The following is a 115,343-nucleotide window of genomic DNA, read 5'->3' on the forward strand; positions in this document are numbered from 1 at the left end:
TTCCAAACAAAATGTCCGTCTCCAGCCGATCGCCGATCATGAGGCAGCTGCTGCGATCCACGTCCAGAAGCTGAAGCGACTTTTCTGCATAATAATTTGAAGGCTTGCCGATCATTACCGCTGCTTTCTGCTGGCTCGCCGCCTCGATCGAGCTCAGAATAGCTCCGGTGTCCGGAATAATGTCCCCTTGGACGGGACAGCAATTGTCCGGATTCGTTGCGAGCAGAACCGCTCCATGACGAACGGCTTTTGCCGCCAGATGGAGCTTATCGTAATGGAATTGCCGATCCATTCCGACCAACACATGCGTTGAACGGTACGGATCCTCGGAAAGGTTTATCCCCACTGCCCGAAGTTCTTCCTTTAGCGCCTCCTCCCCTACAACCAGCACCTTGGCATCCGGTGCATGCTCTACAAAATAAAGTCCGGATACGTAGCCTGCAGTCAAAATTTCATCAAGCTGGCACGAAACGCCCAAACCCAGCAGCCGCTTGTAGCAATCCTTCCTGGTATGAACGGAAGTATTTGTAAGGAACAGCAGACGTTTGCCGCGTGACCGCAAGCTGCTTAAAAAGCTCTTTACGCCAGGCAGCCTCATTTGGTCAATATAAATCGTTCCGTCTAAATCGAAGCAGTACGCATCGTACGCATATACATTCTCCATAATCATGCTCTTGCCCGCTCATACTGAGCCGGACATCTCCAATACGTCCATGAAGCCTTCCAGCTCGTCGGTACAGATCCAGACGGACGGATACTCCTGAAATTGTTTCATGACGGAAGACTCGTTGATGGTCCAAGCCATCAGTTGAATCCCCAGATCTTGACATCGCTGAATGTAGTGTTCGGTCACAAAGGCGTAGTGCATGGACAAAAACGTTGCCCCCATCTCCAAGGACCAGTCAAGAATAGCCTTTGAACCGCCAAAAGTGATGAGACCGATGCGTACATCGCGAGATAACTGCCTGATTCTCTCCAGGGCATCAAAATCAAACGACGTAATGACGACCTGATCCAGCATGTCGAATGCTTCGATAACTTCGAGCACCCTTTTCTCAAGCTCAGGGTAGTAGTCTCCCATCTGCTTCAGCTCAATGTTAAGTTGAATTTTACCCTTTAAGGCACGCAGCACTTCTTCCAGGGTTGGAATATGCTCATCCTGTTTCACTCTGAAAGATTGCAATTCCGAAGCCGTATAATCGACTACCCTGCCCGTTCCATTGGTCATGCGGTCCAGAGTATGGTCATGGATGACGACTGGAATTCCATCCTTGCTGAGATGAACGTCCAGTTCGAGATGCGAGAAGCCAAGCTCTACCGCCTTTAAAAAGGAAGACAACGTATTTTCAGCATATTTCTTTGGATAGCCGCGATGAGCAACTGCTTGAATGATCATGCTTCATTCCCTCCTGTTGTATTTTTTGGACAACACAAAAAACCCAGCAGCAAATCACCCTCCTTCAACATCAAGGTTGTAATTGATTTACTTACCACCGGGTTTTCTCGTCGTCTCCACCCAAGGATAAATGTATGAAATTAAGTCCAGAATTTCTCATGCCCGATCGAAACAAAATCTGCGCCGCTCTTCAAGGCCTGCTGTATTTCTTCCTCATGCCGGATGAGGCCGCCCACGATCAAAGGCTGCGTGATACGTTCTTTGAGCTCTTGGATGACTCGGGGCATCAGTCCCGGCATCAGTTCAACCTCATTCGGTTTGTAGCTCATAATCATCCGCACGGCCGTCTCAATGGCTGCGGAATCGATCGCAAATATGCGTTGAATGCTTAATATGCCTGCCTGCTTTGCCGCAGAGACCGCATTGCTCTTCGTCGTCACGATCCCGTCCACTTTAAACACATCCGCAAGATATTGTATGGCAGAGGCATCTCGCCCAATCCCCGATACCATCTCGGTATGCACATAGACCTGTTTCCCGCTTTGATGCAGACTGTCTACGATTGTGCCCAGATTGGTAATGTTCCCTGTCATGAGAATCACTCGTTTTACATCGCTTGCTAAAGCTCGGGCAATTTGTTCGTCTACCGTGATGGAGGCGATGATCGGATAATTCTTCATGATTCAGTCCTCATTCCCTCGTTTGTCATAATAAATATTAAAGAGGAAGTATTCGTAATAAATCATCCCCGTGTAAACGGCGTATTAATTTTAGATCTATATGAACCGGCAAAAAACATGCACACGTTAACGGAGAGGCAGAACCAATCTGGGGATAACAGCGATCGGAAGATGGTACTGCACTCGCAGTGGCCTTGTGTGATGGATTAGTGCGCTTTAGGGTCAGACTCATGCGTTTCACCCGATTTTGCCCTGAAACCTATGATAAAATAGTATATTTGAATGTGAAATTCAGAGTCGATGTCAATGAAAGGCGGATGTTCAACCATGTTCAATGTTGCAATCTGTGACGACGATGAAAAACAAAGAGAGCTTGTAAAAACGATGCTGATCTCCCTATCTCTAAAAAGCAATATCGATTTCCAGATTACGTTGTTTGCATCCGGCGAACAGCTGGTCTCCCATTATCAAGACGTTGGGGACACGTTTCATATTCTCATCATGGATGTGGAAATGAGCGGAATGAACGGAATCCAGACGGCCAAAGAAATCCGAAATATGAAGCATTTGGATGTGCAGATCATGTTTTTGACCAGTTATCCGGAGTATATGGTGGAGAGTTTTGACGTGGTCACCTTTCAATATTTGATCAAACCGATCCAGCCTCATATCTTTGAAGAGAAAATGATTAAACTGTGCCAGTATTTTAAAGCGATGGACAAAAAGTTCGTGCTGATCAAATCTGACTATGAGGAATTGCTGTTGAAATACGATGATATTCTGTGGATTGAGGTCGTGAAGAGTTTAACGATCAAAAACAAATTGAATGTTGTAACCAAAGAAAATACCCATGTGAGCAAAGGCATTCTTTCCCATTATGCGGACGCTTTGAAAGACCATGGTTTCTTGCAAATACACCGCTCGATCATCATCAACCTGATGCATGTTCAGAAGTTTGCCGGCGCACAGGTCGTCATGCTAAATGGCACTGTGCTGCCTATTGGACGATCCAAAGTCAAAGAAGTCAAGGATGCCTACACCAAATTTATGATCATGAGGATTCAATGATATGGATGCTTATGTGTTTTTGTCCGTCATCGTCGTTCCCTTACTTATGGCATTTCAGGTGAATTTTTATTTCGATTCCGTGCTGGGCAAGCCCAAACGAAAGCCCCAAAGAGTCATTTATTTTATCGTATTCGTTGTACTGGGTAGTTTCTATCTGGGAACTTCATTTTCACCAGTCGTTTCGTCTGCTCTGGCTTTGCTGTTCATCTTCAGCCTGGCGCAATCCTATAAGGTCGAATTCATCATTAAACTTGCTTTTACCGTCCTGTATGCAGTGCTGCTCACAACGGTGAATTACATTGCGGTGTATATTATGAGTGCGCTGGACGCTACGGATTACACCATATGGGATCATTACAACCCGGAGAATCATTGGGTGTCCTCCAAAGTCATGCTGCTTGGCTGCAGCATGATGTTCGTTGTCATCCAGATCGTTCGTTTGATCGCCAAACGCAGAAGTTTCGCCATGCATTATCGGTATTATTTCTTGTTTCTGATCGTACCCACCATAACGATATATCAGATCAATGTGGCCTCGAATTATAGTGAAAAAAACATATTTTATATCGTTTCCGTGCTAGGGTCCCTTTTTCTTAATGTGTTCATTGTATACGTATTCGATAATATGGTCGAAAAGGTTCAGCTCGCGCATGTAAATGCCCAGCTGCAGCGACAGATGGATTATCAGGATGCCAACTATGAGAAGACGGTGCACAGTTTCAAAAACGTGAAAAGCATCATCCATGATATCCATCAGCAGTTTCTGTACATTGAAGAATGTATCCAGCAAAACAAGCTTGATGCGGCAGGTGATCATATTAGACTTACGTTAAACAAGATTGAAGGAGCATACCAACGGGTAAACTCGGGCAATCTCGTGATCGATGCCCTTGTTACGAATACCATTGCCGTGGGGCAAGCAAACGGGATCCGAATCGATACCCGAATCGGGCTTCATTCACAGCATGTGCACATCGATCGATATGATCTGTGCGTGGTGCTTGGCAATATGCTGGATAATGCCGTCGAGGCTTCCAAGAAAGTGAGGCAAGCTGAAGACCGATATATTCTGATCGCAATCCACTCCACGGCCTCTGCACTCGCCATCCAGATTATGAATCATGTGGAGCAACCATTAACTCACTTGAAGAGTGAGAAGCCCAATCCGGAGTATCATGGGATCGGCCTCACCAATATATCGAGGATGTGTGAGAAATATGGAGGACATATGAGTATCGAGAATCACCATCGGACATTCAATAACATGGTTGTGCTTCCTTTCCACACAAATCATCCCTGAACATGCCGTTCAAGGATGGTTTTTTTCCATTCAGGGTTCGTTAGCGCACGGTGTACCTCCTTCCGGATATGATGAATCTATCATACAAAAAGCACTTGAGGGAGGATGTTATGATGAAGAAACTGATCAGTATATTATGCACGGCGGTGCTTGTGATCACACCAATGACGGGCGTCATGGCCAAGACGAACCCAAACGCGACCGTTGAGGTGGCTGCCAACAGAATCGCTACGGATTTGCTGCAAAATTACGGTGTCACAAGTCTGCAATATGCCATTATGGATGAAGGAAAGATCATTTTGTCAGATGGCGCGGGGCTTCACGACAAGGCATCACAGATCCCCGTGGACAAAGAGAGCATGTTCGGAATCGGCTCGGTGAGCAAAATGTACGTCACGGCCGCTGCCATGATGCTGGTCGATTCCGGCAAAGTCGATCTGGACCAGCCTCTTACGACGTATATTAAAGACTTCGAGATGGCCGATTCTCGCTATACCCAAATCACGCCGCGCATGCTGATGAATCATTCTTCCGGTCTGTACGGCACGCACTATGGAAACAGCATGTTGTTTGATGATAATGACACCATGAATCATGATGAATTACTGCTCAAACTCAAGACGGAACAACTAAAGTCAGACCCGGGAGCGTATTCCGTTTATTGCAATGACGGTTTCCAGCTGCTTGAAATATTGGTTGAACGGGTGAGCGGGTTAAGCTACAGCGAATATATCGCCAAATTCATCAGCAATCCGCTGCAGTTGGAATCGACCAAGACACCGCTGGATTCATTCGACAGAGACCGGTTATCCGAGACGTATTGGCCAACGATTGAAACTAAACTGCCTGCCGAAAATGCCAATATCCTCGGCACAGGCGGAATCTACTCGACTGCAGAAGAATTAACCCGGTTTGCAGAAGTATTGATGGGGAACAGACCGGACATTCTGTCCGAATCCGCGGCAGAGTCCATGCAAAATCATGAATATCGTCAAGGAATCTGGGTGTCTGAAGAGAGAAATACGTTCAACTACGGTCTTGGCTGGGATGCCGTGGATCTGGCACCGTTCAGCGATTACGGCATTACTGCACTCACTAAAGGTGGAGACACCATGATGTATCATGCATCGTTAATCACGATCCCTGAACATGATATTTCGATGGCTGTTCTGTCCTCAGGCGGATCTTCCATCTACAACCAGATGTTTGCCAGCAAAGTTCTGCTCGAGGTACTGGAGGATCAAGACATCATTGATGAGATTCAGCCGGATCAAACATTCCCACCACCCGTGAAAGTGAACATGCCGGCGGAGTTGACTGCATATTCCGGTCTATATGGTACGGTAGGTACTACGCTGGATATAAACATCCAAAATGGCGAGATCAAACTGCCTGCCTTACAGGGAGGACTCATCCCGGAGCAAATTTATGTGTACACAGGTGAAGGACAATTTACGAGTCCCGATGGAAGTGTAAAGATTAGTTTCGAGAAAGAAAGCAACGACAAAGTGTACGTTAAAGTGCTGGCAAATATAACGTTACCCGGTCTGGGACAAACAGTGATGAATACTTATGATTATCAGAAACTGGAGCATCAAGCGCTGGATACAGCAACGAAAGAAAAGTGGGCTGCGCGCAACGGTTCGAAATATTACGCACTGGATGAAAAAATAACGTCGATCTTCTATCTGCTTCCTTCGATGCTGATCAAGAACCTGACCGTTGATGCTGAGAACGGCTACGCCAACGGCACACGAGTGGTTGATCCGAACTATGCAGAGAATGTCGCCCAGATTCCTGTGATGAACGGAAGAGATGCCTTCGATCTGCAGCTCTACACGAAGGGTGATGCCGAGATTTTGATTCAGGATGGGCAGGAATATATTGCAGAGGATGCCATCGCTCCGATCTTCGCCGGGAAAACAGGAATCACTACCATTCCGGCAAACGGTCAAGCCCGGTGGTATGCGATTGACGCCCGCTCGGCGAACAAATCGTTAACGGTGGATTCTCCGGATCGCGGAGGTTATGCCGTATATAACGCCAAAGGGGAAGTAGTTCACTTTTCCGTGGCAACCCATCAACAAACAACACAGCTTCCGGAAGGTGGTTTTATCGTTTTTGGCGGTGAAGCCGGGGATGTCTTCAACATCCATCTGAAATAAATGGAATGGATTAAACAATAAAGAGGAATTTTCATGAAGCGGCGACTTTCTTCCGAAATTCAATCGGCTGGAGGTCGCCGAGTTTGTTTGGTCATCTGATCTAAAGATCTTAATCAATATCTGCAATAACCCATCGAGCTGAATCTCCCTCTTCTTTCTTTTTCCAAAAAACCATGATGTTGCTGTATTCTTCGTCGTTCTCCTTCAGTTCAGTAACCATTACGACTGCCTGATAAAGCTTCTTTTGTTCTTGAATGGTAATGTCACTCATGGAGGTAACCTTGCGAACTTTGAGTTTTCCCATACCCGATATTGGCGCTTGAGGATCAATAAGGCTCATATACCCCTTTTCATCCTCTTCCCATATATAACGCAGGCGGGCATTCATTAATTTGACGATCTCCAGCTCGTCCCCTGTATAATTCGTTTCATCAAGGTAAACCGGCGGGATGTCTTCAGCTTCCTTGGCTTTTGTTAGTTCTTCTTCCTTTTGCTTGTTTTCCTCTTCAGTCACACTTTCCGTTACTGGAATCGTTGGCTTCTGTGCCTGTTCACGGGTTGTTTTATCTTGACAAGCGATTAATAATACAAATAATCCAAGCATAGCGGTAAGCTTTTTCAAGATCCCATCCCTCGCATTCTTTATTCGTAAAGTGCTTCATCATCTCCGGATGTTCCTGTTCTCCATCGACGGCTCGCTAACTAGTACTCTAGTTTTAACGATGTCCAAAGAAAAATAACCAATATAGCTGAAGGAATCGTGATGCCCATGATCACTGCGATATAGGGTAAAGGGGTTTTTAGATAATTTTTGAATTCCCTATACTTCTCCTCACGTTTTAACTTTGAATGGGTTTGCCTCTTAATACTTTCTACTATTTTTACGATTTCCTTTTCATCTAATTCTCGAATATCTTCCCACAATTTTATATACGTGTCTTCGCAGCTTTTATTGTATTTGGTCATATAATGGTCACTCCCAACATTTGTATGGCTTATAGCGTTTATAATTCGAATGAACAATATTATTTTAGGAGGAATCAAGATGAAGCGACTAATTTCTCTGTTGTTGATGTTAACCTTAGTTGTCGGTGCAGCGTCCATCGCATCTGCTAAGGACCCCTCTTTAAATGACCTCTCTTTTAAAGAGCGCGCGGCGTACATGTATAGTCCTTCAATAAAAAAATCCGTATTAAATGTCTCGAAAAGCGGTAAGTTAACCACCACGACCTATAACTCCATTCAAATTCCAGTAAAGGATGTCTTTAAAGCATCTGGAGCAAAGATGATGTGGGATGGAAAGAACAAAATAACTAAAATTATAAATCGAGGACAAGAACTCATTCTTAATTTCTCTGGAAAGGAAATCACGGCGAGTGAGAACCAAGTCGTTCTCCCTGAAGATTGGGTACAATTGAACGATGGAGTCTCGACTATTAATGCATTTGTCTTAGCGTACATCTTTGAAGAATATGCCGATGATTCGGATCAAGAAAGACTGGACTGGGCAGAGAAACTTGAATTTTTGGATATCAAACAAACGACGGGGATCCCAGGGGTCGATCGATATATGCATGTATTTGTTGAGTTTAACGATTAGAAGGACCATCGTTCATTGAACACTCCCACCACTTAGCCTTCGCTTGAAGTGGGGGATTCTTGGGTAATCGAACCTCTTGGTTCGAAGTGGACCAAGCGATCCCTGTGGTCCCCACAGTTCTCGGCCGCTATGACGATCGATATGGCAACATCCTTAATGTTTCGGGCTGCATTGACATCCCGATCATGGAGGGTCTCGCAGGAGGGACACACCCATTGCCGTACCGAAAGATCTTTCACTTCTCGGTGCAGCGCTCCGCATACATGGCAGGTTTGACTTGTCGGAGCAAACGTATTCGCAATCTTGAGGGTGCGCCCATACCATTCCGCTTTATACGTGAGCTGCCTTCTAAACTCACTCCAGGACGCATCGGCAATCGATTTGGCCAGCTTGTGATTCTTGAGCATGTTAGACACCTTTAAGTCCGAGGGTACTGATCGTTTGGTTTTCACGAATCAGCTTGGTGGACAGCTTGTGCAAAAAGTCATGGCGGATATTCACCATTCTCTCGTGGATCAGGGCGACCTTCCGTTTGGCTTTTTGCCAATTAGAACCGTCTTTCGTACGCCGGGCCAGCCTCCGCTGCCAGCTTGCCAACTTCTTTTCATACCGGCTCCAGGCTTTCGGATGAGTATCCCGCATACCCTCGGAGGATACCGCAAACGTTTTAAGTCCCAGATCGATCCCTACCGACTTCTCGTTATCCGGTAAGGGCTCTATCTCCACTTCACAGATGAGGGAAACAAAATACTTCCCCGCGGCATTTCGCCGTACCGTAGCCGAGAGAATGCGTCCTTCACAGAGGCGAGAGTTTGCAAACCGCAGCCACCCCAGCTTGGGGAGCTTCAGCCTATTTCCATTCACAGCGATATTTCCATTCGTATATCGGGTCGTGTAGCTTTGTACCGGATGTTTACGGTTTTTGAAACGCGGAGCCTGCGTCTGCTTCTTGAAAAAACGATCAAAGCTATCGGCTACATGCCGAACAGACGATTGTAGAGCAATACTATCCGTTTTTTTCAACCATGGATGTTCTTGCTTTAGATCTGGAAGCTGCGTGGCACAAGCATGGTACGACAAGCCCTTACCCGTGGCGGCAAACGTATCCTTCCATTGTCCTAGAAAATGGTTGAATACAAAACGGCAACATCCAAACATCTGATGGATTAGCTGCTGCTGTGCACGATTGGGGTAGATCCGATACTTGTATGCTTTATGGAAGAGCATGCCATACACCTCCGTTCCTTGCAGTTATTATAGTACATATGTTCGGTTCTGAATACCAAAAGATGGCGATTCATCCCCCACCTAAAGCTGACGCTTTTGAGGAGGGAGTCTTCTCGCCTTCAACGATAAAGCACTTTTAAATTCTTACATCTAAAACCTCTCCCTGTGTTGTTGGGAGAGGTTTTAGCATGTTTAGAATGAAATCATGTTGACCGAAACCACCCGTTTCCGTTCAAGCTTATAGGAGAACTACATTACTTCTCCATCGGGAGTGGCGTAAAGAGCAGATTGACCGGCAGGTTGCTTCCTGGCGCGGCAGAGAACAGAATCGTTACGCTTTCTCCAGAGGATCCTGTGCGGTAGAGAACGCTTTGTTCACTCGACGTGTTGACGGAAGTGCTGTTTTCAGCAATCTGCACAACCTGTCCGTTCACAAGAGCTACTCCAAAATATTTTCCTCCGCGAGGGTTAAAAGAGATTAGCGTACGCGGAGCGACATTGTTCAATGTGATTTTGTACAATACGCCAAAGTTGCCCGCATTGGATGCGTCTATGTAGGCCATTGGATCTTTTCCGACCAGATTCGGATCGCTCGCATTGTCGCCAAGCGGCAGGCGGGCTGGTTTGTCTCCCAATGGCTGATCGTACGTAATGATGCGAGTAGCATTCGGGTACGTTCCGCGGTTGTGCACGCCGTCACGATCAAGCACAGGCAGCATCGGCAGGGCTTCGAACGGATCTTTATTTTCTTCGACCATGATCACGTTATAGTCCAGTGGATAATCGCTGAATGCGTCCGAATAAAGTGAGATCACTTGCCCTTGTTTCATCGGAGTTTTATTGAGCTCGGTCAAAATCAGTTTGCTTTCTCCAGGTTGAATATACTCTTTCTTTTGATCGGACCCAGTCTGAATCGACTTGAACCATTTATCGATAGACAATTTCCCGGCTACGGTAGCATATGGAGTAGGTCCCGCAAAGCCCATATTTTGTTGTTCGAATACTGCCGGATATGGATTGTTATTCGTTGCGATAACATACATTTTTACTCTTTTGCCTGTATTGTTCACATGGTGAATCATGAAACGGGTCTGCCCCGTAGATGATTCTTTATATACTATGCCTTCCGTATTCACCGTTTCCGGGCTGTTGCTGCGGATCAGCAGGCTTGCCTCATCTGTGTACGTATAAGGCACTTTTTCCATAGAATGCACTTCCCCGCCGTTGAAGGCAAATTTCTGTCCGACCGGGGTAAAGAGTAAATTGAAATCGGATTGAGAATACAACGTCTCATCGGTTATGGTGATAACTTTGCTGTACGTGTCAGTTGCACCGTGTTTGTCCGTAACGGTAATGGTCACCGTTTTGGGACCCGGAACAAAGAATGCTAATGAGTTGTTCTCCCATTCCACTTCGTTGATAGCATTTTCATCATCCGTGCTTTGGTCGATATACGTGATTTTTTCACCCATCTTGTACTGTTCCTTGTCCGTCGTGAACATGGCTACTGGAGGAAGATTAGGCTTCAGAACTTCAATCGTCATCGAGTAGGGATCGCTCCATTGGCCGTTGGAATCCTGAACCTGATATGAAATCGTATATGTACCCGCCTGATCAAACGATTCCTGACGACCTGTCCAGCGTTCATCAACGATCTTCAGTCCATTTGGAGAACGATAAGAAGTTACATAGTCCACCTGATCGCCCGCAACAATTTCCTTTTGGGAAATCGTAAAACTTGCAACAGGTTTCGTATTCAGATTCAGCACAACCGTTTTAGCCGACTGATTCACTTTGTAAGTGATGTTCAAAGCTTGGGTAATCGAAGTTAACGGCACCATGAACGTATTTTTTTGCTGGTAAGCAGGGCCTTTCATCGTTCTGGACTCGCCATTCACGGTATAGACCTTGCTGTTGGTTTTGAATCGGAGCTCGTTATCACCACTGATGATGATCGTTTCCTTCGTTTTGCTGTCGTATTTGACCCCATATCCCACACGATCCACCAGTGCACGAATGGCAACATAGGATACACCGTTTTTTACAGTCATCGGCTGGCCAGCAAGATACGTTTTCCCGTCCTGCTCCATTTTGTTGCTATTCATGTACAAAGTCAGATCTCCGCCCGATGTTCCAGCAGCCGTTCCATTTGTAGCAGGCTGCTCGACTTGAGCAGGGGGCGCTTTCGTGTCGTCATCCTTTGAAGCTTCCGCAGCTCCTTCCTGCCCTGTGGAACTCTCCCCGGGTTTGTTCGTCGTTGTCTCTTCGCCAGTGGCAGTCGGGGTCGTATTGGTTGCAGGCGTAGTCCCCGTGTCTGTTAGTGTGGAAGCTTCCGTTCCTTTCTCAGTAGATGGAGCACCGGAGGATGCGTTGCTGCTTTTTGTCACCACTTCACTCTCGGCAAGCGGCTGCTCTTGCTTTATGACCTCCACCGATTCTACGTTGGCGGACTGCAAAGCTTCAACGTCGGCTTGACCCACCGATTGCGCATTCACCGAACCAACTGCAAATGCTTGAATAACAGCTAAAGCGGTAAAAATGGACATGTTCTTTTTCAGATTCATTTCTTGTCTTCGGCTCCTTCTGCTCACATGCAAATTTCATTCTTTCGAAAGTCATACTATTAAACGCCTGACTCCAAGGAAAAGTTACATAATATTTTGTATATTTTGGATCTATATAACCGCAATAATAAATCCCACTAAGCCACTACGAGTGCAGCACCATATTTCGATCGCTGTTATCCCCAGATTTTTTTCATATTCCCTTTTTCAAAGGGAAAAGTCCGGTGACAAGCCTATGCTTCCGAAGCAGCTTTCTTTCAGAAAGCTTTTAGACCGCTTCGCTTCTTCAGATTGGTTCTGCCTCTCCGTTAACGTGTGGATGTTTTTTGCGGTTTATATAACTTTGAAATTATACAGTTACACCAGGTGCCGTATATATTTATATTATCTATTAAATCCCCTATATTTTTCTCTTTAATAAAACAACTTCAAGTTATAATGTAAACAAATCCAATTATTGCATTAAAAAAAGAGATCCCTTTCTAAACAAGGAGGTGATACATATTATGAGCAGATCAATAAGGAAATGGCTTGCGTTTCTTGGCACGATTATGTTTGCTTCAGGTTTAGCCTTCATTATTATTGAAGAATTCGCTCCATACAAAACAATAGGTATCATTTTAATGGTTATTGGCATTGTAATCATTCTTATATCCAATTTCTATAAAGAAAAAAGAAGCCAGGACTGAGCTTGGCCTCTAATATCAAGGATCCTGCTCTTATGAGTGAGATTCTCCCCCCATTAGTTTTGTTTTTACGAAAACAGCTTAAAGACATTTTCAGTTTTTGGATTTCATGACAACTTCATATACGTTGGTGATTAATAGCAGTAACAGTCCTGGATATAATGTAAAGTACAGACTCTCTCTAGAGAGAATTCCCATTGGAACAAGAGTTCCACAAGTCATTAATATATAAGCGGCTATTTTAAAAAATTTGGACATGACAAGTCCTCCATTCTCCAATTAAGCGAAGTCCGTGCGTTAAAATCTCCCCTCCATACGTTTGGCAAATAACGCCAATGGATATTCCTTTTGGGAGATCACATTTTCCGTAATCTGTTTAATGACCTCTTTATCGCGCAGCTCCAGTAAATCTGGATCCAACAGGTCCGAAGGCTCGATCCACTTCGAATCAATGATCTCATTTGCATTTAACTGGAGAGAACCACCGATGATTTCACCAGTAAAATGAAATAAAATCACCTGATGATTGGTACTGCTAATAAAATTATAAACACCTGTAGTGGCTGTAAGTTGGACATCGTAGCCGGTTTCTTCTTTTGCTTCTCTACGTGCTGCCTCCAGAATATCTTCGCCATGCTCGATTCTCCCTGACGGAAAGTTCCAGGAATTTTTAACAGATGCTTTATTTTCTTGGATCATAAGGACCTTATCTTCATGTCGTATCGAAACACTCACAACCAACACAATTCCGTTTTGCGTCACGTTAAAAAACCTCCATAGTTAGAAATGAATACTATCACCAGTAGAACATATGTTCCGTTAGTTGTAAATGACTAAACTAGCACTCGTAAAGTAGCGGTTCGCTACTGCAGCGTCCCCTTCCTCATAAAAAAGAAGCAAGTCTATAAGACCCGCTTCCCTTTAAATTCTTTTTTGTTTTGACTACTTGCCCCTGTGCTTCTTCTTCGCCTTTTGAACTCTAAGCTGATATTTTCTTTCATTTTCTTCTAGAATTTGTTGGCGATTCTGCACTTTTCGCTGCAGTTTTCTGGATTCAAGGTCCAGCTTGATCGCTTCCTGAGCATGGCTGGATAAGCCTCGTTGAGCAATCTCCTTAGAAGCCTGGCGAGCCAGTCTTTTCGGATTGACTCGGGTGCTTTTACGTCGTTTCGTATCCGTTCCTACCTTCGTAAGGCTCATCAATTCCATCATGTTCTTGCCAACGAACTCTAATATTTCCGAATCCCTCGGCTCGTTACCGAAAATATGACGACAAGCTTTCAGACGTCCCTGCTCTTCCTGCTCAACCACACCAATCCAGTACTTACAACTTTCATCAAACAATACGGTAAGCTTCATACTTACTCCCCCTCAATTCATGCTGGAGTGATGGACATCCCGAGGGGGGAAGGTCACTGACACCAGGGCTATCCCAGTGCGACCGGACTACCAACCGATCTGTGTTTCTACACTCCTGTTAAAGTTATATCACATTTATCACCTTTGGTGAATCCTCCACGAATTGGCTCTTTAGTTGAAGAAGATTCGCTTCTGATGCTGAGGTAGAGTATAGTAGGAGTAGTTGAGAATATATTCCAGGAGGCCACAGCCATGTCGAAGGAAATCTGGATTAACCTGCCCGTCAAAGATATTGAACGATCTACTGCCTTTTTCAATGAAATTGGATTTCATGCGGTGAGCGTTGGTAACGAGAGAGCCCAGCTTGTTATAGGCCAAACAACGATCCTGCTGTTCCCGGATGCGGCGTTTGAGAAATTTACAGGTTCAAAAACCGCAGATACTTCACATAGCGCAGAAGTGATTTTTTCCATCGGCGCTGAAAGCAGAGAAGAAGTAGATGCCTTTATTCAAAACGTAGAGTTTGCCGGGGGAAGCATCTTTGGCAGGCCGAGCGAAATAGACGGCTGGATGTACGGCGCGGGATTTGCCGACCTGGACGGCCACCGCTGGAACCTGCTGTACATGGATGAGCGTAAAATGCCGAAACGCTAATATAGAAACGCCGGTAACCTGTTTAAGGTCACCGGCGTTTTATACTCCTTATCATTTCAATGCTGTAATTCAAATCAAAAACGTTGCTTAAACCGGAAAAAACATAGGCTTTGTGTGATTGATTAGTACGGGTTTCCTGGCTTAATTTTGTCTTTTAATCCACATTTTTCAGCAATCGGTAAATGACCGTCGCCGCTTGTGCGCGTGTGGTCTGACCGTTAGGGTCAAAGCGGCCATCCGCCATTCCGGCAATCAAACCGCCTTTTCGCACAGCTTCCACTGCTGCTAAAGACTCTGCCGAAAGCTGCTCCAGATCAGCAAACGCCGCAGAAACTTCTCCTTCTCCGGTCGGTAACGCAACTTCCAAGCTGCTTGCAAGGCGATAAATCATGACCGCCATCTCTTCGCGCGTAATCGGTTCATGGACGCCAAAAGAGCCATCCGCTTTCCCTTTGACGATCCCGAGCTTTTGCGCACTAGCGATTGCGTCCCTATACCAGGCCCCTTCTTTAATATCGCTGAAGGTGGGAATTGCTGTTTCATCCAGCAGGTCAAAGGTGTTCATCAACATGTTCAGGAACTCTGCCCGGGTTACTTGAGCCGCGGGATTGAAATGGCCTGCTTCCGTTCCCTGAATGGCTCCTCTGGCTGCAAGTGCTTCAATCGCCTCCACGGCCCATTTCACGTTGGTCAGATCGTTGAAGGCAACATTCACGCCAAGGACGCCAAACATGCCGTTCTGTCGCATGTTGAACTCAAACATTTTTGACGTTTCATCATATTTTCCGCCAACCACAGCTTGGGCCGCTCCCGCATCGTTCAACGTAAAGGCAACCACCTGATGCCCCTTCATCCCTGCCTTCAAAGCATAAGGCATCGCTAACCTGAGTCCTTTACCATTTAACTCTTCCGCGGAGAGGCTTTTGCCGTCTGCATTCAGCGTAATGTTGGCAGCTGCTTCCGCTTCACGGAGTTTTCCTGCAGGTTCAGGCATCTCGGCAGGTTCCACAACTTCTACGATCAGCCCCAGATTATTGATATCCTTATACGTGGTCAGGAATCGATGCGGCACCGTCAATACGGTCGAACCTATTTCGATCCTCATACTCGTTAAGGACTTTGCAGCAATAAGCGCTTTCCACAGGATCTCTGCTTCGACTTGTTTTGCATCCGAGTCTGTTTGGATGACAATGGTTAACTTCCCGCCCTTCATATTTTCCAACGCTGCTTTAATCTCGCTGTCCGTGAGCTGGGCCTTGGCCTTGCCACCCTTGCCGGCAGCTGCTTTCACTTCGATTCTGCCTGGGCTCACCGCACCTGGCGTAGATTCTTTCGGATCCGTAGGCACAGGCGTTGGAACGGGTGCCGGAATTGGAGCCGATGGCGATGGACTTGGTGTGGGTGTCGGAGTGGGCGTTGGTGTTGGCGGCGGCAGCAGCTTTAACCCCGCCATGGCCGAAGCCAGCGCGCCGAGCGCAGCATCGATGTCTGCCTGTGAAGCGGTTCCGCTCGTCAGCCATTGTTCGGCAGATGCTATTTTTTCCGCCAGGTCCTTCCAGCTTGCCGCCGTGTACCGTTCCTGCTTCAACGCTTTTGCCTCGTTCAGCTTCGCTTCCAGCGCCGCTGTATTCACCGGCGGATTTACTGTGACCATGATGACGGTATACGTGTTCGACGTAATCAGGTCAGAAGCTGTTACCGTTACTTTGTATCCCGATTTCAAATCGATTGCTGTCGTAAGCCCATCGGACTCGTACACCGTAAATGTCACACTTGCAGGAACGGTCAGTCCTGCTTTGAGTTCCTCCAGCGTCGTCGATTCGGGAACGACAATTTCCTTGGCCAACGGGTCCACCGAACCGCCCGAAATGTTGATCCCGCTAATGATTGCACTGTGTTCCTCTATGGGCTGCAATGCTTCAAAAGCTTCCAACAACGCTTTGTACGCCGAATCGATATCTCCCTCGGTCGAAGCGTCATTGTTGTACACATCATCGGCCGTCCGCAAAGCCGCCTGCAACGTTTCCCATTGTTCCGGCGTGCCGACATAGTTCTCTTCGTTCACGGAAGGATCGGAAGCAGCATCGATCGCCGCTTTCAGGCGGGACTTATCGTATTTGACATAAATACGGCAGCTTGCTCTCAAGTCGCTTCCTTCCACGCTGCCAAGCACGACAAAATCGGTTGCGATGGACAGCTTGTTTTCCGGGATCTCATCCCACACGACGTTGACCTGCCCTTTCGTCTTGTCCGCATAGGTCACGGTGACTTGGGAAGGCAGTTCAGGCATGACGTTGATGGTCGTATTGACCGAAACCGGCTCTATGGCCGTAATCGCGCCGTGGTCCGTTTGAGGTGCTTCTTCTCCCTCAGGTTTGGCCGAGATGGCCCGCCATTCCTTTAGCCCGGTGTACACCGAACTGCTTTGATTTTTCATCGTTAAACGCAGTTTGTCGGTCGTGACTTCATTAAAGGTGACTTGGTTGAATTTCCCCTTTTCCATCTTCTTCTCGCTGAGTCCGCTAACAGGAACATACTCGCCCGAGGCTTGATCCCAATACTCGAAGTCGTAATCGGCCGGAACCTGTACGCCGCCACCATCATCATAAAAGTACATGGAGCTGCCGGAGAGGGTCACAGGGCTTTTCCACGTATACTCCACCCAATGACTCTGGCTTGGCGACCCCCAGTTTCCGTATTGGGTTTCGATCTCCTGGTTGCCGATGCTTCCTGGGACCAAAGGGATATATCCGTCATTTACCCCGTTCAAAGATTCCCATGCCGACGTATATGAAGCGCTGGGCGTAGCCAACAGAGCCGCATTGCGGTAACGAAGGCTCTCTTCTGCCAGGCGCAATCGATTCGTCATGGATTGCACTTCTTCAAGCGTGTAGTCATCTTTGGCAAGCAGCTCCTTGGCCTCCACCAGCGCTGCCTGCAGCGTCTGCCACGAGTCTGGCGTGAAATCGTCGGCATTGCGGACAAGCTTGCCCTGAGGCGATACCCGGTCCGCAAACTTGGCAATAGTCCCGGACAACTCAGCCGTCGCTACGTATACCGTGATAGGCACTTCGACCTTCGTGACGTTGTCTCCGTCGCTGACGCTCAATTCGTAGCGATATTCGCCCACTGCGCCGAATGTGGCATTCAGCGTTGCCTGGTCCAGCGCCTCGGCCTGCACTGCATCGGCGTCGCCCGAAACCAGATTCCATGCATACGTCAACCGCCCGCTCGGCAGACCGTCATCTGTAATGATGGGCGCCAGCTTCAACGGGGCTCCTTGCTCCACGGTCACCGGCATGTCCAGCTGTACCTTGGGCGACAGATTTTCCGAAGGGGTTACGTTCAGTTGATTGTTGTAGATCTGAATTTCCTTAATGCCTGTGGAGTAGCCCGAGACATGCGTAAAATGGACTCGGATGGCGGCCGTGTTCACCGCATTGAATTCAACATTGTTATAATTTGCGGCCACATAGTCCGGATAACGGAATTGCCCCTCTACAGGCTTCCATGTGGTGCCGTCCGCATCCAGGTATTCCACACCGAACGTTTGCGGGGCAGCATACCCGTTGGGCCGCCGATCATTATAGAAGTACACTTTGACGTTATCCACCGTTTGGGTTCCATCGAATTGGAACGTGACCGAATCGGACGGATTCGGCGATCCGCCGAACAACGCCGTATTCGACGTATGGTTCATCGAGGCAATCGTGGACCCGTCTGCCAGTCGGTTCACATTCGAATTACTATGAATATAGCTGGATTCCACCGTCGTTCCGGGCGCTGTCGCCAGGTTTACACCGTTGTGCACCACGTCAACGCCGGCTTTATTAAACATGTCCACTGCTTTTTCATTATCTCCAATTGAAGTGTCATCTGCCGAAGCCAGTTGAACAGCGCTGCCCTTTTCATAAATGACGTTGGTGTTTGTGTTGTCTCCGACAGCTCCTGGCACGTCACCATCGGGTTTTTCCACCTTGCCCGTCGCCGTATCAAAAATGATATGCGACATTTCATCCGTGGTCATGACACGTTCGCCATTAATGAACAGCGAGTATCCGACGGGGATGTCCTTGTAGTATGGATCGCTGTCGCTATACTTGGCCGGGTCCTGCCACACGATGGACAGATTGGCATCATGATAACGTACATTGTCCACGGCGAAATGGTCATACTTGATGCCGAGCGGCCACAGCTCGATTTTATCGTCCGCTCGTGGCTGCAGGCCTGCCATATCCTCCATGACGGAATAATTCATCATGCCCAGCGTATCATGGTGAATCCACGCCCGCACCATCTTGCCGCTTGGGTTCGGCGGATTTTCCGGCGTCCAAGGCGTGCCGAAGAAATAATCCTCCAACCAGAAAAACTCGTTGGAATCCAGGTGATCGGTATTGCCCGGTTCAACCGTGTGCAGCCAAGCCCCCCAGTCAAACAACGTTTTGTACGTGTCGCTGTTGATGTTTTCCACCGGGTAATGGCGTAAGGAAGCGCGAATGGTGTTAATGTAGTTCCCAAAGTTGCACCAAGCGAACTGGTCGGTGCCGAATGCGCTTGTCTCTCCTTTCCGGAAGGCCTCCACGCGTTTCATGATACTGTGCTGATCTGCCGTGAAGAACGGGAAAATCGGATAATAGTTCGGATCTCCATAGTCGGACAACTGGGTCAAGTATTTGGATTCATACCCTTGCTCGCCTTCTTTCGGCACCACGCCGAAGTTAAACACAAACATGTTGTTGTCACGCCACGGATTGAATACGTCTTGTTGATTGATGACTTTTTTGTGCAAAAAACTGCCTTCCCCGTTCGTATCGGCCTTGCCGTCGCCGTCAAAGTCCGCCTGGTCAAACCACATATTGTTCAGGATCGCATTTCGAATCCGCTGCGCAACCTCTTCCATGCGTTTGGCGTTCGCGTCATCCCCGAGCTGTTCGTACATTTGCTGCGTGGCTACCGCATTCGCATATGCTGTAGAAGAACCGTCCAACCGGGCATAGTTTCCGTTTCCTTTCCAGTGCATGGATACTGTGTCCCCGTCATTGCCGGTAATCGGCCCGTGATTGTAATAAACCAGATCGGGGTTGGTCCCCCGGAAATGATTCAGTGTGCCCGTCACGTCGTTTGCCGAGAAATCGGCGAATTTTTTCAGCACCTTTTCTCCGCCGCCATAAATTTTATAGGCTTCCCAGCCCACTTGCGACGTGTTCTGCATCATATCCCATGTCCAGATATTCGGGCGTCCCGGATTGTTTTTGTAGTTGGCGTTTTCGGAATACTCACCCTGGGCTAACCATGTCCCGTATGCATAAGACGGATCGCGCAGCCACTTCAAATCCTGCAGCACCCAAGGCACGCTGACCGTAATTCCGTTGTTATAACCGAGCACGCCTTCCATGTTCATCGGAAATTGCCAGTCGTTGCCGGGAATGTTGGCTTCCAGCAAATTGAAGCGATTGGACCACCAACGGTAATACAGCACCTTTTTCACGTTTTCGTCCGGAATATCGATATAGGGGATGTTTTGCGCCCACCATTCGTTGTACTCCTTTACCTGGTCGCTGAAAGCCCTTTCATTATTACTTGCTTTAAAAGCAGCATACTGCGTTTTCGAGGCCGGGATTTCGTCCGCCAACCACCCCATGACCACCTTCTCGTCCACCGAACCGCCTGCAGGAACCGTAATTTCTTTGACCAAATCATTACCGACAGGCATCATGCCGTCCCCGCTCAAATGCACGTCGACATGGGACATCGCTTCCACGTATTTTTCTCCGGCACGTCCAACCATGATTGGAGCAGCCACCCGTTTGCCGATCAATTCGTCTCCCTCGGTGTCGGTTACGAATGGGGATTTAACGGTCATCGTTAACGTAATTGGCGCATTACCGTTGTTGGTTAACTTCAGCAAAGTAACGGCGCTGTTTGAAGAGGTAATGAATTTACGCTGGTTGATGTCCAGTCCGCCGCTTGTGTAGGTCTGGTCCGCGTGGCTCGGATAATTTTTGCGCGCAGCCTTGTTTTCCACGACGGCTCCCGTAGATAGGGTAATGTTATACATCGTATCCTTGTTGAGGGTATCCGCATAATGTACCTGTCCGACAAAACCGAGCTGCCGGTTGTCCTGCGTTTTCATATACAGCGCGCTCCCTCGGCTGAACAGCGTGTTGGCACTGCCATCATCGTTGTTGTCGTCCGGGATGACACCCTCGTTTACCAGCAATTGGTCGAGCCAAGGCAGGTCGGCATGATCGGCGGCGAATTGGTCAAAATCAAAATTTTCGATCGCCTTCATCATCTGGCCGACGGTGGCTTGGCTGAAATCTACGGGCTCACCCACGATCCGATTATTCTTCCACGCTGCTTCGCCGTAGTCAGTGCCTACGCCTTCATGGACGAAGTCTGTCGTATAATTTGCCGACGCAGGCACGATGCCCGTATTCAAGGTTACGACGGTGGCCAAGGCGGCCACCCACATTTTCGTTGCCCATTTCCTCTTCTTTGTCGCCATTGCTTCGTCTCCTCCTTATTAACCTTTAATTCCCGTCAACGTAATGCCTTCTACGAAATATTTGTTGCCGATCAGGAAAAACACCAGGCAGGGAAGCGTTACGATCAGTGCAAGCGCCATGACCTGCTCATAGTTCGGAATACGCATTCCGTTCACCATGTACAAGCCCATAGGCAAGGTATAATCGGCCTCTGTTTTCAGATAAATCATCGTATAGAAAAATTCGTTCCAGCAGTTGATGAAACTGAACAGCGCAACCACGATCATTGCAGGGCGAATGAGAGGCAGCATGATCCGGTAGTAGATGCGGAAATAACCCGCGCCGTCGATTTTGGCCGCCTCGCTCAGCTCAGCAGGAATCGTCATAAAAAATTGTCTTAGCAGGAAAACGAAATATGCATTGCCGCCTGCGCAAAAAAAAGCCGGAATAATCAGCGCTGGTTTGCCCGCAAGCCCAAGCGACGTATATAACGAAAACTGCGGCAGCAATGTAACCGCGCTGGGCAGCATCATGCTGCTGATGACGAGTACAAACCAGGTGCCGCGCATCGGGAAACGCAGTTTGGCAAACGCGTAAGCGGCAAAGCTGGTGGTAATAACGGTGCCAATGACATAAGGAACGACGATGGAAACCGAATTCCACAGCTGCCGCCAGAACTGAATCCGTTCAAGCCCCAGCCTGAAGTTATCCAATCCAAGCTCCTTCGGAAAAAATACGGGCGGCCTGGCCAAAATTTCCGAATGGCTGACCATTGCGCCGCGTAACAGCCAGTACAACGGAAAAGCAAAAATCAACGCAAGCAGGCAGGACAGCAAAATCAACCCGATATGAAACACTTTTCTTCGGTTTTTCGCCTGCTTGATGCTTGCGTATTTCATCGCTGCAGGTACCGTCGCCATTATCTCACCCACTTTCGTTTGCCCATGGCATCATCACGTTTCAGCGCGCCTTGAAAGTAAAACAACACGCCTGTAATGACCAAGGTGATCAGGAATACGATCCACGCTTCGGCTGATGCCAATCCGCGCATGCCCACTTGCACAAAGGAGTGGTCGTAGATCATGACGTTGATAAAGTACGTCATCCGATCGGGCGCACCGTTTCTCGACAGCACCACGCTCTGGGTGTAAATTTGGATCGACGTCATCATACACATGATGAGTTGAAAGAAGAGGACAGGTTTAATCGTAGGGTAAGTCACCTTAAGAAACTTGTGCCAGGCGTTGCCTCCGTCCATCTCTACGGCCTCCAGCAGTTCTCCAGGAACGTCCTGCAGCGTGGCAATAAATACAACGATCGTCCCGCCGCATGTCCACAGGCTCATGATAAACAAGGTGTAGAAAATCCGCAGCGGATCGTTGAGAAAATCCAAAGGCGCGATACCCAACTGCAGTAAAATCCAGTTAACCAGCCCGCCTTTGGCCTGATTTTGCAGCAGCATCTGCCATACGATCGTTGTCGCCAGCATCGGCACGACCGATGGCAGGAAGAAGATGGCCCGCAGCAAATTTCTCCCGATAAACTTGCGGTTTAGCAGCAGGGCAACGATCAGGCAAAACACGATAACAAGCGCCACGTTGACAAAGGCGTAAACGAGCGTAACCGTAATCGACTTTTTGAATTCGGAGCTGGGGTTGCTGAAAATATACCTGAAGTTGTCCAGCCCGATCCATTCCATGACTTGGCTGCCGCCCATCATCGTAATTTTGTGAAAACTGTAATATAAACTGGCGAGCATCGGGTACATCGTCAGCACCAAAAATCCGATAATGGCAGGAGCGGCGAAGAGATATCCGGCAAAGGCCTCTTTGGTGGCACCTTTGGCAAATCTTCTGGCAGGGATGGATTCCGAACCGATTTTGCGTTCTGGATTCATAAGCATAGCCTCTCTTTTCAAATTCAAACTTCAGACATTCCCGGCGTTAAGATACCTTGCCGCTTTCCCACAGCGACTTAATGGCCGGCATAATCGCATCGTAAATCTCCTGAACGCTTTTCTGGCCGGATAACGCCTGGTCGATCGATTTTTCGTATTCCGTGTTCATTTTCAGGTAAGCCGGAACGTAGTACGCGGGCCATTGCACGATGGCATCCTTGGTCGTGGCGTAGCTGAGAATCGTTTCCTTTGCGCTTGCAGGCAGATCAGCCGTCCATTTGTCGATCAGAGCAGGGTCCGTGTACCAGTCCGCCTGATTCGGCAGCCATGCGCCGCTTTTCAGCAAGTCCAGGCTATTTTCCGGGTTGACCATATAAGCATAGAATTTTTTGGCTTCTTCGATATGTTTGGAGGTATTGTACACAACCAGCGGGGCACCGGCATTCATCGTTACCGCTTTCTCCATTTTCGGAAGCACGCCTACGCCGATATCTTCATTGCCCTTGATGTTTGCCAAATCCCATGATCCGCTGACGGCCATGGCATATCCTCCGCTTAACGCATCTACGGCCGAGCCGATTCCGGAACTCCAGGTATAGCTGAAAGCAGAAGCAACCTTGTCCTTGTTCACGAGATCAGCCAGCTTCTGAATACCTTCCGCCGTTTTGGGTGAATCCCACTGGAACTCTTTCCCATCCGGCGATACGATGCCTCCTCCATTCGCGTTCGCTGCCCAGAAATGGTGAAATTCACGCCCTGCGGTAAAACCAAGCCCGTAGTTTTCAGTCATGGCCGCGTCGAAACCGGCATCGGCGGCCGTCTTACCACTTGAATCCTTGGTCAGCTTCTTGGCATTGGCGACAAACGTATCCCAATCCCATGCGTCTTCAACCTTGGTAGGTGGATAAGGGACGCCGGCTTCATCAAACTTCGATTTGCTGTAGAACAGCAGCTCCATCTGGTTGGACAATCCGACGCCGATTACTTTCTGTTCCGGAGAATGGATGGTGATTGCGGGAAGTTTCTCCGGAATGCTTCCATCTGCAAGCAGGTCGGAAATGTCCTCCAATATGCCCATCTCATTATACTTTTGAATGTCCGCTTCCCCCATGTAACTGATGTCCGGCAGTTCGCCGGATTGCATTCTCGTCTGGATGAAGGTGTCGAATGTGCCGTCCGCGGGCAATACCTGCGCATTGATCTTCACCCCGGTGTCCGCCGTGTATTTCTCTGCAGCAGATTCCACCAGTTGCTTCTGTACATCATCCCCCCAATACAGCAGCTCTAGGGTAATGCCAGTGGCGGACGTGTCACCGCTGCCTGATGTCGCATTATTGGCACTGCCGGACGTGTCCGAATTGCCGGAACAGCCTGCCAGCGTGGAGAAAGCCAAGGTTAATGCGAGAGACAGAATCAACTTGCGCTTACCAAACCTCATGATTGTTTCCTCCCTTTTTCAAAGCTATTTATTTCAAGCCAAACGAATTTAATCGTTTAACTTAAAAACAATGATCAATTAATATCCGAGTGATTATTACATGGGCTAAACGTTGGCGGACCTGTACTTTCCCTGTTATATAGATTGAACCGGAAATTTACACGATAACGAAGAGGGCAGAAAGAATCTGGAGAAGCGAAGCGGTCTAAAAGCTTTCTGAAAGAAAGCTGCTTCGGAAGCATAGGCTGATCACCGGATTTTCTCCCTTGAAAAAGGAGATCAAAGAAATCTGGGGATAACAGCGATCGGAAGATGGTTCTGACCGCGTAGTGTCTCTGTGTAAAAATCATTGGTTCAACCTATATAGACCGAAAGGACGAAGCCATGCTGGAGGACCGGTCATAAGCAGGCGCAGAACTTTCCTTGTTCCAGGCGAATGCTCTGCAGCAACGTTCCCTGTGGAGCCCGAAACTCCAAGCGTTCTTCACGGAACACGTATCTGGACGGATATGCCGCATAACTTGTCACGGTCCACCCGTCATGCTCTTCAGTCAAGAATCCGTTGACACACCTTAATGTGCCGTTTCCATCCCGATAGAGATACGTCGTAGTTCCAAACCCGAGCAAATAAGCAGCTAACTCTTCGCCCATATCCCAGTCATCCCCCGAAACGTCGGAGAACAAAGCGGCAAACAGCGGATCGTCTGCTCCCACAAACACCGATTGTCCGAATCGATTGCGCGACAGCTCCGGCATGTTCAAATTGGGTGCAGCCACACTATACGTCGATGCGGCTTCACCCGGCTTCAGCCGTCGCGGTGTCGATCTTACATTCCAGTCATAACAATGAAAGATCGCCATGGTTGAGCGGTAAGCGGCTTCCAGATATTCAGGATCGCCCAGATGTTCATAGGCAGCCAATGCCGATGACGCCGCAAGTCCGCCCCACAAGGAATGAATCATCGGGGACAACGCTTCCCACCAGCGGTCCGGATTCTGCAGCCGATAGTCGTTGCTGAACCCGATATTGGCCAGAATAAGCTGGCCATATTGTGCAGCTTCGTCGGTTAGCCCAAGGAAACATAACGCCATGCACGTCGGGCCAAATCCGGCATTATCGTAAAAGTGCTCCGTGACCGCCCCGCCATAGTGCCGAACGCCGATTTCCATGTCCCGACCGAAGCGATCCCACAGCTGTCGCAGCCGTTCGTGCAATTCACTATACCCCTTATCTTCCAACTCCTGCAGCAGTTCTCGTATGTAAAGAATGAATACACCATTTAGACGCGACTCGTCCTTCTCCCGCTGACCGGAATGGCAATCCGGATCAAGCCGCATGCACATCACTTCGGCGGCCCATTGCAAATATTCGGAAGGAGAATGCAGATGGAGCAGCCCTGCTTCCATCCGCGATAACAGATAAAAGACGTGCGCAATATAATCGAAATCATACATGCGGTAAAAGCTGCCGTACAATGGTCGCGGCCGGGACAAATCGCCGTCCATGAACCAGTGTACCTTCATATCCAGCACCGCCGCCGCTTCCGCCTTCGCCACCTGCTCGGGAACAGGCGTAGTCATCCTATTTTTCATCAGCAAAAATGCCAATTTGCCCAGCGATTCCCCCTGGTTGGACAACGGACGGAACGCGTGGGGTCGAAGGGCGGTCTCCGCTCCTTCATAGCTGTTGGCCGCCAGCCATTCTGCCCGCTTTTCGAGCAATGCATGGACCGGTTCAAGCACATTCCAAACCAGCACATCACGTCGTCCGTCCCGGAGCACCAATTCCAGCTTGCGTTCTCCCGGCTCGTCAGCAGGCAGGATGACTATGAACTCCCGTTCAATGCCGTGATTGTTGTTACGGCCGAAAGCATGGTCTGTAGACGTTGGCTTTTCCGAAGAGATCACGCGTGTCGTGATTTCCTGCTCCACGATGTCACTCGTGGTTCGAAGCGCACTATATAGCTTTAACGTGCCTATTTCCAGCCCTGCTGGCAGACTGAACGAGGCCTTGAATTGACCTCCTTCAGGCACTACGGGTGTATAGCTCCATCGAGGGTGTCCAAGGGTTTCGCCTTGACGATAGAAATCCGCCTTGTTTTGGAATGACACAAACGCGTACTCCCAGCTTTCCGTTTGTCCAGGCGTTAACACCAAAGGATTGTAAGCGTCTCCATATATCCAATCGGCAGCTGCCGATTCCTTCAATGAAGTGCCATCCTCCACCAAAGAGAGCCTGTGGTACAACAACCCGTCCAAAGATGGCGAAACCTGCTCGAGAAAGCGGTTGCAATATCGGCAATGAGAACCCATGGCTGACGTCGTTCCTCTGAGTGTGTAAATTCCCAAATGAGGTCCTTCGTTGCTTCGCCGCACGGCGGCAAATTTGGCGAAGCTCCCGCCGAGATGCGTAAATACGGCACAGGATTCATGCATGTTGCGATACACATCCTGCGTTCGAAACATGATGTAGGCGAGAGAAAACCAAACATGCAGCCCTTGAACTTCAATACGCTCATCCGATTCATTCGTCAGATCAATCCCCCAACGCAGCCGATCCTCTTCGAGCGAATACGATAACAAGATTTTGACCGGTAAATCTCTGAACTCCACGGTAGCATATTGCGAATTATGTTTCGTTACCTTAGGCACAAACGCCGAACTTTGGACGTCCCTCCCGTTCAACCGCAAGCTCCATTCCCCAAAAAGCTTGTCCTCATCCTCTTGATATCCAACCTCTCGCAAATAACGAGGATCGACTACCCAATTCATCGTATGGGGATCATCTTTCATCACCAAGGAATGAACGGTTCCACGCTCTCCCAATTCGATCTTCAACCTATCATTGCTGAGAGTCGTCATTCAAATCACCCTTTCATCGATCAGAAATGAAGTTAAACGTTTAAATTATCTTCAATAAAGAGAAACGCCAATTCGTCTATGATATGACGCGATCGGTTTCTCAAGTACAATAGCGGAGTTTTCACCTGCGGTTTGCCTTATGTATTGAAACTATTCTGCTCCGATCCAGCCTTTACGCTTTCAAACTCCGAACGGAATCACGCTCGATCAAGCGGCATTCCGGCATGGTAAGGTCTTGAACGTCTTCCCCTTGAATTAGACGGTAGAGCGTTTCACTTGCCAAATATCCCATCTCATGAAGCGGCAAACTCATCGTTGTCAGGCGCGGGCTGAGATAATCGCTAAACTCCCTGTCATCAAAACCAACTACCGAAATGTCATCAGGAACGCTGACTCCCTTCTCCTTTGCAGCCTGAAGCACCCCGACGCCCATAACGTCGTTCATCGACAGAATGGCTGTCGGCGGATCGGGCATGTCCAGCAGCTCATTAGCCAACCGATAGCCTGAATCCCGTTCCCAATCCCCCATCTTAATCAAGGTCGGGTCAAACGGCAGTTCAAACTCGGTAACGGCTTTGTAATAACCGTTTAATCGCCGCCTGGAAGGAATCGAATCCATCAAACCGCTAATGATTGCGATGCGACTGTGACCTTGTTGAACCAGGTATGACATCGCTTCATAGGAAGCCTGCTCATCATTATACTGGATTGATATGTCGTCTTGTGTGTACCCGTAAGTATATACGATCGGTTTGCCCTCAACATTGATCAGTCCTGTCAAGTCACGAGTGTGCACGCCGATATAGATGATGCCGTCCACCTGTTTACCAAGCAGCTCGGATACGGCATTGGCTGCATACTTGCGGTACGCTTCGACATCGTGAAAATGACGGCCAATTCGCTTGTCGAGCCTAAGGTTGACGAGCAGAATATGGAGGTCGTGGCGGTCCCCGAAATCGTTAATGCCATCGATAATGTCCGGCGCATTAAATACGGTCACATCCTCCGCAATGACACCGATGGTGTTCGTTCGGTTGCGTTTGAGACTTTTAGCAATCTCGTTCGGTTTGTAATTCAAAGCTTCGATGGCCTCCATGACCCGTCTGCGCGTTTCCGGACGAACATTCCGAGTTCCGTTAAGCACATAGGAGACGGTGGCAATCGAAACATTTGCCCTAAGAGCGATGTCCTTTATGCTGGTTTTTCTCATAGGTCTCTCCTGTCTAAGCATACGAACCATCGTTCATCAGCTGTTTAAACGTTTAGATTTTTGAGTTGATAGGTGAATCTTACCTTACAATCTCCGATTTTGCAATCGTTATTTTGGATTTTAATTCCACTTTTTTCCCCTCACTAGCATGAGTTAAAAAAAGTTGTGCAACTTATAAAACAAAAAAAGAGTGCATAGCCGATCATAATGTTCAGTAAAAAGAGTGTGGTTGGAGCATAATATTAACTTTTAAGCAGCGTGTTCCGAACTTACAAAAAATATCAGATTAAGGAGTTATATTAATAATGAAACAAAAACTATATTCTTATTGTTTAAAAGGAGATATCAATAAAGCTTATGAATATCTCCTAAGCCTTGATCATAATACAGGTTTGGAAAAGCTTAAAAATAAATACGCCAACCGTTTTTTTGCTGAAAAACCAGTATTTCGATATAAAACAAAAGATGCATGGATTAGAAGTGTTATTAGATCATATTACGAATACTTTAGATCCGTCTTAACCAATAGAAAACGCAAAGAGGAAGCAGAACAGATCTTAGCGGAATCCCTAATAGAGTTGTTACCAGACGGATACGAAACTACAGATGACCTAAATTCTATTGAAGAAAAATTATCTAAAGCGTTTAACTCGAGAGGTTTTTACTTCCAAGGAGGAATTACCCCGCCCTTTAGGGGGCCATATATATGGAGAAAACAAGAGAAGGTCGAGTATGAAGTCACCCTTCCAGAGAAATCCAAAAAGATTGATGTATATTTTATGTCCGATTTTATTATGCAGAGCTGGCTGCATTTCGCTACCTTTGGAGGGAGAGCTGCAGGAGGATGGGCATCTGAAAATGCCTTATATTGTGTAAAAGACAGGTATGAAAAAGTAATAAATAAGCCCGATTTTTTATATTCATACCTTGCTCATGAAGCGCAGCATTTAGCGGATTATGAAGACTTCCCATGTCTTCTTCCTGTCGATCTGGAATATCGAGCCAAATTGGTAGAATTAATTTACCATCCTTTAAATAATAAAGTGTTAATGAAAAAGTTTTTATCCGATGCTGATCATAACAGAGAGAATCCTCATCCATATTCAAGCTATGTAATTTGTTCCAATTTGTCCAAGAAAATATATGATCAGGATTATGTGCCTGATCCTGAAAAATGGAGGAAAGTCGACTTTAACGTACTTAGCAGCTCAGCTGAAGAGCTGTTTCATAAACACACCACATTATTAACCAATGAAGGTAAAGAAAACGTAGAGAGTGTTATTTAAAAATCACTTAAAAAGTCAGTTCCTTACGTACAGGAATTGACTTTTTAAGTTAAAGTCTAGCTTGCAAAGCATGAGCACGGTATAATACCGAGCTCGTGGCCAACCGGCTGCATCCAATTTATTGGTCTGACTTTTAAGTGGGTACTTTATTGCATCCGTTGGCTGCATTCTAGTTTTAGGAATACCTTTCTTCCATGTTCTCATAGGGAGTTCTTATTCTTCCTCGTTTTCGCAAAACACTTCAGTAAATAAATTCAATGGGAAAATAGTAGGCACTCTTCGGCCTGGCGTCTGAACAAACTCGACAAAGCCCCGTCCGACGCGAATTAATATTCCACTCAGTTCACCGATATCTTCCGCTGTAGCAGTCAATTCAAAAGGCTGCGTCCGTCTAACCCTTTCGTTGGTTACGATATAGAAGGAGGTTTGGATTGCGACTACCGTAGATCCAACGGTAAAAGAGGATTTAGTCACATTGGAGAGCTTGCCTGTCGTTTTTGTTAATTTCGGGAATCCGGGTTGGAACACCGTAACCGTCCGTCCTGCAAGCAACTGCAGGCGCTGAATCAATGTAATATTCTGCGGGGCCGGACAACCGTGAATATTGTTCTTTCGCATAATATCTCCTCCTAGTAAATCATAGCTTCATTCTATAAGTGTATGCCGTTCTTGTAATAACGCTTGGGTGAAGCCGACAGCGATTCAATCCTTCTTATCGTGTGTAATGGTTCTCTAAGCACACAATCACCTGAAGGAGATGATTAATATGAACGAGCCGCATCGTACAGTAGAAGTAGAGCATAAGGATGTTCAGCACAAGTCTGATTCAAGTTTGGTCGCTTCCACGTTTATTAAATATGCCGCATATATCATTATCTTTTTTGGACTTCTTTACTTTCTGGTTAAATATGTATTCCCGAAATTCTAATCAACGCAGATCCGTGCCGACTCACGGGGCTGCTCACCTGCGAAGGGTACAGACTCTTCACTTTGGGCAGCTACGAGATAAAATGCTTTTTATAAAGTGCACTAATGTACATTTCAAAAATGGTATTGGGAATAACATACAGAAAAAGAAAAGAATCAGGATTTTTCCCGTTTGGGAAAGATCCTGATTCTTTATGAATGGCGAATTACGTTCATAGTTACTTAAACGAACTTAACACCTCAATGTTAGTGTTGAATTGCAATGTAATTTCATCCAGATTTGTTGTGACCACTTCGCCAGCTTTGGCGTAGAGCTCTCAAGCTTGGTTTGTGCGTATGAACTCGCTGGAACCATTACTCTCCGGGCTCCATATCTCAAATATGACCCATAACCCATCACGAATCCATCGACTCATCGAGCATGGCCTCAATACGGGACCCATCCTGTGATCCCCATTAAACCTTGATCCGCTTATCAGATATACCCCCTGTTCCAGCAATCGGCGTACTACCGGAAAGAATCAAGATTACAGCAAGTAAAAACATGTAAAATACGGGTCTTTGCCTCCTCTTCCCTTCATTCAATGAGTTGAATTCGATAAAATAGAGAACCTGGAATAGTTAATGTTTTGTTAATCTTTTACTCCTCGTGTACATATGGCTTGAATTTTTTTTACAATCGAATGCTAATCTTCATATTGTCAGACAAATGAATAAAGATTCATGCATTCATGTTTAATATAAAAGGAGGATTTATCGTGAAATTATCAAAAAAAGCACTCCCTGCAGTAGCACTTAGCTTGGCCGTCGCTGCTTCTACAGTCTTGTCTGCCGGACAAGCCAATGCAGTACAAGCGATTAGTGTAGAGAAGAAAAAGGTCAAAAATATCATCTTCCTCATTGGTGACGGCATGGGAACTGCTTATACTTCCGCTTACCGTTATATGAAAGATGATCCTTCTACAAAGGTCATGGAGAAAACCGTATTTGATCCCTACCTTGTGGGAGCTCAAATGACGTATCCGGATGATGACACTCAGAACGTGACGGACTCCGCTTCCGCGGCAACCGCGATGTCTGCTGGCGTGAAGACCTATAATGCCGCCATCGCTGTCGATCATGACAAGACTGAAGTTAAAACGGTATTGGAGCAGGCCAAAGAAAACGGAAAATCCACCGGGCTTGTTGCTACCTCGGAGATCACCCATGCTACACCGGCTGCATTCGGTGCTCATGACATCAGCCGCAAGAACATGGATGCGATTGCAGATGATTACTATGATGAATTGATCAATGGAAAACACAAAGTGGATGTCCTGTTAGGTGGAGGAAAATCAAATTTTGTACGTAAGGATCGCGACCTGACGAAAGAGTTCCGGGAAGCCGGCTTTAGCTATGTGACAGACCGCAGCGCCCTGCTCGCAGATACCAATAAACAAGTTCTGGGCCTTTTTGCGGACGGAGGGCTGGACAAATATATCGATCGTACTAGCGAAACGCCTTCGTTGGCCGAGATGACAAATACGGCGATTGATCGTTTGAGCACAAACGAAAATGGGTTTTTCCTCATGGTTGAAGGCAGCCAGATTGACTGGGCAGGCCATGATAATGACATTGTTGGCGCCATGAGCGAAATGGAGGATTTTGCTGCAGCATTCCAGGCAGCGATCGATTTTGCCAAAGAAGACGGCGAAACCCTTGTCATTGCCACTGCCGACCATTCCACAGGCGGACTCACGCTTGGCAAAGACGGTGAATATAACTTCTTCGTGGATCCGATCAAAGCTGCGGTACACACTCCGGATTTCATGGCAGCCCGGATTGCTGAAGGTGCTTCCGTAGAGGAAACGCTTAAAAGCTACCTCAAGCTTGAGCTGACGGCTGAAGAAATTCAATCGGTAAAAGATGCAGCTAAAGACGCCGATGTAACGAAGATCGACAATGCCATTGAAACGATTATCGATAACCGTTCGTTTACGGGATGGACAACAGGCGGACATACGGGAGAAGACGTGCCAGTCTATGCTTACGGTCCGGCAAGCCACCGCTTCTCCGGCCTGATCGATAATACGGATAATGCAGAAATCATTTTCGATATTCTGAAGAAGCATAAATAATCAAAGCTTTATCAGCAGTCCCTCTCTTTTTTCCGTCAGAAATTAGAGAGGGACTTTTGTATCATAAAAAAACATCAGAGGGGCGGAATATTGTCCATCAATAGATGTCTTAATCATCATTAGCGCTCTTGCACAGTACTAACCACATCACTGTCCTGATCAAAAAAAGCTTTTAACTCAGAAGCAATCCGTTTGGCATTAAGTTTTTTCGTATGGCCCAGTCCTTTCTTGCTTCGCAGCTCCCCATTCGGGAGTATGCTTGCAAGCGCATGTGCCCCGCTGCGTAGTGCGGATGGACTTTCGATACCTTCCAATACTAAGGAGGGTTGGGTAATCCTTTTTCCAAAATGAGGAGGTAAAGACCTGCCGGACATATAACCTTGCATCAATTGAGCATCGTAAGGAAGAGTATGAGCAACAGACATCAGATTAGCCCACACGCCAGGCATCATACGCATCATGGATACAACAAAGGCAGGTGCGCCCATGCCTTGCGTCATAAAGTATTTAATGGCTTCTGCACGCTTTTCCTCCGCGATCAGCCGAGTCACTTGATCCAGAAAATCTACAGGAGGTGTGCGGTCAGACGCATTGACGATGAAGGGCGGCTCATGCAGGGCTAATTTAGTGATTTTCGCACCATTCTCGGCAGCTTTCATGGCCAGAACCGCCCCGGAAGATAAGCCCCAAACGTATGCTTTCCCACCGGCTTCTTCGATTAGGGCCTCCAGATCCTGAATCTCTCTCTCTATGGCGTAACGTTCTCCGTCCCCGCTGTCCCCTCTGCCCCGCCGATCGTAATTATACACCGTGAACTGATCGGACAATTCCTTGGCTAACTGTACCTGTCCAGGAAATTTGCGGTAGCTGAAAGCTCCTGCCACGAGAATAAGCGTCGGTCCTTGCCCGATTCTGTCGTATGCAATTTTGGTTCCGTCTCTGGAAATGATCGTATTCATGTTTGTTCTCCTTTAAGGTTGAGATATGTGGTTATTCCAATAAGCCATTTTTTGCATCTATACTTACATGACGAACACAACTTATGGAAATCGACATCGCTAGAAAACTTTTTTATTTTCCCTTGTACCGTTATATCCATGGCAACAAAAAAAGCCGCCAACCCCGTTGGCAGCTATTTAGTACAAAGTTTATTCCAACGTCGAGGCAGCCTGACTCAACAAGGAAGTTAACAATTCCTTGCTCCATTCTTGCCCCTTACGCAGTTTAATCGTTTTTCGTTCCACGGGTCCATCGAAACCTTCAGGAAATGTCACAGCTGCGGCATTAAAGATGGTGAAACTCACTGCATCTTTCGAAGCGGAAATGACGGCAGCATATTTCCCGTTTTTCAGATAATGGGGTTTTTTATATTGCATCCGCTCCTGTACATCAGGAATGACGGAGCGTACAAGCTCCCGCAGTTCGTTACACAGCTGGCTTTGCCAAGGCTCTTTCAAGGATTGGATATATTCCGTAACTTCTTGGTTCATGGTCATATTCTCCTTTGCGCACGCGTTATGTCGTTTTGATTATTTACAGGCCCATTTGATTTTTCAATTCGGTTTCCATCCCTTTCTCTGTTCCTTCCCCTTGGAAAGTCTGTTTGCATTTTGCCGCGCGCTTGAGCAGCAGTGCCCGTTCCTGATCGTTCTGTGCAAGCGAGGCTGCGAATTGAAACGACTGATAAGCCTCGTTGTTTCGTCCGAGCTTTTCAAGGAAATCCCCCTTCACGCTGGGCAACAAGTGATACTCCCGCAGCGCTTTTACCGTTTCCAATTGCTCCACAAGCTGAAGGCCAAATTCCGCGCCAAATGCCATACCGATGGCTACCGCTCGGTTTAACTCAACGACCGGCGAGGGAAGGACCCGCGACAACGCTTCGTACAATGCGGCAATTTTGATCCAGTCGGTGTCCTCGGCAGTACGGGCCTCAGCATGGCATGCGGAAATGGAAGCCTGCAACGCATAAGGACCAAGCGGTCGACCGAAAGATTTTGCTCGTTCAAGCGCTGCCAACCCTCGACGAATTAATAGATGGTCCCATAATCCCCGATTTTGGTCCTGCAAAAGGATCGGCTCCCCTGAGGAATGAACTCGGGCTCTAAAACGAGACGATTGGATTTCCATTAATGCCACCAAGCCATGAACTTCCGGCGCTTCCTTTACAAGCTCTGCCAAGATTCGTCCCATCCTCAGCGCTTCCTGACATAATAACGGACGTATCCAGGAACTCCCCGCAGTCGCGGCATATCCTTCATTGAATAAAAGATAGATCACTTCCATTACGGTTTCGAGACGCTCCTTGAGTTCGTTTCCTTCAGGGATCTGAAATTCCGCTCTGGCATCGCGCAATGTTCGCTTTGCACGCACGATCCGCTGGGCAATGGTCGGTTCGGAAGCGAACAGCGCATGAGCAATCTCATCTGTTGTCAATCCACAGAGCAAACGAAGGGTCAATGAGAGGCGAGCCTCGCGGGACAATATCGGATGGCACGTCATGAAGATCAAGCGCAAGAGATCATCTCCCACGGATCCATCCCATGCACTGTTCATCTCTTGTTCATCAAACATGTCGGAGCTGCGGCCGACCTCTTCATATTTTCGCTGCTGCACCTTGTTTCTTCGCATCATGTCGATGGCACGTCTTTTTGCCGCGGCCATCAGCCAAGCACCGGGATTGTCGGGAACGCCCACCTCTGGCCACTTTTGCAGCGCAATGAGCATTACGTCTTGGGCCAGATCTTCGGCAAGGCTGATATCGCGCACCATTCGGGTTAATACGGCAATGATCTTCGGCGACTCCATTCGCCAGATCGCATCGACCTTGCGATGGACATAACTCTCCATCATGGCTGATTGCGTTGCTTCAGTTCTGCACTCAGTGCGTCATGGGCGGCTAACATCTTGGGATCATCCGTCAAATCCGTTCCTTCGAATACCTGTCTGAGCTCAATCTGTCCCTCTCCCAATCCGTGCGGGTCTGGCATTCGCAAGGCCCACTCGATCGCCTCTTCCCGAGATCTCACCTCAATCAGGGTATACCCAGCAATCACTTCTTTGGATTCGGTAAATGGACCATCCACAATCGTAGGCTTTCCTCCAGGCTCCGGATAAGAAATCCGAATGGCTCCAGAACTTGGATGCAGTCCGTCTGCGGCCACCAACACCCCTGCTTTTGCCAACTCTTCATTAAACCGCATCATTGCTTCAAACAGTTCGGGGCTAGGCGGTTTCCCAGCCTCAGAATCCTTGGTTGCTTTGACAATCATCATAAACTTCATGTGGTAAGCTCCTCCTTTTTAATAGACGCTATGAGATCCAACCTTTCCGGCCTCTAAACAGGACGACGAACGCCAGAAACCAAAATCGACAAACTCTATTGAAAATTTCGAAAAAAATTGAAATCCGGTCCTAAAATACAAATTAGTCACCCGCATTTTACTTGAACTATTCTTCAAACAAGTTCTTTTTACCTTCATGTTTTGCAGTCACATGGCAAGGGTGAATACCGGAATCCACCTCTTTGCTTGTCGTTCATTTTAAAAGATTCCTTTATAGGACAAAAAAAGGCACCCGCCAGCCATTTGCGCTTGGGTGGTGCCCTGAAATTAAGAACACAGTATGTAGATGCTGATTGAACGGTTTTTTTGAATGTGCTCAATAGCAGTTGGGTGTTACCTTTACTCAAAATCATATCTCTTATTCGTAGGTTTCGCTAAGTCCCCTACGTTGAAGTGAATCGAAAAAGTGATGTTTGTTTTTACGGATCAAACTCTCGGTTATTTGTTGTCCGATTTGATGGTCGATTCCCGAAAGTTCAAGCATGTCTCGAATGATATTATACCCGTAATTGAACTCATAGAATTTATTTGAATAGGGTTCAATATATAGCGTCTTCTCTTCTAACTTCATAATATGCTCCAGTTGAGTACCTTTGGGGACTCGGCCTAATCGAGTGATGTTGATTTGAGTCATTTCCGGGTTCATTTCATGTTCCTTCAACTCCTCAATAATATCAGAGACCACCTGACTATATCTTGTTGCTATACTTTGAGGGATACCTTTATATTGCACAACGATGTTATTCACTTGAACCTTTTGATAAGGTTCATTTGCTAAACGCATTTCATTCCATGTTTCTTGAATCGGAACTGCGATGTATATGACAAGGAACATCATGAGAATGAAAAGCAGCGATCTTTTTTGCCGGCGAGGCCAATCGATTCCTTTCCATAAATAGATCCCCAGCATTAGGATCCCAAGAAAAAATATCGAGAGCATATTCCTCATGTCAGGGTAATCCGGATACATGAAATTCAGAGTTGGTGCAGCATACCGGATACTCTCCAGCTTATAACCATGCATTAAAGTAAGGAGCATGTACACAGATACACAGCATAGAATAGCCATTTTGAATGATAATAAAGAAATTACAAACGCAAAGCTGATGGCGAAATAGGATAATCCGAGAATAACAAACACCAGCAGATAAACGGGAGTGTCTTTAAAAATTTCACGAACCGTGAAAAATAAGAGGGTTGAAGCTGGAAGGGTACATAAAAAACTAAACAACCATGACTGCAATGTTCTTCGTATAGGATTCCAGTTGGTAAGTCTTATTATATGAACCATATGGTAACGTCTAGGTGAATTCAATATTACAAGTGTCATGGTCGACATGAACAGTCCATATAAAGGAATAGTAACAGGCAATTCATCGATAAAGAATACAAATTTGCTCAAATATAAAATGAAAAGTCCCATGTAGAAAGCCCAAATATGTTCACTGCGCCATAGGACCTTTAATTCTAAAAACCATAACCGTATCATGTGCGTACAACCTGCTTTCTGAACAACATGGAGCTGATCAAAAGCATGAGCACTATCCATAAAACCAAGACGTACCGTTGAAGCATAAAATTCGGCTCTAGAATCATTTCCGATACATAATCTGGATTAAACCAGATCGCAAACATCGGTTGGTGGACATATTGAATACTGATCATCAGGTAAATAAAAACGAAAATGGTACTGTAAATCGTCCTTTTAAAAATAAGAGAGCACAGTCCAGTTAACGAGACCACAAAGGATACGGTTAAGATGATTTGCAAGAGTGTGACTAACCATAAGAGACTAGGACCTTGATTGGATAATGCAAACCAATAAATAGAATCAATCAGTATCAAGATCATGCTTATTCCGGCCCCAACAGCTGCAAGCTTGGAGATTAAATAATTGGAAGGGATAATTAGATAAAACAGGATCGTTTTCAGTTCGAAGTCTCTAAGTTTTCCGCCCCAAACAGCATTGACGAGAACAGGAACCAGAGGTGTCACAATAATCATTTGGAGCTGAAGCATGGAAAGCCAACGATTTTCAAAGCGGGTCTCTCCGCTCATTTGTGCCAGAACAAGCGGGATGATCGTTGTGAGCAAAAAAACAGTGATGAGCAGCAATCGATGTTTTAACAATGATTTAAACGAAAAATGAAGCTGTACCATAAATTCATGCAATGGTTATACCTTCTTTCTATTCGTATAAATATAGGCGTGCTCCAAAGTAGGCTCTACTAACAGGCTGCCTTCCAATGGGGTATCCGATAGATAGCGAACATGTACACCACTTGCAGTGACCTGTGTTGAGATGATGAGTGCACCTTGCTCTTGAAGCTTCTCCGTCACATTCTCTCCGCTGTAAAGCCACACCTTTCCCTCCACCGATTTGATGAAAGCAGGGATATCTCCAAAATAGTTCACAATCCCTTGGTGCAGTACAAGAACCAAATCTGTTGTAAGTGCAATATCTTCGACAATATGGGTGGAAATAATAATAGATCGGTCTGTAGAAAGAGTGGTTAGCAGCTGTCTAAACGACACACGCTCATGAGGATCAAGTCCCACGGTGGGTTCATCAACCAAAAGCAACCTGGGGTTGCCAACGATGGCTTGGGCAATACCTAAGCGCTGCTTCATCCCTCCAGACAAAGCAATGAATTTTTTGTTCCTATGTACCAGCAAACCAACCTGCTCGAGCTTTTCTTCAATTTCTGCTATCCGCTGCTTGCCGTGAATATTTTTCAAACGACAAACATATTCAAGAATCTCCTGCACGGTTAAATGGGGAAAAAAATCAAATTTCTGCGGCAAGTAGCCAATCTGTTTTCGGATCGCATATAAATCCTGACTGACATCCATGCCTTCATAGTCTACTTGACCTGTATGGGGAGCAATCAGCGTGGAGATGATTTCGAGCAATGTCGTTTTTCCAGCTCCATTTTCGCCTAACAAACCAAGTATTCCCGTATTCATTTCAAAAGACACATTCTGAAGAATGGGCTTATCATAATGTTTAGAAAGATTTTTAACGCTCAGTTTCATATCCTTCTCCTGCTACCTTATTATTTTTGACATCCTCTATCCTTAGTTCAATAATGAAGATAATCGTCTAATTATCCAGTCAATTCATTAAATCAACAGTAAAAAAAATCACTTACATTTCTTGTGTTCGACAAAAGTAGGTAGCACACGGCTCGGTTATGCTACAAATCAAACTCACTTTATCGCATTGAAAAGCTCTGCCATTCGGTCTGCCAATTCCGATTGCGGTTTCATCCGCTGATGATTCATATCGGTAGGCGTCATATAGAACACTTCGTTCCCCTGCTTAAACAGCGTAACATGGAACAAAACCCCTGCTGCATCTCCCTGATCCGGATCAAGGACGATGTTTATATGGCGCACCTTTTCAATCCATTTCTGAATGAGCGCTTGATCTGTAGTCGTTTTTTTGGTACCATCACTGCCACTCATGATTTCGATAGAATCAACCTGTGTCATATCGCCGGGAAAGAAGGTTTCTAATTCCTTTGGTTCTTTACTTGCTCCCGCCTGGTTAGGCGTATTAGAACTTTGGCAGCTGCTTAGAAACAAGGCCGTTAATAAAGCAAACATGAAGGTGAAAAACGAATATTTCTTCATCGTACGCCCCCCTTGATCTTCCAACGAAATTTACATTTAAAATGTTCCGCCGATGCTCCATCGTGTTCGCTTGATTTGACATCATTCCTTCAAATCGATAAGATATTCGTGTGTTACTATATAGTTTTATAAAAAACCAAATAGTTTCCAAGTAAGTCGCCGTTTATAGGGAGAAGAGCCTTTTCGGTTGAAAATTTTACAGAAAGAAGGGAACGACCATGTACAAACCATACTTCAGGACTGTTGTGACTACAAATGAATTTACTGGGAGGATTTAAACTTTGAGGTTATTCGACATCGTACTTGTATTGCTAATTTTCATCCTTGCAAATCTATTCATATGGAAACCACGTTTTTTTGAAATACCCAGGCTTTTTGCAATTGCCTTGCTGTTCATCGCTACGATTTTACAATTCGCTTTGGATGGATACCGATGGCAGATGGTTCCTGCATACATAACAGTAATAGCTATGATTCTGTTTTTAAGTATAACTCGGAAAAAGAGGGAACGAACGGATCGCAGAAAGATCGGATGGAAAACATCGCTTTGGACGATCATGTCTCTTTTCCTTTTAGGGATAATGGTCGCTCCTTCATTCCTGATGCCTGTGTTTACCTTTGAAAAACCGACCGGGCCTTATCAGGTTGGAACGACCGTATTGCATTGGACGGACTTTGACCGGAAGGAAGAAAACGCATCAGAACCCAACGCATATCGGGAACTGATGGTTCAGTTATGGTATCCTGCGGACACCACGGAATCCAAACCGGTTGAACCCTATATCCGTCATGTGAAAGCTGTAACCAAGGGTCTTGAAAAAGCCCTTTCGTTTCCATCGTGGACACTTGATCACCTTAGCCTGATCGATTCGCACTCGTTTACGAATGCCTCCTTGTCCAATGACCAAAAGCAGTATCCTGTTTTGATTTTTTCTCATGGGCTGACCGGTTTTCGTAACCAAAATACCTTTCAGGTCGAAGAGTTGGCTAGTCATGGTTATATCGTGGTTGGCATCGATCATGCCTATGATGCAGCGGCAACCGTATATCCCGACGGAAGAGAAATTTTGTTGAAGAAAAATAATTTGAGTGGTTTCAGTGAACTTGGAAGCCATATCACTCTCTGGGTTGATGACGTGACTTTTGTATTAGACCAGCTTGAACAACTGAACGCTCAACCGGAGTTTAAAGATCATATTGACCTGACACGTATCGGAATGTTTGGGCACTCTTACGGAGGCGCGACCGCAGCACAAATGCTCATGAAGGACTCACGTATCCGGGCAGCCATGAATATGGATGGCACGCTTTATGGCGATCCGCCTCCTGATGATGGTTTCGCGAAGCCTTATCTGCAAATGAACGGGGAACAGAGTATCGATCGAACCGTGTTCGAAAACTCATTGGACAAAGCCGTTGCCCAGAGCGGGAAATCAAAAGCATACTACGAGTCATTTTGGGAGGAATCCGCGGAACGTCGCAACCTTGCTTTGAAAAACGGAGGGTATACGATGACGATCCCAAAGACGTCCCATATGAGTTTTACGGATTTTCACCTCTTCTCCCCGCTGCTGTCAGCTAAAAAAGCCCAACCGCGCGAGGTTCATCAAATCATCAACGAAGTGAGTCTTGCTTTTTTTGACCAATATGTCAAGGGTACAAGCAAAACAGAGATGAGCGACCTCTCCGATAAGTATCCCCAAATCCATTTAGAACAGCCTAGTCGGTAGAGGACAGCCGGCTTAACTTCAACAAGCGTTTCTTATATGAGAAACGCTTGTTTCCTATAGCAGATCATGATAACCGGCCTTACCCACAATATCCACCTCTCCTATGACTCTCTTCAGAGTTTCTTTAGAAATCCCCTATGATATTCTTCAGGATTTATGATTATGATGGCTCTAATAAATGACGGAGTGATCGCCAATCATGAATGAAAATCGTTCAACAGCCTTTAGAATAACCAATATCTATGTAAAAATATTAATTTATCTGGGTAACCGTTTGTTGATTGCATTCTTCTTGACATGCTTTTCCTCTTATTATCTCACCTGTTATCTTGCCCATTTTTCATACTTAATGGAAGGCCCCACTCCTCATTTTATGGCAGCCAATCTCATTCCGATGTTTTTTACCGTACTGTTTGTAATAACATTCAGTTTATTGACACTACCCATTGCGAAAAAAATGATCGTATTGGAAAAGGCATTACTGATGTTTAATGGAGAGAATTTAAGTTATAGGATTCCTCATCTGGGGTTTCATGAATTGGACAACGTCGCAACTACCATCAATTCATTGATGGATCACCTGCAGCAGGAAACAAAGAAAGAACATGAAACGCACTATTTCAATCAAAAGTTAATGGAGGATATCGTATCGGGATTACGACCAACGTTAAATAGTCTTATTCATGACATAACCCTCTTGAAAACCGCATCGTACAATAACCCGGAAGATTACGCAAAACGGATTCATCAAGCAAATACAAAAGCCGTGTACTTAAAGAAAAGAACTGACGAATTGTTGCGATTTGCACGGGATGTTTCTTCGGACGCTCATTCATAATCCGCATGGCCATTGTTAGATCACATCAACAATGGTTATGCGGTTTATTTTTTGTTCTTTAGGTTTTCTTTAGATTTTCTTTAGAAATACTCTCATCCTTTCCTTAGTTTTTCTCTTTAAGATAAAACGATCAACAGGAGGAGCTGAAAAAAATGATTGGAAACGCAGTGTTAGATCTCATTCATCAATATGGGTACCTTTTCTTTTTTCTCGCCTTCTCCCTAGGCCCATTTGGAATTCCGATTCCTAATGAAATAACGATCCTTACCGGTGCCGTTCTAAGCCGCTCGGATGTTATCGATCACTGGGCTGCCTATATCAGTATTCTGGCCGGTTTGCTGACAGCGATCACGCTTGCTTATTCTGCTGGTCACGTATTCGGCTACAAATTCAAGAAAAAGCTCTCACACAACAAGCACTATCTCAAAGCTGAATCCATTCTTCGAAAAAAAGGCAATCTAGCTATGTGTATCGGCATGTTTATCCCGGTTGTACGTTACTTCATGCCTTTGCTCATTGGGCTAAGTGGTGTTCGTTATAAAGAATTCGCTCTGATCACGTATTTGAGCGCGCTGCTTTGGACGATCATCTTTTTTGCTTTAGGAACTTTTTTTGGTGATTCAATTTTATCATTGCTGCATTCCTTGAGTTTTTGAGCCAAGGCCTGAAAAATGCGATTTGAAACGAACGGAGCCGTTCATAATAAACCCAATGGAGGTATGTATAATGAAAACTAATGATAAATTGCTTTTTTTAAAAAGCTTTGTGAAAAACCCGAAAAATGTGGGGAGTATTATTCCAAGCTCTCGCTTTTTGGCCAGCGCAATGGTTAATCAGGCCGTTTGGCAAGAAAGCACCGCCGTTGCGGAGCTTGGCGCAGGGACTGGAGCCATTACCCGATACATTCAAAAAAATGCAAATGAACATACAAAAGTTTTATTGTTTGAAATGGATCAAACGATGCGGAGCAATTTACAACATGAATACCCGGAGTTCATTTCCCACCCGAACGCTGCCACTTTATTGGATACCATGAAGAACGAAGGCATCGACGAATTAGACTATATTTTTAGCGGTTTGCCTTTTTTCAATTTTGAGCGTACATTAAGGGATGCCTTGATTGAACAGATTCACCAAGCTTTAAAACCTGGAGGACGGTTCATCGCTTTTCAATATTCGCTGCAAATGAAGAAGCATCTTTCCGAAAAATTCACTATTGAGAACATTGAGTTTGTTCCTCTGAATGTTCCCTCCGCTTTCGTCTATGTGTGCCGTAAATAAAGAAAGCAGCAATGAAAATTCAAAGCATTATATATGAGAAAGGGTAGATACTAAAGAAAATGAATACCATTTTAGTCGTAGACGATGATCCGGAAATTCGAGATGTGATCCATGTATACTTGCGCAATGAAGGATATGACGTCATTGAAGCAGCCGATGGCTTAGAAGCCGTGGACATGATCCAATCGAGTTCGGTCCAACTTGTTATTCTGGATGTCATGATGCCACGGATGGATGGGATCACGGCATGTATGAAAATCAGGGGAATTTCAAATACTCCAATCATCATGCTGTCTGCCAAGGAAGAGGATATCGATAAAATTATCGGTTTGACGACCGGAGCAGATGATTACATGGTCAAACCATTTAATCCTTTGGAATTGATTGCACGCGTAAAAGCACAATTCCGTCGTCAATCCTTAATGGGCAAAGAAGAATTTAATTCGTTAATCCTCATCAAAGACCTGGCGATCGATAAGAATAAACATTCCGTAAAACTCAAAGGAAAAGAGATTTCGTTGACCCCTTTGGAGTTCGCCATTCTGCTGCTATTAGCGAGCCGGCCTGGTCAAGTTTTTAGCTCGGAGCAAATCTACGAAAGTGTATGGAAAGAGCCCTATGGGTATTCTGACAATACGGTTATGGTTCACATACGTAATTTAAGAGAGAAATTGGAGGAAACGCCAAGAGAACCTCAATACATTAAAACCGTATGGGGGGTTGGTTATAAAATTGATTAATTATGTTCGAAAGTTAAAACAAAACAAACGAATTCAAGTCAATATTCTCATTCGAATGATCCTAAGCCTCGTTATCTCACTTGGCATTAACTATGTTTTCCTTTTGACTTCGATTTATCTTGGTAACTCTATGGAATCTGATTGGTACTCTCGATTTTTTCCTTATCTGATTACCCCCTTGTTTATCGTTAGTTTCATCGGTGTTTTTCTATTTTTGACCCGGAACATTGTAAAAGACTTGATCAAACTAGAGCAAGGGCTTGAAAAAATCGCCGTGGGAAATTTAGGATATCGGGTAACGATTGACCGTCAAGACGAACTAGGTAATGTCGCTTTAAACATTAATAGAATGGCAGAGCGTTTAGAAGCACAAATTGCGAAGGAACGTGAGCTTGAACAATCTAAAATGGAAATGATTACAGGTCTCTCCCACGACTTGCGCACTCCTCTTACAAGTATCATCGGCTATATTCAGCTTCTAAAGACCGAATCTTTCCGAGACAAAGATGAGTACTCACGTTTTGTCCAAAATACGTACAACAAAGCCGTCCATTTGAGAAAACTCCTCGACGATTTGTTCGAATACACCCGGCTTACGTCTGTCGACGATACCCAATTGAATCGGAAAGAAATCGATTTATCCCAACTTTTGGAGCAAATGTTGTTTGAATTTGAGCCGCTTGCTCAAGAAAATGGGATTCGTATCGTCAAAGAGATTGCCCCCTCTCCGACGAATGTTTATGTGGACAGCGAAAAAATCGCCAGGGCAATCGACAACTTGTTGATGAATGCTTTGAAATACTCACACAAACCCGGTGCTATCGAACTTCGAATGGAAAAATTCAGTACACACATCGCGATAGAGATCCAAAATAAAGGGACACCGCTTAATGAGGATCAAGTGAACAAGCTGTTTGACCGATTTTATAAAGTAGACTTTTCAAGGAGCAGCGAAGGCATTCAGGCCGGCTCTGGGCTCGGTCTTTCCATTGCCAGGAATATTATGGAATTGCATCAAGGTAGTTTGACCCTGCATCATACCGGTGATGTTTTTTTGTTTACAATGTTGCTGCCGCTATATTACTCCTGAGCATAACCCTTCGAAAAACCGCTACAAAGAATGACGACGGAGGATGGATCATTGCGTAATGTGATTGGATGATAAACATGCTCTCCCTTATCTCCCCAAAATCATATTAACAGGAACCTCTGCAATGAAGCCTTTCTCGTTTCATACGGAATCGGGGCGAGTTGATAAATCGACGATGCGAAGACTTATACTGCGGCCTGAAATCCGGCGTGGCTCGCATGACCTGCCGCTCAACACCGCAATCATTAGCAATTCGCAGAGCGATGTCGTCAGGCGTCAAGTGATCCGTGTGGATATGCGTGGGAAACAAATTCTGAGATAAACTGGACAGACATCGATCCACCTGTTGGGCAGGCCATGAGTTTTGATGGTCTCCCAGGCCTCTCAATCGTTTTAATAACGTTTCTTTGCTCGCCAGCAGTGCAAAATGATGAACTTCAATCCCTCTGGTTCTTAAGCTGCCGATGATTTCATCGAAGTATGGGGGGTGAACCATCGTCATGGGAACAATTATGATGCCGGAGAATTCTCGGCTTAGGGCCTGAAGCATCGAAACGTTCATTGCCCGCCATACGCCATGATCCTGGAAATCCGGCTTCAGCATCGGTTTAGGCATGTTCTTCCGGATGAAGTATCCTGCATCACAATAGTTTCTCGTGGGTTATCGATCCACGTCCATTTTCATGCCGCTCGTAAATTTCCTGAACCCTATGGCTTCATAATAGGATTCCAAGCTCTCCACACACATGAGCTGAGGAATGATTCCGTGTTCCTTGCAGTGTTGAACCAACCGGCCCATCATCTCTTTGCCAATCCCCATGGATTGGTATTCCGGCAATACCCCGACGCCACAGATCAGGTCGGTAATAACGCCGTCCGAAATAATGCGCCCTGAACCGACTAATCGTTCGTGGTCATATGCATATATGGCAGACCAGCTTCCATGAAACATCCGTTCCAACTCATTCACAGTGAGTTTTAGTGAATTCCACCCCAACCGCTCGTATAAGGCTAACACCTTCCCAAAGTCTTCAGGCGGAGCGGTCGTATATCGAATGCGCTCTTCCAAACATATCATCTCCTATGCTGCATGTAATAAGCAATCATACTGATTCGCTGACAACTCTTTTATCGAATATCAATCTTCAATCGCAATGTTCAATGCCTTTCTATTATTAAAGGAGCTAAAGTTTCTCAAGCTCTTCGATTACGATTTGTCATTAGGCGGCATCTGACGATGCTGCCTTTTTGCCTTTAAATTCATGGAATTTCAATAAAAATAAAAGTATATTCCTTTTCATTCGCTTCATTCTCCTTTAATCATCCATGTAAATAAATGTTTTATTTATATATGCTTATACGAAAGCCAAAGTTTTTTAAACGGCAAAAAATAAATAAAGGAGATTTTTTTCGTGAACTCAAACACTGCTCTTATACGAAAAGGCGACGGAGCAAATGTGCCGTCTTCCCAACGTCTTCCGTGGGTCGGGCTGCTGGCCTTAGCCATGGCGGGGTTCATCTGCATTCTTACGGAAGGGCTGCCTGCTGGATTACTGCCGCAAATTGCGCAGGATCTCGGGGTCACAGAAGCTCTTGCCGGACAATTGGTTACTCTCTATGCGGTTGGATCTGTTCTGGCCGCCATTCCTTTGACAACGGCTACCCGCGGGTGGAAGCGCCGGCCGCTTCTGCTGCTGTGCATCGTCGGCTTTTTTGTATTTAACACCATCACCGCGTTATCTTCTATTTATGTGCTGACGCTTGTCGCGCGTTTCTTCGCAGGTGTTTCGGCAGGTGTATTATGGGGGATGACGGCCGGTTATGCGCGGCGCATGGTGCCTGATTCGTTAAAGGGACGAGCGATGGCCATAGCCATGGTTGGAACCCCGTTAGCATTGGCACTGGGCGTTCCGCTTGGCACTTTTTTCGGTACTTTTACAGATTGGCGTCTCATTTTCGGAGCTGTATCATTACTGGCTGCAGCCCTTATTGGCTGGGTGCTCTGGAAGGTGCCGGATTATGCTGGCGAGCCTGCCGGTGATCAGCTCCCTTTTTACATGGTTTTCCTGATTCCCGGTGTTCGGTCGATTTTGTTTGTCGTGTTGGCATGGGTATTAGCTCATAATATTTTGTACACTTATATTGCACCGTATCTTGCCGAAACGGCGTTTGCTCAGCGAGTGGATTTGGTTCTTCTTATTTTCGGCATTACCTCGATTGTCGGCATTTGGGTGATAGGCATGCTGATTGATCGTTTTCTAAGAATGCTGGTTATAATCAGCATCACGGGATTTGCTTTGGCTTCCGCAGCCTTGGGAATCGGAATGAATCAACCTGCAGTCATCATTCTTGGTGTTACGGCATGGGGGCTTACATTTGGCGGGGCAGCCACTTTACTGCAAACAGCGATAGCACAAGCAGCGGGAAAAAGCGCAGATATAGCCCAATCGATGCTGGTTACCGCGTGGAATGTGGCCATTGGCGGCGGAGGCATTATCGGCGGGCTTCTTCTCGAACAGCTTGGAGCCGGATTCCTTCCAGGCTCATTGATCATTCTGCTGCTTCCCTCCTTGCTTGCAGCTCGGCTAGCTAAAAAGCATGGCTTTCCTTCCTAAAGGAATCCACGAGCATGCGTAACATAATCAAAAAAATGAATTCGCTGCAAAGGCGGATTCATTTTTTTGGGGATTACAGGATTACATCCTATGCGAGCAAATTCGTTTCTCCAATGAGATTTTTATAAGCAATCGGTGAAGACATTACGATCAGAGTCGTATAGGTTCCGTATTGATCGCACCTGTTTTCAAACTCTTCCAACTCCTGAGTTGTTTCCGTGAGGACCTTCAATAAATAATTATGCTCTCCGCTTATCCGGTAACATTCCGTGACTTCTGGTGAAGAACGGCAAAAATCAAGGAAAGGATAGCAATTCCGGGTCCGAACAAGCATATAGGCTGTGCATGGCTTACCCACTTTTTGTGCGGAAATGACGGTTCGGTATTCCTCGATAATCCCCTTTTCTTCCATGCGTTTTACACGTTCGGTTACCGCTGGCTGAGACAGTCCCACCAGCTTTCCTAAATCCGTCATTGATAATCTCGCCTGGTTTTGCAAATGGAGCAGGATGTTATTATCGATCTCGTCCAAGAACATCGACCACCTTAATTATAAAAGTTATTTGTTCTAAATCCCTTTGGAATCATCGGAAACTACTTCATTTAACTTGTTTGTTTTATGTAATGCGGTAGAAATTATTTATATAATAAACATACTTGCTATAAATAATCAAGTAAATTACAGCGGGAGAGGATGAGAAACATGAGAAATATAAATCTGGAATGGTTGTACAAAAGCGTCAATGAGGTAGGTCATTGACCGTACTCTCGAGGAAAAAAGGATCGTGGGTACCGTTGTTCAAATTACATTAGGCGGAAACCTCGTTTACAGCAGGCCTGCTGGTTGGGCCGACCGCGAGCAGAAACGACCGCTGCAGGAAAATGCTTTGTTTAGATATGCTTCGGTAACCAACCAAAAGGTTCAATCGCGACGACTTTATAATAAGGAGTTAACTCTGATATGAGTGGCTTAAAATCAAGTGCAGGCGCCGCCGTTCCTGGTTGCGTCAAACTCTTAAGCTCCTCTTGTGATCATTGCATTGGCCTTGCGGTCGGTCCGCTATTGCAAGTCTAACCAACCCAAATGTCCTCTTAATGAATGCAATATGAACGGAGCATGAACGAAGTTGCCGGCAACCGTTGCATTTCAAGCGCTCTTTGACAGGCTATGCAAGTGAAAGAGGCGTATCTCTATGAGAACGCCTCTTTCACTCGCACCATCACAGCGGAAGACTTATTTCTGAATGACCGGAATGGTCATTTCAAGATCTTTATGATAGGTTTTAACCTTTTTTCCTGCGCTGTCCGTCACCAAGCTCCAATCCTTTTTCACGGTCAAAGTATACGGTTTAATCGTAATGGAGGTCGGTGTATTAGCAAATGGCTTATAGGCCTCATCTTCATGATATTCGGTATCAGGAGCGCTATGGGGGTATTCGATCAGCCTCTGCTGCACCGGATTACCATCCTGGTCCACGATGTCGTAGTACATCTTAGACGGGCTTAGATCTCCCGTTTGCTGGGCAGTTGCGGGAACTTTGCCTTTACTGTCTAGAACCAGACGAGTCGTTACCGGCGTCAACTCAACCTGCTTGACTGTATAGCTGAAGTCACCGCTGCTTTTCATTTGGTCCGGGTGAAGGACTACCGATTCTTTCGCCAGGTTTTGGACCGGCACGACGAATTCAAACGGCTCCTTGATCCCGGTGACGTTCAGTTTTACTGTCATGTCAAACGCTTCGGGGAGGTTCATTTCCGCCAATCCCTTCATAATTTCATACAGGGCTATATTGTGGATGTCTTGTCCGTCCTCCGTTTTGCCTACATCTTGCGAGAACATGCCGAAAAATTTGTTCTTTCCTTGAATGCTGACATCCGGCATATGGATATACCCTTTTTTCTGTTGTTCCAAAGGCGTCGATGGAATCAATTTTCCATTCTCGTCCTTTGCTCCTTCCGGCGGATAAGGGGAGAACATCGTATCGTCGTCCACGCCCTGACGCTCAATGGCAAATGCAAGCCGGTTTCCATCGAACATCACCTCTTTAATGCTGAGCGTCACCCCGTCCTTGGTCACACTCAAGTTCGGCGCCGTTGTCAGTCCTGTTGTGCTGGCCTTCTGCAAAGTGCTGTCCTCATTGTATTGGAATACACTGCCGATCAACGGTACATTTTTCAAGGCATCCGCCATAACCGGGGAAACAAATCCACTCCCCATCACCACGCCTCCAAGCATCGCGGCAGCGGTCACGCTGATCGCTACCTTTCTCTTCCACTTTCGAGTACGTTTGATTTCACTCGATCTGTTCATATGATCCAGCCTCTCCAAAATTTGATTCACATAGCTTTCTTGCGGCATTTCTTTTTGTTTAACGATCCTTCTAATCTGATTTGACTGCTCTTCTTCACTGGGATCTGACCATTGCTTCATGCGTTGTCCCTCCTTTAGATTTCTTTTCGCGAATTAGTTTTTTTCTGATGCGTTCATACTTTTTCCGAAGGGTCGCCGGTTTGCATTCCATGATCTGTCCGATTTCTTCAAAGCTGTACTGCTCAACGGCTCGTAATAGTACGAGATGCTTCTCTTCCACTTTCAAACTCATAAGTAGTTGTTCGACCTCGGGTATGTTCTCCTTCAAGTGCTGATGCTCCAACTCTTGAATTTCTTTTTGCAGGAATAACGTTTTCTTCTGCCTGCTTTTCTTTCTGAACATATCCATACAATGGTAATAGGCTATTTTGTAAAGCCAGGAAGAAAAGGAAACCTGATGTTCGTATTTTTGAATAGAGCGGTACAACTTAATGAAAATTTCTTGCAGCGCATCCTCCGCTTCTTCGCGATTTTTCAACATATAATAACAATACGTATAAATTTGTCTCTCAAATGTACGAATGATGACGGCAAAAGCTTCCTTGTCCCCTTTTTGGGCCTCGATCACATACGGTTCAATATCCATCAATTCTGCTCCGGTGTCTGTGTGCTTCAAACCATTCACCTCCCTTTTGTTTCATCTTCACCTTGTATAACGTCCAGCATTTTGCGATATGTGACATGTGCAAAAAAAAAAAGCCGCTCTTTAGCGACTATTTCAAATAAATGTGTAAAGATACATGGTTTGAAGTATACGTCCAAATCAGATTCTCAATTTTGAAATTGTTGTTAAATTTCTCGATCCACACTTGCTTTGCATTCAATAAGGCTGTTAATTGCGTGTTATTCAGCAATGCTTCTTCCAGTTGTTCATTCTTTTGAGCAACGAAAATAACGTTTATCATATCTTCATGACTTGTATACATCGTCGGTGTTTTTTTCCTCCTCTCTTTTGCAGTATTTTCAGGGCTGTAAATCCATTAGCGAACCAAAGGTTTGGGATGCTGTCGTAAAACAAATGAACGAGCACAGCTCTGCAATCTCGGGTTCGGAGAACTCGTTGCGCAGCACATCGAATGTTCCTTGATTAATGGCTGAGCGATGATTCAGAAACAATTCAGCAAAAGCTACAGCCAGACTGGTTTTAACATCAGCTTGGTTCAAATCCGGTTTTCCTTTGGCCTGGCAGTACTTGCATCCGTTGCCGTAGGCAAGGGTTCGACGAACCTGTTCTTTTAATTCGCTGCTTAATCGGCCGTCATCATAAAAAGCTTGTTCAAGCTTGGTCCAATTTGTTTGAATACCTGGATTATGACCCAACAAGCGTTGAAAAGGAGTTTCACCTATACTGGAGTAAGATAACCTGGTCATCCGTTCTCCTCCTTTCGTTCAACTAGAAATGGTGATTCCAACTGTAACCATAAAACCAAATACGTGTGTGGATAACAGCAACTATCCTAAACGGATGAGTACAGAAACGGATATTAAAATCATTGTATTACGACCATTCGGTTTTTTCAAGAACTGTTCGTTCTTTATCATGTTTTTCCAGCATATTGAAATAAAAAAGGAGAACCGCCTGTAAACTAGCAGTTCTCCTTTTTATTCGACCATTTCTTAGTGATCCAGGAATACAAGCTGGATAAAGAACAATACCGCAAAAATGTAAAATATCAGATGAACATCCTTGCCTTTTCCACGAAGCAGCTTAAGGACAGGATAGAAGATGAATCCTACGCCAATGCCTGTCGCAATGCTGTGTGTCAACGGAGTAAGGATGATAATCAGGAAGGCAGGAAAAGCTTCTTCGAGATCCTTCCAATTGATTTTGCTGATAACGCTGATCATAAAGTACCCGACAATAATCAATGCCGGAGAAGTGATCGCAGGGATGCCGGATATGACACTTACGATTGGTGTAAAGAACAACGTAAGCGCAAGCAGTACACTTACCGTTACCGCCGTCAGTCCCGTTCTTCCTCCGGCAGCCACCCCTGTGCTTGACTCGATATAAGCCGATGTCGGGCTGGTACCGAGTAAAGCGCCGGTGGTCGTCCCAACGGCATCTGCCAAGAGCGCGCCGCGCGAGCGCGGAAATTTACCATCCTTAAGCAATCCGGCTTGTTCAGCCACACCGAGCATCGTTCCCGTTGTATCAAACAGTGTGATTAACAAGAAGGTAAAGATGATCGTATACAAGCCGTTAGAGAATACGCCTGCCAGGTCCAGTTGGAAAGCCGTCGCCGTAAGGCCTTCGGGCATGGATACAATTGATTCCGGCATTTGAAATAGTCCCATCATCCAGGCAAGGATCGCGGTAATCACCATACCGATGAACAGATAACCCTTGACATTGTAAGCCATCAGCACAACCGTGATAATCAATCCGATAATCGTCAGGTAAGTCATTGGCTCTGCCAAGTTCCCGAGGGTAATCAGATTCGATTCCGAATCGGCGATAATTCCGGCATTTTGCAAGCCTACCGTCGTAATAAACAGTCCGATCCCTGCTGTGATCGCGTGCTTAAGGCTCGCAGGAATGGCATCCAGCAGCATGTAACGGAATGAAGTAAGCGATAAAACAATAAACAAAAGCCCTGCTATAAATACTGCTCCCAATGCAACCTGCCAAGACACGCCATATCCGGCGACTACACTGTAAGCAAAGAAAGCGTTGAGACCCATCCCCGGCGCTAAGACGATCGGATAGTTGGACCATATCCCCATAATCAGAGTCGCCACAATGCTCGCAAGTACCGTTGCAATGAATACTCCGTTAAATTCCATCCCCGTGCTGCTCAGTATGCCAGGGTTTACGATCACTATGTATACCATGGTGAAAAATGTCGTGATCCCTGCGATGATTTCTGTTGAAACGCTCGTGCCTCTTTCTTTGAGTTTGAACCAATTGTCCATGGTCAAGCCAGCCTCCAACCTTCAATAGATAAAAACAAAAAAATCCTAATCTGCGTATAGGATTGTTAAATTCCCGCTCCTATATTCGTCATTAGGATTTAACAGCAAGCTTCTAACTTAAATAAGGATACTTATATCTGTTTCAACCTGATGTCCATTTCGTATTTTAATAAACGTAACACTCATTGTCAACGAATTAACCGATTGTTCACAGTTATTCACGAACGATATCGATATTACATATCGTATTTATTCGTTTTTTTAGACTCTTGACTGCCTTCAGGCTCGAAGATATTTTGATTTTTCTCGTACCCAGTCCATTTTGACAAATAAAGAGTGAGAGTGATAGATTCTATAGGATACCGATTCTTACATTTGGGTGGGACCTATGAGAAAAAAATTACAGATTTACATATCGTCTACTTACTACGATCTGATTGAGGAAAGGCATACCGCTGTCGAAGCCGTACTTCAAGCTGGTCATATCCCTGCTGGCATAGAGCAATTTTTCAAGGAAAGCCCAATGAAAATCAGGCAGAGATGGATCGACGAGTCCGATGTATATATTCTGATTCTCGGCGGATTCTATGGCTTAACGCTTCCTGATGATGAAACCAAGAGTTATACGCAGTGGGAATACGAGTATGCGGGAGAAGCGGGTAAACCTCGATTTGCCTTTGTTGTCACGGATGAAGCATTAAGACATAAGCCATACGACTTCTCAGCCATTGAATATTATCAGCAGTTTCAAGAGTTCAAACAACTCGTCATGGAACAAATCCCGATCTATTATGTTGAAGATCTACGGCACATTAAAATGGTACTTCGCGATCAATTGCCGAAATATGCAGCAAGAGACGATTTATATGGCTGGGTATCCGGCAAGGATATCCCGGACGTTCAAAAGCTGTTGGAGGAGAATGCAAGATTAAAAGCAGCATTGGAGAAAAAGAAATGAAAGAGGGGCTTGCACAACTGGCCCCTTTCTTCCGTCTTCCCTTTATCTTTTCCTTTAATGACTATTGGAAAGACACCTTTAAAAAAAGTTTTTCAGTATCCGTTCGATCTCATTGGGCTCTGTAATTTCAGGACCGAAAAAAGCTCGAGGCTGCTTACCGTTATCCCAAGGATCCAACGAACAAGCATCATGAACATTGGCTATTTTCCAGGTCAACACATTGTCAAAAGTGGTTCCTGTATTCTGTCCATGAATATGATTGATCCAGATGGGTTCTTTGATATTAATGAACTCCCTGGGCACCTTAAACGCATCGCGCCAGGAAGTACGGGCCGCTTGTCCTCTCAAATATTCGTCCACACGGATCAGGGTTGCACCGTAGCTGGGAAGCCAGAAAAAAAATTTCCCCAGTCGATGTTGTACCGAATCGTAGATGTAACCGTATTGTGGGATCAGGGCAACCGTGTCTTTTCGGGGTGTATAGTCATGCAGCTTTTTGATAAAATCTTTGTGATACATATCGTCACTGGACAGATAGACGCGGTACAAATACCTGAACTCTCTAATATCTTGGATGACATGAGCTTGGTAATCTTTAGGTGTGACGAAACGGATATTGGAAGGCAACGGGGGATACTTTTTTAGTGTTTCTTGTATAAGCTTCTCTGAGTTCGGATCATACAGCAAGTAGCAGGTAAAATCCTGAGAAGATTGAAGAAGCAAGCTCTGAAGTGCATATTTCATGAATAAATCTATTCTGTATTCGATCCATCCCTTGGTCAGTCGATCCGCTGTCGCTCCCCAGTTATTAAAGAGCATTTCTACGACAAGCTTTTTTTCTTTAGACACGCACATAGCCCTCCTTTGATGTTCAAGGATGTTACCCCGAATTTTTTCAACTCCTCTTAATGAAAGGGAAATCCGGTGGTCAGTCTACGCTTAGTATATGTATGTTCGGTAAAACAGCAACGGACAAATTGCTTTGATGCATCGATTCAAACGACCGCAGAATCTGGATTCCACCTCTATAAAACCGGGAAAAGAAGAGAGAGTGCGGATATCCGATCTCTCTTCGTGGTAACGTCAATGACATCAGCTTTCTCATCGATTAAGAACGCCTCTGTTCAGCCCATGAATTCCCGTAATACTTGTTCGATCTGATCTTCACTCAGCCGGTCTTTAAGCGGAACCTTTTTTACCGAAGTATTGCTGGAATGAATGACATTGATATAATTGCGTGGAGGCAGCAGCTCATGCGGCAAATCGATGACATTCCCATGGGTGCCTCTCCCCGGTAACTTGACGCGGTATCCTGAGGCGTACTGCTCCGTTTTATACAGATACACATAGAACTGCGGTGAACGATGAAACGTCGGTGCCATCTCATTGTTGACGCTGTTCCAGAGATACCCGTTCTGATTAATTAGCGCCATCGTCTCTGGCTTTGGCTGCACGTTATAAAGCTGCTGAACAAACGTTCTGTGATAAAGGTCATCCGAATCCAGTCTGGCAATGTAAATGTCTTCATATCCTTCCGCAAAGGCGAGTATGGCGCGAACGCTCTCGATATGCGTACCGAAACGGATATTGGCCGGCAACGGTTCCTGCTCTGCCAAAATTTCCTGCATCAACTCTCCCGATTCCTTCGAGAGCTTCACGACGGCCAGGAAATCCTGATTCGTCTGTGCCTTAAGGCTGTTCAGCGTAAACTTGCGAAAAATGCCCATTCTCCGCACCAGCCATTCCCTCGTTAGACGCTCCGGGTCAAAACCATAGTTGTTGAAATTAATCTCGATCACGACTTTTCTTGTCACCATACCGCCTCCTCATAAAATCCCTAAATCCCGCAACCCAATTCCTGTCTCAACGAATTACGGTCTTGATCTCTTTATTCAATACTGCCGACTCTATAAAGTATGAAAAACGGAGCAAGACGTAACGGGCACTTGAACCGATCTTGGCGATTGAACGAAAAACTATTGCATAAGGTCCTACGCTTTGGAGCAATGTAGTGATGCAGAGGAAATAAAGATCTTATCATGACATGGAGGGAACGTTTTGGCCAAGAGCAAACAACAACAGGAAGCGCACGGAATCGGACAGATCGAACAGCAGTTGAACGATCAGATGGAGGCTGCCGCAGAAATTCAAGGACCATCCAAACTCGACCAAGAAATAAAAAGAGCCGCCCATCGTCATATTGATCCATCGAATGAGCCTTCAGAATAAGGAGAATTCCCATGAACAAACAAAGAGCGATTGAAATTTGTGAGTCAGGCATTATGAAACATGTAACTTATCAGGATGCGCCTGTTTTCATCCAGCATGTCAATGAGGATGATACCGCTCGGATCTATCCGATCGGCAACTCGGAGCAGGAAATGACCGTTCCTTTATCCAGTCTGGTTGAACATCCGTAGAATAAGGCGGGTTTTGGAACACTCTTCATCTTTACCATGCAGCCATATCCCTTTTGACCTGCAAAAAAACCGGAGCATTTAAGCTCCGGTTAACTCGTATAAGTTCTACCTTAAGATAATTTCCAAGCAGGAATCAAAGAATGAAACTCAAAAAAGTAACTTCCGATGACGTGAATTAATGTATATATAGCAAGAATGATCAAATATGTAATAAACCAGATGTATAGTGGCTGATGTAAAAATAGAAATAACAACAACATCCCAACCGGAAACGGTATAAGAACAATCAGCCAAATAGGTAATCCAAGCGCCTCAGCGATAGCACCGAGTGAAACTACGGATGCACCGATCACGACGGCCTGCCACATTGCAATTCCACTGGTAAATATACGGCTGCCCAAAAAATAAGATAGCGATGTGAGCAGTACGGCTATAATAAAACTGACGGCATATGGCAAGAGCGCCACCTCCTTTCGAATGATATTTTACTATATTATATAGTAAGGAAAATAGCAGAATATGCTTATTTTTGTAAAATGAGTACATGGAAGAAATCTTATCATAATCACAGCTTCATACCGAGCCTCCTCTATTCTATATGGGAGACATCCAATAAACGCTTGATACTCTCCCGATCTCTGCCTTCAATTAAATCAAAACGAATAAGAGGCAATATAATCTGCTCCTTTTAGGGTTAGTGATTCTTGTCTACGTATGCGTTAGATCAAGATTTTTTTGGCATCTTCCACGATCTGGTTTACAATATCGCCTGCGGCTTGATCCGCTGTAAGCATTCTCGTGCCTTGTCCCGCCCAAAGCGCCATATATTCCGGGTTGTTCTGACGGGCAGAAGCATTTCTGATTTCTCGTGTTAATGTATTTTGTGTAGGAAAAGGAAGAGGCTTAATATCGCTTGTTTCCCAATGTCGGATAAACGTATTGCGTATTCCCCTTGCCGGCCGTCCCGAAAATGCATTGGTGATCACGGTGCTTTCCTCCGTACTTTCAAGCAGTGCCTGTTTATAAACCGGGTGTGCACCCGACTCCGCTGAGGTTAAAAATCTTGTCCCCATTTGTACCCCTTGCGCACCTAAAGCAAGCGAAGCTACCAGCCCCCTGCCATCCATAATTCCGCCAGCCGCAAGAACGGGAACTTTCACCTGATCAACAATCTGCGGGACAAGCGCCATCGTTCCGATGTTGGCTCCAGATGGTCTGGATGACGTATCAAAAGTCCCGCGATGTCCTCCGGCTTCACTGCCTTGAGCAACGATAACGTCGCATCCTCGTTGTTCAGCCTGGATCGCTTCGTCTACAGTTGTTACTTTATTCATGATTTTTATACCTAATGATTTCGCTTGCTGCATGTGATCATCCGATAATAAACCGAAGGTTGTACTAATAATCGGAACGTTTTCCTCTAACAACACGCGAAATTGTTCATCAAATCGATCTGGTGTATGAATTCCATTTTGATCAGGTTGTAATATTCCTAATGAGTCACGGATCGCATTCAGTTTTTCATTAACGGCATTAAAATTTTGATAATGATCCGGTCCAACGTTAGCAAAAATGTTAACAGCAAAAGGAGCTTGAGTCAGCTTCCTGATGGCTTGTATCGCATCCCTTATTTCTTCGGGTGTCATGTAAGCAGCGCCCAAGGTTCCGAGACCCCCTGCATTAGAAACTGCGGATACGAGCGGAACCATGTTCGCAATTCCAGCCATGCCTGCAAGTACAATGGGATAACGAATATCGAAAAGTTCACAAAATTTGCTATATAGTTGTATGGCCATCGTTGCTCCCTCCTCATTATGAATATCTTCACATTAGTTTACACCGACTTTATCCATCATGTATAATTCGAAAACATGATCTTATATATCTCGTTTTCAGATACTTCAGTTTCAGGGAGAGATTTCACTTATGGACATTCATTTATTGGAGATTTTTGTTCAAGCAGCTCGTGAAGGCAGCATTTCCCAGACCGCCAAAAAGTTAAACTATGCGCAATCCAATGTGACAAACAAGATTCAGCAATTGGAAGCTGAGCTTCAGACGACGTTGTTTTATCGCCATAAAAAAGGAATTACCCTTACTCCTTCCGGAGAAGTTTTAGTATCGTATACCGAAAAGATATTAAATATGATGGATGAAGCCAGGGCAGCGGTCGGGAATGCGTCCATTCCTACGGGCCCTCTGTCCATCGGCTCGATGGAAACGACGGCAGCCGTTCGGCTGCCTGCCGTCTTTGCTAAATATCATTTAAAGTATCCTTATGTCGATTTCTCTCTCATGACCGGGCCCACCGAAAAACTGCTTCATGCCGTTCTCCATTATGAACTGCATGGCGCATTTGTTTCTGGTCCGATCCAGCATCCTGATTTATGTCAAGAGAACGTTTTTGAAGAGACACTCGTACTGGTAACTTCCCCCGAACACCCTTTGGTTGATTCCATCCATGATTTGCAGAATCATACGATGCTGGTGTTTCCTAAAGGATGTTCATATCGTGCCAGGCTTAATTCTCTTTTCCAAGAAGAAGGATTATTGCCGGTAAAATTAATGGAATTCGGTACGCTTGAAACGATTCTTGCTTGTGTTCATGCGGGGCTGGGCATTACGTTACTCCCTTACTCGATCATTGCTGATTATGAGGAGCGAGGAAAGGTAATCAGTCACCGGCTGCCGACTGAGTATTCCTCTGTAACGACTCTGTTTGTTAAGCGCAAAGACACCTTAATTACACCAGCACTATCGGCTTTTTTAGACGAAGTGAGGAATAATCTCTCCATAAGCCTAATCTAAAGGTATCTACGTATGTAAGCACAGGCATAAGAAAGTACAGCTGCAATATAACCCGATTTCCAGGCATTATTTCTGTCCTTTAATCGCCATAAAATATCCCCCTTAGAATTCATCGGAATAACCAAAGGGGTATCCCATGTCCGTTCTAAGGGGGAGCATTTGAATCCAAATCGAGGGCTTTTTGACTCGTTCTGATCGGATTACGAACCTATTCTTCCTCGTTCTCGAATGGCTGTCTTTTTCCCTGACGTTTTTGAGGCTTCTTATCCTGTAACTGCAGCTGGCGAGCAATGGTATACCCGATAAGGAATGCAGGGGCTGAAACATTGCCGTCCACCGTAAATGGAATGATTGAAGCATCTGCAACGATCAAATCCTTCACCCCATGCACGTTTCCCCTCCGATCAACAACCCCTCCCCTATGTAAAGGAGCCATGCGAAGCGAACCCTGCTGGTGATGGTTATGGTCAAAATTCTCTTTTATAAAATCCTCCAACTTGGAGTCATCGTCAATGATATCGGTAGTTGGCGAAATAAGCCGGTACGCCGGGTCGATGGATGTGAGCTTGGCAGCGATATTTTTAACATATATTCTGTAAATATTTTTAACGGCTTCCATGTCATCGGGATTGGCAAGAAATCCTTCATCCGCAAGCACGATTTTAAGCGGATCATTGTTCTGGATTTTAATGAAACCGCGGCTCTTAGGGCGCAAGTACAGGAGTGCAAGCGTTAAATGGCGGTCGGAACCGATGCCAATCAGCTGTACTGCCCGCCGATTTCCGCTCGGCTCCATCGGGGCGGGCAAAAAGGCTCCCCCTGTATAAAGGGCATTCGGATCATTAGCAGGCAGGGCGTTATCGTTGGGATTCGTTGTGAACACGGCCGTGTTGAGCGTATGGTTTCTCAGCCTCTGGCCTACATTAGGATTGTTAAAAATAACAGGGATACCTGCTTTTTTCAACAATGGGGCAGGTCCGATTCCGGATAGCATGAGCAGCTGAGCGCTATTGATGCCGCCCGAAATAATCACTTTTTTTCGTGCGTAGGCCCGAACGCGTTTCCCTTCTTTCAGAAATTCCACGCCTGCAGCGCGTTTTTGATCAAAAAGCACGCGCAGCGCCGTTGATTTAAAGAACACTCTTAGTTTCCTGCCTTTTACACCGCGACCGGAAGGGGTTATAATATCCAAGGAGAGAAACGCCTTCGAAGAACTTTCCCTTCGACCGCTCGGATCTTGATACAATTGCCATCTTGTAAACGGACCAAGGGGTGTTTTCGGGTCATTATAATCCAGGATCTCCGGGAAGCCTGTAGCCTGTTCAATGGCTGCGGTAAGCTTCTCGGCCATCGATGTGGGGTGTACTGGTGCCTGCCTGATATCCAGCCGTCCGTGGTATCCCCGCGCGCTTGGATTATCGGTTTCTCCGTTATACTTTTCCAATTTCTTAAACCGGCGCGTAGCCCGTCTTGGTGACCACAGCGGTCCAAGCAGCTTCTCCCATTCCCTAAAAACATCTGGTGTCGGGCGTACATATTGCTCCCCGTTAATCGAAGATCCACCGCCTAAGAGGCGTCCTGTGGTCCATTCAAATGATCGGTCATCCACCCCCTCTTGCGGAATCCCTTCCCCCTGCCAGAAGTATTGCGGGAAAAATTGTTCCTCCAGCTCAAGAGCAAAGGTAGAATCCCGGATCGGTTTATCCTTATCGTTGTTTTCTCCGGCCTCAAGGACAAGAACTGAGGTTTGTTTATCATCACTGAGTATTTTTGCAATGACTGCGCCGGCAGGGCCTGTTCCTACGACAATATAATCGAATGTCCATTTCCTATCCATCAAAGCTCTCCTCTGCATATAGGCTAATGTCAGAATATTACCTTTTCCTGTCCTTTGTTCCTGAGCGGAATAAAAAAAGGTCCGCCTTTGGCGGACCCCTGTTCGGTTATTTCTTGATAATAACAGGCCGAACTGTTTTTGTTGTCAAGACGTTAAGTGCATCACGCACGTCTCTCGCGAAAGTTAGCGGTTTCTCGTTCTTTTCGAAGTGGATATACCACAGGTTAGGGTTGGTAAATAACCAGTGGTTATGAAGCGCAGTGACCTTGATGCCATGGCTGCGCAGCCGGGAAATAAATGGATTGATTTCCGCGGTCAAAATGACAGTTTCGCCAAGGCATAATGCTCTCCCGTTACGGCCAATGTTCTCAAAGGAAAATGCCTGAGGGATGGCCAGAAACGATCTGGTTTTTTTGCCTAAAATCGTAGGTTTGATGTTATTTCTGACCGTAGAAGCTGTACAAACACCGTTAATCACCTGCGGTGTTGCCTTCAAAATAGAAGCGAATTGTCTACAAAGCGGACTAATTGCCATCTGTTCATTCCTCCAATCTTGTAATATACCAACATACTATGGAGGGGTGAAAGATATGGTGAAGGCTGCTAGCATGTATAATAGGACCATTTTTAAAAGCGGCGAATGAAAACGGACTAGCGTAATGTCGAACGCTAGTCCGTTTCGGTTTGTTCATTTTTCGCCTTGTTGAGCTGCTTGCGCTCAATATGGGCCGCTCCCCATTGATGTAAGGTTTCCAAAATCGGAGACAGACTCATGCCGTATTCCGTGATAGAGTACTCCACTTTCGGCGGGATTTGTGGATAAACGACTCGTTTCACGATCTCTTCCTCTTCCAATTCGCGCAGATGGAGCGTAAGCATCCTTTGAGTGATATCAGGCAGCAATCTTCTTAGCTCATTGAACCTCAGAGGTTTGCCTTGAAGTAAATGATAAAGAATCATCGGCTTCCATTTGCCGACAATTGAATCCAGCGCCACAACGAATTGGCAATGCCCGGGGTTCTTTGGCATGCCTTGCCTCCTTTGCAGTACCTTTTTTAATACTATAGCACATATTTGTGCGTACTTCACAATTAAAATATATACGATATGATTAATCCAGAAAGTGTATTTATTTTAATTACAGAAGGGAAGTTTTTATTTATGGCAACTGTACTTTACATCACCGCCCATCCCCTGGATTCCCAGTCATCTTTTAGTCTCGCGGTAGGGGAAAAATTTATAGAAGCTTATCGTGAGGCAAATCCAACCGATGAAATTATTCATCTCGATCTGTACCAAGAGGATATTCCGCCAATCGATGCCGATGTTTTACGGGGGTGGGGAAAGATCCGGTCGGGTTCGTCTTTCGATCAACTGTCTGATGAAGAGAAATCAAAAGTAGCCCGTCATGAAGCCATTATTGATCAATTCGTGGCTGTCGATAAGTACGTGTATGTTTCACCGATGTGGAATTTCTCGATCCCGCCGGTTTTGAAAGCCTATACGGATGCGACTTCCATTCCGGGCAAAACGTTCAAATATACCGAAAATGGTCCTGTAGGTTTGTTGTCCGGCAAGAAAGCCTTACACATTCAAGCTAGCGGTTCCGTTTATTCGGAAGGTCCCCTTGCTCCGATTGAAATGGGATACAGTTATCTAAAAAAGGTTCTGCATTTCTACGGGATTCAATCGATTGAAGCCATTTTTGTGGAAGGAACGGCATCATCCGAACAAGCTCCAGCGATTAAGGAAAAAGCAATTGCACATGCTAAGGAAGTCGCCAAACGTTTCTAATCGCAGTTGTGGCTTCATCATATCTCACCTATGGAAAAGAATTTAGATAAACGATATACTATATAAACCGCAAAAAACAAACACACGTTAACGGAGAGGCAGAACCAATCTGGAGAAGCAAAGCGTTCGCATTTATCACCGGATTTTCTCCTTAGAAAAGGGGAATCCCAAAAATCTGGGGATAACAGCGATTGGAAGATGGTACTGCACTCGCAGTGCCCTAGTGAAAATGATTAGTGCGGTTTATATAACTGTAGCTGTTTTTTGATGAGGTGAATATCCAATGGATGAAGTTGATGAATCCAAACAACTTGTGTTGCAGATCGGCGGTGCCTTGAAAAGGTACAGAAAAGAAAAAAGCATGAGTTTAGACGACTTAGCGGAGATAACGGGCGTAAGCAAACTTACTCTCGGGAATATCGAACGTGGCGAAACAAATCCAACCTTGGCGATTTTATGGAAAATTTCAAAGGGCATATCTTTACCGTTAATGGCTTTGTTTAAATCAGAAGACCCCGTTAGTTTGTATCGAGCAGGCGAGGGTTTGCGGTTTTCGAATGACCAAAAAAATTGGATGATTGAACCCGTTTTTAAAAGTAACGATACTGAAATGTGTCGGGCTTACTTACAGCCACATAGCTCGTATCACCCTGAAGGCCATCATGTGAATACAACTGAAATTGCGACAGTCATGACGGGCTCCATTGAAATTCAAGTCAATGGAGAGACTTACACATTGAATCAATATGATACGATCAGTTTTCGAGCGGATCGTCCTCACGCTTATACAAACCCTACAGATAGCGAAACCGTGCTCCATATCTCCCTAAAGTATGGTCCATAAAATTCGAAAATATGACTTACTAAATAGAACTCCACACTTCCGTAACGGAATGTGGAGTTCTTTTTTTTGTTTTGATTATTTTAAATATATTTAAATTTGTTTATTGTAAAAAATAATATATTATAATATACTTTTGTTGTCCGCGCGGACGTTATTGCATTGTTTTTTCAATCAGCAGAAAACAATTTATCCGTTTAAAATACAGGAGGAGAAATGAAGAATGCCGAACAACCAAATTAAAAAAGCCGTACCATCCTCTATAGGATTCATCATTCTCGGCATTATTTTTATCGCAGCTAATTTACGTACTCCCTTAACCTCGGTCGGTCCGCTAGTCAGTCTCATAAGGGATGACGTTCATATTTCAAATACATTAGCAGGCCTGATCACAACGGTACCTTTGCTCGCCTTTGCCTTATTATCACCTCTGGTACCGAACTTAGGACGTAGGTATGGGGTTGAGCGTCTCATTTTGATATCCCTCGTCTTTCTGACGGTTGGTATTGTAATCCGTTCTTTATCTGGCGCAGTTAATCTGTATATAGGGACAGCCATTCTCGGATTCGCCATTGCCGTATGCAATGTATTATTGCCAAGTATAATCAAAAGGGATTTCCCGAATAACATTGGCTCCATGACAGGTGTTTACTCCATCTCAATGAGTTTATGCGGGGCGATCGCATCGGGAATCAGTGTACCGTTAGCCGTGAACGCAGGTTTGCAATGGCAGGGAGCATTGGGAATATGGGGGATCCTCAGCTTTGTATCGATCCTCTGTTGGTTACCTCAATTAAGAAATCAAATGAAGCAAACAGCCACGACGAGTCAACAAACGGCCCGTAACGTTGTGAATGTTTGGCGATCTCCTCTTGCCTGGCAAGTAACCTTGTTTATGGGGATACAGTCCATGGTTTTCTATGTGTTGATCGCTTGGTTGCCTGAAATTTTAAAGCAGCAAGGAATTGACTCCAACCAATCGGGATGGTACCTTTCGATCATGCAGTTGGCACTGCTTCCATTTACTTTTATAGTTCCCGTTATTGCCGGGCGTATGTCTAACCAACGATTGTTAGTGATCATCACAACCATTTTGCTTTTGACGGGGACGCTCGGACTTCTTTACGGAAGCTCCGATATCATTTTGCTGTGGATCGTCATCCTTGGAATTGGTGGAGGCTTCGCTTTTAGTTTGTCCATGATGTTTTTCGGATTACGTACTGAAAATGCGCATCAAGCAGCGGAACTGTCTGGCATGGCGCAATCGGTCGGATATCTTCTTGCCGCAATCGGCCCAGCCCTTATAGGATATCTCCATGATGCGACGAATAGTTGGAGCCTGCCGCTCTTTATTCTGCTTGGCGCTTCGGTCTTACTCTTTGTAGTCGGTATGGGAGCAGCAAAAAACCGCGTTGTCGGCGGCCGAACTAGTTCCGTGCCGGCACGGAAAGAACGATAATAGGCTTGAAAAAATGTTGCAGCCATTGATGAAGGTGAAATAACGAACAAAAGCCGCAGTTCATGCGGCTTTTGTTGTTGGAATCAGAATACTCTGTATTTTTTCCATCAAAGCACGCCACATCGATCGCTCTCGGCGGCTCTCGCATTCGATCAACCTTACTCTCTTCCAATTCAATTATGATCCAAATCATGATGAAGTTCTTTGGCGGGAACAACGGGCTCGTATTTTTGCCCTTTTGCAACAGGTTGTGATAAATAAACGAAGTCCCCGGTTCCGTCGGGTGCGCTTCCTTTAGCCCACAACCCTTCGCTGGATTCGGTTCCTTCAGATAGATTCCAGAACTCGTAGGCTTCAGGTTGAGACTCCTGCTCTGCCTCCGGCGGAAAGGAAGCCGGTACCACGACGCCATTCTTTTCTTCCAGCTCCTGAATGGCGGCCATCCATTGATATTGATGATAACGATCCCGTGCCAGCATTTTTCGTAAAGTCGCGCGGACGCCTTCATCGTTCGTCATCTGATATAGTCTCGCCACTTGCAATCGGCCCTGACTCTCGGCATGCAGATTAGACCGCATGTCTGCAAGAAGGTTGCCGCTGGCCACGATATAAGAACCGTTCCATGGTACGCCGGTAGAGTTGGTAGGTAAGCCGCCCAATCCGCTTACAAGCAGATGTTGGGGATTAATGCCTCCCATAATGGCAGCTGTAACGGGATCCTCAGCGGCTTTCTGCTGCTCGGCAGGTGTGGCGCCATCCAATAGCTGGCTAATCAATGCGCATAACATTTCGACATGGCCAATTTCCTCCGTGCCGATATCCATCAGCATATCTTTGTATTTTTCCTCGCCCCGACAATTAAACCCTTGAAAAAGGTACTGCATCATCACTGTCATTTCACCGAACTGCCCTCCCAGTACTTCCTGGACCTGGCGTGCAAATGCCGGATCAGGGCGATCTACTTTAACCTCGAACTGTAACTCTTTCTGATGTCGAAACATATGATTTCCTCCGTTTGTAAGTTGGATTGATTTCTAAAAGTATATAACCCTTTCACATCGCTCTAAACAGAGGGTAAACTCTTTCCGATCAACCAACCTTCCCACTTTCCTGCTTGTTTCACCCATCGTTTCGACGGGATTCGATATGCCTCACTGCTCCAATAACGCTCAGCTGCTTCCGCTTCTTTGACACAAATCTCTTGAAAAGAGGTGTTTCACTGGCTAGAATACTGGGTATTAAGCACATATTGTTGTTTTTAACCGACGATTTCTTATTGAACATAAGATATCCGCAAAACACTAAATTTCGACGATGTATTATACACCAAAAGGAGAGCTCAAAATGCAGGTTCAAAAGGTTGATCATCATGAATTATTCGAGCAGATATATAACCTAGCGCCTATTGGAATTGCACTCGTTGCTCCGACAGGGCAATGGCTGAAAGTGAACCCTGCTTTTTGCAATATGATGGGCTTTACCAGTGAGGAATTATTGAATCTCAGCTACCAGGATATTACGCATCCCGAGGACTCGCCGCAAGATGTGATCTATGCCTGTGAGCTGTTTGAAGGTATATCGAAAGAACATAAATACGAAAAACGATACATCAAAAAAGATGGCAATGTCCTTTGGACTTCATTACATGTTTCCTTGGCTCGAGACGAAACGACGGATGAGCCGCTTTACTTCATTTGCCATATTGTGGATATTACGGATCGTAAAGCGTCCGAACAGAAGCTATTGCACAGTGAAGAGATGTTCAAACTGATTTCGGATAATGCTCAGGAGATCATTTATATCACGAATTGTGAAGGCGTCTGTCGATTCTGCTCCCCTTCCGTTCAGCATTTGCTGGGCTACTCGCCCGAAGATATAATTGGCAAGGATAACATTGCATATTTCCATCCCCAAGATCTGGAACGTATCTCACAGATGGACCTGTCCTCTGGCAATATGCTGAATGTTAGGATTCGCCATAAAGACGGTCATTATCTTTGGTTCGAAACCACGTATAAAATCATCGGAAATGCTGAGCATGAACAGCAGATCCTTTTCATTGGACGAGATGTCTCCGAACGAAAAAAACATGAAGAGATCGTTGCAGAGGCAGAGCGTATCGCGATGATCGGCAGTTGGGAATGGGATATGGTCAATGACCAAATCGCCATTTCAGATCAAATTTTTGAGATTCTTGAACTCGAACGCACTCCCCAACGATATCGGGCAAGTGATGTTTTTAAAGCCATGAATCCCGCGGATGCAGCATCTCTGCAACAAAAAATCGGCTGGGTAAAACAAGGCGAGCCGCTTGATTTCGAGTACAAATACATCAGCAAGAATGGCAGCGAGAAATATCTTCACTTGCGCGGATTAATTACGTTTGATGAATACTGCAAGCCAGTACAGTTAAATGGGACATTGCAGGATATTACCGAGCGGAAACTCATTGAATTCAAGCTGCAGGAGACCGTGGAAAGGTACACATCGCTGAAAAAATATAATCATGACGCCATTATCTCGTTTAACATGGATGGGAACATTATGAATGCCAATCCTGTAGCGGTGAAAATGACAGGCTGTCCCGTGGCTGAAATGAGCGGCACAAGCATACAAAGGTTTATCGGAGCCGTTAATCTAGGTCTGATTCTCCGCAGCAATTACGAGTTGGCCGAGAAGGAAATCAACACCATTCGCCATAAGGACGGCCACGAGACCGAAGTCTTGGCTACGCTTGCTCCGATCATTATCAACAAGGCCAATGTCGGGTTTTATCTGATCGCAAAGGACATTACCGAACAGAAAAAACTGCTCGTTGCCAAAGAGACGGCCGAGAGAATGAATCAGGCCAAAAGTGAATTTCTCGCCATGATGAGCCATGAAATTCGCACCCCGATGAACGGCGTAATCGGGATGACGGACCTGCTGCTGGATACGCCGGGACTCAGCGGAGAACAAAAGGAATATATCAGCATTATCCAGAAGAGCGGAGATTCCTTGCTGGCCATCATTAATGATATTCTTGATTTTTCCAAAATCGAGTCAGGCAAAACCGAGCTGGTCGATGATCCGTTTGATCTTCGAGAAATCGTGACAGAAACGGTGCAGATCGTAAAACCACTGGTTCGCGAAAAGAATCTGGATATCCGTGTATGTCTGGATGATGCCATTCCGACTCCGGTGCATGGCGATGCTTACCGTCTTAAACAAGTACTGACCAATATCATCGGCAACGCGGTTAAATTCACTTCAGAAGGCGGCGTGGAAATCAATGTCGGCGTTAAAGAGCAGTGCAGCAGCAACGTGCAGCTGCAATTCACGGTGAAGGATTCGGGAATAGGGATTCCGGCGGAGAAAAGACAACAATTGTTTGAGCCGTTCTACCAGCTGGAAAACTTCATGACTCGCAAACCTCAAGGCACCGGTCTCGGGCTTGCCATCAGCAAAAAGCTGGTGGAGCTGATGCAGGGTGATATCTGGATCGAAGAATCGGATGAACCGGGTACAACCTTTGCATTTACCGCATGGTTCAAGTTGAACAACAATGAAGAGAGCAGCACATTCGATCAACAACAGAAAAAGAACAAATCGGCATCTCTTCGGATTCTGATCGCGGAAGACAATGAGGTGAATCAGCTTGTCCTTGGCAGAATGATCGAGAAAAAAGGACACTTTGTAGACCTGGTGGTCGACGGTGCCGAAGCTGTCGAGGCTGTCAAACGGCATGCGTATGATATTGTTTTTATGGACGTGCATATGCCGCGGCTGGATGGCTTTGAAGCGACTAAAGCGATTAAGGAAATGCTTGACCCCCAATCATGTCCATTTATTGTTGCGGTAACGGCAAATGCCGTAAGAGGAGACATGGATAAATGCTTGAAGGCAGGCATGGATGCATATGTAAGCAAACCTATTAAAGGCGAGTCGATTACGCAAGTGCTGGAGATGTATTATATCAAGAACCAGATCAATCATTCATAATTTGCAAACAAAGCTAACGATGAAGGTTTCGTATCAAGCCATAGATGAACATCCGTCCATCTATGGCTTGATTGCATGCATTCCGCCACTGGATAAAAATTTGTTTTCTTAAAACATAGAAAAACCGCTGTTCCAGCGGCTTTCCACGAAACGATGTTTTTTCTCCTCTCAATAAAAGAATCCCTTTAATCTATATCTTTTCCTGTCCATAATCTTACGCGGTCCTTGATCCACTCGGTATATTGTTGTTCCATGCCTTCCGCTCCCGCTTGGTTGAGTTCTGCAATCATGTTGTCGTAAATTCCGTCAAATGAATCCGGAGAGGATGTAACGGCTTCAGCAATACGCTTTTGTATGATATCCTGCGTCTTCTGGTATACAACGTTGTAATCTCCGCTATCCGAAGGGATCGGCATATTGTACGCGGCTCCCCATTCTTTGACAGGAAATTGTTCTTCGGATGGGAACAGATCCTTCCAGGTCGTGATACCATAACCTTGTAGCGCTTCTTTTTCGGCATTGGAGTAACTCTGTTGAATTTGTTCGGGATAATTGGTAGTGTAGTAGTTCCCCGTCGAATCTTTGACGCCGTCTCCATAGTGCGCACCAAAAATATAATACAGACCGATTCCGGATTCGGCAGTGAAGGCATTATTGTCCTTATTTTTTCGCTCTTGCACTTCTTCCGGAATGGTGCGAACTCCGTCTTTGACGACGTAGTGTTCGCCTTCAATCCCCCAGTTCCGCAGGATTTGCCCTTCTTCCGAGGACATCCAATCCAAAAATTTAATGGCTCTCACGGGATCTTCGCAATTCACGGTAATGCCGATGCCATATCCGTCAAAACCTATGTCCTGAAAGTCTTTTCGCACAAAGTCTTCATTAAGCGTGACGGGATAATATCCATACGTCATCTCATCCTTCCCTGCGCTTTTGAGCGCATTTTCTGCATCGCTGTATCCCCAATTCGGATCAAGCAAGGAAAGGACGCGTCCGCTCGCAATTTTGGATTTATACTGATCATCCTTCTGTACAAAACTATCTTTGTCCAACAATCCCTCGTTGTACATTTTATTCAACCAACGGAAGTACTCCTTTTCTTCAGGGCGTTTGTAATGCAGTACAGCCTCATAGGTTTCGGGATCAATATAATACTCACCGTCCCCTGGACTTCCCGTGGACATGGCAGCCGGGTCGGTAACCGTAATCATTCTTCGCCAACCGTCAGCGCTAAGAGACAACGGGATGGTTGGTTGACCGTCTTCTGTGGTAGGATGTTTTTCGTAGAATTGTCGCAGTACTTGTTCAAAGTCTTCCAACGTTTTGATTTCCGGGTATCCAAGCTCTTTGACGACCCGATGTTGAATGGCAGCCCCGTTATTTGCATCGAAATATATTTGGTCAATGGCGCCATTTGTCGGAATCCAATATATGGACGGATCTTCATTGCTATATTTCAAACGGTTAAAGTGTTCTCCATAAATCTTTTTCAAGTTCGGCGCGTGTTCTTCAATCAGGTCCGTCAAATCAATCATCGCACCGGCATCGACCAATCTAGTTAAATTCCCTTTAGGAAAAATCAAATCCGGATAGTCCCCGCTTGCAGCCATGAGCGAAATGCGGTCGTTTCCTCCCCCGCTGGAAATATCGTATTCCGCGTTAATCGTCACGCCCGTCAATTCGGTGATTTTCTTTCCAACCGCATCTTGCATTTTATTCCAATTGGGACTTGCGTCAGCTCCGAAAAAGGTAAACGTAACGGCCTGATTGGACTCGCCTCCTTCCGAATCCGGCGTGTTGGCTGCATTTCCATTTCCACAACCGGCAATGAACAGCGTCGTCGCAAGCATGAACGCTCCCAGTTTCATCTTTCCCGATTTCATTGATCTTCGCCCCCCGCATTTGGCTCTCTTGATATTAGGATGCAAAACAAGATGAATAGAATGCGCTTTCAAATGTTATTTTTGCTCTACCTTCTTCAACATCCTCTCTTTATCGTAAATCTCGTCTATGAAGCAAACCTTGATTTTCTAGACCAATGAATAGCATTATAAAGACATCCTTCCTGATAAGTGGTGATTACGATCAAGAATATCCCTTTAAGATGGTTTACGAAAGATGAGGAATTCCCTTTCTTTATTCAGTATGGCGGCCATGATGAAGATTTCCCCTTACACAATCATCTGGACTTTCTGGAACTCGTCATCGTTCTTAACGGTCATGCAACGCATGTCGTTAACCATGAAGTTACGTTTATCAAAAAAGGGCATGTTTTTATCATTCATGGACATGATGCACATGCTTATTTAGACCCCTGCAGCTTCAGAATATGTAATATCATGTTCAAACCCGAATTATTGGACCGCATTGGACCTGACTTACACTCGTTAAATGGGTATGTGTCTATGTTTATTCCGGAGACCTCCTGCACAAATAAAAAGGTGAAGCAGCATCATCTGTCCATGCCCTTAAATGATTTCGAATACGTAGAAGCATTTGTTGCCGAAATGATCGATGAATACCAGTTAAAGCAGCCAGGTCATAAAACGTTATTGACTTCAAAATTCATCGAATTGGTAATTTACTTGTCCAGATTTCATGAATCCGGCGGAAGAGGAACAAAAACCCATTTAGTGCATTTGTCTACGGCGGTATCTTATATCGAGGATCATTATTTAGAACAAATTAGTCTGGAAGACATCGCATCGCATTCCAATATTTCTACAAGGCATTTAAACCGGATTTTCAAATCGTTTTATCAGACATCGCCTATGGCGTACCTTCAGCGTTTGCGGTTGGAACGCGCCTGTCATCTTCTAAGATTGACCCAGTGGCCTATTACTCAAGTCTCTTATCAATCGGGATTCAATGACAGCAATTATTTCTCAAGGCAATTTAATAAAGTATACGGAATGTCACCTAAGCAGTTTAGGCAAAAAGAGTCCACTTCCTGAACTACAGTAACAATAGCTTGACACGGGCGTTAACGATGTATTCAACCTAATTCAAATGAAAACAGCCGATCCTTTTGATCGGCTGCCGGGCAGCAAAAACTCGAAATGGAGTAATCGTCCTCAAATGAATTCTTTCTACTTTGTCTCTCTAGGGATGATATAAAGCGTTCCATCCTCGCCATACTCCGCATATGCAATATCCTTAATATTGTCATACCCCTGCCTTTGCATATCAAGCTTGACCTTTTCCGGGTCCATTTTCTTTCCCCTCAGGGACATCGTCAGGAGTTCCCCTTTATCAATGACCGTAATAGCCAAGCTATTGGAAATATCCTGAAGACCCAAATCTTGGGCGGTCGGAGGCTCGTACTCCGGCTTGCGAAGGACGGACAGAGATCCGTCGATTTCCAGGACGGCATGTTTGACCTCCTGAAGCGAAAAAACGTTCTGTTTTCGAAGCATGGAGAGCAATTGTTTATATTCAATGTCATATTTTTTTAATAAACTCTGGTTCACCTCACCGTTATCAATCAAAAGAACAGCCCGCCCCTCTGCTGCATACCCGAATTTAACGAAACGGGTTGTTGCTTTCTCAAAAAGGTAGGAGAGGATCGTCCAAACTGCCAAAGCAAATAAAAGATGGGATACGTTGACCTGATCGTCATACAGCGTATTTCCCACAATTTCGCTTAGTACCAACGAAGATAGGAAATCCAATGGCGTAAGTTGACTGAGCGTTTTTCTTCCCGTAACGAACGTAATGACCCAAAGTCCGAAAAAACTGATGACCAGCTTGATGCTTAATTCCAACAGCATATCGACCAACCTCCCCTTAGAACCAATCATTGAAGAACCATTACCCACTTCTTTCAATTAAAAACAACGGCCCCCATCAAGCCAAAATGAAAAGGCATAAACCCGGTATAATACCGAGCTCATGCCTAACAGGTTGCATAAAACACTTGTCTACCTTTAAGCGAGATCACTTCAAAATGACGCCGATTCATCAGGTTGTTGTTTTAAGATCGGGAGTCGAGCATTCACCATTCATGGAGAGGTTTACAGATGGATATTATGCATTATTGCACTGTAGAGAAAATCGGCTAAACCTTCATGGCCATATTGATTAAAATAATTTCTGAATCGTGCATCAAATTTGTAAGTATTGGCAATGCAAGCCAGTAATTCTGCATCACATGTCATGAATTGCATCAGATTTTCTTTCCACTCTTCGATTAATCGCTGAGCTTCATCGGAGGAAGGATCCTGATCCACACAAGACGCCATTTGTTTGAATATGTTCTCCATGGATTGAAACTGTTTCTCTTTATCGTCAAGCGATAATTTTTCCAACGTTTCATTATACTCTTTATACGCTTCTGTTTCGCCATAAATGAATCTTGCCTCATTTGCATACTGTTCTTTCAATGGTAAAACGGAAGAATCCTTGAAGATTTGCAAATCGCTAATATCCATTCCCGAATCGTATTCATCGATCGCTACCATCATGGTTTCCAGTCTTTGTTTTCTCGATAATAACGTTTGTTTCTGCTTCTTCAAAATTTGTTTACGTTCTTGTCTGGTCAGCTTTAAAATGTCTGCAATTTCTTTCAAGGAAAACTCCAACTCCTTTAGGAACAGAATCGTTTGAAGTTTTTCCAAACTGCTTCGATCATATAAGCGATACCCTTTTTCCGTCAGATGCGTCGGTTTAAATAAATCGATTCGATCGTAATAATGCAGAGTCCGGCCTGTAATGCCTGTAATCCGAACAATATCTTTAACCGTTAATAATCGTTTCTTCATCCCAAAATCCTTTGACTTCGTCCAGTATTTGAGCAGCAGGCGTTATTGTCGCCTCAAAAATCGTTTTTCCTGTTTTTCTTAAATAATATCGGATCAAATAATATCCGCAAGCGTATCCGGCACTATAAGGCATGTTGACCGGTTTGAAGTTTTGAAGGGTGGCGATCTCGTCTCCGTAAAGATACGGAGCCAATTGATCAAACCCGGTTAATTGCAATCGCTCTCTAAGCACAGGCTTTATGCGTTGGTTAAGTGTTTCTACGTTCGTTTTCGTGACCCAAGGGCCGAGCAATTCTTCTCCAAACATGAACGTCGCATAATTTTCGGCTAATCCTTCACTTACGATGAGCTCGCCCAAATGAACGTTGTGATCCCACTGAATAAATTGATAGCGCACATTATGGTTGCATTCGTGAGCCAGCGAAGCTTTCATTCGCGGAATCGTGTACTCATTTGGCAGGAGCGTCCCCCAGATAAATCCGGGAATGCCGCCAAAACCGCTATATCCTTCATTTATGGTTAAAGCACGGTTTTCCGGATTCCCTAGTTGAATGGTAAACAAATACTCGGATACGGGGAGGCTTATACCATGTTCCACAAATAGACCGAGGCTTTTCCTTACAGCGTGCTCACACTCTAACCAAAAAGAATCTGACGAAATCAACTCTACCTCATGTGAAATCTGCCGGGTAATCTGATCAGGAGATCGATGCATCATACTATTAAACGTAACCACGTCAAAACCGTTCGCCTCTTCAGCTCTAAAAGGGATCTGTTGAATTTCCCATTGCTTCATAAAAGGGGCCATCATTTCGTTTCTGAATAATTCAAGCTTTTCGTCGGGCGAAGCCTGGATTATATTTTGATAAATGTGGTCTGAACGCAATGTTTTTATGTTCATATCTCTCACTCCCAGTGATGTATTCATAGAGAGAGTATGGACTATGACCTAACGTCATAGTCAAGAGAGAAATTCGTAATGCTTTGCCTGGGATATTCTCGTCGACCAAATCCGGTGATTTCAAGTCACCGATGATGAAAGCGCCGTCCAGTCACTAGATAAGAAAAGGAAAACGTCGGGCAAGCCTGCAAACAGGTTTGCTCATGCTCATCGTCTTCCTTGCATCGAAAAGAGCAAACGTTGAAATCCAACCCGTTTTGCCGCCTCCAAACCCATTACAAGTGGTATTGTAAAGAAATTCACGATAAGAGCCTTAATATGCGCCAGGAGCATTCGAAAAATATTTAGAACGGAACGTTCATATGGATCCTGTGTCATGAGTGAGATGTGTTATTAAACATTTTTTTATACTGAAAGGGATGGGTGGGATGGATTTAGTGGCATTCAGCGATTTCTCACTACATCCCGCCAGTTCGCATTTGTAAGGATCTCTGCATCGTCACCGAAAAATACGTTTCCCGCTTGTTGATCGCCTTTCAGCCAATACATAAACCATGCAGTCATATATCCGTCAGCATGGTTCAGCATATCGCCGTGGTCCGTGTTTACGCGCCTTGCCATAACTTTGATTACCGTATCGGGAATATTGGCATAATTTTGGTTAAGTGACCAAAGCGGGGTAATACCTTGCCCTTCTGTTGCCGTTATATCTTCAGCAGTTCCCGCATCAAAATATCCCGTACCAGCAACCATGAAATAGGGGATTTTGACCTTAGATACGTCGTAGCTCCATTCCTTTCCGAATACGCTGTCCTGTCCCCAGTAGCTTGAAGTGGCGCTTGCTGTATACATGACTTTATAGTAGCCGCCGTTATCCTGATTGGTTACGGCGTTTATTGTCCCCACGCCTCCCTGCGAATGTCCGCCGATTCCAATGTTGTCCACATCAATTTTACTATAAAAATCACTTTCGCGATCTTCATTCAGACTTAGCATAAAATCAAGGCTTGCAGACGATGATGCTCCTGTTCTTGAATTTTCGTCCTCATTGCCAACAACAATGAATCCCCATGAAGCAAGATGTTTAAACACAGCTTTATATTTTGAAGCAGGGATCCCCGTGCCGTTTGCCATTATGACGAGGGGATATGCAGACGAGCTTTCTTTCAATTCGGACGGATACCAAATCTCATGTTTTTTGAAGGTATCATTACCTGCGTCAAATTCCACATAAGAAACTTTATTTGTACCAAGTGCTGTATATTGTGCTTCGATGGGCTTGTCGGTCTTTACAAATTTATAATAATGTCCATTGCGATATGAAAGAAATGCAAGCACCGCCACAATTACCGCAATAACAACGAGAACCACAATCAGCAATATTCTTTTAAAGATTTTCATAAACTTCACCCCATTGCCACCTAATCTTCCTACATGTTCATTTTCTTTCGAGATACAGGCGATATTGCTTCTTGTCGTTTTGCAGTTCGTATCCGGAGTGGGAAACTCGATATTATCATGTTTCGACAATTGCATCCCTTAATTCGGCATATATTTATCCAAATATTCATTGATTTTTTCAAAATAAAGTTTTGCTTCTTTTGGATCATTTTGTAAGCCGTGACCCGAACGCTTAAATTCAATGAAATCATGGGGAACGTTATTTTCTTTTAGAGCTTCAAGCAGATTTTTCGTTAGACCGAACGGCACGACTTTATCATAAGTGCCATAGGCAGCTAATGTTGGAACGGAATTTTTGGTAATATGTGTATAAGGTGAAATTTCATCTACGTACTTTTTGTACTCACCATTTCTCATCATTTCTGCAGTGATGTTTTCCCCTGTCATGATCGAGGCAAAAGCTGCACTTGCTTCAGCAGCTTCGTCAGATTCATATGGGCTATCGGTATTATCGATACCAAGCCATATGGATGGTTCGAAGCTAGGAGGGCCAACTCCTTCGAAGACCAATTTTACCGGAATTGGAGAGGAATCCGCATCACGGTACGCATAAAGTAAAGCAAGAGCTCCACCAGCAGATCCCCCAGATATAGCCATTTCATCAAGGTTATACCCCAGTTCAGCAGCCTTTTCTTTGATGACAGGTATACTTTGCTTAATTTCTTGAGACATTTGATAAAGGTTAACCGTATTTTCATCGGTGCGTAAGCTATAATTGATGCCCGCAGCTACATAGCCTTTAGAAGTAAAATATTTAAGCATATCGGCATCGTCACTTTTATCTCCGCTTGTAAATCCGCCCGCGTGAAGATAAACGACAAGACCATATGATTTTTTAGAATGATCTGCTGGAACATAGAGGTCATATTTGTTCAATTCTTCTTTGCCATATTCTAAATCTGTATAAATGGTTCCGACTGAATCACTCCAGTCTACATGTAATGGGTTACTAAACGTAGGAAACTTTAGTTTCAAGAAGGCCGAACCGGAAAAAACCAATACAAAAGTAAGAATGCAGGTTAATATCCACATCATTTTTTTCATCAGAATAATTTTCCTCCCAATAACAGATCCAACATCAGACGGACTGCTAATCTGCCTAACACAAATGCGGCTACCGCAATTATGGCAAGAATGACAAGACGTTTTTTGGTTATCATCGTTTCTCCTTTTCTTCATTCTCGAGATATTAATGAATTGTTTGCGCTGGAGCAAACATTACCATGAAAAAATAAACTGAAAATAAACCACTATAAACGAATTGAACTTTGTTCACTTGAAACAGTGCTTTATGATAGAATGCAGTTCTAAGTTACGCATACACATCAAGGAAAGGAATGAGGGTGATGTTCCAAATCCTCGTTGCAGAAGACGATAAAAATACGGCCAAATTAATGAAAACCATTATTGGCTCTGCCGGATATGAGGTATATTTGGCGGAGAACGGCATGGTGGCGCTAGAAATATTGGACAAGCAGCATATTGACCTGATTGTGCTCGATATCATGATGCCACACCTGGACGGATTCGAACTGACTCAAATGATTCGGGAGAGCAGGAATGATATCCCTATTCTTATGGTCAGTGCAAAACATCTGCCTGCAGACAAACGTAAAGGCTTTATGGCAGGAACAGACGATTATATGGTCAAACCTGTGGACGAAGACGAGATGCTTCTTCGAATCAAGGCTTTGCTGAGAAGGGCCAAAATCCTTAACGAGCGAAAGCTTCATATCGGGAAGATTACGCTTCAATATGATTCATTAACGGTGACGAGGGAGAACGACGTGCAGACGCTGCCGCAGAAAGAGTTCTATTTGTTATATAAGCTGCTATCTTACCCCGACAAAATTTTTACCCGGATTCAGTTGATGGACGAAATTTGGGGCATGGAATCCGAGACGAACGATGTTACGCTCAATGTTCACATCAACCGGCTAAGAAAGCGATTCAGCGATTATCCGGAATTCGAAATCATTGCGATTCGAGGCATTGGTTATAAGGCGGTTAAACACGGTGATTAAAAAGAAAATCAACTTTACCGAAAAGGGTTACTTGCGCGGCTTTGGTTTGACTTTCATGTTTACGTTCATTGTGTTGTTTATTTTGCTCATATCCATTTTTCTTTCGTTTATCATTATCGTGTTTCTAGCATACATCGGGCTTTACACGCTGCCTCCAGCAGACGAGCCGAATTCCGGAGGCGGGGTATGGCTTATTGCTTATTTCGGAACCGTAAGTGTTTTGGTCAGTGTTTTGGCGTCGCTTATTTTTAGCCGAATCCCCCTCTCTCCCATCCGGGAAGTGATTGGTGCTTCCCAAGAGCTTGCCAAAGGAAATTTTGCCGTCAGGATCCATCTCAAGGGGGCGAAAGAGCTGAAAAAATTGAACCAAAGTTTCAACCACATGGCAGAAGAACTGGGGAGCCTTGAAATGCTGCGTTCCGATTTCATTAATAACTTTTCACATGAATTCAAAACGCCGATTGTTTCTTTAAGGGGATATGCGAAGGTATTGAAAAAAGACAATTTGTCGGAAGCAGAACGCAATGAATATTTGGATATCATTATTCATGAATCGGAGCGTCTTGCCGAACTGGCCACGAATGTCCTTCAGTTGACCAAAATTGAAAGCCAAACCATTATCACGGAAAAGACGTTGTTTAACGTAACCGAACAAATAAGAAATGCTGTCGTATTGTTGGATTCGAAATGGTCCGCTAAAAACATTCGTTTCCACTTCGATTCAGCCGAAGTCATGGTTGTAGCAAATGAAGATATGCTCAGCCAGGTTTGGATCAATCTTCTGGACAATGCAATCAAGTTCTCTCCCTCGGATTCAGAGATCAAAATCGATATCGAATCAAGAGATCAACAGACCCGCATCTCTATTCATGACAATGGCCCGGGGATCGACTTGAGTAAGCAAAAATACATTTTCGACAAATTTTATCAGGGAGATGCCTCACACGCCTCTCCTGGATATGGGTTAGGTTTGAGCATCGCTCACAAAATCATTGCCTTGCACAACGGAACAATTAGAGTTGCAAAATCCGATGACACCGGCACAACATTTGAGGTGATTCTTCCTTTTAATTAACCGGTTTCTCTTCGGAGCGTAAGAGGAGTCAGCAAATAAAGATACTTATCCGACATACGTTTAGAGGTGTCTTATGTTGACTTTCCTGTTTCTTTTACCACTACGATATAGATAATAGAGCACGCAAACAATCGACAATTATAAATGTATGAACGAAAAAGAAGGCAGATTCCATCCATAAACGGATGATTGCCTTCTCTAGGGGGCATGTACTTTCCGTGAAAACGTCGAGTACAAAGTTCGTCTAATTATGAATTCAAATGCACCGTCATGATCGGCTCATCAGAGCCTTTAGGCTTCTGGATGTCATGTATCTCTACATGGTCTACACATTCCAGCCCATCCGGAACAATGACCGGACTAATCACTGACAAGCCCGCTGCCTGAATAGCGGAAATATCAAATTCTAGTAACAGTTGTCCTTGGTTTACTTTAGTACCGTTTTCCACATACAGTGTGAATCCATTTCCTTTTAGCGATACCGTTTCAATGCCGACATGGACAAGAATTTGGATACCGCTTTTATGTTCAATGATGACTGCATGTTTGCTTTTATCCATGACATGGACAATTTTCCCGTCAAATGGAGCGTAGACCTTTCCCTCCGTTGGTTCTATGGCCACTCCCATACCCATGTGGCCTCCTGCAAAGGCTGGATCAGGCACCTGTTTCAATGCTAATACTGCGCCTGAAATTGGAGCTGTAATCTTGAGCATATCAATTGTCTTTTTGTTTTTTCTCCAATGAAACATGTAAATCTCCCTCCAAATCTACGTACATCTCCTTCGTTTATTGGCAATCGACGCGGCTATTAAGGAACATTCTTCATTTGTACTATTCTTGTTGAGAGTTAAGTTTAGTCTTTTTTCGATTAATGTTTCCATATATTACTGTGAAGACTGCTCCACAGGATAATGCGATTAAATGTGCGATTATATAATTAAGATGCCCATGATTGTCGGCGGAAGCAATGGCTAATCCCGGAAGAGCCGTGGTTCCAAATCCTATTGCAGTGAGCTTGCTTAAATACACATAACCACCAGCAATCGCTCCCCCAATACATCCAGCGATCAGCGGGAATTTATATTTTAAAGTGATCCCGAAAATGGCTGGTTCTGATACGCCAAAGATCACAGAGCCAAATGCTGAAATTCCAAGTTCCTTTACTTTCGTATTCTTCCGATGTAAAAGGACATACCCTAATACGGCCCCTCCTTGTCCAAATAAGGCAACAGACATTAATGGATTTATGAAGTTTCTCCCTGTATCTATAAGAAGCTGTGCTTCCACTGCACCTAAAACATGGTGTAACCCCGTAATGACGATAATTTGTTGAATACCAGCAAAGAACATATATCCAAAAATGCCCAAGTTTTGTGTACTCCATAATAATGAGGTGGTTACGAATTGAGCTAATTCGCGGCCCAGCGGTCCAATCATTGTGAATAACAATACGCTAGAAACAAATACTGTCAACAAAGGTGCTAAAAACAGTTTGATCATATTAGGTACTTTTTTAATAAAGAATTGGTCTAATTTGGCAACGACAAAACCCATCATCAAAGCAATGATAATGCCGCCTTGGAATCCAACGAGTTCGATGTTCAACCCTAAAATATTTATGGTTTCAGGCTGAACGTTGCCTTTAGCGACTTCATAAGCATCTGCTAAGTTCGGGTGAAGCATAATGGCACCAAGCACTAAACCAAGAATAGGTCTGCCGCCATATCTTTTGGTTGCAGAATATACTACCAATAATGGTAGTATCGTAAATATTCCAGATGATACGATTGATAATAAACGGTTAATCCCTTGCAAAGCTGGGTACATTTCTACAACCGATTTCTCACCAAATAAACCTTGTTGGCCCAACAAACCTGTAATTCCCATTAATAATGCGGCTGCAAGAATTCCAGGCATAATCTCAATAAAAACATCAGATAAAGATTTTATGGCTTTCTGTAAAAAATTCTGCTTTTGTGAAGCCTTTGTCTTTACGTCACTTAGAGACATATTTTCTGTTTCTGTAAGCTTAGAGAATGCGGCATAAATATCGTTTACTAATCCGGCTCCAAAAATAATTTGAAGTTGATCGCCTGCTATAAAAACCCCTTTGACTAAATTTATATTTTCCACTTTTGTTAAATCAGCTTTATCGTTGTCATCTAATACGATTCTTAATCGAGTGGCGCAATGTGTGACTCCAGCGATGTTTTCCTTTCCCCCTATGTTCTTCAAGATGTTTTCAGAAATTTCTCTGTATTGTTTATGCTTATCTTCCATTTATCTTTTCCCTCTCTCTTGACTGTTCAATTAGGATGTTTTGTAAATCTCCAGAACATACTTAGAAAGTCTTGCTTAATCCTTGGCAATGTGAGCCCTGCATGCATAAGCTCATCTCCACCAAACAGTTCACCAGTCTCGACATTTTTATACATAAAATCTGGATTCAACCCTTTAAATTTGATCGTTCGAAGAGATGCAGCCGGTTGCGAAAGCACTTTGAAATAACTCGCGACGACTTCCGATTGATCATCGGAAACAAAGTTCCATGCGGCTTCGTTTCCATCAAAAGGGCTGAGTATTCTATGAAAACTTCCAAATTGGATAATTGGCCGAATCTCTTTATATAAAGCAACTTGTTTTTTAATTTCTTCTTTTTCTTGTTCTGTAATGGTTGTAAGGTCCAGTTCATAACCAAAGTTACCAGCCATTGCGACATGTCCTCTTGTTTCCAACGGGGTTATTCTTCCCACTTGATGATTAGGGACGGTTGAAACGTGGGCTCCCATTGTAATTGGCGGGTAAACCAGACTTGTACCATATTGAATTTTCAACCGACACATCGCATCGGTATTATCACTCGTCCATGTTTGAGGCATATAGTAAAGCATACCGGCATCAAAACGCCCGCCCCCACTAGAACAACTCTCAAACAATACATCAGGAAACCTTGATGTGATTGCTTCCATTACTTTATAAAGACCTAACATATATCGGTGAGCGGTTTCACGTTGTCGTTCCGGTGGTAAAGCAGCTGAACCCAAATCCGTCATATGTCGATTCATATCCCATTTCACATAGGTAATCGGTGCACTTGATAAAACAGAGGACACGGATTCGATGATGTAATCGCACACTTCCTCACGGGTTAAATCCAAAACAAGTTGGTTTCGGCCTAGTGTGGGAGGGCGATTTTCAACATGTAAACACCAATCTGGATGTTTTCTATATAAATCGCTGTCTATTGAAACCATTTCAGGCTCAAACCACAATCCAAACTCCAGTCCGAGATCACAAATCCGAGTTGCGAGGTCCAGCAATCCATTTGGAAGTTTACGCTGATCGACAACCCAATCCCCAAGTGAGCTGTTATCGTCGTCTCTTTTTCCGAACCATCCATCGTCCAATACAAGCAGCTCTATACCTGCTTTTTTTGCTTCCACAGCTATTTCTTCAATTTTCTCCGCATTAAAATCAAAATAAGTAGCTTCCCAATTATTAATTAGTATTGGCCGCAACTTATCTCGGAATGTTCCACGACATAATCTTTTACTGTAGAGCTTATGATAGATCCTGGACATATCACCCAACCCATTTGCTGTGTAAGCCATTACAACTTCAGGAGTTTGAAATAATTCCCCAGGTTCTAACAGCCATGAGAAATCAAAAGGATTAATACCTATGGACACTCTCGTATTGCGATAGGGATCCACTTGAACTTGAGCCGTAAAATTGCCACTGTAAACGAGGTTAAACGCATACACTTCCCCTTGATCCTCATCAGTTCCTTTTCGTACTAACGATAAAAACGGTGCTTGTTGAGGACTGCTCGCGCCCCGGCAGCTATCAACCAGTTGAATCCCTGGAACAATGCTGCGCCTCACGATATTTTTTTCATTGTTATGAGCACCATATAATGTAATCAATTCGTACTCATCATCCCGAAAATCAACACTTGCACTAAGTGCCCGAAGGATCTTCAAGCGTTGTGTTCCTTCATTGTTAAAATGAGCCGACCTTGTGATCACATCTAATTCAGGGTACAAACTATAGCATAGTGTCACAGTCAATCCTAACAACTTATCCTCCATGATAAGCTCCAGTGTCTCTGCTTCTTCTTCGTCCTCTACATAAGTAGACGGCAGTCCGTTTAACTTGGGTTTTCCTTTATATGTCCTGTACTCTTTGTAACGAAGATCCGTCAGCGTTGATCCATTATTTAACTGTATTTGATAAGCCGGTGTTCTAAAATCTCCATTTCCATAGGCTGGATATTCTTGGGGCAGCGTATCGAGTGAAAATGTTCGATCAGAGGCATCCGGGTTAGGCGAAAATCCTCGATCCATATAAATAATTTTGTTGCTTCCACGATAGGTATTCACTTTTTTTCCCCAATATAAATGAGCTAAATATCCATCACGAACGATCTGCATTACATAGCTGGAATTTTTCCCTTGTAAATGAAATAACCGTTGATCGCCATTAATGTGGATTGCCATAGAATCCTCCTTGCATATTATTAAAACTATAATTGATAAGGTTTTGGGAATAGATGGAACCAAGCTGTGTAAGAAAGAAAAATGTGGAATTACAAATCAGCTTGAATCATCTCACAACGAATACAACGATATAACAACGTAATGAAAGATAGCGCTTTAGTTATTGCTTTACCTAGGATTAAACAATGAATTAGTTGCTATACAATAATTAGTATGCTTTTATTCTAATGGTTTAAATGGACAATGAATATGGAATAATGTAGACTGACTATTAAAGAATGTGATAACTTTTCAGCGTTTTAAAGAGAGGTGACAAGAATGGCCGCCAGTTTCTCCAATCATTCCCGCAATAATCTGGATCTTAATTTGTACACATGCGGTAGAGAAGCTTGTATGGGAGGACACTCTTATGGTCCTGCGATTCGAAGCGGATATATGATTCACTATGTATTAAAAGGAAAAGGTGTTTTTAAAGTTAATGACAAAATTTATCACCTCGAACAACAAGAAGCTTTTTTGATAGAGCCGAACGTTTTAATTTATTATGAAGCAGATGCTGATGATCCTTGGGAATATATTTGGATTGGTTTTAGTGGAATAAAAGCAAAAGAATATTTGCTTCGAACGAGTTTATCTATAGATCATCCGATCTTTAGTTTTGATCAAACGCACAATCTGGCTGATTGTATGCATCGTATTCTAAGTCTGACGTCCCTGACTTCGAACAGAGACTTTTTATTGACGGCAAAACTTTATGAATTTTTGTATGAATTGTGTGAACTTTACCCGAATATCAAAGTCCCTAGTGAAGTAAAACAACAGAAGTATATTGAAGATGCATTGCATTTCATTGATCAGAATTATGCACATCATATTACGGTAAATGATGTCGCTAGACACATTTCTATTGATCGTTCCTATTTGCATCGTCTGTTTAAGCAATACATTCATCAGTCTCCCCAGCAATTTTTACTCCATCTTAGAATTGAAAAAGCATGTTATTTAATGACCAATACTTCACTCAAAATTGGAGATATCGCCAGGTCGGTCGGATATAACGATGTCCTTTTGTTTTCCAAAAATTTTAAAAAGGCAAAAAATTGCACACCATCAGAATTTAGAAATATGCTGCTTTAGAAAGCTGCCTCAAAACGAAAAAGTCGCTAATTTAGCGACTTTTCATGAAAACTTTCCCTCTTACAAGGATGAATAGAGCTTTGGTAGTTGATATCTTCAATTTTCGAGCGGAAATTACACAAAGACGAAGCCGGTTTAATCAATACCGAAATCTGTTTCATGATTTCATTCCTCAATTTTTGATGGTGAAATGTATTTTAGTCCCTATCTCTACAATGGTAAAAGAAGTATTCCTGGCCCCTTAACGGGCACCAAGAATACTTTACTTCACATCCATCATGAATACACACGTTAACGGAGAGGCTGAACCAATCTGGAGAAGCGAAGCGTTCGCTTAAAAACTTCTTATCTTTTATCTCTTTTGTTCGGCACAAAATCCGTCGTTTCCATATAAAATTGGCCGACCCGATTCTTCATCCGCTGCACGATGTCCTGATATTCTTCCTTCACGGCCAAGTTGTCGATTTCCATCGGATCAAGTTCAAGATCATACAGCTCATCGTTTTCATATAAACGCATAATATATTTGTATTTTCCCATTCTGCACATGACGGCTTTGGTATGTTCCGGTCCTTCGCTGTACTGTGTGGATAGACGCGGCCAGTATGGGGATTCCGGCCCATGACCCAATTCCATAGCCTGCTTCTCGCCATGGATTCTGCCCCCTTCACAGAACACGGCATCCTTATGTTCTTCGCTTCCTGCAACAGCATTCAGCAAAGACTTGCCAAACTGGGTATATGACAGCTCAAATTCCGCCATTTCCGCTATGGTGGCCGGGAGATCCAGCAATTCCACTTGCGCACTGGAAATTCTCGGCGCAACAGGAGTCCCTTTAGCCGGTTTTATAAGCAACGGAACGTTGGAGATCGGATCTTCGAAACAATTCTGGACTTTTTCGGTAATCGTGTAATCGCCAGTATAATCTCCATGATCGCTAAAGACAATGAGATTGGTATCATCATACATTCCTGTATCTTTCAGTTTTTGTCTGACCAATCCTAATTGGTAGTCAAAACGCGATACCATGGCCAGATACGTCGCACGCAATTCATCAAATCGTTCTTCCGTCCAACCGTTTAATTGTTGTTTCGAATTAATGCCGTAGAGCATGCTTGCCTTGTTAGGAATATCCTTGATATTAGGCCGGCGGGGTGGCAACTTCGCGCGATCAATGCTGGAGTACCAAGGGTCTTCACACGCATATGGCGGGTGCGGGAAAGACAACGTGCAATATACAAAGAATGGTTTATCGGATGGTTCTTTGCTTCGACGTTCCAGGTATTCCAGCGCTTTGTTCACGCAGTTCCAATCCGTTTTACCGTAACCTTCCCCGTCAGGCAGCTTACCCATGTAAAAGGAGTAATACGTATCTCCGGATAACATTTCATCATAAAGTCTTTTCGAATCTTCGTTCATTTCGGCATGATGATTCATCATATTATTTTCTGCATCTCTTGTATTCTCATCACGGACACCGTCATAATACTCATCGCAATAATTCGTCTTCTTACGATCCCCGGGAACAACATCATTGCGGCCGATCCAGATCACCTCATACCCGTTATCCTTCATTTCTTTCAGAATGTTAGGTTCGTCTTCACGTTGTAAGTAATGCATGGTTCGATGTCCATTGACATGAGGATACAAGCCGGACAAAAAACTTCCTCTGGAAGGTACGCACACTGGATTTTGGCAATAAGCGTTCTCGAAGGATACTCCCTCCCGGGCTAAATCATCCAAATTCGGAGTAATGGAAGCCGGATTTCCCATATGAGCCATGGAATCGTTACGCATTTGGTCTGCAACAAACATAAAGATATTTTTTTTCACATGTATTCCTCCTTAACTATTTAACGACATTGATTAGAACATCCGAGGTAGTCACTGTTTTTTCTTTGGTTGCTTCTACCCACTGGTGTTCTGGCGTATTAGATACGATTACAGGGGTTACAAGGGAATATCCTGCAGCTTCGATCTGCTCCATATCAAAGGTTACCAGCAGTTGACCTTGTTTTACGCGATCTCCCTGAGCGACCACAGCATCAAAATATTTTCCCTTTAATCCAACGGTGTTCATGCCGATGTGAATCAACATTTCAATCCCGCTGTCCGTGGTGAGACCGATCGCATGCTTCGTAGGGAAAATCGTTGTCACAATTCCATCAGCCGGAGCCACCACTTCTCCTTTTTCAGGTGCTATTGCAGCCCCTTTACCCATTAACTCAAGCGCAAATGCTTCATCCTCGATTTCAGCCAACGGCAAAACTCGTCCAGCGATTGGGGAAGTCAGCTCATAAAACGTATTTTCACCCAATTCTGCATTGATTGGACGAGCGTGCTCCTTCTCCCGCTTCTCCTTTTCAGGAGAGTTTGCCGGAGATGTCGGTACCGCTGCATCGTCTTCATCCATTTTTGGGTCGTAAGCCACGGTCAGAGAAAGAAGCAGTCCCACCCCGAAAGCTACAGCTACTGAAATGACGTAACCAATAAATGCTTGATCAATCCCCGCATTCGGGTTGACGGCGTTCGGAATGGCAAACACGCCTGTGGCGCCGACAGTGAAAAACTTTGATCCAAAAAATCCGGAAATTGCACCAGCGATCGCTGTAGCTGCCAAAGTGGCAATAAACGTTTTTTTCCTAGGCAAAGTCACCCCGTATAATGCAGGCTCCGTAATGCCAAAGATGGCAGACAAAAAGGCAGGGAAAGAAATTTCTTTAAGCTTTTTATTTTTGGTTTTCAAGAAAATGCCCAACACGACGCCTGCCGTTGCAAGCGGAGTCGCCGATCCCGCCAACATGATGACATCATATCCATGAATGGCAATATTGTTAAGCGCAATGGGTACGAAACCCCAATGAAGGCCAAACATAATAAATACTTGCCAGAAACCGCCGACCAAAATGCCTGCAAGAACTGGACTGAAATGGTACAAGCCAAACATCACATTACCCAGCAATAGACCGGCCCAAGTAGCGATCGGACCAATAATCAGAAATGTCAAAGGCACTGTAATGATCAATGTAAAGAACGGAACAAGGAAACCGCGAACCACTTGCGGTATGATCTTATTGAGCATTTTTTCAAGCTTGGCTGCAAAATAAACCGCCAAAATAATCGGAATTACGCTGTTGGAATAGTTCATCAGAATAACGGGAATGTCAGCAAACGTGATATGGACCGAAGATTCAAAAACACTTCCCGTAAACAACGTATATAAAGGCTCGGCGGTTGTTTTCGCCAAATTCGCCAAGGTTGGATAAACCAATGCTCCCCCGATAGTCATCCCGAGAAATGGTTTAGCGCCAAATTTTTTGGCCGCCGTATATCCGAGGAACAGCGGGAAGAAATAAAAGAATGCATCTCCTGTTGCTTGCAGAACAAGATACGTTCCCGAGTCCTTATCCAGAATATTTAAACCTGCCAGCAATGAGGTTATGCCTTTGATCATACCTGAAGCCATTAGAACGCTAATCACAGGCGTAAATATTCCGGAAATCAAATCGATGAATTGGCTGAATAATCCTTTTTTCTCGCCCTGTTCTTCTTGATTGGAGGGAGCGCCTTCTCCCAAACCTGAGACCTGAACAAGCTCTTTATAAACGTCAGGCACATGGTTTCCAATAACAACCTGATATTGTCCTCCGCTTTGTACAACGGTAACGACGCCTTGGGTCGCTTTAATTTGTTCCGTTTGCGCTTTGTTATCATCCTTTAATTGAAACCGAAGGCGCGTGATGCAGTGGGTAACGGAATTAATATTCTCTTTTCCGCCCACTTTTTCCAAAATATCTTTCGCCAAATCATGATAGCTCATAAACTTTACTTCCCTTCGCAGTATTGTAATGTATAAAAAAAGGCAAGACGAACATAGACTTCTCAAGTCTGTTCATCTTGCCCCATGGAGGGTACAAAAAAGCAAGACGAACATCAACTTCCATAGTCTGTTCGGTCTTGCCTGCATTACCAGTAACAACCCTATTCATGATCTATTAACTTTTGAATATGAAGCGCTAGGTATAATTGCTCATCATCATTTAAAGCAACATTCAAATATTTCTCGATTAATTTCATCGTTTCATAAGCTTGTACATATTTTTCCACAAAGTGTTCCAATAAAGGATTCGTTTTATTGTTTCGCTCCAAATTTTCCAAACGCTTGAAGAAAAACCTCAGATGTGTAACAAAGCGGTCAAAAGCCAACGTTTCCTCATTAATTTCCATTTTGTTATGCATCCGGATGATCGCTAAAATTTCTCTGATTTTTTTGGAAATGGCTTGAACATCCTCGGTTTTAGTGAAATCTTCATTCAATTGGGCATTGATCACATGCATTGCGATATTTCCCGCTTCATCTTCTGCCGGCTCTAATCCGAGCTGTTCTTTGATCAATGCCAATGCATATACCCCGACAGCAAATTCCTTCGGATAAAATCGCTTGATTTCCCAAGAGAGTCTGTTTGTAATCTTTATCCCCTCTTTATGAAGCTTATGCAAATTGTACAAATGATCCGTCAGAGAGATATAAATCGTCTCACTTATTTCGGGCGTGGTTTTTTCCTTGGCGAACTTGATGATATCATCAGCAAGCGACACAAATTCCACCGGGATGTCTTCCAGCATGGTTATAAATCGTTCGGTTGCCTTTTCTTCGACAAGCACAAAAACCTTTTCAATTTTGTCCCTCTCGGCAAGCTGGCCAACCTTTTTTTGGAAACCTAGACCGGCGCCAATCCAAATATAATCTTTTCCGGCTTCAGCGACTAAAACAGCGTTGTTGTTTAAAATTTTTTTGATTTCCAAAATATCGCCCCTTAGTAACACAAAATAGACCTTAATACATTTATATGAATTCTTTCAAAGTCATATAAAAGTGTTAAGGTCTAGCCTGACAGGTCAGTAACTACCCTCTTAAATTTAATTTAAAAGTTTTGCTAAAGGAATACTATCATGAATTTCAAAAGGTGTAAACGCTTTTTTCCAAAATTACAAAAAGGGATCTAAAGAAATTCGAAATACTCAAATGAAAACTTAGTATAACAGATCACTACATTGCTAATTTCTTCAATACAGCTGCACCTACGGCAGCGGCATGTTCATTAAGATTCCGTGGAGCATACATAGTGGTAACTAGTTTATTTCATTTTGGCAAGAAGGTGCTTTATTAAACACAATCCGTCTACAAGAAGTGCATGCACCACTAAACCCGCCTAAATGAAACAAACTAACGCCGATCAAGGACCGGCGCCAGTTCGATATTTGTTTTTTTAATGTTACGAAACAGAGTCTTAACCAAATATAACCATCAACGTTTCACGATGCTATTCCTCGCCTAACATAGCCAGGGGGCTAAATGCTTCGTAATGGATGTTAGCCTGATGCGCACCCCACTCTGTCAACATTCGATACATGGATTCCATAAACGGAATAGAACCACAGATATAGAAATCCGCTTTTTTGGACGGAACGACGGATTGCAGCCCGTTCAGATCTATTCGTCCCTCTACATCGTAGTTATGTGATTCTCGATCATGCGGAGTCGGAGACGAGTAGCATACCAATGACTTCACATTCGGGTGATTCTTCTCCATTTCAAGCAGGTGTTCCCTAAAGGCATGTGTGTTGCTGTTGGCCGTTGCGTGGATAAAGGTTACCTGACGATCACGCTGCTCCCTGACAACCGTGTTTAACATACTCAACAAAGGCGTAATTCCGATTCCGCCGCTGATCAAAACAAGGGGTGCGTCTGCAGTCGTTAAAATGAAATCGCCGGCAGGCGCGGAAAATGGTAAAGCATCGCCGACTTGAACATGGTCATGCAGGTAATTGGATACGATTCCATCCGGGTCGTTATGACTTGCATCTTCACGCTTCACGGTAATTCGGTAGACATCGTTTCCCGGAGCATCAGACAGACTGTAGTGGCGAATATGAGTATACTTTTCGCCCGGTATGTTTGCTTTTATCGTCAAATACTGGCCGGCCTTGTACTTGGCAATCGCTTGGCCATCTTGCGGCTTTAAATAAAACGAGGTAACGTCTTCCGTCTCCTTAACCTTTCGATCTACGATAAAGGTCCGGTCATCGGCCCAACCTCCCGACTGATGCTCGGTCTCCTCATACAAGCTTTGTTCGATCCGAATAAATGCATCCGCAATGTAGTTGTAAGCTTTCCCCCAAGCGGTAATAATTTCATCCGTGGCAGCGTCACCCAAAACATCCTGGACAGCTTCGAGCAATGTTTCGCCTACGATGGCATACTGCTCGGGTTTGATTCCGATCGCTCGATGTTTCTCCGTAATTCGCCGGATAACAGGAGTCAACGCATCCAGGTTGGTAATATGTTCTCCGGCTGCATAAACGACATAACCCAACGCTTCTTGCTGTATCCCTCTTTTTTGATTCGTCTGATTAAAGATGTTGTTCAGTTCCGGCGCTTTGGTGAATAACCGTTCATAAAATCGTTTTCCTATTTGAGCACTGTGCTGCTTCAGCACAGGGGCTGTTGATTTGACGATGTCTATTGTTTTTGAATCAAGCATATCTCGTACCATTCCTTCAGCTGGATTTGGGGTTAAACGCTAAAAGCTTCTCCAAACCCATGAAATGGTATACGTCTACGGACAGCGTCATTCTTTTCTTTCCTTCAAACCATTGGATGAATGGAGCCCAACGCGATATTGCCGCCTACCATCTGATCGGATTGCCAAAAGAGTTCGTTCAGAAATGAACCCACTGACTTGCGTCGGTCAACGGCCGGGTATTACATTCCATTTTTGATGCTCATCCTCAAAACGGGGTTCATTCATCACCAGCGTTGTACCATCGTCTGACACGCCGAGCACACTCCCGTTGTGCACGCTTGTAATGCGCATCGTTCCATCATCGTTTTTTGAAATGTTCCAGCGTTGATTAGGGTACCCCAGATACGGGTAAAGCTGGATACGATTCTGCCCAACATCCCAATCCAGCGACAGCCCGTTTATCGTTCGGATCGAATAAGAGCCGGAATCGTCGCCGGTCGGCATAAGGATCCACATCGAGCGCTCGGCTTCATGATCCGTCTCGGCTCCCACGTTCACGACCTCGCCTTCCGGGGTTGGAATGGATTGCATGGCAACAGGATATCCTGCATTGCGAATCGTCACGGTCTTCAAGTCCGCTTTTTTCATATCAAAGGCGTTCACGTTCTGGAAAGACGCACTTCCGCCAAAGGTATGAACACCGAAGTGACCCTCTGCAAACGTGCCATCTTGAACGTCCATGATTTGCTTGCCGTCCACATCAACCCGAATACGAGTACCTTCCGCCTGAATTTGGATGCGATAGGTTTGACCACCGCGAATGAATCTTGGAACGCGGGCAAGTACCTGCCGATTCTCGAAGGCTCCGTTCACTTTATAAAAGAGACGAATCGCCTGCAAGTTGGGATCGATGTTCAGGTAATAACCGCTTCGTCCATCCTCGCTTGCCCGAAACAGAAGGGAACCGGCTCCTCCTTCCGGGTCCAGCTGCATGTCAGCCTCATATCGGAAGTCTCCCGCCGTCTCTTGTGCAATATACTGTGAGTCGCTGCGGTCGCTTCCCTGTATGCCATGGTCCGATACAAACCACTGGGCAGAGGGCCGATCCGCCTGCCAGCCGGATAAATTGGTATGGAATTCGCCGTCAGTTACTACGATAGGTATCTTTGCAGAAGCTTTGCCGTTGGCCGTCGAAGCCGTCACCCAAGCTTCTCCCTTGCCTACGGCACGAATCGTAGCATGCGTCTTGTCGGCATAAACGACGTTCACGACTTCCGGATCGCTTACGGTCCATTTCAACGGTTGAGCCCCTTTGCCTGACCCGCCCTCAACGGAAGCATAAAGGCTTATGTCCTGTCCAACATTCATCGTTCTTCTCTGCGTATCCGCAACAACCCGCGGATTGGAGGACATGCCCTCCCTCCAGATATTGTTCATGGCGTACACATTCATTGAAACGACCTTCACATCTCCACCAAGGCTGTAGAACGCCATCGACCTTCCAGCCGGATCCGGAAAAATGACATCCGAGAAAACAACTCTGCCGTCATTGCCGAACACTTCAACGGAAGATTCATCGACAAATATGCGAAGCTTTACTCGGTTATGTTCAGGTTGTAATGGAGCCTCATGAACTTTGGTGAATAAACCAGAGAAACCCGAATCCCCCGAATTGGTGCGATCCACGAACATCATCTGCTTTTCGGCCTTGTAGCCCACTGTCGTTTTTTGCCCTTCCCTTTGGCGCAGGTGAAAACCAAACTCGGTTACAGAACTGCCTGGCGGAATTTCCAATTCAGCTTCAATTTCGTACGCTCCCGCAGCCAGACCTTGAAGCAGATTCTGCGATTTCGGTCCAACTCTGAATGGTTGTGCACTGTACAGATTTTGCCGCAGTGCCCGCAGTTCAGCGACGGGCGTTTGCACCAGACGAACTCCTTCATCCGTTGTCCGGAGAGAGACTTCTCTCGGAATCGTCAATTGACCTTTCCAAGGGGCGGTTGGGAAATCAAACGGATAATCCCAATTCGTCATCCACGCAAGCATCACTTTGCGCTGATCCGGCATGCTCGCGAATGACATCGACGCGTAAAACTCCTTGCCGAAATCCGTTCGCAGTACTTTCCCCGCCGGATGATCGTTCAGGAATTTCCCTTCAGCGGTGAGTTCGCCTATAAAATATTCCGCATCCGATCCCTGAGTCTTCGGATTAGCTCCCGTGCTGATCATAAGCACCCACTTACGCTGATCCGTTCCGTCTACAGGCAGTTGAATCAGATCAGGACACTCCCATACACCTCCACGAACGTACTCCCCGTATCCGAAGTTATCCGTCAACGTCCAATCAAGCAGATTGGTTGAGGTAAAAAAACGAATATGGTCCCCGCCCGAAACCACCATGATCCAGCGGTTGTGATCTTCGTCCCGAACCACCTTCGGGTCACGGAAATCCCAACTGCCCGGGTCTTCGCCATGTTTGCCGGGATTCTCGATGACGATCGGACGGTCTTCAGCGTATTGCCAATTCCGTCCTTGATCCGTGCTGTATGCGAGACCGATGCGCTGATTGCCGCCGGGTTTATCCGGATGATAGGATGTGTAATACGCAATCAGGCCTTTTCCGCCGGAATCCGAGAACAGGCCGGAGGCATTGTGCAGATCGGCAATCGCTGACCCTGACCATACATGACCCAGATCATTCCATGGCAGGGCAATGGGTAAACGCTTCCATTTTATAAGATCCGTACTGACGGCATGCGCCCAGGTCCCTCCATCCTGATGAAACAAGTGATACTCCCCCTCAAAATAGACCAGCCCGTTCGGATCGCTTGCCGATCCCCGCATCGGAGAATAATGATATTGGGGGCGGTATTTTTCCGTGTAATACATCGACTTTTCCGTCATATACACGTCCTGAAAATAAGCCGAGCCTTGTTCAACAACCAGTCCGGCATATCCATCAGCATAGCTTGAATCCGTGACTTCAATCGCCGGAGCCGCGTATCCATCCACATACACCTTGATCAGACTGCCGAAGACGACCGCTTCGATATGATGTCTTGCTCCCGGTTGACTTGGGTACTTGCGATCCGAGCTCGCGAGTACGGTACCATCGGCTTTTCGAAGCTGCACGCGAGCTCCGTCCCCTTCCCTGATGAGGGCCGCTTCATATCCCTCTGTCCCGTCCGCATTTGATCTGAATAACAATGCCGCGGAGGACGTCGGGGCTGCCAGAGACATGTTTCCCTCATATACGACATCACCTGCCGTTTTCTCGTAAATCATCCGCGTTTTCCCTTGAACGGTTCCTTTACCTCTTAATCCTTTCACATCAGGCTGCCAGTCACCGGTACTGTGGATCGGCTTGCCCAGGTTACCGTTCATGGAACTGACCTGAACATTCTGGAACAAGGCTGATCCGTCCCATACGTGGAGCCCCAGTTTCCCTGATGCATAGGCGCTGTCTTTTACATCAATCACCGGGTCGTATCGGCCATCCCAAAAAACCTGGAGACTCTCGCCGACCGCCTTCACTTTCAGATGATAAATCCCCCCGAGTTCCACGCTTACCGAATGCTCTTCAAACAATGATCCCGACTTTCCGCCGGCATCCCTTAGTCTGATCACACCGGCCTGAGGAACCACCTGCAGCATATAAGAAGACCAACCCGTATCATCAGCCCGAAAAACAAGGCTGGCATCTGCATTCATATCCTTGATCATCAAGTCAGCTTCATACACAAAATCATCGGCCCGCGTGGCCGATAAGGCCATTGCATTCTCCTCCGCATCGGAAGCCAAATGAAGTCCTTCATTCGTATCCTCAAGAGTGCCTTTGCCGTGCAAGGTCCAACCGGACAAATTCGTTGCTGCCCCGGACACGTCAGTCATCATTTGAACCGCCTCCGTATGTGGTATATCTGACCGTTTGACTGCTGGTTCTCTCTGCAGCATAGCAACCTTGTCTACAGCGGAAGGTGTTGAATACGCTTCCACGGAAGCGGAACCAAGGACACATGATAAAAGAACACAGCCAATAGATCTGAAAATGAATCTCATGAGCATCCCCTCATTTCTCCTGATGGTAAAGACTATAGCCCAAAAAGGACGGTGCACTCCCTTATGCAAATAAGCGAATCCGCATCCGTCCTTTCCGGGACGTGCTTACGATTATAAGGATGAAGCTGCCGCTGCTTGTTCAAGCGCTTCGAGGCCCAAGGCTAGCGCACCGCACAAGCCTGCGCGTTGTCCCAATCCGGGAGGGACAATATATCGGTCGATATGATGCATCGTTTCCGGCATGTTTACATACCCATTCAGATTTTGCACAACCTGCTTCCGGATGATGGGAAACAGATGATCCTGCTGCATGACCCCGCCGCCCAGGATCACCTTCTGCGGCGAATGCAGCAGGATGGTCGTCGTAATGGATTCGGCAATGTAAAAGGATTCGATCTCCCATGCCAGATGGTCGCTCGGAAGCTCGCTGCCAGGGCTCTGCCAGCGAGCTTCAATGGCAGGTCCCGCGGCCAGTCCCTCCAGGCAATCGCCATGGTACTTGCAAATGCCGGCAAAGCGATCCTTCGGATGCCGCCTTGTTCGCACGTGTCCACCCTCCGGATGCAGCAACCCGTGGACTCTTTTTCCTCCGGCGATCAACCCGATGCCAACGCCTGTGCCGATTGTATAATACGCACAGTTGTCCAGCCCCTGTGCAGCTCCCCATGTCATCTCGCCGAGTGCCGCTGCATTCACATCCGTATCCCATCCGAAGGGAACCGGGAATTCACGTTTCAAGGCTCCGACAACATTGCAGTTGCTCCAATCCGGCTTGGGGGTTGTCGTAATGTAACCATACGTAGGGCTATCCGGTTGCAAATCGATCGGACCAAAGGAACCGATCCCGATCGCGTCCACTCCTTTATCCCTGAAATAATCGCACACCCTGGCAAGCGTGGTCTCGGGATGCTCCGTCGGAAAGCTGCACCAGTCTTCCACGCTCCCTCGCTCGTTGCCTACGCCGCATACAAATTTCGTTCCGCCCGCTTCTATGGCCCCAATACGCATTTACCTGTCCGCCTTTCCTTTAGTTCCGTTTGCCGTTCCCCTTTATGGGAGACAATTCGTAGATATGCAGGGATGAAAAGACCAGGTCTTCATGATCGGCATGAACAGAGATTCCCTTGGCCTCTGCATCCGGATAGATCAGATCGGTAACCACGGCCTGACCATCGTGGGCAAATACCTCAACCGATGAAGAATCCACATAGATGCGCAAATGTTGAACCCCATCCACTGCTTGAACACTCGCTGCATGACGTCCCACGAAATGTTCATGGAAACCGACGATGCCTGATCGACTGCGATCGACGTACACTTCACCCTGACTTGCATCAATGCCAACGACCGTTTGGTTACTCGCGTTACTTCTCAATGCAAATTGAACAGAGAACTCGGAAGCCCATTTCGCCTCAATTTCATAGTGTACTAGCTGCAAAGCGTTCAGCTGCGCATTCGTCTCCCGGATCGATACGTCCTGCAAGGTCAAAATCGGCGTTCTCGCTTGCTCCAGCTCGCGGGCAGGGCGCTGAATCAAGGTAACTTCTCCGTTCCTCATCTCCAAAGTCAGCTCCCGGGCAATCGTCATGGCGCCGCGGTAACCTTCTGTTGGCGTTTGGTTGGCATACATCCAGTTGCTCATCCAGCCCATGAAAAGGCGTCTGCCGTCTTCTGCCGGAATGTCGGACCAACTGACTCCTGCGTAGTTATCCCGGCCATGATCTATCCAGCGAACGGTATGGGAAGCGTCGTCCGGAACAAATGTCGACCCATCGAAATCTCCGGTAAAGTACTGGGTCCGGGAGCCTTCTTTGAAAGCAGGATCTGCACCGATGCTGACAAGCATGACCCATTTTTCCTGTTTTGCGTCCCCGTTCACTGCCAATGGAAACAGATCCGGACACTCCCACACGCCGTCATGCGAACCGATGCCTGCGCCGAATTCGCTGCCCAGCGTCCAATCTTTCAGATTGGGAGAACGATACAGGCATACCGTTTGGCCGCAAGCAACAATCATCACCCATCCCTTGGTCTGCTCATGCCAGAACACCTTCGGATCACGGAAATCCACGATCGATTCATGCTCCAATACCGGATTGCCCTCGTATTTGATCCACGTTCGGCCGTTGTCCTTGCTGTACGCAAGGCTCTGCCGCTGAATCGGATCACCGTTCGGCACCTCGAGGTGATGAGTAAAAATAGCCACCAGTCCCGGCTCATCGTCGAAGAATCCGGATGTATTGTTCCAATCCACCACAGCACTGCCGGAAAAGATCATGCCGTGTTCATCCGGCGACAAGGCGACAGGAAGCTCTTCCCAGGCGACCAGATCTTTGGTCACGGCGTGTCCCCAGTGCATCGGACCCCACGTTGTGCCAAACGGATGATGCTGATAGAACAAGTGATACTCGCCTTTAAAAAATACCATGCCATTGGGATCATTCATCCACTTCTCCTTCGGTGAGAAATGATAGATGCCCCGGTAATCGGAAGTTGATATTGTAGACATGTTGGTTCTCTCCTTTGTATCAAACAGGTTGCCGGAGGCTCCGATACCTTGACTCAGCCAAGAGCCATGTATGGCAAAGCCTCCGCGTCCAGTTTGTTCTATTGGGTATTGCGGTCATATCCCGCTTGTTTGATTTGCAGCCATTCCTGCAGCCCGAGACGATCGAGTTCCTTCAAATAAGCATCCCACTCCTGCTCGATTTTTCCGTTTTGATACCACTCCGTGCGCATGCGCAGCACATAAGCAAACAGATCAGTCTCGATGGTGGACAGGCGATCGAGCTCATCGATCGAGAAAAATACGCTTGGATATACGTTATCCGCTTTCATATGCGGAACCATCACCCGATCCAGAAGTTCCATGCGCCAGGCGGCATCTTCCGGTTTGGTCGTGTATTTGCCGTAATAACTGTCGAGAATCGCCAGCGGTCCGGCAATGCTCGTTTTTTGCCGAAGCTCGACGGGTGCAGCCCCTTCCAGCGGCAGATGCTTCAGCATGCCCTTGGCTTCATCGAATTCAAAAATATTTTGCTGCGTCTCATCGCCATACGTTCCCCAGTTGTTTTGCACGGATTGGAGCGGATCGTACAATTGGTCCACCCACTTCGCCGTCGCTTCCAGATTTTGATTGCTGCTCGTGATGACCATTCGTCCCCGGTCGAGCCCGATCCCGTTCGTTCTTGTGACATTGACCTCTCCATCAGGGCCGGCAAGCGGAGGCAAAACGTCATAGGTATCGTTCATGCCCGTAATGTTGGCTTTATCCCAAGTGAAGTACACGCCGTACCTGTGGTCTTTCCCCTTGGCCAGATACGTATTCCAATCCTGCTGATAGGCTTCCACGTCCACGAGACCTTCCTTGACCAGTTCATGGATATATTTCACCGCTTCCTTGTATCCCTCATCGGCTGCCGTAAAGACCACCTTTCCATCGTTGGTCACCACGGTGTGATCCCAGTTCTCCCCGAGTCCGAATGCGGCAAAGAGGAATGTCAGATCTTCTCCGCCCGGCTTGTTAATGAAAGACAGCGGAATCTCGTCGGCCTTCCCATTGCCGTTCGGGTCCTGCGTTTTGAACGCAATTAACACGTCTTTCAATTCTTCGGTGGTCGTCGGCATCTTCAGTCCCAGGTTATTCAACCATTCGACATTGATCCAGGGCAAGTTATCCACAGCCTGTATCCGATGTTTGCCGCTTCCGAGCTCCTCGATCCATGGGAACGAATAAATATGCCCGTCCGGAGCCGTGATCATGCTCTTGTACTCGGGAGCCTCTGCCAGCACCTTTTGCAGATTAGGCATGTATTGTTCGATCAAGTCTTCGAGCGGAATGATGGCCCCGTCCTTGGCCAGCTTCAGGAGGTCATAGTCCCCGTAACCTGCGTCAAAAATGGCATCCGGCAAATCTCCGCTGGCGACCGCCAAATTTCTTTTTTCCGCAAACACGTCGCTCGTATAGTTCTTCCAGTTGATATGCACGTTGGTCTTTTCCTCAAGTCTTTTGTTAATCAGCTTCTCGTTCGGATCGGCCGGAGCCAGCGGAGAGCTCTGCGTGATGAAATTCAATGTCACTTTTCCGTCGGGGGATTGGGCTTTGCTCGCTGCTCCTCCTCCGTCCCCGCCGCCGCAGGCCGAGAGCAGAAAGACGGCGGACAACATGGAAAGGGATGCCGCTGTAATGGCTTTTTTGGATGTTTTCACTTTTTTCATGATGTGACCTCCATGGTATATTGTTGGACCCAACTTGCTGTATCTCAGGCAGTTCGCTATTTCAGTGAACCGACCATGACACCTTTTTCGAAATATTTCTGGAAAAACGGATACATGATGATCAGCGGCAGACTTGAAATGACAATGGCCGAATATTTGATCATCTCGGAGAGCCGTTTGAGCTCCGCCATCGCAAGCTGATCACTGATCATGCCCGGTGCAGCCTGGTTCTGAATCAGAATGGAGCGCAGGACGAGCTGCAGCGGGTGAAGGTTGGGATTATCCAGGTAAATCATCGCATCAAAATAAGAATTCCACTGCCCTACGAACGCGTACAAAGCGAGGACAAAAATGATCGGTTTGGACAACGGAATGACAATCTGGAAGAAAATTTTCATGTCGGACGCGCCGTCTACGTTCGCGGCTTCTTTGAGTTCCCTGGGTACCCCTTTGAAAAAAGTTCTGGAGAGAATGATGTTCCAGACGTTAACCGCTCCCGGGATGATGATCGCCCAGACGGTATCCAGCATGCCGAGGTTACGCACGAGCAGATAGGTGGGAATCAAGCCGCCGCCAAAGAACATCGTAATGATAAACAGAACCATGAAGAATCCCCGTCCGGCCAGCCTTTCCTCGGATAATGCATAACCTGCAAAGATCGAGACCGTGACGGTCACGAAGGCAAACGAAACGGAGTACAGCACCGCATTCGCGAAACCTCGAATCATGGCCGGATTGGACAGAATCATCTGGTATCCGTCCAGACTCCAGTCGGATACATTGAAGGACAATCCGCGGTTAAGAAGCACGGTCGGGTCCATGAATGAAGCGATGACGATGTAAATCAGAGGAACGACCACAACCAGTACGGCGCAGGTGAGAAAGATGGCGTTTAACGCAAGAATCAGACGGTCCAGTCCCGTAGGTTTGATTGCCATAGGTAACACTCCTTTCTAGTAAAGGCCTTCGCCTTCGTTCAATTTTTTCACGATCAGATTTACGGTAACGAGCAATATCACATTAATGACGGAGTTAAACAATCCTACCGCCGCAGAATAGGCGTAATCCCCGGACTGCAATCCGACCTTGTAAACATACGTTGCAATAATTTCGGAGGATGGCAGGTTCATGGATGTCTGCATCAGATACGCCTTCTCGAACCCGATGGACATGATCCCGCCGGCAGCAAGAATAAACACGATGGCCATAATCGGACGAATGGTCGGAAGATCGATATGGCGGATACGCTGAAGGAGATTGGCTCCATCCAGATTGGCTGCATTATGAAGCTCCGGATCGACGTTGGCCAAAGCCGCCACATAAATGATCGAAGACCAGCCCGCTCCGGTCCAGATATCGGACAAAATGTATATCCAGCGGAAATATTCGGGTTCGGACATAAACATGATGGGCTGACCGGTAATCCATATGGCGAATTGGTTCACTGGCCCGGTCGGTGATAAAAAGATGAACAGCATGCCCACAACGACCACGACCGAAATGAAATTGGGCGCATACAGAAACAATTGGATGTTCTTCTTCACTCCGGCTTTGCGCACTTGATTCAGCATGAGCGCCAGCAGAATGGGCACCGGAAAACTGAATATCAATCCCAAAAAGCTGAGCTTAAGCGTATTCATGAAAATGACGTCAAAATTGGGCGATGCCAGAAACTTCTCGAAATGCTTCAATCCCACCCAATCGCTGCCCATAATCCCTTTGATCGGACTAAAATCTTTGAATGCGATAATGGCTCCATACATCGGAATGTATTTGAAAACCAACGTCAGGATCAGGGCTGGTGCAAGCAATGCATACAAAAAATAGTTCTTTTTGAGCCGCTGCCATGCATGACCGATGGACGGCCTTTCCCTCAGGCCCCTTTCCATCCCCTTTTTGGTGTCCACTGTGTTATCCACCACGCTACCTCCGTTCATTGATGAAGTTGACAATTGCTCATAGAAAGGGCTTTCAATATTTACAATTGCTCATTTGATATTTTACAATTTATCAGGAAACCTCTCGTTTAGTCAATACATAATGTAAAAAAATAATTGTGCATTTGCTAATTTCTTTTGCATTTTTTCGCTCATAATTAGATGGGATTGTGAACTCACAGCCCTGAAATCGTCTTTCCAAACCTGTTTCTTCTCGTCTTAACGAGGACCAACCTGTTTTATATCGTATAACCCCTAACTACAAAACCACAAAAAATGGAACCGTCAATATTCAAAATGTAAATTTAATTGTTCATATGTAAAGTCGAGATTGCTATTTGCTCCGATATATTATACATTTGACTTAGATAATCATTGGGGATGACTAATTGATCATTAGAGGTGAAGCACGACATGGCAAAAGAGAAAGTCACAATACAGGACATTGCGGATGCTCTGGGCATCTCCAGAAATACGGCTTCCAAAGCGCTGAATGACAGTGGAAACATTCCGGAAGAGACGCGGAACCGGGTCGTTAAAAAAGCCATTGAGTTAAAATATAAACACTTCGCTTATATGGAAAGCGAGCATGTCCTGGGCAAAACGCCGGGCAATATCGCCCTGTTAACCGAAAACCTGCCCAATACGTCTCATTTTGGATCGTTGTTAATCAGCGGTCTGGAAAAAAGGATCAGTGCCGAGGGGTATAATCTCTCGATCCATATCGTGCGTGAAGTCGACCAAGACGCGCTGACGCTTCCGAACAACTTTGATATTTCAAAGGTGGACGGCATTATTTGCATCGAATTGTTCAACTTGGAATATACCCGTCTCATCACGGAGCTCGGCATCCCCACGATCTTTATCGATTGCGCTTCCGACATCTGTTATCCGGATTTTCATGCCGACCTGCTGTTAATGGAGAATGAACATAGCACCTATCAGTTAACCAAAAAATTAATTGATAGCGGCTACAAAAGCATCGGGTTCGCCGGAGACTATAATCACTGCAAAAGCTTCAATGAACGATGGGTCGGCTATCAACGCGCGATGCTCGAATCGGGGCTGCAGGTCGATCCATCCCACTGCATTACGGATAATGATCGGCTGTTCTTCTCGAAGCCTGGTTGGATGAACGAGCGCGTAGCCGCGCTGGAGTCTTTGCCTTCCGCTTATGTATGCGCGAATGACTTCATCGCGGTCGAACTGATCAAGGCTTTGAAAGCAAGAGAGGTGACGGTTCCGCAGAATATTGTGGTATGCGGGTTCGATAACGCACCCGAATCAAGAATTATTGAACCTCCGTTAACGACGGTGCACATTTACAGCAACGAAATGGGGATCAAAGCGGCCGAGATGCTGTTATCCCGGATCGATAACCCGGAACAACCTTATCAGGTCTCGCATATTGCGACCAAACCGATTATACGGGAGTCGACGCCCGCAATTATGCCGGTCAATTCTACTCTTGTAACGGGTTAATCCGATCTAAAAGAAAAACCGACTCTCAGCGAGTCGGTTTATGATTCAGAGCATTATTGAAATTGGCGGGGTTTCTCCTCAACATGAAGTTTTGCTTGAAGGCCGCTCTCTCCGGATAAGGGTTCCGTTTCAGGGTGAGGAAAATAGGCCTCGAACATTCGCTGCAAGTCCTTTCTCGTTACCGGCGCGGCTTCGGGGTACAGCTCATAGCCAAGCTCTCCGTTATTTTCAATGGTACCCGACTTTACATCTTCAACTCGAGAAATGCCTGCCATGCGCAGGCGCTTTTCCAGATCGTCAACAGAAATTCGCAGCTTGCGCAAATTGTTCGTGTCAAGCTTACCTTCGCGGATCACCGACACGCTTTTTCCCTTTAAGATCGACTCTATAACGTTTGAGCGTAAAGTAATCCATTCAACAAGGATGAGGAAACCGATAAAAACGGCAAGTGCCAGAATCGTTTCCTTCATCCCCTTCCCGCTTACTTGAGTGCCAAGCACCGTGCCAATGCTCAATAAAATGATGATTTGAGGAATCGTCATTTGTGAGATGGATTTCCGCCCCGCAATCCTTAAAAAGAGCGTGCCGATGCAAGCTAAAAAAATCGTGCTCCAGAATATCATCCACATTTGCATTCCTCCCGATGTTTCACTGTTCTACAAGCGTTCCCCAAAATAAAGGAAATCATGAGAAAAGCTCCATCGCAAAGTCTGGAGGAAGCCGGCGAGAGCCAAATTCAACTTTCGATAACGGCAAATGGACGCTCTTGCATTTTGATCGAATCCGTAGGGCAACCATCTATAGCATCGATTAAGTCATTCACTAGGTCCTCATCTTCAATCGGCGTGATACCTCTATTTCGGTCTTCTAGATAAAACACTTCGGCTATACCTTCATCGTCATAATCGAATAGATCGGGAGCGGTAGCTCCGCATGCTCCACACGCAATGCAAGTATCTTTTTCAACACAGGCGTATCTGGTCACCGTGTAAACCTCCCCGATTAAACGCACAAGTTATGGCGTATCTTTCATCTTCTATAGACCTCTCCCGTTTTACAATCAGCCTGACTGCCGTATCCGTTATCGGATTACATGCATCGGAAGATGGGTCAAACTTTGTCCAGGAGCAGATGCTGCTAAATGGTTTTCCAATATAAAGGATTCTTCCGGTCTAATCTCCGAGAACCTTTCAAGAAACGTTGTGAGAGCGATATTGAGTTCTAGTCTGGCTAGTGGAGCACCAAGACAAAAATGAGGTCCGATGCCAAAAGTAAGATTTTTTTTGTTGTTTTTCCGGTGGATATCCAATGTAAAGGGGTGCTCGAACATCTGCTGGTCCACATTAGCTGCGCTCATCCAAGCAATAATAAGGTCTCCTTTTTTCAGGTTTACGCCTAATACGTCATTGTCCTGTTTAACGGTGCGGTGCCTTTTAGATATATGAAAACGATAGCGAAGCATTTCTTCAACGGTGTTGGTTACCAGTTCGGGCTGCTGCCTCAATGCTTGATAGATTGTCGGATCATCATATAACAACGAATAAAACATACTTGAGATCATATGGCTTGTTGTTTCAATTCCCGCTCCCAGAAGCAGCATGGTTGTTCGGACCACTTCGTCATCCGTGAATTTTTCGCCATCCACCTCGACTTGCAGCAGATCGGATATGATGTCCTCTTCCGGATGGGATCTCTTATGGACCACGATGGGATAGATGTGTTCGAAATACGCTTTAGCTGCATGCTGCTTCTTTTTTTGAATCGCTTGTTCGTCTTTTTGGTCATAAGGCTGGAATAGAATATCGACCCAATTTTTGAAGAGATGGCTATCCTCCATGGGGACCCCCAACAGATCAGCCATGACCATCGAAGGAATCGGGGTGGCGTAGGACTCGACAATATCGATTAACGTATTCTCCTCCATGTTCTGCGCCAGGTGATTAATCGTTTGTTGAATACGCGGCTCCCAAACTTTGAGGCTGCGAGGTGTAAATGCAGCCGAGATCAGCGAACGGGATTTTTGATGTCGGGGCGGATCCATGCTTGAAATGCCAATCTTTTCAGGGACAGCACCTTCCTTATTGTTAGCTCCTACCTCAAGAATGGTCCTCGTGCCTTCAGCCGAAAAATATTCGTGGTCACTTAATACCTGTTTGACATCATCGTAGCGAAAAACATTCCAAGTATCTGTTTCTTCATGATAAAAAACGGGATTCTCTTCAAGCATTTTTTTGTACCAATGGAGAGGAAAGAATTCTTCGGATCTTGTTTTAAATTGCGTGATCGCTGGAACTGAGACGACTTCTTTATTCATGCCTTGAACCTCCAATCCTGGTTTCACAAGAGAGTTCCCTCACAGAGAAGTTGATAGTAAAAATGGAAAATTCTTGTGTAAGATAATTATATACTACCCGTATAATTTATTTCAAATTTACAGAATCACACCTTGAATTTCTCAATAAATAAAAGGTTTATATATATGTACTGACCGTATATTACCAACAAAAAAAAGATTGGCATGCGCCAATCTGTTGGAATTTAAGTTTGTTTATCGATTTGATCTAAATATAGCCAACATGATTCAGCTAGTCTGTTCGCTTTCATATGGAATTCACTTGATGTGCATTCTTTATAAAATGCTCGGAGCACAACCTCAATGACGGAGGCATTAAAGTTTTCCTTGTCCCGAAACATCTTCAAGACCCCTTCAGCAAGTTGTTTTAATCTTATGGATTCATCCGACTTCTGCACAAGCTCGTTGAACTCTTCAAGCTCATCTAACAATGTTTCTATGCTTATATGATGATGGCTTTCACCCTCCAAAAAATGCAATGATTGAAAATCAAAGAGATGTTCGTTTCGCTGCAGCATCGTTTTTAAAATGACTTCGATATACTTTAGTACCTTTGGGACCACTTCGCTCCAATCCGGTTTTGCAATCTTGAAGCTTCTCGATGTGTTGGTAATTTGATGTAGTATGCCAAAACATAAAATGGCTCCTTCGTTAGCATATAAACCATATTCTTTCCCGAACACCTGTACAAGTCGGGATGAGAGCCACTTGAGCTGCATCGTTGCTAGATTGGCAGAATCAATTTCCCCAGAGTAAAATCCGCTCCAGTAGAGGCTCCAAATTCGATCTTTCTCAGGTGCAGACATTGGAACCGCAATCTGATCCACAAGTAAATCAAAGTCCGAGTGATAGTGATGTTGTTCCAGCTCTCGCCTTATCAAAATATCTTCTTGTATGCGCTGGTCCAAAATAGCATACAAACAGTCTTCTTTCGAATGGAAAAATTTATAAAATGTTCCTTTGGACACGCCGGAGTGGTCCAAAATCATTTGAATCGTTGTGTTTGCGAAGCCATGCTCTATAAATAGGGAAAGAGCGCTTTCCAACAAACTTTGTTTGCGACTGCTCATATTTTGTCTACGCCCCTTTTTTATTGGAGATACGATGTTTGATTCCATCATAAATGAACCTGAAAGAGGAGACAATCCAAACACCGGGCATCCGCTGCTCTCAACAATCCCTTAAAACTCTTGTAAAAAACATAAAAGAAAGCCGCTATTTCAGCGACTTTCAATCTTGGTCATATTCTAGCCTCGCAGCTATAGCAAGAAACGGAGTTACATATTAGACCAAGAAGGCCTTGGAGATAATAACCAACAGAATAAAGAGCACAAGAATTGCGCCGATGGAGGTAAAGCCACCGTATGCACCTGCTCCTCCTACATTTCCACTTCCTACTCCATTGCCGTACCCAACATCACTCATTCTTCTTCCTCCTCTTTTGTGGTATAGAATAGATTATTCATGTACATCCGAATTGACAAGGCTACTTGGAAAAAGGGCTTTAAAGAAACTGCAGCGCCTATATAACTCGATATGTCACTCCGTCTTGTACCCTTTCACCACTCCGGGTTAGAACCACCTTTTTACGGCAATATCCTGCGGCAAATCCTCGGGAGTCACTTCATATGTTAAAATCTTTATAAAGATCAAAAATCACCATAACTGCCGAAAACAGCTTTACGTTTGAAATCGTTACATTTATATTTGAATGTGAGAAATGTAACTACTTTGGCACCCGCCACTATCGAAGTGGGAGAATTCAGACAATACGTTGTTAAAAGGAATGTTAAACATAATGCCCACCAAAAAACATCATCGTGTTAAAGTTGCCAAATTATTCTTGCACATTGTTGTATTTGTTATTTTCCTAAGCATCCTCTTGGGAATCCGCTGGCTTTGGCTCGATACATATGCTCCTCCTTCAGATCAACCGAAAGCCGCCGGCGGAGTTTTGGATCTAAGAGGCTGGGATTTAATAAATTCAAAGCCTATCAACTTAAATGGGGACTGGGCCTTTTATTCGAATGCGCTAATCAATGAAACAGAATGGAAAGAGCTAGCGAAGCAGACCTATGTAGAAGTACCCGGGGACTGGAAAAGCGCCAATGGAGCCACATCTTCATTAGGTAACGGTACATATCGGCTCCGTATATTGCTGGATCGCCCGATTTCGGTTCCCATATCATTATGGGTACAGGCCATCCAATCTGCCGCTACGGTAGACATCAACGGTGAAACCGTAGCCAGAATGGGAATGACGGGGGAAGACGGTCAAGCCTCCTACCTCCCGAACCGCAGCTCTTTCATCATCGATTACATGCCTGACCCTGATGCTCGTGAGCTGGATATCATCATCCGTGTCGCGAACAATGAACATCCATTTTTGGGAGGTATAGTAAAACCGATCAAGTTCGGAACACACATCGCGATCCAGAAGGAAAACGGAACCTCCGTGGACCTTCAGCTTGTCATGTTTGTTGTCTTGATGCTCCACGGCGTATATGCTTTCATCTTGTACACATTCAATCCGAAGCAGCGGTCCATTCTTGATTTCTTCTTGCTGCTGATCGCAGCCGCTTTAACCGTTGTACTATCCAACGACACCCTATTGGTTAGATGGTTTCCGATCAACTATGAATGGGAAGTCAAATTAGCCATGCTTTCGTACTCCTTGCTGTCCTATTTTATCTGGAAACTGAGCCGTAGCATTACCTCATCGAAGCCTAGAATATGGTTTACGATATTCAGTTCGTTTTTTGTCCTGTACACGGCTGTGATCTTCATCGCCCCCGTGCCTTGGGTTCATTTTCTCTCAAAGTACCGGGTGTTTAGCGTATTTTACCTACTCCCCATACTGCACTCGCTTCTGTTATTCGCCAAGATGGTCATAAAACGCAAGGAAGGCTCCATATTTTTGCTTCTTTCGGCCAGCGGCGTATTAGCAAGTTCACTCTGGGGGGGGTCTATAGGGAGAAAATTTGAGCTGCCTGCTGTGTATTATCCGGTCGATGTACTTGCAGCCATTATCGGTTTTTCCGCCTACTGGTTCAAGCAGTATTTTCGTAATGTCCGCCAAATCAGCAAATTGAACGGCAAGCTGAAGATGGCTGACCAAATGAAGGATCGTTTTCTAGCCAATACGTCTCATGAATTACGGACACCGCTGCACGGAATATTGAATATTTCCATCGGTCTGGCAGAACGCGAGAAAGAAAAGCTTAGCAAGCAGAGCAACGAAGACCTGAACCTTTTGATTACGATCAGCCGCCGGATGTCGTATTTGATCAATGACTTACTGGATGCCATCCTTCTTCAGGAGAAACGAATCCAGCTGCAGACCAGCAGCGTTTCCCTCGTTTCCGTCGTCAAAGGGGTGTTCGGTTTATTAAAATATATGACCGAAGGCAAACCTGTCCGGCTGATCATGGATATTCCGGATTCGCTCCCCGTCGTTCAGGCAGATGAGAAACGGTTGAGTCAAGTTTTCATTAATTTGGTGCACAATGCGATAAAGTACACGGAGAAGGGCTCCATCACCGTATCAGCCGTTGCAAACGGCAGTACAATGACCGTCATGGTATCCGATACAGGAGTCGGGATGGACCAAGAAACGATGCAGCGGGTATTTCTTCGATATGAACAAGGCGATCAGGGGTTAAACGAGGCGCAGGGAATCGGGCTTGGCCTGAACATCAGCAGGGAGCTCGTAGAGCTGCACGGCGGCGAACTTACCGTTTCATCCGAACCGGGAAAAGGAACGACGTTTTCCTTTACCCTGCCGCTGGCGGATACTGCTGCAGATCGCTTTGTATCACAAACAGTGTTGCCGGTAGTCGGGGAAGATGCTTACTACGAGCTAACAGCTAGCCAAGAATTCAATAAAAATGATGATTCGATGGGAATGCCGCCAGCCTTTCTGTCGAAAAAACATCCCGTTCAGATCTTGGCTGTGGATGACGACCCTGTAAACTTGAGAATTTTGGCCGGCTTGCTCTCTGTAGAACCGTACCATTTGAGATGTACAGTTTCGGTTGCCGAAGCGCTCGAGCTTCTCGGTTCGCAATCCTGGGATCTGCTTATTACGGACGTCATGATGCCGGAAATGTCAGGCTATGACCTTACTCGCGCTGTAAGAACCCGTTATAATGCTTCAGAACTTCCTGTGCTGCTGTTAACGGCTCGAAGCGAACCGGCCGATGTGTATGCCGGTTTCCAGTCCGGTGCTAACGATTATGTAACGAAGCCGGTTGATCCGGTGGAATTAAGATACCGAATCCATTCCTTGATCACATTGAAGCATACGGTCGACGACCGCATGCAAATGGAAGCTGCTTATATGCAAGCTCAGATCCACCCTCACTTTTTGTTCAACACGTTAAATACGATCGTGGCGCTTAGCGACATCGATATTAAACGCATGCAGAACCTGGTGCAGTCATTCAGCTCCTACTTGCAAATCAGCTTCAGTTACGGAAATCGGGATCGGCTGGTACCGCTGCAGCAGGAGCTGGAGCTTGTGCAAGCTTACTTATACGTAGAAAAAGAGAGGCATGGAGATCGTCTTAACGTCGTATGGGAGGTTGACTCGGAAGTGAACGCCCTCATCCCGCCGCTGGCCATTCAGCCGATCGTGGAGAATGCCGTTCGGCATGGTATGATGGCAAAAGTCAACGGAGGCACAATATGGATTCGAATTGCTCGGGATGCAGACTCGATATCGATTGAATTGAAAGATGACGGGCCTGGTATGGAACCTGATACAGTCGCCCAATTGCTGAATGCTCCTCATCCGGGGGACAGAGGGATCGGAATTTACAACACGAACCGTCGACTGATGCAAACCTTTGGCAGCGGGTTGGTCATCCAAAGCGTTAAACATCAAGGTACCACCGTTTCTTTTAAAATCCCGGCCGATTCGCAGGTGATTAAGGATTCTTTCAACCCATTAAACGTTTATGACATAAACAGAAATTCAAATCGACATTGATGCAGTCTGTGAATGAATAGAAAGAAACGACCTGGATGACTTATTTACAAGTAAAGCAGCGGATTTCCATTGAGCGGAAAGCGCTGCTTTATTGTTACTTGCTCCGTAGCGGATGTGTTTATTGTAATCCGGATATCAGGACTTTAATAAAGCGATCCCAAATGACAGCAGCTTCCTTGCGCAGCAATGAATCTTGCGACCGGTAGTTTATGCTCCCCGTATTGCTAGTGGTTACATCAGGACCATAGATCCCCGCTCCCACCACAAATTTGACGGCTTCTTCAGCCCAGGGAGCAGGATGATCGGCGATCTTCGCCGAAATCTTGGGCATGTTAAAGCTTGAAGAAAGCCTCCAGAGAATCGTAGCCGCTTCTTGACGGGTAATGATACGATCCGGATGGAACATTTCATCGGAAGTGCCTGTCAATACTCCGATTTCTGCGAGTTTCTGAATCGAAGCTCCGTATTTGTGTCCTTCGATATCTTTAAAAAATGGCGGCTTTTCAGAAGGTTTTACATTGGCAAACTTCAACAATTGGTATGCAAATTCACCTCTCGTAACAGCCTCTTCCGGAAAGAAACGGGAGTCTTGCTTTTCGTTGTCGTCTTGCATGAACAGTTTGGCAGAGGTATATATAGCCTCCGAGTATGCGTCATTACCTACGTCAACGTATTTAGGAAGATCCGGGATTTTAGCAAACCATGAGTCGGGTGCAATGTAATCCAGATCGATGATTTCTCCCTCGTCATCCTTCTTGAATGCAGCTTGATTGCCCTCTTCATCGACGAATAACAGATCCCCGACGGGTTTTAACGTATGTGTTCCATTCGGACCGGAAATCGAAAGCTTTCCCGCTTGTTTCTTGATATCAAAAAACAGGAAAGGCTGCCGAAGATGGCGATATGTTCCGACAAACGCATCCAGCTCATTGGCATCGAGCGGCCACTCTTGTTCTTCCTGCTTTTCTTGGGGGAAATAATGGTCCATAAATGCAGTGAACAATTCTTCCCTTATGTCTTGACTCGCGTCACTGTTCGTAATGACAAAACCACCCACTTTTTGATCCGGCATTAACCACATCCACGAATGATATCCAGGCAGATCCCCCCCTTTTCCAATAACCAATTGGCCATTGTAGGCGTGACGATAAAATTTTTCGAATCCTAAAGCCATCGTGGGCACCTGCTCTTGAATGGACACCTGCGTACGATGCATTTCCTCTGTCGTCGATGTAGAGAGGATCTCGGCATTGCCGAGCCTGCCTCCATTCAAATGGGCCAACATAAATCGAGCCATGTCGCTGCTCGTGCCAAACATTCCCCCGTCCGGGACAATAAAAGGAACGTTCGGATACTGCTCCTTGGGTTGGCCATCGGTTCCGTAACCTGTAGCCAGATTTTTTTTGATTTGTTCCGTCATGCGGAAATCACTGTTATTCATTCCTAGAGGTTCAAAAACGTGCTTCTGCACATATTCCTCAAAAGGATCACCTGCTACTTGCTGAAGAATGTATCCCTGGAGATTAAAAGCAAAGTTATCATACCGGTAACTCTCACCTGGTGTTCTTACAACGGTCGGCATGTTTTCTTGAATAAATTGTTCTAAAGACTGTTCTTCGTTATTCGATGAAATGTAATCCGTATAATCGAAGCCAGTGGTATGCGTCATTAAATGTCTCATGGTCAGGGGGCTTCCAGTCTGGTTCTTGATGGGGATTCCTTCAAGATATTGTTCTATATTTTCGTCGAGATCGATCTTCCCTTGCTCAACGAGCTGCATTACCGCAGTCGCAGTCATTACTTTCGAGATGGAGGCCATTCGAAAAATCGTCTGATCAGGATCGACCAAAGATTTCGTTTCCAGGTCGGAAAAACCGTACCCTTTGTTTAACAACACCTTGTTATCTGCAACAACTACAAAGGCTGCACCGACAAGTTTCTTTTGGATATCAGGCCGGTTAAAAAATTCATCCGCAAATTGCTCCACTTCGGCCGCAGTCGACGGCCCTTGATCATGGAGGGTTTGTTCTAATCCGGACCTGTTTTCGCTCCCGGCGACGGAGTACCCAAATGCCGTCTGACCTGATATTAGTGCAGCCATCAATAAGCTTACCGTAATCAGATTAAGTTTCTTTGAAGCCCGTAGGCCTCTTCTCTTTTCCATCGGATAACCTCGTTTCTAAAGGAATTGTTATTTTCACTTATATAAACCGCACTAATCAATCACATTAGGGCACTGCGAATGCAGCACCATCTTCCGATCGCGGTTATCCCCAGATTTTTTTGGTTCCCCTTTTCTAAGGGGAAAATCCGGTGAACAGCCTATGCTTCCGATACAGCTTTCTTTCAGAAAGCTTTTTAGAACGCTTCGCTTCTCCAGATCGGTTCTGCCTCTCCGTTAACGTGTGTTTGTTTTTTTGCGGTTTATATAAATATTTTATTTATTAAACCTTTATTTTCCATCCGTCTCGAGAAGGATTATACCTACGATTAAAGACGGAGCCGTTCGGAAGCGCCCTCACGGGAGATTTTCCCGGTTGCCCCTTCCGTACATCGCCAAAAAACCTCCGGGCATGTACCCCGAAGGTTTGTGAAGTGTTTCTCTCTTTTTGTTTCGCCGATTTACGGCACGTACCCGAAACCCAGTATCGTAAACGACCGATCCGCATGGTGATCCGCCATGGAAATTTCCACGATGCGTTCCTCCGTTTCCTCTTCATCGCAGATCAACATCGCGTGGCAGCGCGTCCAATGAACCTGATGAGGATCAGCGGTCCTCACGAATGCGCCGTTCACCCGAACGTTGGCCGTTCCAAACTCGTCGCTTCCGGAATCTTTGAAAACCATGATAAGCCGTTTGGCTCGCAAAGTCATTCGAAACGGCGCTTTGCCTGCGGAAGCCGTATGCATCCAGTTATCGGGAAACAGTGGCGTGCCGTGCGAATGATCGTCCAATTCGGTCCGCTGCAGGTCCTTATCCGTCTCACAGAAACCACCCGCATCGACCCGGGCGACTGTGCCGGCATGTTTTCGGTCGATCAGCTTCATGCCGACGAACCGGTCGCCGATGAGCGGCGGCAGGGCTTGCAGATCGTTCTCTGCATCAAGGAAGGAATGATGCGTCGTCTCGAACAGCCAGCCCAGACAGTCGGCCATGATTTGGTGCCCGGCATTGGTCGGATGATAGATATCATGGAAAAACTGCGCTTTGCCGATGACCCGGCCTTCCTCCTCGCTCCGTCCGAACTGCTCCACGACGGCATCTTTAATGCTCACCATCGGCAGATCATAATGCCATCCTAAGGGGGAGAGGCGGTCCTGAAGATTCCAGTCATTCTCGAACACGCTGAACAGCAGGATGACCGCCGGTTTGTTGTCCGCCTGCAGCGCCTGCAGCACCAGACTCTCGTAACATACGCCCCCGGTCTCGTCGTCGGCATCGTTGACCGCAAACTCCACGACGACGACATCCGGCTGGACCGTGCCTTCCCGGAGCACGTCCCGCTCGTAGCGGACGATGCCCAGCTCGGACGGAGTGCCGCCGACGCCTGCCTTGATCAGGCGGACCTTGCCTTCGTCCGCAGGTGCGAACATGCTTCGGAAAAGGTCGAAAGACCGATATGCGTAACAGTTCAGGTGCAGGGGCGCCGCCCCCGCCCCGTGCGTAATGGACCCGCCGATATAAGCGATCGTTACGGGTTTGCCGTCTCGAGCGTTGTCGATGGCCCGTTTTAATCGGGCATTGTTGCCCTTGTTCAGCAGCGAGGAAGCGATCATTTCCCGGTAGGCGAGGGAATCGCGGTTCAATGCCGCATGGTCTGTTGCATCCGGAATACCGATCGGATCTCGCGGCGCTTTGGGACCTTCCGATGGTTGTACCGATCCTGATGGGGGGTCAAACATGGCTCATCCTTCCTTTCCTCGTCACGGGGTCATTTCACTTTGTATTCGAAATTCGAGAAATCGGCCCAGCCTCCGGCCGCCTGGGTCGAGAACATGAACAAGCCGATCCGGCAGCCCATGAAATGGTCGAGCTTATAGATCATCTTGTGTGGCGTGCCCAGCTGCACCCATTCGTTTTCGTCTTCGTAGTAGAAGGTGCATTCGTCCTGATTGTTCGCAAACTGGCCATAGGCCCTGAGCGTAACCCGGGGGCTCGCCACGGGAACTCTCGCATGCTCCGCGGCCGGCTGAGCGTCGATCAGGCTGCCGAAAATCGAGGCATCCTCCGCCTCCCGTGCCGCCATGACCAAATAAAACCGGCCGTGCTCTTTCGTGAGCCCGATGAATCCGTAAGTGCCGATCAAAAAGCATAACCCCGCATAATCCCCGTCGCT

At 45.6% G+C, this 115,343-nt stretch carries 95 protein-coding genes and 2 pseudogenes (2 of these 97 cut by a window edge); 31 read left to right on the forward strand and 66 right to left on the reverse strand.

Features of this window, described 5'->3' with window-relative positions; genetic code table 11:
- From SNR34_RS18105 to SNR34_RS18115, 3 genes are all read right to left on the reverse strand, one after another.
- Window positions 1-670 carry the 5' portion of an HAD-IIA family hydrolase gene (locus tag SNR34_RS18105; protein WP_486179847.1) on the reverse strand. It extends 170 nt beyond the left edge of the window, so only the first 670 of its 840 coding nucleotides appear in the window; the start codon lies at window positions 668-670; its stop codon lies off the left edge, out of view.
- 12 nt (window positions 671-682) lie between these two features.
- A complete protein-coding gene (locus SNR34_RS18110) occupies window positions 683-1,396 on the reverse strand; it encodes a glycerophosphodiester phosphodiesterase (protein ID WP_343260228.1) in 714 nt (237 codons plus the stop codon).
- 140 nt (window positions 1,397-1,536) lie between these two features.
- Entirely contained in the window at window positions 1,537-2,076 is a 540-nt protein-coding gene (locus SNR34_RS18115) for a glycerol-3-phosphate responsive antiterminator (RefSeq protein ID WP_236412427.1), read from the reverse strand.
- Window positions 2,077-2,403: 327 nt separating this feature from the next.
- On the opposite strand from SNR34_RS18115, the gene SNR34_RS18120 reads away from it, so the two are divergent.
- The 3 genes from SNR34_RS18120 (at window position 2,404) to SNR34_RS18130 (ending at window position 6,609) form a co-directional block, all read left to right on the forward strand.
- Window positions 2,404-3,144 carry a LytR/AlgR family response regulator transcription factor gene (locus tag SNR34_RS18120; RefSeq protein ID WP_486179848.1) on the forward strand — a complete coding sequence of 247 codons (741 nt, stop codon included), beginning with the start codon at window positions 2,404-2,406 and terminating at the stop codon, window positions 3,142-3,144.
- Between the two features lies 1 nt (window position 3,145).
- Window positions 3,146-4,444, forward strand: coding sequence for an ATP-binding protein (locus SNR34_RS18125; RefSeq protein ID WP_236412424.1), 1,299 nt, complete (start codon window positions 3,146-3,148; stop codon window positions 4,442-4,444).
- Window positions 4,445-4,557: 113 nt separating this feature from the next.
- On the forward strand, window positions 4,558-6,609 hold the full coding sequence (locus SNR34_RS18130; RefSeq protein ID WP_486179849.1) for a serine hydrolase domain-containing protein: 2,052 nt from the start codon (window positions 4,558-4,560) through the stop codon (window positions 6,607-6,609).
- A gap of 109 nt (window positions 6,610-6,718) precedes the next feature.
- Here SNR34_RS18130 and SNR34_RS18135 read toward each other — a convergent pair whose 3' ends face one another.
- A complete protein-coding gene (locus SNR34_RS18135) occupies window positions 6,719-7,231 on the reverse strand; it encodes a hypothetical protein (RefSeq protein WP_486179850.1) in 513 nt (170 codons plus the stop codon).
- An 80-nt stretch (window positions 7,232-7,311) separates the two neighbouring features.
- Window positions 7,312-7,575 (reverse strand): hypothetical protein, encoded by a 264-nt coding sequence (locus SNR34_RS18140; RefSeq protein WP_236412421.1) that lies wholly within the window; start codon window positions 7,573-7,575, stop codon window positions 7,312-7,314.
- Window positions 7,576-7,654: 79 nt separating this feature from the next.
- On the opposite strand from SNR34_RS18140, the gene SNR34_RS18145 reads away from it, so the two are divergent.
- Window positions 7,655-8,209, forward strand: coding sequence for a stalk domain-containing protein (locus SNR34_RS18145; RefSeq protein ID WP_236412420.1), 555 nt, complete (start codon window positions 7,655-7,657; stop codon window positions 8,207-8,209).
- Window positions 8,210-8,241: 32 nt separating this feature from the next.
- On the opposite strand, the pseudogene tnpB reads toward SNR34_RS18145, so the two are convergent.
- Both tnpB and SNR34_RS18155 read right to left on the reverse strand, forming a co-directional pair.
- A pseudogene (gene tnpB, locus SNR34_RS18150) lies at window positions 8,242-9,436 on the reverse strand (IS200/IS605 family element RNA-guided endonuclease TnpB).
- 254 nt (window positions 9,437-9,690) lie between these two features.
- Entirely contained in the window at window positions 9,691-12,000 is a 2,310-nt protein-coding gene (locus SNR34_RS18155; protein WP_486179851.1) for a stalk domain-containing protein, read from the reverse strand.
- Between the two features lie 506 nt (window positions 12,001-12,506).
- Here SNR34_RS18155 and SNR34_RS18160 point away from each other — a divergent pair.
- Window positions 12,507-12,689 (forward strand): hypothetical protein, encoded by a 183-nt coding sequence (locus SNR34_RS18160; protein ID WP_339272680.1) that lies wholly within the window; start codon window positions 12,507-12,509, stop codon window positions 12,687-12,689.
- Between the two features lie 294 nt (window positions 12,690-12,983).
- Here the strand turns inward: SNR34_RS18160 and SNR34_RS18165 are convergent, their stop codons facing one another.
- On the reverse strand, window positions 12,984-13,448 hold the full coding sequence (locus SNR34_RS18165; protein ID WP_486179852.1) for an NUDIX hydrolase: 465 nt from the start codon (window positions 13,446-13,448) through the stop codon (window positions 12,984-12,986).
- Window positions 13,449-13,628: 180 nt separating this feature from the next.
- Window positions 13,629-14,045: a YjdF family protein gene (locus SNR34_RS18170; protein ID WP_236412414.1), complete on the reverse strand. Its 417-nt coding sequence runs from the start codon at window positions 14,043-14,045 to the stop codon at window positions 13,629-13,631.
- Between the two features lie 252 nt (window positions 14,046-14,297).
- On the opposite strand from SNR34_RS18170, the gene SNR34_RS18175 reads away from it, so the two are divergent.
- Window positions 14,298-14,699 carry a VOC family protein gene (locus tag SNR34_RS18175; RefSeq protein ID WP_486179853.1) on the forward strand — a complete coding sequence of 134 codons (402 nt, stop codon included), beginning with the start codon at window positions 14,298-14,300 and terminating at the stop codon, window positions 14,697-14,699.
- Between the two features lie 154 nt (window positions 14,700-14,853).
- Here SNR34_RS18175 and SNR34_RS18180 read toward each other — a convergent pair whose 3' ends face one another.
- From SNR34_RS18180 to SNR34_RS18205, 6 genes are all read right to left on the reverse strand, one after another.
- Window positions 14,854-21,207: an S-layer homology domain-containing protein gene (locus SNR34_RS18180; RefSeq protein ID WP_486179854.1), complete on the reverse strand. Its 6,354-nt coding sequence runs from the start codon at window positions 21,205-21,207 to the stop codon at window positions 14,854-14,856.
- 18 nt (window positions 21,208-21,225) lie between these two features.
- Window positions 21,226-22,107 (reverse strand): carbohydrate ABC transporter permease, encoded by an 882-nt coding sequence (locus tag SNR34_RS18185; RefSeq protein WP_236412411.1) that lies wholly within the window; start codon window positions 22,105-22,107, stop codon window positions 21,226-21,228.
- On the reverse strand, window positions 22,107-23,084 hold the full coding sequence (locus SNR34_RS18190) for a carbohydrate ABC transporter permease (protein WP_236412410.1): 978 nt from the start codon (window positions 23,082-23,084) through the stop codon (window positions 22,107-22,109). The genes SNR34_RS18185 and SNR34_RS18190 overlap by 1 nt, the downstream gene beginning before the upstream one ends.
- Window positions 23,085-23,130: 46 nt before the next feature.
- A complete protein-coding gene (locus SNR34_RS18195; RefSeq protein WP_343260219.1) occupies window positions 23,131-24,522 on the reverse strand; it encodes an extracellular solute-binding protein in 1,392 nt (463 codons plus the stop codon).
- 399 nt (window positions 24,523-24,921) lie between these two features.
- Window positions 24,922-27,360, reverse strand: coding sequence for a hypothetical protein (locus SNR34_RS18200; RefSeq protein ID WP_486179855.1), 2,439 nt, complete (start codon window positions 27,358-27,360; stop codon window positions 24,922-24,924).
- Window positions 27,361-27,556: 196 nt separating this feature from the next.
- Complete coding sequence (locus SNR34_RS18205; protein WP_236412407.1) at window positions 27,557-28,594, reverse strand: LacI family DNA-binding transcriptional regulator; 1,038 nt, start codon at window positions 28,592-28,594, stop codon at window positions 27,557-27,559.
- Window positions 28,595-28,899: 305 nt separating this feature from the next.
- Here SNR34_RS18205 and SNR34_RS18210 point away from each other — a divergent pair, with 305 nt between their 5' ends.
- A complete protein-coding gene (locus SNR34_RS18210) occupies window positions 28,900-29,880 on the forward strand; it encodes a hypothetical protein (RefSeq protein WP_486179856.1) in 981 nt (326 codons plus the stop codon).
- Between the two features lie 213 nt (window positions 29,881-30,093).
- Here SNR34_RS18210 and SNR34_RS18215 read toward each other — a convergent pair whose 3' ends face one another.
- A complete protein-coding gene (locus SNR34_RS18215; protein WP_339272697.1) occupies window positions 30,094-30,498 on the reverse strand; it encodes a hypothetical protein in 405 nt (134 codons plus the stop codon).
- Between the two features lie 1,064 nt (window positions 30,499-31,562).
- On the opposite strand from SNR34_RS18215, the gene SNR34_RS18220 reads away from it, so the two are divergent.
- On the forward strand, window positions 31,563-32,924 hold the full coding sequence (locus SNR34_RS18220) for an alkaline phosphatase (protein WP_486182486.1): 1,362 nt from the start codon (window positions 31,563-31,565) through the stop codon (window positions 32,922-32,924).
- 119 nt (window positions 32,925-33,043) lie between these two features.
- Here the strand turns inward: SNR34_RS18220 and SNR34_RS18225 are convergent, their stop codons facing one another.
- The 8 genes from SNR34_RS18225 to SNR34_RS18260 form a co-directional block, all read right to left on the reverse strand.
- Window positions 33,044-33,883, reverse strand: a complete 840-nt coding sequence (locus tag SNR34_RS18225) for an alpha/beta fold hydrolase (RefSeq protein ID WP_486179857.1) — start codon at window positions 33,881-33,883, stop codon at window positions 33,044-33,046.
- Window positions 33,884-34,072: 189 nt separating this feature from the next.
- Window positions 34,073-34,414, reverse strand: a complete 342-nt coding sequence (locus tag SNR34_RS18230) for a DUF1801 domain-containing protein (protein ID WP_486179858.1) — start codon at window positions 34,412-34,414, stop codon at window positions 34,073-34,075.
- Window positions 34,415-34,457: 43 nt separating this feature from the next.
- A complete protein-coding gene (locus SNR34_RS18235) occupies window positions 34,458-35,774 on the reverse strand; it encodes an RNA polymerase sigma factor (protein ID WP_486179859.1) in 1,317 nt (438 codons plus the stop codon).
- Window positions 35,771-36,205 (reverse strand): YciI family protein, encoded by a 435-nt coding sequence (locus SNR34_RS18240; protein ID WP_236412398.1) that lies wholly within the window; start codon window positions 36,203-36,205, stop codon window positions 35,771-35,773. The genes SNR34_RS18235 and SNR34_RS18240 overlap by 4 nt, the downstream gene beginning before the upstream one ends.
- Window positions 36,206-36,623: 418 nt before the next feature.
- On the reverse strand, window positions 36,624-37,604 hold the full coding sequence (locus SNR34_RS18245; protein WP_486179860.1) for a hypothetical protein: 981 nt from the start codon (window positions 37,602-37,604) through the stop codon (window positions 36,624-36,626).
- A 146-nt stretch (window positions 37,605-37,750) separates the two neighbouring features.
- Window positions 37,751-38,425 carry a hypothetical protein gene (locus SNR34_RS18250; protein WP_486179861.1) on the reverse strand — a complete coding sequence of 225 codons (675 nt, stop codon included), beginning with the start codon at window positions 38,423-38,425 and terminating at the stop codon, window positions 37,751-37,753.
- A 15-nt stretch (window positions 38,426-38,440) separates the two neighbouring features.
- The gene (locus tag SNR34_RS18255) at window positions 38,441-39,301 is read right to left on the reverse strand and encodes an ATP-binding cassette domain-containing protein (protein WP_236412395.1); all 861 of its coding nucleotides are present in this window, start codon (window positions 39,299-39,301) and stop codon (window positions 38,441-38,443) included.
- Between the two features lie 174 nt (window positions 39,302-39,475).
- A complete protein-coding gene (locus SNR34_RS18260) occupies window positions 39,476-39,901 on the reverse strand; it encodes a hypothetical protein (RefSeq protein ID WP_486179862.1) in 426 nt (141 codons plus the stop codon).
- Window positions 39,902-40,182: 281 nt separating this feature from the next.
- On the opposite strand from SNR34_RS18260, the gene SNR34_RS18265 reads away from it, so the two are divergent.
- From SNR34_RS18265 to SNR34_RS18290, 6 genes are all read left to right on the forward strand, one after another.
- A complete protein-coding gene (locus SNR34_RS18265; RefSeq protein ID WP_486179863.1) occupies window positions 40,183-41,631 on the forward strand; it encodes an alpha/beta hydrolase family protein in 1,449 nt (482 codons plus the stop codon).
- A gap of 199 nt (window positions 41,632-41,830) precedes the next feature.
- On the forward strand, window positions 41,831-42,469 hold the full coding sequence (locus SNR34_RS18270; protein ID WP_486179864.1) for a hypothetical protein: 639 nt from the start codon (window positions 41,831-41,833) through the stop codon (window positions 42,467-42,469).
- A 152-nt stretch (window positions 42,470-42,621) separates the two neighbouring features.
- Entirely contained in the window at window positions 42,622-43,125 is a 504-nt protein-coding gene (locus tag SNR34_RS18275) for a DedA family protein (protein WP_486179865.1), read from the forward strand.
- Window positions 43,126-43,195: 70 nt separating this feature from the next.
- Entirely contained in the window at window positions 43,196-43,750 is a 555-nt protein-coding gene (locus SNR34_RS18280) for a class I SAM-dependent methyltransferase (protein ID WP_486179866.1), read from the forward strand.
- Between the two features lie 59 nt (window positions 43,751-43,809).
- Complete coding sequence (locus tag SNR34_RS18285) at window positions 43,810-44,490, forward strand: response regulator transcription factor (protein ID WP_236412381.1); 681 nt, start codon at window positions 43,810-43,812, stop codon at window positions 44,488-44,490.
- The gene (locus SNR34_RS18290) at window positions 44,483-45,580 is read left to right on the forward strand and encodes a sensor histidine kinase (RefSeq protein ID WP_486179867.1); all 1,098 of its coding nucleotides are present in this window, start codon (window positions 44,483-44,485) and stop codon (window positions 45,578-45,580) included. The genes SNR34_RS18285 and SNR34_RS18290 overlap by 8 nt, the downstream gene beginning before the upstream one ends.
- A gap of 106 nt (window positions 45,581-45,686) precedes the next feature.
- Here the strand turns inward: SNR34_RS18290 and SNR34_RS18295 are convergent, their stop codons facing one another.
- Window positions 45,687-46,196 (reverse strand): tunicamycin resistance protein, encoded by a 510-nt coding sequence (locus SNR34_RS18295; protein WP_486179868.1) that lies wholly within the window; start codon window positions 46,194-46,196, stop codon window positions 45,687-45,689.
- Window positions 46,197-46,241: 45 nt separating this feature from the next.
- On the reverse strand, window positions 46,242-46,649 hold the full coding sequence (locus SNR34_RS18300; protein ID WP_486179869.1) for a GNAT family N-acetyltransferase: 408 nt from the start codon (window positions 46,647-46,649) through the stop codon (window positions 46,242-46,244).
- A 343-nt stretch (window positions 46,650-46,992) separates the two neighbouring features.
- Between SNR34_RS18300 and SNR34_RS18305 the strand changes: the two genes are divergently transcribed.
- Entirely contained in the window at window positions 46,993-48,195 is a 1,203-nt protein-coding gene (locus tag SNR34_RS18305; protein ID WP_486179870.1) for an MFS transporter, read from the forward strand.
- 88 nt (window positions 48,196-48,283) lie between these two features.
- Here the strand turns inward: SNR34_RS18305 and SNR34_RS18310 are convergent, their stop codons facing one another.
- Window positions 48,284-48,727 carry an Lrp/AsnC family transcriptional regulator gene (locus SNR34_RS18310; RefSeq protein WP_236412373.1) on the reverse strand — a complete coding sequence of 148 codons (444 nt, stop codon included), beginning with the start codon at window positions 48,725-48,727 and terminating at the stop codon, window positions 48,284-48,286.
- Between the two features lie 253 nt (window positions 48,728-48,980).
- Here SNR34_RS18310 and SNR34_RS18315 point away from each other — a divergent pair.
- Window positions 48,981-49,046: pseudogene (locus tag SNR34_RS18315) on the forward strand (hypothetical protein); the annotation flags it as partial.
- 383 nt (window positions 49,047-49,429) lie between these two features.
- On the opposite strand, the gene SNR34_RS18320 reads toward SNR34_RS18315, so the two are convergent.
- The 4 genes from SNR34_RS18320 to SNR34_RS18335 all read right to left on the reverse strand — a co-directional run bounded on the left by SNR34_RS18320 (window position 49,430) and on the right by SNR34_RS18335 (window position 53,482).
- Complete coding sequence (locus tag SNR34_RS18320; protein ID WP_486179871.1) at window positions 49,430-50,626, reverse strand: DUF4179 domain-containing protein; 1,197 nt, start codon at window positions 50,624-50,626, stop codon at window positions 49,430-49,432.
- On the reverse strand, window positions 50,601-51,182 hold the full coding sequence (locus SNR34_RS18325; protein WP_486179872.1) for an RNA polymerase sigma factor: 582 nt from the start codon (window positions 51,180-51,182) through the stop codon (window positions 50,601-50,603). Before SNR34_RS18325 ends, SNR34_RS18320 begins: the two co-directional genes overlap by 26 nt.
- Before the next feature lie 347 nt (window positions 51,183-51,529).
- Window positions 51,530-51,937 (reverse strand): carboxymuconolactone decarboxylase family protein, encoded by a 408-nt coding sequence (locus SNR34_RS18330; protein WP_486179873.1) that lies wholly within the window; start codon window positions 51,935-51,937, stop codon window positions 51,530-51,532.
- 246 nt (window positions 51,938-52,183) lie between these two features.
- Complete coding sequence (locus SNR34_RS18335) at window positions 52,184-53,482, reverse strand: NCS2 family permease (RefSeq protein WP_486179874.1); 1,299 nt, start codon at window positions 53,480-53,482, stop codon at window positions 52,184-52,186.
- A gap of 388 nt (window positions 53,483-53,870) precedes the next feature.
- Between SNR34_RS18335 and SNR34_RS18340 the strand changes: the two genes are divergently transcribed.
- A complete protein-coding gene (locus SNR34_RS18340; protein ID WP_486179875.1) occupies window positions 53,871-54,440 on the forward strand; it encodes a DUF4062 domain-containing protein in 570 nt (189 codons plus the stop codon).
- A gap of 78 nt (window positions 54,441-54,518) precedes the next feature.
- Here SNR34_RS18340 and SNR34_RS18345 read toward each other — a convergent pair whose 3' ends face one another.
- A complete protein-coding gene (locus tag SNR34_RS18345; protein ID WP_438286779.1) occupies window positions 54,519-55,295 on the reverse strand; it encodes a glycosyltransferase in 777 nt (258 codons plus the stop codon).
- Between the two features lie 269 nt (window positions 55,296-55,564).
- The gene (locus SNR34_RS18350) at window positions 55,565-56,254 is read right to left on the reverse strand and encodes a glycosyltransferase (RefSeq protein WP_236412933.1); all 690 of its coding nucleotides are present in this window, start codon (window positions 56,252-56,254) and stop codon (window positions 55,565-55,567) included.
- A 244-nt stretch (window positions 56,255-56,498) separates the two neighbouring features.
- On the opposite strand from SNR34_RS18350, the gene SNR34_RS18355 reads away from it, so the two are divergent.
- Window positions 56,499-56,669: a hypothetical protein gene (locus SNR34_RS18355; protein WP_236412365.1), complete on the forward strand. Its 171-nt coding sequence runs from the start codon at window positions 56,499-56,501 to the stop codon at window positions 56,667-56,669.
- An 11-nt stretch (window positions 56,670-56,680) separates the two neighbouring features.
- Window positions 56,681-56,860 (forward strand): H-type small acid-soluble spore protein, encoded by a 180-nt coding sequence (locus SNR34_RS18360; RefSeq protein WP_236412364.1) that lies wholly within the window; start codon window positions 56,681-56,683, stop codon window positions 56,858-56,860.
- A gap of 110 nt (window positions 56,861-56,970) precedes the next feature.
- Here SNR34_RS18360 and SNR34_RS18365 read toward each other — a convergent pair whose 3' ends face one another.
- Complete coding sequence (locus SNR34_RS18365) at window positions 56,971-57,327, reverse strand: hypothetical protein (RefSeq protein ID WP_486179876.1); 357 nt, start codon at window positions 57,325-57,327, stop codon at window positions 56,971-56,973.
- A gap of 252 nt (window positions 57,328-57,579) precedes the next feature.
- Window positions 57,580-58,656 (reverse strand): NAD(P)H-dependent flavin oxidoreductase, encoded by a 1,077-nt coding sequence (locus SNR34_RS18370; RefSeq protein ID WP_486179877.1) that lies wholly within the window; start codon window positions 58,654-58,656, stop codon window positions 57,580-57,582.
- 130 nt (window positions 58,657-58,786) lie between these two features.
- On the opposite strand from SNR34_RS18370, the gene SNR34_RS18375 reads away from it, so the two are divergent.
- Window positions 58,787-59,668, forward strand: coding sequence for a LysR family transcriptional regulator (locus SNR34_RS18375; protein ID WP_486179878.1), 882 nt, complete (start codon window positions 58,787-58,789; stop codon window positions 59,666-59,668).
- Window positions 59,669-59,876: 208 nt separating this feature from the next.
- Here the strand turns inward: SNR34_RS18375 and SNR34_RS18380 are convergent, their stop codons facing one another.
- From SNR34_RS18380 to SNR34_RS18390, 3 genes are all read right to left on the reverse strand, one after another.
- Entirely contained in the window at window positions 59,877-61,505 is a 1,629-nt protein-coding gene (locus SNR34_RS18380) for a GMC family oxidoreductase (protein WP_486179879.1), read from the reverse strand.
- 106 nt (window positions 61,506-61,611) lie between these two features.
- Window positions 61,612-62,040, reverse strand: a complete 429-nt coding sequence (locus tag SNR34_RS18385) for a DUF1259 domain-containing protein (protein WP_343260193.1) — start codon at window positions 62,038-62,040, stop codon at window positions 61,612-61,614.
- Window positions 62,041-62,174: 134 nt separating this feature from the next.
- Window positions 62,175-62,534 (reverse strand): winged helix-turn-helix transcriptional regulator, encoded by a 360-nt coding sequence (locus SNR34_RS18390; protein ID WP_236412354.1) that lies wholly within the window; start codon window positions 62,532-62,534, stop codon window positions 62,175-62,177.
- 132 nt (window positions 62,535-62,666) lie between these two features.
- On the opposite strand from SNR34_RS18390, the gene SNR34_RS18395 reads away from it, so the two are divergent.
- The 3 genes from SNR34_RS18395 to SNR34_RS18405 all read left to right on the forward strand — a co-directional run bounded on the left by SNR34_RS18395 (window position 62,667) and on the right by SNR34_RS18405 (window position 65,599).
- Entirely contained in the window at window positions 62,667-63,299 is a 633-nt protein-coding gene (locus SNR34_RS18395) for an FMN-dependent NADH-azoreductase (RefSeq protein WP_486179880.1), read from the forward strand.
- Between the two features lie 283 nt (window positions 63,300-63,582).
- On the forward strand, window positions 63,583-64,143 hold the full coding sequence (locus tag SNR34_RS18400) for a helix-turn-helix domain-containing protein (protein WP_339272763.1): 561 nt from the start codon (window positions 63,583-63,585) through the stop codon (window positions 64,141-64,143).
- Between the two features lie 220 nt (window positions 64,144-64,363).
- Window positions 64,364-65,599, forward strand: coding sequence for a CynX/NimT family MFS transporter (locus SNR34_RS18405; RefSeq protein WP_486179881.1), 1,236 nt, complete (start codon window positions 64,364-64,366; stop codon window positions 65,597-65,599).
- Window positions 65,600-65,772: 173 nt separating this feature from the next.
- Here the strand turns inward: SNR34_RS18405 and SNR34_RS18410 are convergent, their stop codons facing one another.
- Complete coding sequence (locus SNR34_RS18410; RefSeq protein WP_486179882.1) at window positions 65,773-66,600, reverse strand: manganese catalase; 828 nt, start codon at window positions 66,598-66,600, stop codon at window positions 65,773-65,775.
- A gap of 343 nt (window positions 66,601-66,943) precedes the next feature.
- Here SNR34_RS18410 and SNR34_RS18415 point away from each other — a divergent pair, with 343 nt between their 5' ends.
- On the forward strand, window positions 66,944-69,580 hold the full coding sequence (locus tag SNR34_RS18415; protein WP_486179883.1) for a PAS domain S-box protein: 2,637 nt from the start codon (window positions 66,944-66,946) through the stop codon (window positions 69,578-69,580).
- Window positions 69,581-69,765: 185 nt separating this feature from the next.
- On the opposite strand, the gene SNR34_RS18420 is transcribed toward SNR34_RS18415, so the two are convergent.
- Window positions 69,766-71,463, reverse strand: coding sequence for an ABC transporter substrate-binding protein (locus SNR34_RS18420; RefSeq protein ID WP_339272771.1), 1,698 nt, complete (start codon window positions 71,461-71,463; stop codon window positions 69,766-69,768).
- Window positions 71,464-71,655: 192 nt separating this feature from the next.
- Here SNR34_RS18420 and SNR34_RS18425 point away from each other — a divergent pair, with 192 nt between their 5' ends.
- Window positions 71,656-72,534: a helix-turn-helix domain-containing protein gene (locus SNR34_RS18425; protein WP_486179884.1), complete on the forward strand. Its 879-nt coding sequence runs from the start codon at window positions 71,656-71,658 to the stop codon at window positions 72,532-72,534.
- A 135-nt stretch (window positions 72,535-72,669) separates the two neighbouring features.
- Here SNR34_RS18425 and SNR34_RS18430 read toward each other — a convergent pair whose 3' ends face one another.
- From SNR34_RS18430 to SNR34_RS18450, 5 genes are all read right to left on the reverse strand, one after another.
- Window positions 72,670-73,350: a DUF421 domain-containing protein gene (locus SNR34_RS18430; protein ID WP_236412346.1), complete on the reverse strand. Its 681-nt coding sequence runs from the start codon at window positions 73,348-73,350 to the stop codon at window positions 72,670-72,672.
- A gap of 243 nt (window positions 73,351-73,593) precedes the next feature.
- Window positions 73,594-74,340 (reverse strand): MerR family transcriptional regulator, encoded by a 747-nt coding sequence (locus tag SNR34_RS18435; protein WP_486179885.1) that lies wholly within the window; start codon window positions 74,338-74,340, stop codon window positions 73,594-73,596.
- Complete coding sequence (locus tag SNR34_RS18440; RefSeq protein ID WP_486182487.1) at window positions 74,315-75,241, reverse strand: DUF2268 domain-containing putative Zn-dependent protease; 927 nt, start codon at window positions 75,239-75,241, stop codon at window positions 74,315-74,317. The genes SNR34_RS18435 and SNR34_RS18440 overlap by 26 nt, the downstream gene beginning before the upstream one ends.
- Before the next feature lie 444 nt (window positions 75,242-75,685).
- Window positions 75,686-76,642 carry a poly(ethylene terephthalate) hydrolase family protein gene (locus SNR34_RS18445; RefSeq protein ID WP_486182488.1) on the reverse strand — a complete coding sequence of 319 codons (957 nt, stop codon included), beginning with the start codon at window positions 76,640-76,642 and terminating at the stop codon, window positions 75,686-75,688.
- A 138-nt stretch (window positions 76,643-76,780) separates the two neighbouring features.
- Window positions 76,781-77,746 carry an alpha/beta hydrolase gene (locus SNR34_RS18450; RefSeq protein WP_486179886.1) on the reverse strand — a complete coding sequence of 322 codons (966 nt, stop codon included), beginning with the start codon at window positions 77,744-77,746 and terminating at the stop codon, window positions 76,781-76,783.
- Between the two features lie 302 nt (window positions 77,747-78,048).
- Here SNR34_RS18450 and SNR34_RS18455 point away from each other — a divergent pair, with 302 nt between their 5' ends.
- Window positions 78,049-78,726, forward strand: a complete 678-nt coding sequence (locus tag SNR34_RS18455; RefSeq protein WP_339272781.1) for a response regulator transcription factor — start codon at window positions 78,049-78,051, stop codon at window positions 78,724-78,726.
- 70 nt (window positions 78,727-78,796) lie between these two features.
- The gene (locus SNR34_RS18460; RefSeq protein ID WP_486179887.1) at window positions 78,797-79,801 is read left to right on the forward strand and encodes a HAMP domain-containing sensor histidine kinase; all 1,005 of its coding nucleotides are present in this window, start codon (window positions 78,797-78,799) and stop codon (window positions 79,799-79,801) included.
- Window positions 79,802-80,049: 248 nt separating this feature from the next.
- On the opposite strand, the gene SNR34_RS18465 is transcribed toward SNR34_RS18460, so the two are convergent.
- The 3 genes from SNR34_RS18465 to SNR34_RS18475 all read right to left on the reverse strand — a co-directional run bounded on the left by SNR34_RS18465 (window position 80,050) and on the right by SNR34_RS18475 (window position 84,303).
- Window positions 80,050-80,553, reverse strand: coding sequence for a PTS sugar transporter subunit IIA (locus SNR34_RS18465; RefSeq protein ID WP_343260183.1), 504 nt, complete (start codon window positions 80,551-80,553; stop codon window positions 80,050-80,052).
- Window positions 80,554-80,635: 82 nt separating this feature from the next.
- The gene (locus SNR34_RS18470) at window positions 80,636-82,084 is read right to left on the reverse strand and encodes a PTS transporter subunit EIIC (protein ID WP_236412332.1); all 1,449 of its coding nucleotides are present in this window, start codon (window positions 82,082-82,084) and stop codon (window positions 80,636-80,638) included.
- 26 nt (window positions 82,085-82,110) lie between these two features.
- Window positions 82,111-84,303 (reverse strand): alpha-galactosidase, encoded by a 2,193-nt coding sequence (locus tag SNR34_RS18475; protein ID WP_339272796.1) that lies wholly within the window; start codon window positions 84,301-84,303, stop codon window positions 82,111-82,113.
- 318 nt (window positions 84,304-84,621) lie between these two features.
- Here SNR34_RS18475 and SNR34_RS18480 point away from each other — a divergent pair, with 318 nt between their 5' ends.
- The gene (locus tag SNR34_RS18480; protein WP_236412328.1) at window positions 84,622-85,440 is read left to right on the forward strand and encodes an AraC family transcriptional regulator; all 819 of its coding nucleotides are present in this window, start codon (window positions 84,622-84,624) and stop codon (window positions 85,438-85,440) included.
- A gap of 345 nt (window positions 85,441-85,785) precedes the next feature.
- Here SNR34_RS18480 and SNR34_RS18485 read toward each other — a convergent pair whose 3' ends face one another.
- The 4 genes from SNR34_RS18485 to hmpA all read right to left on the reverse strand — a co-directional run bounded on the left by SNR34_RS18485 (window position 85,786) and on the right by hmpA (window position 91,985).
- Window positions 85,786-87,273 carry a sulfatase family protein gene (locus tag SNR34_RS18485; RefSeq protein ID WP_486179888.1) on the reverse strand — a complete coding sequence of 496 codons (1,488 nt, stop codon included), beginning with the start codon at window positions 87,271-87,273 and terminating at the stop codon, window positions 85,786-85,788.
- Window positions 87,274-87,289: 16 nt separating this feature from the next.
- The gene (locus SNR34_RS18490) at window positions 87,290-89,260 is read right to left on the reverse strand and encodes a beta-glucoside-specific PTS transporter subunit IIABC (RefSeq protein WP_486179889.1); all 1,971 of its coding nucleotides are present in this window, start codon (window positions 89,258-89,260) and stop codon (window positions 87,290-87,292) included.
- Window positions 89,261-89,421: 161 nt separating this feature from the next.
- Entirely contained in the window at window positions 89,422-90,246 is an 825-nt protein-coding gene (locus SNR34_RS18495) for a PRD domain-containing protein (protein ID WP_486179890.1), read from the reverse strand.
- Between the two features lie 518 nt (window positions 90,247-90,764).
- A complete protein-coding gene (gene hmpA, locus SNR34_RS18500) occupies window positions 90,765-91,985 on the reverse strand; it encodes an NO-inducible flavohemoprotein (RefSeq protein WP_486179891.1) in 1,221 nt (406 codons plus the stop codon).
- Window positions 91,986-92,044: 59 nt separating this feature from the next.
- Here hmpA and SNR34_RS18505 point away from each other — a divergent pair, with 59 nt between their 5' ends.
- On the forward strand, window positions 92,045-92,173 hold the full coding sequence (locus tag SNR34_RS18505) for a hypothetical protein (RefSeq protein ID WP_486179892.1): 129 nt from the start codon (window positions 92,045-92,047) through the stop codon (window positions 92,171-92,173).
- Between the two features lie 19 nt (window positions 92,174-92,192).
- On the opposite strand, the gene SNR34_RS18510 is transcribed toward SNR34_RS18505, so the two are convergent.
- The 6 genes from SNR34_RS18510 to SNR34_RS18535 form a co-directional block, all read right to left on the reverse strand.
- Window positions 92,193-95,861, reverse strand: a complete 3,669-nt coding sequence (locus SNR34_RS18510) for a GH32 C-terminal domain-containing protein (protein ID WP_486179893.1) — start codon at window positions 95,859-95,861, stop codon at window positions 92,193-92,195.
- Between the two features lie 276 nt (window positions 95,862-96,137).
- A complete protein-coding gene (locus tag SNR34_RS18515; RefSeq protein ID WP_486179894.1) occupies window positions 96,138-97,034 on the reverse strand; it encodes an ROK family protein in 897 nt (298 codons plus the stop codon).
- 19 nt (window positions 97,035-97,053) lie between these two features.
- Window positions 97,054-98,535 carry a glycoside hydrolase family 32 protein gene (locus SNR34_RS18520; RefSeq protein WP_486179895.1) on the reverse strand — a complete coding sequence of 494 codons (1,482 nt, stop codon included), beginning with the start codon at window positions 98,533-98,535 and terminating at the stop codon, window positions 97,054-97,056.
- Between the two features lie 98 nt (window positions 98,536-98,633).
- Window positions 98,634-100,244: an ABC transporter substrate-binding protein gene (locus SNR34_RS18525; RefSeq protein ID WP_339272804.1), complete on the reverse strand. Its 1,611-nt coding sequence runs from the start codon at window positions 100,242-100,244 to the stop codon at window positions 98,634-98,636.
- Between the two features lie 56 nt (window positions 100,245-100,300).
- Complete coding sequence (locus SNR34_RS18530) at window positions 100,301-101,182, reverse strand: carbohydrate ABC transporter permease (RefSeq protein ID WP_236412317.1); 882 nt, start codon at window positions 101,180-101,182, stop codon at window positions 100,301-100,303.
- Between the two features lie 15 nt (window positions 101,183-101,197).
- Window positions 101,198-102,133, reverse strand: coding sequence for an ABC transporter permease (locus SNR34_RS18535; protein ID WP_236412926.1), 936 nt, complete (start codon window positions 102,131-102,133; stop codon window positions 101,198-101,200).
- Window positions 102,134-102,595: 462 nt separating this feature from the next.
- On the opposite strand from SNR34_RS18535, the gene SNR34_RS18540 reads away from it, so the two are divergent.
- Window positions 102,596-103,663 carry a LacI family DNA-binding transcriptional regulator gene (locus SNR34_RS18540; protein WP_486179896.1) on the forward strand — a complete coding sequence of 356 codons (1,068 nt, stop codon included), beginning with the start codon at window positions 102,596-102,598 and terminating at the stop codon, window positions 103,661-103,663.
- A 53-nt stretch (window positions 103,664-103,716) separates the two neighbouring features.
- Here SNR34_RS18540 and SNR34_RS18545 read toward each other — a convergent pair whose 3' ends face one another.
- The 5 genes from SNR34_RS18545 to SNR34_RS18565 all read right to left on the reverse strand — a co-directional run bounded on the left by SNR34_RS18545 (window position 103,717) and on the right by SNR34_RS18565 (window position 107,441).
- Window positions 103,717-104,292 (reverse strand): DUF421 domain-containing protein, encoded by a 576-nt coding sequence (locus SNR34_RS18545; protein WP_486179897.1) that lies wholly within the window; start codon window positions 104,290-104,292, stop codon window positions 103,717-103,719.
- 107 nt (window positions 104,293-104,399) lie between these two features.
- Complete coding sequence (locus tag SNR34_RS18550; RefSeq protein ID WP_236412312.1) at window positions 104,400-104,648, reverse strand: ferredoxin; 249 nt, start codon at window positions 104,646-104,648, stop codon at window positions 104,400-104,402.
- Between the two features lie 96 nt (window positions 104,649-104,744).
- Entirely contained in the window at window positions 104,745-105,977 is a 1,233-nt protein-coding gene (locus SNR34_RS18555) for a cytochrome P450 (RefSeq protein WP_486179898.1), read from the reverse strand.
- A gap of 224 nt (window positions 105,978-106,201) precedes the next feature.
- Entirely contained in the window at window positions 106,202-107,086 is an 885-nt protein-coding gene (locus tag SNR34_RS18560) for a TetR/AcrR family transcriptional regulator (RefSeq protein WP_236412308.1), read from the reverse strand.
- A gap of 214 nt (window positions 107,087-107,300) precedes the next feature.
- Window positions 107,301-107,441, reverse strand: coding sequence for a YjcZ family sporulation protein (locus tag SNR34_RS18565; RefSeq protein WP_236412306.1), 141 nt, complete (start codon window positions 107,439-107,441; stop codon window positions 107,301-107,303).
- 730 nt (window positions 107,442-108,171) lie between these two features.
- On the opposite strand from SNR34_RS18565, the gene SNR34_RS18570 reads away from it, so the two are divergent.
- Entirely contained in the window at window positions 108,172-111,006 is a 2,835-nt protein-coding gene (locus tag SNR34_RS18570; RefSeq protein ID WP_486179899.1) for a hybrid sensor histidine kinase/response regulator, read from the forward strand.
- Window positions 111,007-111,124: 118 nt separating this feature from the next.
- Here SNR34_RS18570 and SNR34_RS18575 read toward each other — a convergent pair whose 3' ends face one another.
- The 3 genes from SNR34_RS18575 to SNR34_RS18585 form a co-directional block, all read right to left on the reverse strand.
- Window positions 111,125-113,170 (reverse strand): serine hydrolase domain-containing protein, encoded by a 2,046-nt coding sequence (locus SNR34_RS18575; RefSeq protein ID WP_486179900.1) that lies wholly within the window; start codon window positions 113,168-113,170, stop codon window positions 111,125-111,127.
- A gap of 458 nt (window positions 113,171-113,628) precedes the next feature.
- Entirely contained in the window at window positions 113,629-114,909 is a 1,281-nt protein-coding gene (locus SNR34_RS18580; protein ID WP_486179901.1) for an SGNH/GDSL hydrolase family protein, read from the reverse strand.
- A gap of 29 nt (window positions 114,910-114,938) precedes the next feature.
- A protein-coding gene (locus SNR34_RS18585) for a glycoside hydrolase family 43 protein (RefSeq protein ID WP_486179902.1) crosses the window boundary here: on the reverse strand, window positions 114,939-115,343 show its end. It continues 1,128 nt past the right edge of the window; the window shows 405 of its 1,533 coding nt (coding positions 1,129-1,533); its start codon lies off the right edge, out of view; it ends in the stop codon at window positions 114,939-114,941.

Source organism: Paenibacillus sp. XP01 (genome assembly GCF_057364885.1).

What these genes read in the sequence shown, in the direction of transcription:
- SNR34_RS18580 (WP_486179901.1), bottom strand. Translation starts at nt 114,909, where the DNA reads ATGTTTGACCCCCCATCAGGATCGGTACAACCATCGGAAGGTCCCAAA.
- SNR34_RS18560 (WP_236412308.1), bottom strand. Translation starts at nt 107,086, where the DNA reads ATGAGCAGTCGCAAACAAAGTTTGTTGGAAAGCGCTCTTTCCCTATTT.
- SNR34_RS18225 (WP_486179857.1), bottom strand. Translation starts at nt 33,883, where the DNA reads ATGAATACGATCATTTCCAGAGACGGAACCAAAATTGCATACGACAGA.
- SNR34_RS18180 (WP_486179854.1), bottom strand. Translation starts at nt 21,207, where the DNA reads ATGGCGACAAAGAAGAGGAAATGGGCAACGAAAATGTGGGTGGCCGCC.
- SNR34_RS18145 (WP_236412420.1), top strand. Translation starts at nt 7,655, where the DNA reads ATGAAGCGACTAATTTCTCTGTTGTTGATGTTAACCTTAGTTGTCGGT.
- SNR34_RS18375 (WP_486179878.1), top strand. Translation starts at nt 58,787, where the DNA reads ATGGACATTCATTTATTGGAGATTTTTGTTCAAGCAGCTCGTGAAGGC.
- SNR34_RS18230 (WP_486179858.1), bottom strand. Translation starts at nt 34,414, where the DNA reads ATGAACCAAGAAGTTACGGAATATATCCAATCCTTGAAAGAGCCTTGG.
- SNR34_RS18480 (WP_236412328.1), top strand. Translation starts at nt 84,622, where the DNA reads ATGGCCGCCAGTTTCTCCAATCATTCCCGCAATAATCTGGATCTTAAT.
- SNR34_RS18470 (WP_236412332.1), bottom strand. Translation starts at nt 82,084, where the DNA reads ATGGAAGATAAGCATAAACAATACAGAGAAATTTCTGAAAACATCTTG.
- SNR34_RS18250 (WP_486179861.1), bottom strand. Translation starts at nt 38,425, where the DNA reads ATGGTACAGCTTCATTTTTCGTTTAAATCATTGTTAAAACATCGATTG.
- SNR34_RS18380 (WP_486179879.1), bottom strand. Translation starts at nt 61,505, where the DNA reads ATGGATAGGAAATGGACATTCGATTATATTGTCGTAGGAACAGGCCCT.
- hmpA (WP_486179891.1), bottom strand. Translation starts at nt 91,985, where the DNA reads ATGCTTGATTCAAAAACAATAGACATCGTCAAATCAACAGCCCCTGTG.
- SNR34_RS18275 (WP_486179865.1), top strand. Translation starts at nt 42,622, where the DNA reads ATGATTGGAAACGCAGTGTTAGATCTCATTCATCAATATGGGTACCTT.
- SNR34_RS18445 (WP_486182488.1), bottom strand. Translation starts at nt 76,642, where the DNA reads ATGAAAATCTTTAAAAGAATATTGCTGATTGTGGTTCTCGTTGTTATT.
- SNR34_RS18475 (WP_339272796.1), bottom strand. Translation starts at nt 84,303, where the DNA reads ATGGCAATCCACATTAATGGCGATCAACGGTTATTTCATTTACAAGGG.
- SNR34_RS18195 (WP_343260219.1), bottom strand. Translation starts at nt 24,522, where the DNA reads ATGAGGTTTGGTAAGCGCAAGTTGATTCTGTCTCTCGCATTAACCTTG.
- SNR34_RS18420 (WP_339272771.1), bottom strand. Translation starts at nt 71,463, where the DNA reads ATGAAATCGGGAAAGATGAAACTGGGAGCGTTCATGCTTGCGACGACG.
- SNR34_RS18175 (WP_486179853.1), top strand. Translation starts at nt 14,298, where the DNA reads ATGTCGAAGGAAATCTGGATTAACCTGCCCGTCAAAGATATTGAACGA.
- SNR34_RS18390 (WP_236412354.1), bottom strand. Translation starts at nt 62,534, where the DNA reads ATGCCAAAGAACCCCGGGCATTGCCAATTCGTTGTGGCGCTGGATTCA.
- SNR34_RS18235 (WP_486179859.1), bottom strand. Translation starts at nt 35,774, where the DNA reads ATGATGGAGAGTTATGTCCATCGCAAGGTCGATGCGATCTGGCGAATG.
- SNR34_RS18415 (WP_486179883.1), top strand. Translation starts at nt 66,944, where the DNA reads ATGCAGGTTCAAAAGGTTGATCATCATGAATTATTCGAGCAGATATAT.
- SNR34_RS18285 (WP_236412381.1), top strand. Translation starts at nt 43,810, where the DNA reads ATGAATACCATTTTAGTCGTAGACGATGATCCGGAAATTCGAGATGTG.
- SNR34_RS18335 (WP_486179874.1), bottom strand. Translation starts at nt 53,482, where the DNA reads ATGGACAATTGGTTCAAACTCAAAGAAAGAGGCACGAGCGTTTCAACA.
- SNR34_RS18240 (WP_236412398.1), bottom strand. Translation starts at nt 36,205, where the DNA reads ATGAAGTTTATGATGATTGTCAAAGCAACCAAGGATTCTGAGGCTGGG.
- SNR34_RS18440 (WP_486182487.1), bottom strand. Translation starts at nt 75,241, where the DNA reads ATGAACATAAAAACATTGCGTTCAGACCACATTTATCAAAATATAATC.
- SNR34_RS18490 (WP_486179889.1), bottom strand. Translation starts at nt 89,260, where the DNA reads ATGAGCTATCATGATTTGGCGAAAGATATTTTGGAAAAAGTGGGCGGA.
- SNR34_RS18535 (WP_236412926.1), bottom strand. Translation starts at nt 102,133, where the DNA reads ATGGAAAGGGGCCTGAGGGAAAGGCCGTCCATCGGTCATGCATGGCAG.
- SNR34_RS18320 (WP_486179871.1), bottom strand. Translation starts at nt 50,626, where the DNA reads ATGAAGCAATGGTCAGATCCCAGTGAAGAAGAGCAGTCAAATCAGATT.
- SNR34_RS18555 (WP_486179898.1), bottom strand. Translation starts at nt 105,977, where the DNA reads ATGAATAAAGAAGTCGTCTCAGTTCCAGCGATCACGCAATTTAAAACA.
- SNR34_RS18255 (WP_236412395.1), bottom strand. Translation starts at nt 39,301, where the DNA reads ATGAAACTGAGCGTTAAAAATCTTTCTAAACATTATGATAAGCCCATT.
- SNR34_RS18370 (WP_486179877.1), bottom strand. Translation starts at nt 58,656, where the DNA reads ATGGCCATACAACTATATAGCAAATTTTGTGAACTTTTCGATATTCGT.
- SNR34_RS18540 (WP_486179896.1), top strand. Translation starts at nt 102,596, where the DNA reads ATGGCAAAAGAGAAAGTCACAATACAGGACATTGCGGATGCTCTGGGC.
- SNR34_RS18340 (WP_486179875.1), top strand. Translation starts at nt 53,871, where the DNA reads ATGAGAAAAAAATTACAGATTTACATATCGTCTACTTACTACGATCTG.
- SNR34_RS18510 (WP_486179893.1), bottom strand. Translation starts at nt 95,861, where the DNA reads ATGATGACTGACGTGTCCGGGGCAGCAACGAATTTGTCCGGTTGGACC.
- SNR34_RS18525 (WP_339272804.1), bottom strand. Translation starts at nt 100,244, where the DNA reads ATGAAAAAAGTGAAAACATCCAAAAAAGCCATTACAGCGGCATCCCTT.
- SNR34_RS18120 (WP_486179848.1), top strand. Translation starts at nt 2,404, where the DNA reads ATGTTCAATGTTGCAATCTGTGACGACGATGAAAAACAAAGAGAGCTT.
- SNR34_RS18395 (WP_486179880.1), top strand. Translation starts at nt 62,667, where the DNA reads ATGGCAACTGTACTTTACATCACCGCCCATCCCCTGGATTCCCAGTCA.
- SNR34_RS18545 (WP_486179897.1), bottom strand. Translation starts at nt 104,292, where the DNA reads ATGTGGATGATATTCTGGAGCACGATTTTTTTAGCTTGCATCGGCACG.
- SNR34_RS18185 (WP_236412411.1), bottom strand. Translation starts at nt 22,107, where the DNA reads ATGGCGACGGTACCTGCAGCGATGAAATACGCAAGCATCAAGCAGGCG.
- SNR34_RS18565 (WP_236412306.1), bottom strand. Translation starts at nt 107,441, where the DNA reads ATGAGTGATGTTGGGTACGGCAATGGAGTAGGAAGTGGAAATGTAGGA.
- SNR34_RS18465 (WP_343260183.1), bottom strand. Translation starts at nt 80,553, where the DNA reads ATGTTTCATTGGAGAAAAAACAAAAAGACAATTGATATGCTCAAGATT.
- SNR34_RS18280 (WP_486179866.1), top strand. Translation starts at nt 43,196, where the DNA reads ATGAAAACTAATGATAAATTGCTTTTTTTAAAAAGCTTTGTGAAAAAC.
- SNR34_RS18160 (WP_339272680.1), top strand. Translation starts at nt 12,507, where the DNA reads ATGAGCAGATCAATAAGGAAATGGCTTGCGTTTCTTGGCACGATTATG.
- SNR34_RS18530 (WP_236412317.1), bottom strand. Translation starts at nt 101,182, where the DNA reads ATGGCAATCAAACCTACGGGACTGGACCGTCTGATTCTTGCGTTAAAC.
- SNR34_RS18360 (WP_236412364.1), top strand. Translation starts at nt 56,681, where the DNA reads ATGAACAAACAAAGAGCGATTGAAATTTGTGAGTCAGGCATTATGAAA.
- SNR34_RS18505 (WP_486179892.1), top strand. Translation starts at nt 92,045, where the DNA reads ATGAAATGGTATACGTCTACGGACAGCGTCATTCTTTTCTTTCCTTCA.
- SNR34_RS18295 (WP_486179868.1), bottom strand. Translation starts at nt 46,196, where the DNA reads ATGCCTAAACCGATGCTGAAGCCGGATTTCCAGGATCATGGCGTATGG.
- SNR34_RS18515 (WP_486179894.1), bottom strand. Translation starts at nt 97,034, where the DNA reads ATGCGTATTGGGGCCATAGAAGCGGGCGGAACGAAATTTGTATGCGGC.
- SNR34_RS18385 (WP_343260193.1), bottom strand. Translation starts at nt 62,040, where the DNA reads ATGGCAATTAGTCCGCTTTGTAGACAATTCGCTTCTATTTTGAAGGCA.
- SNR34_RS18210 (WP_486179856.1), top strand. Translation starts at nt 28,900, where the DNA reads ATGAAACAAAAACTATATTCTTATTGTTTAAAAGGAGATATCAATAAA.
- SNR34_RS18205 (WP_236412407.1), bottom strand. Translation starts at nt 28,594, where the DNA reads ATGAGAAAAACCAGCATAAAGGACATCGCTCTTAGGGCAAATGTTTCG.
- SNR34_RS18575 (WP_486179900.1), bottom strand. Translation starts at nt 113,170, where the DNA reads ATGGAAAAGAGAAGAGGCCTACGGGCTTCAAAGAAACTTAATCTGATT.
- SNR34_RS18410 (WP_486179882.1), bottom strand. Translation starts at nt 66,600, where the DNA reads ATGTTTCGACATCAGAAAGAGTTACAGTTCGAGGTTAAAGTAGATCGC.
- SNR34_RS18435 (WP_486179885.1), bottom strand. Translation starts at nt 74,340, where the DNA reads ATGAAGAAACGATTATTAACGGTTAAAGATATTGTTCGGATTACAGGC.
- SNR34_RS18430 (WP_236412346.1), bottom strand. Translation starts at nt 73,350, where the DNA reads ATGCTGTTGGAATTAAGCATCAAGCTGGTCATCAGTTTTTTCGGACTT.
- SNR34_RS18260 (WP_486179862.1), bottom strand. Translation starts at nt 39,901, where the DNA reads ATGAAGAAATATTCGTTTTTCACCTTCATGTTTGCTTTATTAACGGCC.
- SNR34_RS18170 (WP_236412414.1), bottom strand. Translation starts at nt 14,045, where the DNA reads ATGAAGCTTACCGTATTGTTTGATGAAAGTTGTAAGTACTGGATTGGT.
- SNR34_RS18130 (WP_486179849.1), top strand. Translation starts at nt 4,558, where the DNA reads ATGAAGAAACTGATCAGTATATTATGCACGGCGGTGCTTGTGATCACA.
- SNR34_RS18270 (WP_486179864.1), top strand. Translation starts at nt 41,831, where the DNA reads ATGAATGAAAATCGTTCAACAGCCTTTAGAATAACCAATATCTATGTA.
- SNR34_RS18345 (WP_438286779.1), bottom strand. Translation starts at nt 55,295, where the DNA reads ATGTGCGTGTCTAAAGAAAAAAAGCTTGTCGTAGAAATGCTCTTTAAT.
- SNR34_RS18125 (WP_236412424.1), top strand. Translation starts at nt 3,146, where the DNA reads ATGGATGCTTATGTGTTTTTGTCCGTCATCGTCGTTCCCTTACTTATG.
- SNR34_RS18450 (WP_486179886.1), bottom strand. Translation starts at nt 77,746, where the DNA reads ATGAAAAAAATGATGTGGATATTAACCTGCATTCTTACTTTTGTATTG.
- SNR34_RS18155 (WP_486179851.1), bottom strand. Translation starts at nt 12,000, where the DNA reads ATGAATCTGAAAAAGAACATGTCCATTTTTACCGCTTTAGCTGTTATT.
- SNR34_RS18520 (WP_486179895.1), bottom strand. Translation starts at nt 98,535, where the DNA reads ATGTCTACAATATCAACTTCCGATTACCGGGGCATCTATCATTTCTCA.
- SNR34_RS18400 (WP_339272763.1), top strand. Translation starts at nt 63,583, where the DNA reads ATGGATGAAGTTGATGAATCCAAACAACTTGTGTTGCAGATCGGCGGT.
- SNR34_RS18190 (WP_236412410.1), bottom strand. Translation starts at nt 23,084, where the DNA reads ATGAATCCAGAACGCAAAATCGGTTCGGAATCCATCCCTGCCAGAAGA.
- SNR34_RS18110 (WP_343260228.1), bottom strand. Translation starts at nt 1,396, where the DNA reads ATGATCATTCAAGCAGTTGCTCATCGCGGCTATCCAAAGAAATATGCT.
- SNR34_RS18215 (WP_339272697.1), bottom strand. Translation starts at nt 30,498, where the DNA reads ATGCGAAAGAACAATATTCACGGTTGTCCGGCCCCGCAGAATATTACA.
- SNR34_RS18330 (WP_486179873.1), bottom strand. Translation starts at nt 51,937, where the DNA reads ATGACCAGGTTATCTTACTCCAGTATAGGTGAAACTCCTTTTCAACGC.
- SNR34_RS18245 (WP_486179860.1), bottom strand. Translation starts at nt 37,604, where the DNA reads ATGTCGACCATGACACTTGTAATATTGAATTCACCTAGACGTTACCAT.
- SNR34_RS18115 (WP_236412427.1), bottom strand. Translation starts at nt 2,076, where the DNA reads ATGAAGAATTATCCGATCATCGCCTCCATCACGGTAGACGAACAAATT.
- SNR34_RS18405 (WP_486179881.1), top strand. Translation starts at nt 64,364, where the DNA reads ATGCCGAACAACCAAATTAAAAAAGCCGTACCATCCTCTATAGGATTC.
- SNR34_RS18140 (WP_236412421.1), bottom strand. Translation starts at nt 7,575, where the DNA reads ATGACCAAATACAATAAAAGCTGCGAAGACACGTATATAAAATTGTGG.
- SNR34_RS18455 (WP_339272781.1), top strand. Translation starts at nt 78,049, where the DNA reads ATGTTCCAAATCCTCGTTGCAGAAGACGATAAAAATACGGCCAAATTA.